115 protein-coding genes, 1 other RNA gene and 1 riboswitch (2 of these 117 running past the window's edge) are annotated in these 112,307 nt (G+C 58.1%); of the genes, 68 read left to right on the plus strand and 48 right to left on the minus strand.

The features are described 5' to 3' along the window. The 4 genes from AC2FIM_RS12825 to AC2FIM_RS12840 form a co-directional block, all read left to right on the plus strand. A protein-coding gene (locus tag AC2FIM_RS12825) for a hypothetical protein (protein ID WP_271949623.1) crosses the window boundary here: on the plus strand, positions 1-44 show its 3' end. The gene continues 445 nt to the left of window position 1, outside the view; the window shows 44 of its 489 coding nt (coding positions 446-489); the start codon falls outside the window, past its left edge; it ends in the stop codon at positions 42-44. 109 nt (positions 45-153) lie between these two features. Next, a complete protein-coding gene (gene rnhB, locus AC2FIM_RS12830) occupies positions 154-771 on the plus strand; it encodes a ribonuclease HII (RefSeq protein ID WP_496677845.1) in 618 nt (205 codons plus the stop codon). A gap of 106 nt (positions 772-877) precedes the next feature. After that, on the plus strand, positions 878-1,981 hold the full coding sequence (locus AC2FIM_RS12835; protein WP_142637139.1) for a site-specific DNA-methyltransferase: 1,104 nt from the start codon (positions 878-880) through the stop codon (positions 1,979-1,981). Between the two features lie 145 nt (positions 1,982-2,126). After that, on the plus strand, positions 2,127-3,509 hold the full coding sequence (locus AC2FIM_RS12840; protein ID WP_282021983.1) for an adenylate/guanylate cyclase domain-containing protein: 1,383 nt from the start codon (positions 2,127-2,129) through the stop codon (positions 3,507-3,509). An 84-nt stretch (positions 3,510-3,593) separates the two neighbouring features. Here AC2FIM_RS12840 and AC2FIM_RS12845 read toward each other — a convergent pair whose 3' ends face one another. Then, the gene (locus tag AC2FIM_RS12845) at positions 3,594-4,730 is read right to left on the minus strand and encodes an alkane 1-monooxygenase (RefSeq protein WP_496677844.1); all 1,137 of its coding nucleotides are present in this window, start codon (positions 4,728-4,730) and stop codon (positions 3,594-3,596) included. Positions 4,731-4,788: 58 nt separating this feature from the next. Beyond that, the gene (mutY, locus tag AC2FIM_RS12850) at positions 4,789-5,844 is read right to left on the minus strand and encodes an A/G-specific adenine glycosylase (protein WP_496677842.1); all 1,056 of its coding nucleotides are present in this window, start codon (positions 5,842-5,844) and stop codon (positions 4,789-4,791) included. 81 nt (positions 5,845-5,925) lie between these two features. On the opposite strand from mutY, the gene AC2FIM_RS12855 reads away from it, so the two are divergent. Then, positions 5,926-6,432: a DUF721 domain-containing protein gene (locus AC2FIM_RS12855; RefSeq protein ID WP_496677841.1), complete on the plus strand. Its 507-nt coding sequence runs from the start codon at positions 5,926-5,928 to the stop codon at positions 6,430-6,432. Positions 6,433-6,446: 14 nt separating this feature from the next. After that, on the plus strand, positions 6,447-7,109 hold the full coding sequence (locus tag AC2FIM_RS12860) for a DsbA family protein (RefSeq protein ID WP_496677840.1): 663 nt from the start codon (positions 6,447-6,449) through the stop codon (positions 7,107-7,109). A gap of 36 nt (positions 7,110-7,145) precedes the next feature. On the opposite strand, the gene lpxK is transcribed toward AC2FIM_RS12860, so the two are convergent. Genes lpxK through AC2FIM_RS12880 form a run of 4 tightly spaced genes read right to left on the minus strand, consistent with a single transcriptional unit; the run spans position 7,146 to position 11,496 of the window. Continuing rightward, positions 7,146-8,144 (minus strand): tetraacyldisaccharide 4'-kinase, encoded by a 999-nt coding sequence (lpxK, locus tag AC2FIM_RS12865; RefSeq protein ID WP_496677839.1) that lies wholly within the window; start codon positions 8,142-8,144, stop codon positions 7,146-7,148. Beyond that, positions 8,131-9,366 (minus strand): 3-deoxy-D-manno-octulosonic acid transferase, encoded by a 1,236-nt coding sequence (locus tag AC2FIM_RS12870; RefSeq protein ID WP_271949640.1) that lies wholly within the window; start codon positions 9,364-9,366, stop codon positions 8,131-8,133. The genes lpxK and AC2FIM_RS12870 overlap by 14 nt, the downstream gene beginning before the upstream one ends. After that, positions 9,363-10,163, minus strand: coding sequence for an inositol monophosphatase family protein (locus AC2FIM_RS12875; RefSeq protein ID WP_271949642.1), 801 nt, complete (start codon positions 10,161-10,163; stop codon positions 9,363-9,365). Before AC2FIM_RS12875 ends, AC2FIM_RS12870 begins: the two co-directional genes overlap by 4 nt. Then, positions 10,150-11,496 carry a TldD/PmbA family protein gene (locus tag AC2FIM_RS12880; protein ID WP_271949645.1) on the minus strand — a complete coding sequence of 449 codons (1,347 nt, stop codon included), beginning with the start codon at positions 11,494-11,496 and terminating at the stop codon, positions 10,150-10,152. Before AC2FIM_RS12880 ends, AC2FIM_RS12875 begins: the two co-directional genes overlap by 14 nt. 155 nt (positions 11,497-11,651) lie before the next feature. Between AC2FIM_RS12880 and AC2FIM_RS12885 the strand changes: the two genes are divergently transcribed. Next, positions 11,652-12,395: an FkbM family methyltransferase gene (locus AC2FIM_RS12885; protein WP_496677837.1), complete on the plus strand. Its 744-nt coding sequence runs from the start codon at positions 11,652-11,654 to the stop codon at positions 12,393-12,395. A gap of 36 nt (positions 12,396-12,431) precedes the next feature. Here the strand turns inward: AC2FIM_RS12885 and AC2FIM_RS12890 are convergent, their stop codons facing one another. Beyond that, positions 12,432-13,961, minus strand: coding sequence for a DUF2125 domain-containing protein (locus AC2FIM_RS12890; RefSeq protein ID WP_271949649.1), 1,530 nt, complete (start codon positions 13,959-13,961; stop codon positions 12,432-12,434). A gap of 139 nt (positions 13,962-14,100) precedes the next feature. On the opposite strand from AC2FIM_RS12890, the gene AC2FIM_RS12895 reads away from it, so the two are divergent. From AC2FIM_RS12895 to AC2FIM_RS12905, 3 genes are read left to right on the plus strand one after another with little or no spacing between them, the layout of a single operon-like run. Next, entirely contained in the window at positions 14,101-14,844 is a 744-nt protein-coding gene (locus AC2FIM_RS12895; protein WP_271949652.1) for an SDR family oxidoreductase, read from the plus strand. Beyond that, positions 14,841-15,449, plus strand: coding sequence for an enoyl-CoA hydratase/isomerase family protein (locus AC2FIM_RS12900; protein WP_271949654.1), 609 nt, complete (start codon positions 14,841-14,843; stop codon positions 15,447-15,449). Before AC2FIM_RS12895 ends, AC2FIM_RS12900 begins: the two co-directional genes overlap by 4 nt. After that, positions 15,446-16,183 carry a VOC family protein gene (locus tag AC2FIM_RS12905; RefSeq protein WP_271949656.1) on the plus strand — a complete coding sequence of 246 codons (738 nt, stop codon included), beginning with the start codon at positions 15,446-15,448 and terminating at the stop codon, positions 16,181-16,183. The genes AC2FIM_RS12900 and AC2FIM_RS12905 overlap by 4 nt, the downstream gene beginning before the upstream one ends. On the opposite strand, the gene AC2FIM_RS12910 is transcribed toward AC2FIM_RS12905, so the two are convergent. Then, the gene (locus AC2FIM_RS12910; RefSeq protein ID WP_271949658.1) at positions 16,184-16,480 is read right to left on the minus strand and encodes an HNH endonuclease; all 297 of its coding nucleotides are present in this window, start codon (positions 16,478-16,480) and stop codon (positions 16,184-16,186) included. Between the two features lie 47 nt (positions 16,481-16,527). Here AC2FIM_RS12910 and AC2FIM_RS12915 point away from each other — a divergent pair, with 47 nt between their 5' ends. Next, positions 16,528-17,700 carry a TIGR03862 family flavoprotein gene (locus tag AC2FIM_RS12915; RefSeq protein WP_496677836.1) on the plus strand — a complete coding sequence of 391 codons (1,173 nt, stop codon included), beginning with the start codon at positions 16,528-16,530 and terminating at the stop codon, positions 17,698-17,700. Here the strand turns inward: AC2FIM_RS12915 and holA are convergent. The 4 genes from holA to AC2FIM_RS12935 all read right to left on the minus strand — a co-directional run bounded on the left by holA (position 17,697) and on the right by AC2FIM_RS12935 (position 22,309). Next, the gene (gene holA / locus AC2FIM_RS12920) at positions 17,697-18,725 is read right to left on the minus strand and encodes a DNA polymerase III subunit delta (protein ID WP_271949662.1); all 1,029 of its coding nucleotides are present in this window, start codon (positions 18,723-18,725) and stop codon (positions 17,697-17,699) included. The two genes, AC2FIM_RS12915 and holA, sit on opposite strands and share 4 nt — an antisense overlap. After that, a complete protein-coding gene (gene lptE, locus AC2FIM_RS12925) occupies positions 18,722-19,225 on the minus strand; it encodes an LPS assembly lipoprotein LptE (protein ID WP_142637105.1) in 504 nt (167 codons plus the stop codon). Before lptE ends, holA begins: the two co-directional genes overlap by 4 nt. Continuing rightward, entirely contained in the window at positions 19,212-21,749 is a 2,538-nt protein-coding gene (leuS, locus tag AC2FIM_RS12930) for a leucine--tRNA ligase (RefSeq protein ID WP_282021970.1), read from the minus strand. The genes lptE and leuS overlap by 14 nt, the downstream gene beginning before the upstream one ends. 71 nt (positions 21,750-21,820) lie before the next feature. Further along, on the minus strand, positions 21,821-22,309 hold the full coding sequence (locus AC2FIM_RS12935; protein WP_142637277.1) for a DUF3576 domain-containing protein: 489 nt from the start codon (positions 22,307-22,309) through the stop codon (positions 21,821-21,823). A 283-nt stretch (positions 22,310-22,592) separates the two neighbouring features. On the opposite strand from AC2FIM_RS12935, the gene AC2FIM_RS12940 reads away from it, so the two are divergent. Both AC2FIM_RS12940 and AC2FIM_RS12945 read left to right on the plus strand, forming a co-directional pair. Next, positions 22,593-23,651, plus strand: coding sequence for a porin (locus tag AC2FIM_RS12940; protein ID WP_142637101.1), 1,059 nt, complete (start codon positions 22,593-22,595; stop codon positions 23,649-23,651). 102 nt (positions 23,652-23,753) lie between these two features. Further along, positions 23,754-24,413, plus strand: a complete 660-nt coding sequence (locus AC2FIM_RS12945; RefSeq protein WP_142637099.1) for a YggS family pyridoxal phosphate-dependent enzyme — start codon at positions 23,754-23,756, stop codon at positions 24,411-24,413. On the opposite strand, the gene AC2FIM_RS12950 is transcribed toward AC2FIM_RS12945, so the two are convergent. Beyond that, positions 24,397-24,897 carry a L,D-transpeptidase family protein gene (locus AC2FIM_RS12950; RefSeq protein WP_496677835.1) on the minus strand — a complete coding sequence of 167 codons (501 nt, stop codon included), beginning with the start codon at positions 24,895-24,897 and terminating at the stop codon, positions 24,397-24,399. The two genes, AC2FIM_RS12945 and AC2FIM_RS12950, sit on opposite strands and share 17 nt — an antisense overlap. Beyond that, on the minus strand, positions 24,894-25,988 hold the full coding sequence (ribA, locus tag AC2FIM_RS12955) for a GTP cyclohydrolase II (RefSeq protein WP_496677834.1): 1,095 nt from the start codon (positions 25,986-25,988) through the stop codon (positions 24,894-24,896). Before ribA ends, AC2FIM_RS12950 begins: the two co-directional genes overlap by 4 nt. Positions 25,989-26,151: 163 nt before the next feature. Here ribA and AC2FIM_RS12960 point away from each other — a divergent pair, with 163 nt between their 5' ends. The 6 genes from AC2FIM_RS12960 (at position 26,152) to AC2FIM_RS12985 (ending at position 30,160) form a co-directional block, all read left to right on the plus strand. Next, positions 26,152-26,838 carry a response regulator transcription factor gene (locus AC2FIM_RS12960; RefSeq protein ID WP_142637092.1) on the plus strand — a complete coding sequence of 229 codons (687 nt, stop codon included), beginning with the start codon at positions 26,152-26,154 and terminating at the stop codon, positions 26,836-26,838. 228 nt (positions 26,839-27,066) lie between these two features. Then, the gene (locus AC2FIM_RS12965) at positions 27,067-27,459 is read left to right on the plus strand and encodes a GFA family protein (RefSeq protein WP_271949675.1); all 393 of its coding nucleotides are present in this window, start codon (positions 27,067-27,069) and stop codon (positions 27,457-27,459) included. Between the two features lie 71 nt (positions 27,460-27,530). Beyond that, positions 27,531-28,319: an exodeoxyribonuclease III gene (locus tag AC2FIM_RS12970; RefSeq protein WP_142637090.1), complete on the plus strand. Its 789-nt coding sequence runs from the start codon at positions 27,531-27,533 to the stop codon at positions 28,317-28,319. 75 nt (positions 28,320-28,394) lie between these two features. Next, on the plus strand, positions 28,395-29,309 hold the full coding sequence (gene trxA, locus AC2FIM_RS12975; RefSeq protein WP_271949678.1) for a thioredoxin: 915 nt from the start codon (positions 28,395-28,397) through the stop codon (positions 29,307-29,309). 27 nt (positions 29,310-29,336) lie between these two features. Further along, positions 29,337-29,978: an LON peptidase substrate-binding domain-containing protein gene (locus AC2FIM_RS12980; protein ID WP_142637086.1), complete on the plus strand. Its 642-nt coding sequence runs from the start codon at positions 29,337-29,339 to the stop codon at positions 29,976-29,978. Continuing rightward, on the plus strand, positions 29,975-30,160 hold the full coding sequence (locus AC2FIM_RS12985; RefSeq protein ID WP_142637084.1) for a Trm112 family protein: 186 nt from the start codon (positions 29,975-29,977) through the stop codon (positions 30,158-30,160). Before AC2FIM_RS12980 ends, AC2FIM_RS12985 begins: the two co-directional genes overlap by 4 nt. Here AC2FIM_RS12985 and AC2FIM_RS12990 read toward each other — a convergent pair. Continuing rightward, positions 30,157-31,383 carry an FAD-dependent monooxygenase gene (locus AC2FIM_RS12990; RefSeq protein WP_142637272.1) on the minus strand — a complete coding sequence of 409 codons (1,227 nt, stop codon included), beginning with the start codon at positions 31,381-31,383 and terminating at the stop codon, positions 30,157-30,159. The genes AC2FIM_RS12985 and AC2FIM_RS12990 overlap by 4 nt on opposite strands. Before the next feature lie 89 nt (positions 31,384-31,472). Between AC2FIM_RS12990 and AC2FIM_RS12995 the strand changes: the two genes are divergently transcribed. The 4 genes from AC2FIM_RS12995 to AC2FIM_RS13010 all read left to right on the plus strand — a co-directional run bounded on the left by AC2FIM_RS12995 (position 31,473) and on the right by AC2FIM_RS13010 (position 37,629). Beyond that, positions 31,473-32,801, plus strand: a complete 1,329-nt coding sequence (locus tag AC2FIM_RS12995; RefSeq protein WP_271949844.1) for an amidase — start codon at positions 31,473-31,475, stop codon at positions 32,799-32,801. A 107-nt stretch (positions 32,802-32,908) separates the two neighbouring features. Continuing rightward, positions 32,909-34,090 carry an aminotransferase class I/II-fold pyridoxal phosphate-dependent enzyme gene (locus tag AC2FIM_RS13000; RefSeq protein ID WP_271949681.1) on the plus strand — a complete coding sequence of 394 codons (1,182 nt, stop codon included), beginning with the start codon at positions 32,909-32,911 and terminating at the stop codon, positions 34,088-34,090. A 14-nt stretch (positions 34,091-34,104) separates the two neighbouring features. Continuing rightward, a complete protein-coding gene (locus tag AC2FIM_RS13005) occupies positions 34,105-36,993 on the plus strand; it encodes a DNA translocase FtsK (RefSeq protein ID WP_271949683.1) in 2,889 nt (962 codons plus the stop codon). 39 nt (positions 36,994-37,032) lie between these two features. Further along, complete coding sequence (locus AC2FIM_RS13010) at positions 37,033-37,629, plus strand: LolA family protein (protein ID WP_142637078.1); 597 nt, start codon at positions 37,033-37,035, stop codon at positions 37,627-37,629. A 12-nt stretch (positions 37,630-37,641) separates the two neighbouring features. Here AC2FIM_RS13010 and AC2FIM_RS13015 read toward each other — a convergent pair whose 3' ends face one another. Together AC2FIM_RS13015 and AC2FIM_RS13020 are read right to left on the minus strand one after the other, a co-directional pair. Continuing rightward, positions 37,642-38,223, minus strand: a complete 582-nt coding sequence (locus AC2FIM_RS13015) for a transglycosylase SLT domain-containing protein (protein ID WP_282021966.1) — start codon at positions 38,221-38,223, stop codon at positions 37,642-37,644. Positions 38,224-38,283: 60 nt separating this feature from the next. Continuing rightward, positions 38,284-39,165, minus strand: a complete 882-nt coding sequence (locus tag AC2FIM_RS13020; RefSeq protein WP_496677830.1) for an AEC family transporter — start codon at positions 39,163-39,165, stop codon at positions 38,284-38,286. A gap of 80 nt (positions 39,166-39,245) precedes the next feature. Between AC2FIM_RS13020 and hspQ the strand changes: the two genes are divergently transcribed. After that, positions 39,246-39,572, plus strand: coding sequence for a heat shock protein HspQ (hspQ, locus tag AC2FIM_RS13025; protein ID WP_142637073.1), 327 nt, complete (start codon positions 39,246-39,248; stop codon positions 39,570-39,572). Between the two features lie 34 nt (positions 39,573-39,606). Here the strand turns inward: hspQ and AC2FIM_RS13030 are convergent, their stop codons facing one another. The 3 genes from AC2FIM_RS13030 to AC2FIM_RS13040 all read right to left on the minus strand — a co-directional run bounded on the left by AC2FIM_RS13030 (position 39,607) and on the right by AC2FIM_RS13040 (position 42,208). Beyond that, entirely contained in the window at positions 39,607-41,184 is a 1,578-nt protein-coding gene (locus AC2FIM_RS13030; RefSeq protein ID WP_271949686.1) for a gamma-glutamyltransferase family protein, read from the minus strand. Between the two features lie 212 nt (positions 41,185-41,396). Further along, positions 41,397-41,837: an ATP-binding protein gene (locus AC2FIM_RS13035; protein ID WP_271949688.1), complete on the minus strand. Its 441-nt coding sequence runs from the start codon at positions 41,835-41,837 to the stop codon at positions 41,397-41,399. 32 nt (positions 41,838-41,869) lie between these two features. Next, complete coding sequence (locus tag AC2FIM_RS13040; protein ID WP_496677829.1) at positions 41,870-42,208, minus strand: STAS domain-containing protein; 339 nt, start codon at positions 42,206-42,208, stop codon at positions 41,870-41,872. A gap of 100 nt (positions 42,209-42,308) precedes the next feature. Here AC2FIM_RS13040 and AC2FIM_RS13045 point away from each other — a divergent pair, with 100 nt between their 5' ends. The 3 genes from AC2FIM_RS13045 (at position 42,309) to AC2FIM_RS13055 (ending at position 44,604) form a co-directional block, all read left to right on the plus strand. After that, positions 42,309-43,481 (plus strand): thiolase family protein, encoded by a 1,173-nt coding sequence (locus tag AC2FIM_RS13045; RefSeq protein ID WP_496677828.1) that lies wholly within the window; start codon positions 42,309-42,311, stop codon positions 43,479-43,481. Between the two features lie 73 nt (positions 43,482-43,554). Next, positions 43,555-44,022, plus strand: coding sequence for a GAF domain-containing protein (locus tag AC2FIM_RS13050; protein WP_271949692.1), 468 nt, complete (start codon positions 43,555-43,557; stop codon positions 44,020-44,022). Between the two features lie 57 nt (positions 44,023-44,079). Next, positions 44,080-44,604 (plus strand): GNAT family N-acetyltransferase, encoded by a 525-nt coding sequence (locus AC2FIM_RS13055; protein ID WP_271949694.1) that lies wholly within the window; start codon positions 44,080-44,082, stop codon positions 44,602-44,604. Between the two features lie 39 nt (positions 44,605-44,643). On the opposite strand, the gene AC2FIM_RS13060 is transcribed toward AC2FIM_RS13055, so the two are convergent. Beyond that, positions 44,644-44,913, minus strand: coding sequence for a DUF1294 domain-containing protein (locus AC2FIM_RS13060; RefSeq protein ID WP_142637060.1), 270 nt, complete (start codon positions 44,911-44,913; stop codon positions 44,644-44,646). Between the two features lie 117 nt (positions 44,914-45,030). Between AC2FIM_RS13060 and AC2FIM_RS13065 the strand changes: the two genes are divergently transcribed. From AC2FIM_RS13065 to rarD, 10 genes are all read left to right on the plus strand, one after another. Beyond that, positions 45,031-45,600 carry a helix-turn-helix domain-containing protein gene (locus AC2FIM_RS13065; RefSeq protein WP_142637059.1) on the plus strand — a complete coding sequence of 190 codons (570 nt, stop codon included), beginning with the start codon at positions 45,031-45,033 and terminating at the stop codon, positions 45,598-45,600. Further along, positions 45,600-46,223, plus strand: a complete 624-nt coding sequence (locus tag AC2FIM_RS13070) for a LysE family translocator (RefSeq protein WP_496708151.1) — start codon at positions 45,600-45,602, stop codon at positions 46,221-46,223. Before AC2FIM_RS13065 ends, AC2FIM_RS13070 begins: the two co-directional genes overlap by 1 nt. 5 nt (positions 46,224-46,228) lie before the next feature. Then, on the plus strand, positions 46,229-46,609 hold the full coding sequence (locus AC2FIM_RS13075; RefSeq protein ID WP_142637055.1) for a GFA family protein: 381 nt from the start codon (positions 46,229-46,231) through the stop codon (positions 46,607-46,609). Positions 46,610-46,624: 15 nt separating this feature from the next. Next, the gene (locus AC2FIM_RS13080) at positions 46,625-49,075 is read left to right on the plus strand and encodes a GcvT family protein (RefSeq protein WP_142637053.1); all 2,451 of its coding nucleotides are present in this window, start codon (positions 46,625-46,627) and stop codon (positions 49,073-49,075) included. A 19-nt stretch (positions 49,076-49,094) separates the two neighbouring features. Continuing rightward, the gene (locus AC2FIM_RS13085; RefSeq protein WP_496708150.1) at positions 49,095-49,571 is read left to right on the plus strand and encodes a cupin domain-containing protein; all 477 of its coding nucleotides are present in this window, start codon (positions 49,095-49,097) and stop codon (positions 49,569-49,571) included. Between the two features lie 2 nt (positions 49,572-49,573). Beyond that, entirely contained in the window at positions 49,574-50,626 is a 1,053-nt protein-coding gene (locus tag AC2FIM_RS13090) for an alcohol dehydrogenase family protein (RefSeq protein WP_425471984.1), read from the plus strand. Between the two features lie 12 nt (positions 50,627-50,638). Next, a complete protein-coding gene (locus tag AC2FIM_RS13095; RefSeq protein WP_142637049.1) occupies positions 50,639-51,529 on the plus strand; it encodes a homocysteine S-methyltransferase family protein in 891 nt (296 codons plus the stop codon). An 11-nt stretch (positions 51,530-51,540) separates the two neighbouring features. Continuing rightward, the gene (locus AC2FIM_RS13100; protein WP_142637047.1) at positions 51,541-52,515 is read left to right on the plus strand and encodes a GlxA family transcriptional regulator; all 975 of its coding nucleotides are present in this window, start codon (positions 51,541-51,543) and stop codon (positions 52,513-52,515) included. Between the two features lie 89 nt (positions 52,516-52,604). Further along, positions 52,605-55,058 (plus strand): GcvT family protein, encoded by a 2,454-nt coding sequence (locus AC2FIM_RS13105; protein WP_496677827.1) that lies wholly within the window; start codon positions 52,605-52,607, stop codon positions 55,056-55,058. A gap of 142 nt (positions 55,059-55,200) precedes the next feature. Continuing rightward, positions 55,201-56,103 carry an EamA family transporter RarD gene (gene rarD / locus AC2FIM_RS13110; protein ID WP_271949706.1) on the plus strand — a complete coding sequence of 301 codons (903 nt, stop codon included), beginning with the start codon at positions 55,201-55,203 and terminating at the stop codon, positions 56,101-56,103. Here the strand turns inward: rarD and AC2FIM_RS13115 are convergent. Both AC2FIM_RS13115 and AC2FIM_RS13120 read right to left on the minus strand, forming a co-directional pair. Continuing rightward, positions 56,094-56,810, minus strand: a complete 717-nt coding sequence (locus AC2FIM_RS13115) for an SGNH/GDSL hydrolase family protein (RefSeq protein WP_271949709.1) — start codon at positions 56,808-56,810, stop codon at positions 56,094-56,096. The genes rarD and AC2FIM_RS13115 overlap by 10 nt on opposite strands. Continuing rightward, entirely contained in the window at positions 56,807-57,217 is a 411-nt protein-coding gene (locus AC2FIM_RS13120) for a nuclear transport factor 2 family protein (RefSeq protein ID WP_496692498.1), read from the minus strand. The genes AC2FIM_RS13115 and AC2FIM_RS13120 overlap by 4 nt, the downstream gene beginning before the upstream one ends. 60 nt (positions 57,218-57,277) lie before the next feature. Between AC2FIM_RS13120 and AC2FIM_RS13125 the strand changes: the two genes are divergently transcribed. Continuing rightward, positions 57,278-57,961 carry an RluA family pseudouridine synthase gene (locus AC2FIM_RS13125; protein WP_496702800.1) on the plus strand — a complete coding sequence of 228 codons (684 nt, stop codon included), beginning with the start codon at positions 57,278-57,280 and terminating at the stop codon, positions 57,959-57,961. 2 nt (positions 57,962-57,963) lie between these two features. Here the strand turns inward: AC2FIM_RS13125 and AC2FIM_RS13130 are convergent, their stop codons facing one another. Beyond that, positions 57,964-58,149, minus strand: coding sequence for a hypothetical protein (locus tag AC2FIM_RS13130; RefSeq protein ID WP_496692497.1), 186 nt, complete (start codon positions 58,147-58,149; stop codon positions 57,964-57,966). A gap of 103 nt (positions 58,150-58,252) precedes the next feature. Here AC2FIM_RS13130 and AC2FIM_RS13135 point away from each other — a divergent pair, with 103 nt between their 5' ends. From AC2FIM_RS13135 to AC2FIM_RS13150, 4 genes are all read left to right on the plus strand, one after another. Beyond that, positions 58,253-58,945: a helix-turn-helix transcriptional regulator gene (locus AC2FIM_RS13135; protein WP_271949714.1), complete on the plus strand. Its 693-nt coding sequence runs from the start codon at positions 58,253-58,255 to the stop codon at positions 58,943-58,945. A 117-nt stretch (positions 58,946-59,062) separates the two neighbouring features. Continuing rightward, positions 59,063-59,734 (plus strand): YiaD family glycine zipper/OmpA-like lipoprotein, encoded by a 672-nt coding sequence (locus tag AC2FIM_RS13140; RefSeq protein ID WP_142637036.1) that lies wholly within the window; start codon positions 59,063-59,065, stop codon positions 59,732-59,734. A gap of 115 nt (positions 59,735-59,849) precedes the next feature. Beyond that, a complete protein-coding gene (locus AC2FIM_RS13145; protein ID WP_496677825.1) occupies positions 59,850-60,392 on the plus strand; it encodes an NADPH-dependent FMN reductase in 543 nt (180 codons plus the stop codon). 49 nt (positions 60,393-60,441) lie between these two features. Further along, positions 60,442-61,230, plus strand: coding sequence for an HTD2 family dehydratase (locus tag AC2FIM_RS13150; protein ID WP_496677824.1), 789 nt, complete (start codon positions 60,442-60,444; stop codon positions 61,228-61,230). On the opposite strand, the gene AC2FIM_RS13155 is transcribed toward AC2FIM_RS13150, so the two are convergent. Both AC2FIM_RS13155 and AC2FIM_RS13160 read right to left on the minus strand, forming a co-directional pair. After that, positions 61,222-61,701: a GNAT family N-acetyltransferase gene (locus tag AC2FIM_RS13155; protein ID WP_496732051.1), complete on the minus strand. Its 480-nt coding sequence runs from the start codon at positions 61,699-61,701 to the stop codon at positions 61,222-61,224. The two genes, AC2FIM_RS13150 and AC2FIM_RS13155, sit on opposite strands and share 9 nt — an antisense overlap. Continuing rightward, the gene (locus tag AC2FIM_RS13160) at positions 61,698-62,738 is read right to left on the minus strand and encodes an NAD(P)/FAD-dependent oxidoreductase (protein ID WP_496677822.1); all 1,041 of its coding nucleotides are present in this window, start codon (positions 62,736-62,738) and stop codon (positions 61,698-61,700) included. The genes AC2FIM_RS13155 and AC2FIM_RS13160 overlap by 4 nt, the downstream gene beginning before the upstream one ends. A 49-nt stretch (positions 62,739-62,787) precedes the next feature. Here AC2FIM_RS13160 and mnmC2 point away from each other — a divergent pair, with 49 nt between their 5' ends. Together mnmC2 and AC2FIM_RS13170 are read left to right on the plus strand one after the other, a co-directional pair. Next, entirely contained in the window at positions 62,788-63,453 is a 666-nt protein-coding gene (mnmC2, locus tag AC2FIM_RS13165) for a tRNA (5-methylaminomethyl-2-thiouridine)(34)-methyltransferase MnmC2 (protein WP_142637018.1), read from the plus strand. Beyond that, positions 63,450-64,319 (plus strand): DMT family transporter, encoded by an 870-nt coding sequence (locus AC2FIM_RS13170; RefSeq protein ID WP_496677821.1) that lies wholly within the window; start codon positions 63,450-63,452, stop codon positions 64,317-64,319. Before mnmC2 ends, AC2FIM_RS13170 begins: the two co-directional genes overlap by 4 nt. Here the strand turns inward: AC2FIM_RS13170 and AC2FIM_RS13175 are convergent. Then, complete coding sequence (locus AC2FIM_RS13175; protein ID WP_496677871.1) at positions 64,293-66,257, minus strand: lytic transglycosylase domain-containing protein; 1,965 nt, start codon at positions 66,255-66,257, stop codon at positions 64,293-64,295. The two genes, AC2FIM_RS13170 and AC2FIM_RS13175, sit on opposite strands and share 27 nt — an antisense overlap. Before the next feature lie 133 nt (positions 66,258-66,390). Between AC2FIM_RS13175 and dapA the strand changes: the two genes are divergently transcribed. After that, positions 66,391-67,263: a 4-hydroxy-tetrahydrodipicolinate synthase gene (gene dapA / locus AC2FIM_RS13180; protein WP_271949723.1), complete on the plus strand. Its 873-nt coding sequence runs from the start codon at positions 66,391-66,393 to the stop codon at positions 67,261-67,263. A gap of 99 nt (positions 67,264-67,362) precedes the next feature. On the opposite strand, the gene AC2FIM_RS13185 is transcribed toward dapA, so the two are convergent. From AC2FIM_RS13185 to pdxR, 6 genes are all read right to left on the minus strand, one after another. Next, a complete protein-coding gene (locus AC2FIM_RS13185) occupies positions 67,363-68,235 on the minus strand; it encodes a dimethyl sulfoxide reductase anchor subunit family protein (RefSeq protein ID WP_271949725.1) in 873 nt (290 codons plus the stop codon). Beyond that, positions 68,235-68,984, minus strand: coding sequence for a 4Fe-4S dicluster domain-containing protein (locus AC2FIM_RS13190; RefSeq protein WP_271949727.1), 750 nt, complete (start codon positions 68,982-68,984; stop codon positions 68,235-68,237). The genes AC2FIM_RS13185 and AC2FIM_RS13190 overlap by 1 nt, the downstream gene beginning before the upstream one ends. Next, positions 68,981-71,794: a molybdopterin oxidoreductase family protein gene (locus AC2FIM_RS13195; protein WP_282027821.1), complete on the minus strand. Its 2,814-nt coding sequence runs from the start codon at positions 71,792-71,794 to the stop codon at positions 68,981-68,983. The genes AC2FIM_RS13190 and AC2FIM_RS13195 overlap by 4 nt, the downstream gene beginning before the upstream one ends. Positions 71,795-71,881: 87 nt before the next feature. Further along, entirely contained in the window at positions 71,882-72,895 is a 1,014-nt protein-coding gene (gene pta, locus AC2FIM_RS13200) for a phosphate acetyltransferase (RefSeq protein WP_496677819.1), read from the minus strand. 5 nt (positions 72,896-72,900) lie between these two features. Continuing rightward, positions 72,901-74,679 (minus strand): sulfoacetaldehyde acetyltransferase, encoded by a 1,779-nt coding sequence (gene xsc / locus AC2FIM_RS13205; RefSeq protein WP_142637005.1) that lies wholly within the window; start codon positions 74,677-74,679, stop codon positions 72,901-72,903. 126 nt (positions 74,680-74,805) lie between these two features. After that, on the minus strand, positions 74,806-76,266 hold the full coding sequence (gene pdxR, locus AC2FIM_RS13210; protein ID WP_496677818.1) for a MocR-like pyridoxine biosynthesis transcription factor PdxR: 1,461 nt from the start codon (positions 76,264-76,266) through the stop codon (positions 74,806-74,808). A gap of 135 nt (positions 76,267-76,401) precedes the next feature. Between pdxR and AC2FIM_RS13215 the strand changes: the two genes are divergently transcribed. After that, positions 76,402-76,710, plus strand: a complete 309-nt coding sequence (locus tag AC2FIM_RS13215; protein WP_142637001.1) for an ArsR/SmtB family transcription factor — start codon at positions 76,402-76,404, stop codon at positions 76,708-76,710. Next, positions 76,703-77,734: a permease gene (locus tag AC2FIM_RS13220; RefSeq protein ID WP_496677817.1), complete on the plus strand. Its 1,032-nt coding sequence runs from the start codon at positions 76,703-76,705 to the stop codon at positions 77,732-77,734. The genes AC2FIM_RS13215 and AC2FIM_RS13220 overlap by 8 nt, the downstream gene beginning before the upstream one ends. A gap of 42 nt (positions 77,735-77,776) precedes the next feature. Here the strand turns inward: AC2FIM_RS13220 and AC2FIM_RS13225 are convergent, their stop codons facing one another. Together AC2FIM_RS13225 and AC2FIM_RS13230 are read right to left on the minus strand one after the other, a co-directional pair. Continuing rightward, entirely contained in the window at positions 77,777-78,166 is a 390-nt protein-coding gene (locus tag AC2FIM_RS13225; RefSeq protein WP_281973090.1) for a hypothetical protein, read from the minus strand. 51 nt (positions 78,167-78,217) lie between these two features. After that, positions 78,218-78,976, minus strand: a complete 759-nt coding sequence (locus tag AC2FIM_RS13230; RefSeq protein ID WP_142636995.1) for a DUF1013 domain-containing protein — start codon at positions 78,974-78,976, stop codon at positions 78,218-78,220. Between the two features lie 130 nt (positions 78,977-79,106). Between AC2FIM_RS13230 and AC2FIM_RS13235 the strand changes: the two genes are divergently transcribed. Next, complete coding sequence (locus tag AC2FIM_RS13235) at positions 79,107-79,736, plus strand: ribonuclease T2 family protein (RefSeq protein ID WP_496677869.1); 630 nt, start codon at positions 79,107-79,109, stop codon at positions 79,734-79,736. A 195-nt stretch (positions 79,737-79,931) separates the two neighbouring features. Here AC2FIM_RS13235 and AC2FIM_RS13240 read toward each other — a convergent pair whose 3' ends face one another. From AC2FIM_RS13240 to AC2FIM_RS13255, 4 genes are all read right to left on the minus strand, one after another. Continuing rightward, positions 79,932-80,432 (minus strand): thermonuclease family protein, encoded by a 501-nt coding sequence (locus AC2FIM_RS13240; RefSeq protein ID WP_496677816.1) that lies wholly within the window; start codon positions 80,430-80,432, stop codon positions 79,932-79,934. A 106-nt stretch (positions 80,433-80,538) separates the two neighbouring features. Further along, positions 80,539-81,132, minus strand: a complete 594-nt coding sequence (gene recR, locus AC2FIM_RS13245; RefSeq protein ID WP_142636989.1) for a recombination mediator RecR — start codon at positions 81,130-81,132, stop codon at positions 80,539-80,541. A 64-nt stretch (positions 81,133-81,196) separates the two neighbouring features. Then, positions 81,197-81,541, minus strand: coding sequence for a YbaB/EbfC family nucleoid-associated protein (locus tag AC2FIM_RS13250; RefSeq protein ID WP_142636987.1), 345 nt, complete (start codon positions 81,539-81,541; stop codon positions 81,197-81,199). A gap of 155 nt (positions 81,542-81,696) precedes the next feature. Then, a complete protein-coding gene (locus tag AC2FIM_RS13255; RefSeq protein ID WP_271949774.1) occupies positions 81,697-83,448 on the minus strand; it encodes a DNA polymerase III subunit gamma/tau in 1,752 nt (583 codons plus the stop codon). A 156-nt stretch (positions 83,449-83,604) separates the two neighbouring features. Between AC2FIM_RS13255 and AC2FIM_RS13260 the strand changes: the two genes are divergently transcribed. After that, positions 83,605-84,105, plus strand: coding sequence for a protein-tyrosine phosphatase family protein (locus AC2FIM_RS13260; protein ID WP_496677815.1), 501 nt, complete (start codon positions 83,605-83,607; stop codon positions 84,103-84,105). Between the two features lies 1 nt (position 84,106). Here the strand turns inward: AC2FIM_RS13260 and AC2FIM_RS13265 are convergent, their stop codons facing one another. Then, the gene (locus AC2FIM_RS13265) at positions 84,107-84,511 is read right to left on the minus strand and encodes a hypothetical protein (RefSeq protein ID WP_271949778.1); all 405 of its coding nucleotides are present in this window, start codon (positions 84,509-84,511) and stop codon (positions 84,107-84,109) included. An 83-nt stretch (positions 84,512-84,594) separates the two neighbouring features. Then, positions 84,595-84,814, minus strand: a riboswitch (cobalamin riboswitch). A gap of 139 nt (positions 84,815-84,953) precedes the next feature. Between AC2FIM_RS13265 and AC2FIM_RS13270 the strand changes: the two genes are divergently transcribed. Further along, the gene (locus AC2FIM_RS13270) at positions 84,954-85,811 is read left to right on the plus strand and encodes an alpha/beta hydrolase family protein (protein WP_496708145.1); all 858 of its coding nucleotides are present in this window, start codon (positions 84,954-84,956) and stop codon (positions 85,809-85,811) included. A 24-nt stretch (positions 85,812-85,835) separates the two neighbouring features. Here the strand turns inward: AC2FIM_RS13270 and rsgA are convergent, their stop codons facing one another. The 3 genes from rsgA to AC2FIM_RS13285 form a co-directional block, all read right to left on the minus strand. After that, complete coding sequence (gene rsgA, locus AC2FIM_RS13275) at positions 85,836-86,864, minus strand: ribosome small subunit-dependent GTPase A (protein WP_271949782.1); 1,029 nt, start codon at positions 86,862-86,864, stop codon at positions 85,836-85,838. A 158-nt stretch (positions 86,865-87,022) separates the two neighbouring features. Then, an RNA gene (ffs, locus tag AC2FIM_RS13280) (signal recognition particle sRNA small type) lies at positions 87,023-87,121 on the minus strand. A gap of 39 nt (positions 87,122-87,160) precedes the next feature. After that, complete coding sequence (locus AC2FIM_RS13285) at positions 87,161-89,002, minus strand: 5'-nucleotidase C-terminal domain-containing protein (RefSeq protein WP_496708144.1); 1,842 nt, start codon at positions 89,000-89,002, stop codon at positions 87,161-87,163. A gap of 195 nt (positions 89,003-89,197) precedes the next feature. Here AC2FIM_RS13285 and nudC point away from each other — a divergent pair, with 195 nt between their 5' ends. The 3 genes from nudC to AC2FIM_RS13300 are packed head-to-tail and all read left to right on the plus strand — an operon-like array spanning position 89,198 to position 91,178. Then, positions 89,198-90,178 carry an NAD(+) diphosphatase gene (gene nudC / locus AC2FIM_RS13290; RefSeq protein WP_496708143.1) on the plus strand — a complete coding sequence of 327 codons (981 nt, stop codon included), beginning with the start codon at positions 89,198-89,200 and terminating at the stop codon, positions 90,176-90,178. A 40-nt stretch (positions 90,179-90,218) separates the two neighbouring features. Further along, positions 90,219-90,686, plus strand: a complete 468-nt coding sequence (locus AC2FIM_RS13295) for an SRPBCC family protein (protein WP_142636970.1) — start codon at positions 90,219-90,221, stop codon at positions 90,684-90,686. A 24-nt stretch (positions 90,687-90,710) separates the two neighbouring features. Next, positions 90,711-91,178, plus strand: coding sequence for a GNAT family N-acetyltransferase (locus AC2FIM_RS13300; protein WP_496677811.1), 468 nt, complete (start codon positions 90,711-90,713; stop codon positions 91,176-91,178). Between the two features lies 1 nt (position 91,179). Here the strand turns inward: AC2FIM_RS13300 and AC2FIM_RS13305 are convergent, their stop codons facing one another. After that, positions 91,180-92,013: a prephenate dehydratase gene (locus AC2FIM_RS13305; protein WP_142636966.1), complete on the minus strand. Its 834-nt coding sequence runs from the start codon at positions 92,011-92,013 to the stop codon at positions 91,180-91,182. Between the two features lie 119 nt (positions 92,014-92,132). On the opposite strand from AC2FIM_RS13305, the gene AC2FIM_RS13310 reads away from it, so the two are divergent. The 5 genes from AC2FIM_RS13310 to AC2FIM_RS13330 all read left to right on the plus strand — a co-directional run bounded on the left by AC2FIM_RS13310 (position 92,133) and on the right by AC2FIM_RS13330 (position 98,497). Continuing rightward, complete coding sequence (locus tag AC2FIM_RS13310; protein ID WP_142637256.1) at positions 92,133-92,642, plus strand: c-type cytochrome; 510 nt, start codon at positions 92,133-92,135, stop codon at positions 92,640-92,642. 174 nt (positions 92,643-92,816) lie between these two features. Further along, positions 92,817-94,721 carry an extracellular solute-binding protein gene (locus AC2FIM_RS13315; RefSeq protein ID WP_496677810.1) on the plus strand — a complete coding sequence of 635 codons (1,905 nt, stop codon included), beginning with the start codon at positions 92,817-92,819 and terminating at the stop codon, positions 94,719-94,721. A 9-nt stretch (positions 94,722-94,730) separates the two neighbouring features. Beyond that, entirely contained in the window at positions 94,731-95,816 is a 1,086-nt protein-coding gene (locus tag AC2FIM_RS13320; protein WP_142636962.1) for a microcin C ABC transporter permease YejB, read from the plus strand. Next, positions 95,817-96,923, plus strand: a complete 1,107-nt coding sequence (locus tag AC2FIM_RS13325) for an ABC transporter permease (protein ID WP_496677809.1) — start codon at positions 95,817-95,819, stop codon at positions 96,921-96,923. Continuing rightward, a complete protein-coding gene (locus AC2FIM_RS13330) occupies positions 96,920-98,497 on the plus strand; it encodes an ABC transporter ATP-binding protein (RefSeq protein ID WP_496708142.1) in 1,578 nt (525 codons plus the stop codon). The genes AC2FIM_RS13325 and AC2FIM_RS13330 overlap by 4 nt, the downstream gene beginning before the upstream one ends. A gap of 19 nt (positions 98,498-98,516) precedes the next feature. Here AC2FIM_RS13330 and AC2FIM_RS13335 read toward each other — a convergent pair whose 3' ends face one another. Both AC2FIM_RS13335 and hemN read right to left on the minus strand, forming a co-directional pair. After that, complete coding sequence (locus AC2FIM_RS13335; protein ID WP_271949797.1) at positions 98,517-100,445, minus strand: elongation factor G; 1,929 nt, start codon at positions 100,443-100,445, stop codon at positions 98,517-98,519. 207 nt (positions 100,446-100,652) lie between these two features. Then, positions 100,653-102,008: an oxygen-independent coproporphyrinogen III oxidase gene (gene hemN / locus AC2FIM_RS13340; RefSeq protein WP_271949799.1), complete on the minus strand. Its 1,356-nt coding sequence runs from the start codon at positions 102,006-102,008 to the stop codon at positions 100,653-100,655. Between the two features lie 61 nt (positions 102,009-102,069). Here hemN and fnrL point away from each other — a divergent pair, with 61 nt between their 5' ends. Next, complete coding sequence (gene fnrL / locus AC2FIM_RS13345) at positions 102,070-102,813, plus strand: transcriptional regulator FnrL (protein ID WP_271949801.1); 744 nt, start codon at positions 102,070-102,072, stop codon at positions 102,811-102,813. 72 nt (positions 102,814-102,885) lie between these two features. Then, positions 102,886-103,140 (plus strand): GlsB/YeaQ/YmgE family stress response membrane protein, encoded by a 255-nt coding sequence (locus tag AC2FIM_RS13350; RefSeq protein ID WP_271949803.1) that lies wholly within the window; start codon positions 102,886-102,888, stop codon positions 103,138-103,140. Between the two features lie 28 nt (positions 103,141-103,168). On the opposite strand, the gene AC2FIM_RS13355 is transcribed toward AC2FIM_RS13350, so the two are convergent. Beyond that, on the minus strand, positions 103,169-104,008 hold the full coding sequence (locus AC2FIM_RS13355) for a universal stress protein (protein WP_271949806.1): 840 nt from the start codon (positions 104,006-104,008) through the stop codon (positions 103,169-103,171). Positions 104,009-104,203: 195 nt separating this feature from the next. Here AC2FIM_RS13355 and ccoN point away from each other — a divergent pair, with 195 nt between their 5' ends. From ccoN to ccoP, 4 genes are read left to right on the plus strand one after another with little or no spacing between them, the layout of a single operon-like run. Continuing rightward, a complete protein-coding gene (gene ccoN, locus AC2FIM_RS13360) occupies positions 104,204-105,811 on the plus strand; it encodes a cytochrome-c oxidase, cbb3-type subunit I (protein WP_142636945.1) in 1,608 nt (535 codons plus the stop codon). 14 nt (positions 105,812-105,825) lie between these two features. Next, positions 105,826-106,554, plus strand: coding sequence for a cytochrome-c oxidase, cbb3-type subunit II (gene ccoO / locus AC2FIM_RS13365; protein ID WP_142636943.1), 729 nt, complete (start codon positions 105,826-105,828; stop codon positions 106,552-106,554). An 11-nt stretch (positions 106,555-106,565) separates the two neighbouring features. Then, complete coding sequence (locus AC2FIM_RS13370) at positions 106,566-106,778, plus strand: cbb3-type cytochrome oxidase subunit 3 (protein WP_142636941.1); 213 nt, start codon at positions 106,566-106,568, stop codon at positions 106,776-106,778. Further along, on the plus strand, positions 106,775-107,638 hold the full coding sequence (ccoP, locus tag AC2FIM_RS13375) for a cytochrome-c oxidase, cbb3-type subunit III (protein ID WP_142636939.1): 864 nt from the start codon (positions 106,775-106,777) through the stop codon (positions 107,636-107,638). Before AC2FIM_RS13370 ends, ccoP begins: the two co-directional genes overlap by 4 nt. A 103-nt stretch (positions 107,639-107,741) precedes the next feature. Here the strand turns inward: ccoP and AC2FIM_RS13380 are convergent, their stop codons facing one another. Beyond that, positions 107,742-107,924, minus strand: coding sequence for a hypothetical protein (locus AC2FIM_RS13380; RefSeq protein WP_142636937.1), 183 nt, complete (start codon positions 107,922-107,924; stop codon positions 107,742-107,744). 100 nt (positions 107,925-108,024) lie between these two features. Here AC2FIM_RS13380 and AC2FIM_RS13385 point away from each other — a divergent pair, with 100 nt between their 5' ends. The 4 genes from AC2FIM_RS13385 to AC2FIM_RS13400 all read left to right on the plus strand — a co-directional run. Continuing rightward, positions 108,025-108,900, plus strand: a complete 876-nt coding sequence (locus AC2FIM_RS13385; RefSeq protein ID WP_271949812.1) for a LysR family transcriptional regulator — start codon at positions 108,025-108,027, stop codon at positions 108,898-108,900. A gap of 100 nt (positions 108,901-109,000) precedes the next feature. Next, positions 109,001-110,428: a cytochrome c oxidase accessory protein CcoG gene (ccoG, locus tag AC2FIM_RS13390; RefSeq protein ID WP_271949814.1), complete on the plus strand. Its 1,428-nt coding sequence runs from the start codon at positions 109,001-109,003 to the stop codon at positions 110,426-110,428. Between the two features lie 2 nt (positions 110,429-110,430). After that, entirely contained in the window at positions 110,431-110,889 is a 459-nt protein-coding gene (locus AC2FIM_RS13395) for a FixH family protein (protein WP_271949816.1), read from the plus strand. A 3-nt stretch (positions 110,890-110,892) separates the two neighbouring features. After that, positions 110,893-112,307 carry the 5' portion of a heavy metal translocating P-type ATPase gene (locus AC2FIM_RS13400; RefSeq protein ID WP_271949818.1) on the plus strand. It continues 763 nt past the right edge of the window, so the window shows 1,415 of its 2,178 coding nt (coding positions 1-1,415); the start codon lies at positions 110,893-110,895; its stop codon lies off the right edge, out of view.

Here is a 112,307-nt window from a genome sequence, read left to right on the forward strand (position 1 = left end):
CCGCCTGCCTGCGCCAACAGGGATACCGCGTCGTTTACAAGTAACACGGTTCGAGCAGGAGTGGTGCCTTAGAAGCATCACGTCGGAGAGGGCAGCGATTGCTGTCCTCTCTTTTTTCTTGCGCAATCGGGGAAAACAGGATTTTCCCAAAACATGACCACACCGGATTATGAGATTGAAAAAGCCGCTCTTGCGCAAGGATATCTGCGGATTGCCGGTGTCGATGAGGTTGGCCGAGGTCCGCTGGCCGGTCCTGTTGTGGCTGCTGCAGTGATCCTGAATCCTGCGGAAATTCCCCAAGGTCTGAACGATTCAAAGAAACTCTCGGCCAAGCGCCGGGCCGCATTGGATACTGCCCTGCGTGGCTGCGCCGAATTCGCGGTGGCCGAGGCTTCGGTGGCCGAGATTGATGAGCACAACATCTTGCGTGCCTCGCATCTGGCGATGGAGCGCGCGGTGGCGGCGCTGGATCCCCCCCCGGATTATCTGTTGATCGACGGAAATATGATTCCGCGCGGACTGGCCATTCCGGCGCAGGCAGTGGTCAAAGGCGATGCCCATTCCGTGTCGATCGCCGCAGCTTCGATCCTTGCCAAAAACTGGCGCGATCAACTGATGGTGGATTTGGCGCAACAGCATCCGGGATACGGCTGGGAGACAAATGCCGGTTATCCGTCAAAACAACACAAGGATGCGCTGCGAAATCTTGGTGTGACCCCTCACCATAGAGTTTCGTTCAAGCCCGTCCACAATATGTTGTATCAAGAGTAAATCGTAAGCCGCTGATTCAAAAAAGAAATTGACGGCGAATCGTCTTTGACTCATCCTTGTCTCAACCAAATGAGCGCATAAGCGCCGTGGAACTTGAGGCAGCGATATGACAACGACTACCAAAAAGGGCGCGACAGCGCTCCCTGTAAACACGATCCTATCCGGGGACTGCATCGAAGTGATGAACAGTCTGCCCGAGGCTTCGGTTGACCTGATTTTTGCCGATCCCCCATATAATCTGCAGTTGAAAGGGCAACTGCACCGCCCCGATAACAGCCAAGTGGATGCAGTCGATGATCACTGGGACCAGTTTTCCAGCTTTGGCGTCTACGACCAGTTCACGCGGGAATGGCTGAAGGCGGCCCATCGTCTGCTGAAGCCCAATGGCGCGATCTGGGTGATTGGATCGTATCACAACATTTTCCGTGTTGGGTCTGCGTTGCAGGATGCTGGGTATTGGATCCTCAACGATGTAGTTTGGCGTAAATCGAACCCGATGCCGAATTTCCGTGGCAAGCGGTTCACAAATGCGCATGAGACAATGATCTGGGCCTCCAAGCGTGAAGGGGCGAAATACACCTTCAACTATGAGGCACTGAAAGCGTTGAACGAAGGCGTCCAGATGCGCAGCGACTGGGTGCTGCCGATCTGCACTGGCCATGAACGGCTCAAGGATGAAAACGGCGACAAGGCGCATCCGACGCAGAAACCGGAATCATTGCTGCACCGCGTGCTGGTTGGATCAACCAATCCGGGTGACGTTATTCTGGACCCGTTCTTTGGCACCGGGACTACAGGGGCCGTGGCCAAGATGCTGGGTCGCGAATTCATCGGGATCGAGCGCGAAGAAAGTTATCGCAAAGTGGCCGAAAAGCGCATCGCGAAAGTGCGTAAATTCGACCGCGAGGCGCTGGAGGTCAGCGCCAGCAAACGCGCCGAGCCACGCGTGCCCTTTGGCCAGTTGGTCGAACGCGGCATGCTACGCCCGGGCGAGGAACTCTATTCCATGAACCAGCGTCACAAGGCCAAGGTCCGCGCCGATGGGACACTGGTGGGGCAAAATATCAAGGGTTCGATCCATCAGGTTGGTGCCCATCTCGAGAATGCGCCCTCCTGCAACGGCTGGACCTACTGGTGCTTCAAGCGCGACGGCAAAACCGTGCCGATCGACGTCTTGCGTCAGCAGATCCGGTCCGAGATGCACAACTGATAGACCAATACCGCCGGTGCCTGTGGCCTGACACAAGGCACTAAGCCTTGCCCCGCCGATCAACGGCGGGGTCTTTTGTTTCTTTCCCTGATGAGTTCCGATATGAGCCTATTGAAGCAATCGGCGCAGTGTAGGAGCTTTCGCAATGTCGGACACAGCAGCCAGCGAACCTCGGGCTAGGTGGTTCTTTTTCACCCGTCCGAACGAAGTAGAAATCGAGAATAAATACACCGAAGCTGCGCTGGAACGGCACAAGCGCGAGGGGCTGGAGCTTGCTGTCCGGGCCCGCTGGATCGCAATGGGTCTGACTGGCCTTTTGTTGATCTTCCTGAACCCGCATTGGGAGGTCCTTTGGTATCATTTCATCCTTTTGCTGATTTGCGCAAATGGTTGGATGATCCGACGGGCAGGCCGTGTGGGGCAATCTCGGACAGAGTTGCTGCTTATCTTTGTTGACCTTTTGATTATGACTTTGGGAATGATCATTCCCAACCCGTTCAGCGATGATGTGCGCCCATTGGCAATGCAATTCCGGTTTGACAACTTTCAGTATTTCTTCGTCATTCTTGCAGCAGGAACCATGGCCTATTCCTGGCGCACGGTGATTGCCATAGGCACATGGACTGCAATAATCTGGACTACCGGATGGGTGATTGCCTGGTGGGTTGCGGTTCCGATTCCCGGCATAAGTGAGAAAGTGGCCGAGGCCTTGCAGGGGTATCCGGATGTAGCCGAAATGTTGGATCCAAATAGTTTCAGATCTTCGATCCGAATCCAGCAAGTGATTGTGTTCCTGATGGTGGCGGTGACGCTGGGCGTGTCGATGCGGCGGCTCAATCATCTGCTGATGACCAATGCTGGGTTGGAACGGGAACGAGCGAACCTGTCGCGATATTTCTCACCAAATGTGGTGGAGGAACTGAGCCAAAATGACGATCCGCTCAAACAGGTGCGAAAAGAGAATGTCGCAGTGCTCTTCATCGATATTGTGGGGTTCACCAAATATGCGGCGGGCCGTGATCCTTATGACGTGATCGAGGTGCTGCGTGGATTTCATGCCAGGATGGAGGCCGAAGTGTTCCGCCATCATGGGACATTGGACAAGTACTTAGGCGATGGTCTTATGGCAACTTTCGGGACCCCGGTGACGACACCGTTGGATGCGACCAACGCGGTATCCTGCGCGCGCGGCATGGTGACTGTGATTGACCGGTGGAACATAGAACGTAGACGTGCCGGAGAGCCCGAGATTCGTGTTGGCATCGGTGTCCATTATGGCTCGGTTGTTTTGGGGGATATTGGCGCCAACCGTCTGGAATTTGCTGTGATCGGTGATGCGGTAAATGTCGCTGCGAAACTTGAGGCAATGACCCGCGAGCTGCAGGCCCGGATCGTGCTGAGTGATGCGGTGCGCCTGCAGCTTGAGCAGGAAGGGAGCAGTGCCTCCGAACTGACAGCCGAATTTACCGAAAACAAGGGCCACCCTGTGCGCGGTGTTGAATACCCGATGGATATCTGGGTGATGTAGCTCAGGGCTCTCTGGCCGATGGACCATGCATCAAAGACGCAGGGCCAGTCGTTGGGCCGGGCAGCGCGCCGAGGCGCGCTGCGGTCAGGACCCTGGCATCGGGTTTTGTGACTTGTTGTAGGGTTGCCAGTCTGTGACTTCGGGGTAGTACCTGCGCCGCCAATCCCGCACACGGGGGTTCATGACACGCCGCCAGAGCGGTGGGATCATCGCGGCGATCGTCATCACTGGGTATCCGTAGGGCAGTTGCGGTGCGGTGTTCTGATCGTGATGTTGAAGCAGTGGAAATCGACGGTTGGGTTTGTAGTGATGGTCCGAGTGGCGCTGTAGATTGATCAGCAGCCAGTTCGACGCTTTTTGCGACGCGTTCCACGAATGACAGGGCAGGACGTGTTCGTATTTCCCCTGGCCCAGATATTTTCGGGTCAGCCCGTAATGTTCGACATAGTTCACCAGTTCAAGCTGCCAGATGGCGACGCCGGCCTGAATCAGGAACAGGACAAGGCCGGACCATCCTCCAATCAAACCTGCCAGGGTCAGCATACCACACTGTAACATCCAATACCGCCAGAACGGGTTTGCGCGGTCAGTCCAGGGTTGGTTCTTGCGCGCCAGTTTCTCGCGCTCGGCATGAAAGGCGGAGGCCAGGCATTGCCACAGAACACGCGGATAGAAGCGATGAAAGCCTTCGTTGTATCGTGCTGTTACCGGATCGCGCGGGGTTCCGACATAGCGGTGGTGAACCAGCAAATGTTCGGACCGGAAGTGCGAGTACAAGACCATGGCCAGCAGGATGTCGCCAAGCCCGCGCTCCAGTCGGCCCTTCTGGTGCATCAGTTCGTGGCTGTAGTTGATTCCAATCGTCCCCGAGATCACACCCATGCCAAAGAACAGGCCGATCTTTTCTGGTGAAGACAGGTGAGAGCTGTGCGTCACATACCAAAGCAGCCCGTAAAGGGTCAGGAACTGTACCGGAACCCAGGCTTTGGTCAGCAGGATATACCAGCGCAACATGCTGTCCGGCGTATCTGGGTCCGCATTTTCGAGGTCGAGCCCGGTGAGCTGATCCAGCGCGGCAAATATCCACCATGTTGAAAGCGGCACCAGCAAGACCCACCAGCCACCCACAAAGGCCGTGGCCCAAATCAATGGAATCAGCAAAAACGAGACCCAGAATGGAAGGGTGGATTGCCAGCGAGTCAATGTTTCAGATGCGATCATCAAAAGCTCCGGTCGACGCGGGACAGACTATCCGTAGGTCGTGTTTCAGCATAATGTGTTACTGGTTGCGCCAGAGGTCAAATGCCTTGCGCATGACCGTCGGCAGATCGCTGGGCCGAAAGGCATGTTTATCAAGCAAGATCATGTCCTCCGGTGCCGCACCGGGCGGTAAAGAGGTTGCCCAAACCTGCAGGATCAGGTGGAAATGCGTGAACGTGTGGCGCACTTCGCCCGGTAGAACGCGCCAGTCCGCCGCAAACGGCGCGGTGTCAGACGGCGCATCGGACCATTCGGATCCCGGCCATCCCAGCATACCGCCCAAAAGCCCTTTGTCTGGGCGGCGTTCAAGCAACATCGCCCCGTCCGCTGTCTGGGTGATGTAGACATGGCCATAACGTGTGGGTTTTGGCTTTTTCGGTGTTTTGCGGGGCAGATCGGCCTGGGTACCCGCAGCGTGGGAGCGGCAACGCGTGCGCATTGGACATATCCCGCATGCCGGGGATCTTGGGGTGCAGACAGTCGCACCCAGATCCATCACGGCCTGTGCATAGTCGCCCGGACGCACCGCTGGGGTCAATGCAGCTGCACGTTGCTTGAGTTGTGGTTTTGACCCCGGCAGCGGATCGTGAATGTCGTATAGGCGGGCTATGACACGTTCGACATTGCCGTCCAACACGGTTTCCGGACGATCAAAGGCAATGGCTGCAATCGCGGCGGCTGTATACGGGCCTATGCCCGGCAGGTTCAGCAGCTCATCGTGTGAGTCGGGAAAACAGCCATCATGGCTTTCAACCACAACGCGCGCGCATTTCAGCAGATTGCGGGCGCGGGCATAATATCCCAGACCGGCCCATTCCCCCATGACCTGCTCGTCAGGCGCTGCGGCCAGTGATTCAACTGTCGGCCACCGAGATGTGAACCGCAGGAAATAGTCGCGCACCGCTGCCACAGTTGTCTGCTGTAGCATGACTTCGGACAGCCAAACCCGATAGGGGTCAGGACGCATTCCGGAAGACCTATCGGCAGGACCGATGCGCCATGGCATTTCACGGGCATTGCGGTCGTACCAGGCCAGCAACTCATCGCTGAAGTCAATTTCGTGGGTGTCACGCAAGTTTTACATATCTCCTTGTCGGGTTTCGCTGGCGCCCGGTGTTCTGCCCTTTACAATAGAGAGACAGGAGTTGGAAACCAGATGCAGCCCAGACGTTCTTCGACACGCGGCTTTAAACGTACTGCGACATTGCTGAACGGCCAGATCAGGCGCGCCGGGGAAAGCCGGGGATTCGCCGTTTCACGCCTGTTGACCCATTGGGCCGAGATCGTCGGACAGGATGTGGCCTCGATCGCGCGGCCGGTTAACGTAGGCTATGGCAAGGGCGGTATGGGGGCCACGCTGACGGTGCTGACCACCGGCCCGCAGGCGCCGATGCTGGAAATGCAGAAGGAACAGCTGCGCGGTAAGGTGAATGCGGTCTATGGCTATAATGCGATTAGTCGGGTGCGCATCACCCAGACGGCTCCTACAGGATTTGCCGAGGGGCAGGCCAGCTTCGACCACAAGCCGAAACAGGTGAAACCCACAATCGAACCAGAAATTGCAGCCGAGGCAGACCGGGCTGCGCAGGGCGTCCATGATGGCGATCTGCGTACAGCCCTTGAACGTCTGGGCCGTAACGTTTTATCCAAGCAAAAACGCTGAGAAAGGGCTGATTCATGAGCCGTATTGCAATCGGAATCTGCGCGGCTGTCGCCATAGCCGCAGGTGGCTATTGGCTGTCGCTGTCAAATTCCTCTCCGTCCAACCCGCTGGTCAGCAGCGCCGAGGCACAACAGGCCGATCTGGACACTTCGACCATCATCGAAATGGTGCAAGGGTCCGCGGACGCGCCCGTCGAGATCATCGAATATGCATCCTATACCTGTCCGCATTGCGCGAGTTTTCATCAGGGGCCGCTGAAGAAAATCAAAAAAGACTACATCGACACCGGCAAGGTCAAGTTTACCTACCGCGAAGTGTATTTTGACAAATACGGACTTTGGGCCTCGATGGTCGCGCGCTGCGGCGGCCCCGAGAAGTTCTTCGGCATCTCCGACTTGATCTACAAGGATCAGGCTGAATGGACCCGTGCCGGTGGACCTGCGGAGATCGTGGATGAACTGCGCAAGATCGGACGTTTAGCTGGGATCACCAATGACCAGCTTGATGCTTGCCTTCAGGACGGAAATCGTGCGCAGACCTTGGTGGCCTGGTATCAGGAGAACGCAGAACGCGACGACATCAGAGCAACCCCATCCTTTATTGTGAACGGCAAGAAGGTCGACAATCAGTCTTACGAAGAATTCAAAAAGCTGATCGACGCCGAACTGGGCAGCTAAATCCAAATACGACCGGCCTGTCAGGGCCGGTCGCCTTCAGGGCGAAGGCGCGACCTGCAGTAGCAACTGTTTGACCCGGTCGCCCTCGTCCATATTCAGCCGGACTGGTAGGGTGATGACTTTGCTGCGAAAGGCGGCTGGCAGGCGGACCGCATCTTTTTCCGTCGTGACCATCTGAGCGCCCAGCAGGCGCGCTTCATTCTCTAGCCGTGTCATCAGGGCCGGTGTCAGGGGCTGGTGATCGTCCAGCGCCTCGGCCCGCAGCAGGGTGGTGCCCTGTTGGCGCAATGTGGCAAAGAACTTTTCCGGATGACCAATTCCTGCAAAGGCGAGAACCGGCGTGCCCGTCCAATCCATTCCGGTCTGCAGCGGTTCGACCGCACCGGTCGCATGTGGAACCGTCAGATTTCCCCCCCAGCGGGCGGCGAACTGTGTCTGCGCGTCTGAGCCGCCCAGCGACAACACCAGATCGGCCCGTTGCAATCCGACATCAACAGGCTCGCGTAATGGACCCGCAGGCAGGCACAATCCGTTGCCGAAACCACGTACGGCATCCACTACGATGACCGAAAAATCTTTGGCAACCGAAGGGTTCTGAAACCCGTCATCCAACAGGATTACCGTTGCCCCGGCCTGGGCAGCGGCTTTTGCGCCCGCGGCGCGGTCCTTGGCCACCCAGACATCCGCAAATGCGGCCAGCAGCAGCGGTTCATCCCCGACTTCTGCCGCCGTATGTTTGCCAGGATCGACGCGCACAGGTCCTGTCAGTGCGCCGCCGTGGCCTCGGGTGACAACATGGGTCTGATGCCACGCGTCCCGCAGCTGTTCGATCATCCAGATCACGGTTGGTGTTTTGCCGGTCCCGCCTGCATTCAGGTTTCCAATGCAGATAACAGGGACGCCTGGGTTGAAACCTGCTTCCGAGGCCAACCTGCGGGCTGTCGCCGCCGCATAAATCCGTCCCAACGGGGACAGCAGCCGGGCCCTGAGGTCCAACTGATCCGGAGCGGTGTTCCAAAAGTCAGGTGCCCGCATCGTCGGTGCTCCGTTCGTCCAGATAGTCCTGTACCAGTTCGATCAGCTGATCTGATTGCGGCGCGCCGTCGGTCACGATCTGCCAGCCTGCCAAAGCCATATCCGCCGCGCGGTCAGGCGCAAGTAGCTCTACCACGGCATCCCCAAGTTCGGTTGCGGTTCGGACCGTTAAAGCGGCGCCTGCCTGGTCCAGCTGATCGTAGGCTGTCTGATGCTGGTCAACATGCGGGCCATGTATGACAGCCGATCCCAGGGCGGTCGCACCAAACGGATCCTGTCCCCCGTCGCCCCGTTCGAGCGAGTTGCCGATAAAGGACACTGCCGAAACACGGTACCACAAGCCCAAATCCTCTGGGTCCGAGGACAAGACGATCTGTGTGGTATCTTCAATCATGCCGCCATCGTCCCAGTTGATGCAGCGCAAGTCCATGGCTTCGAGCCGCCTGTGCAGTGGGGCGGCTTCCTGTATGTCGGCGACATGCAGGATTAGGGTCAACCGGGGCAGCATCCGCATGGCCTGACGGTGGGCGCTGAGGACCGAGATGAACTCTTTATCCTTCACCCAGGCCGCAAGCCAGATGGGTCTGCTTGAAAAGGCGTGATTGGTTTCGATCAGTTCGTCTTCGGGCCACGGAGAAGGGTTCGGACTTATCAGCAGAGGAGGCGCCTCGCTGACCTTGGTGAAGGCGATTCCCAGTTTGCGGATCTGCCGGGCCGTTTCGTTGCTGGTAGCCAGAATTCGTTGAAAGCAATCGAGAGTGTACCGGCTGATATCGGGCAGCCACCGGGTCCCACGCGCGGTGTTCAGGTCGATTTCAGCTTCGATCAGGATCAACGGCACTTCGCGCTCGTGGGCACGGGTAATCACATTGGGCATCAGCCCGCCGCCAACCCAAATGCCAATATTCGGGCGCCAATGGTCCAGAAACACCCGCGCGGCGCCGGTTTGTTCCGAAGGTAGGTTCACAAGTATGTATTTCGCGCAGTCCCACTGACTCAGGTCCGCTTCGGGTGGGGCCGACAGGACAACCGACAGGCCCAGGCGCGACTGCAGCAGTCTGTGGCAGAAATCCATCATCGCGTGAAGGCGACCCGGATTGGCAATGTGAATCCAGATCAGATCTCCTGATGGTCGGGGCACATAGGGTTGGTCCCCGTTGCCGGGTACGCCCCACGAAAGCACGCGATAGGCCGCCAGACTAAGGGATCGCGGTTTGCTCATGGCGCAATGCCCGCACTGTCTGGGTCAATCTGATCCGCCAGTTGCCGGTGCAATGGCGGGTTTGCCGCGATGACACCATTCAGGCGCGGATGTGGGTTGTTAAGGCGCAGTGGGGCGCCAAGCCGGTCCGTACATATGCCACCTGCCTCTTGGACGATCAAATTCCCTGCCGCGATGTCCCATTCCCAGCTGGGGCGCAGTGTCAACATTCCGTCAAAGCGACCCTGCCCGACCAATGCCAACCGATAGGCAAGCGACGGGCGATAGTTTCGACGGAATTGAGGAACCCGGCCCTGACACCAGTGCCGGCTGTCCAGATTGGGTTTCGCGGCCAGGATCTCGGCCGTCGTGATGTCTTGGGTGTCCGATACGACAATCGGCGCGCCGTTTAGTGTGGCCCCTTGGCCCTTGGCCGCCGCATACAACAGGTCACGCAAGGGCAGGTAAATGACCGCCGCCGTCACCTGACCGTGTTCCGCCACAGCCAGAGAATGCGCCCAGGTCGAGGAACCTTCGGTGAAGCTACGGGTGCCGTCGATCGGGTCAATGATAAAAACCCGGTCCCGGGACAGGCGGTGCTGGGTGTCTTCGGTCTCTTCGCTGAGCCATCCGTAACCCGGTCGGGCAGAGGGCAAACGCTGTTCGAGCATCGCGTTCACGGCCAGATCAGCCTCGGTCACCGGGCCTGCGCCATCGGGCTTGTCCCAGCGTTGTGCTTTTGACCCGGAATACCGGGTTGCGATCTTTCCGGACTCGCGCGCGGCTTCAATCAGCAGGGGCAGGTCAGTTGCCGGCAAGTGTCATTCCCTCGATCAGCAGCGATGGAACCACGCGCGACAAATAGGGGCGGGCGTCATTGGCCGGAATGATCCGCAGCAGCATATCGCGCAGGTTCCCGGCGATGGTGCATTCGTTGACCGGGTGGGTAATCTCGCCATTCTCGATCCAAAACCCCGAGGCACCACGGGAATAATCCCCGGTATTGGGGTTGATGGTCGATCCGATCATCGACGTGACCAACAATCCAGTACCCATATCGCGCAGCAGCTCTGCACTGCTGCGCTCGCCTTGAGTCAAGCTGAGGTTCCAGTTGCTTGGGGACGGAGGCCCAGACACGCCCCGCGTAGCATTTCCTGTCGAGGCCATCTTGAGCTTGCGTGCGCTGGACAGGTCCAATGTCCAGCCCGTCAATACACCGTTTTCGATGATCGCCCGGCGTTGTGTGGGCAGGCCTTCGGCATCAAAGGGGCGCGACCCGGACATGCGCCGGCGATGTGGGTCTTCGATCAGCGAAAGATGTTCCGGCAGAACCTGTTGTCCAAGACAATCCGACAACCAGGACGAGCCGCGCGCGATGGAGATACCGTTGCTGGCGCCCAGAAGATGCCCGATCAACGAAGATGAAATCCGTTCATCGAACAGAACCGGATAGACGCCTGTTGCAGGCTTGCGCGCGCCAACCTGCGCAACAGCACGTTCGCCTGCGGTCCGACCAATCTGGTCCGGGCTGCGCAAATCGTTTTGGAATGTGCGGCTGTCGCCGTCATAATCGCGCTCCATCCCGGTACCCTGGCCCGAGATCGCTACGCAGGAGGTTGACCGGCTGCTGCGCTCATACCCGCCGGAAAAGCCGTTTGTGGCTGCCAGATGCACCCGATGGGTACCATAGGCGGCCGCCGCGTCCGAGACCTGTGAGACGCCTTCAACCGCCAGCGCCGCAGATTCCGCCGCCAGCGCATCATTCAGAAGATCTTCAGCTGTGGGCTCCGGCGCGGGATCGCACAGTTCCAGTGCCTGAATGTCCCAATCCCGGATCAACTGAGCCTCATTCGCCAGGCCGGTAAACGGGTCTTCGGGGGCTTCGCGGGCCATAGCGACGGCGCGTTCGGCCATGGCTGTCAGAGTTTCGGACCGGCTGTCGGAACTAGAGACGATGGCCTGTCTTTGGCCCAGAAACACCCGCAGCCCCAGATCGGTGCCCTCGGACCGCTCGGCGGCCTCAAGCGCGCCAGAGCGTACCTCTACCGAGACCGAAGACCCGTCCAGCACGATGGCATCCGCAGCCTCGGCCCCGGCCTTTCGGGCGGCATCCAGCAGGTGTTGGCTGATCTCTTCGGGTGTGCGCGTCATGTGGCCTCCGGTCTTGTTTCTTTGGACCTATCGTCCGCCCGTCCGTCCCGCAAGACCTGCGGTCATTTTCGGGGGTTTGCAGAAAGGCCAGAAAGGCGAATTTCGCATGTGACTGCAATAATTCCGCTGTTTTGTCCGTAGCCGTAGGTTAGTAGTTGATCCAACTGGATGAGAATGAGACGACTGGGCAGGAAGAACGGGCAGGCCACAACATGCAGAACAATCTATCGCTGCGCGGGGTTACGATCCCCGATGATCCGCAGATCATTACGCCTAAGGTCAAGCGTTCAATCCTGGCCGAGCGTTACGAAAAAGACGAAGTGACCGGTCTGCCGAAATTCATCGACGCGAAGGATCGCGTGGTAGAGCTGGGCGCTGGGATCGGCTTCATCTCATCCTATCTGGTGACACAACTTGGTGTACGCCACGCAAAGTGCATCGAGGCGAACCCGACGCTGTGTGAATTCATCGGCCGTGTCCACAAGGCAAATGACATTGCGAATGTCGAGGTGGTGAACGCGGTTGCTCTCGGCGATACACGGGTTCCCGGAACCGCCCGATTTTACATACGTGAACCGTTCTGGTCCTCATCTCTGGACCCTGATCCTGACTATGTCAGAGAGGTCAGCGTGCCGGAACGTCCTCTGTCAGAAATTCTGCGGGACTTTGAAGCCAACGTGCTGATCGTCGATATCGAAGGGGGCGAGAAGTTTCTGTTCGACGGGGTCGATCTTGTGAATGTCCAGAAAGTCTATCTTGAGGTCCACACCCGTAAGATCGGATTGCACGGGATCAAGGCTTGTTTCGATCATCTGTCGGCACTTGGGTTTGCCTACGATCAACGTGTCAGCAGCGGTGGGTCGGTGCTGTTCCGGCGTGTTCGTCGGCGCTCGTCGTAAACAGGGAAGGCAGCCGGGCCGCCTTCCCTGTTTCTTTTATTTGATGCGCTGTCCATTGGCCAGAATTTGACCATCTTCCTTGAACTCGATTGTCGAATTCAGCGTGTCGGGCTCTTCCCCTGGCACTGCCATGAGACCCATCATCATTCGCGCGCCCATTGCGTCTTGCTCGGCAATCAGACCCATACCGATCAGAGTGTCGATCAGGGCATTCGCACCAACCAGTTGCAGGTTCGCAACGCCAGCGGGGGTCGGCAGACCGCCCAGTTCCTCAGTGTTGGAATTGTCGAAGGTGAAGTCGCCATCGCCGGACAGTTCCGCACCGACCATAGAGACCAGCAACTCGTTGATCGTCAGAGAGTGCAATTCACCCGGCGCTTCGTCCGCAAACTCAAGCGCCTCTACGGCCTCGGGGTCAAAGAAGTTGGTCAGCACTTTGGCCGTACCGGAAAGGTCCAGCGCAATCGTGGCCGGATCGCGTGGCAGGGCGGCTGCGGGGTCAAAAATGCTCCACAGCACGTCTGACATAGTGAAGTCCGTCAAGTTTATCGCCAGCCCAAAGGGTTGAATCTCTTCGGATTCCTGTACCGGGAATTCGAACTTGAAACCGCCACTTTCCATGGCAATTTCGATTGGAAAGGGCAGTTCCGCCGTTGTTACAGCAACTTTGGCGCTGTTTTGTTCGACGTCATAAGCAATTCGGTTGGCGTCGATGCTGCCGGAAAGCCGTCCGCCTTCGGATTCGCTGGCCATCGAAAAGTCTTCGCCTTCGCTGCTGCCCGCCATCGAAGACTGGCCCGATCCGTAAGTAAAGAGACCCGAGAAGGCAAAGCCAGCGTCATAGAATGCCTGCGGGTCAGAGAAATTGAAATCTGAAGGGATAATGCTGGTGCCGTCGAAGGCCAGATCGCCAAGCGTGCCGTCGAATTTCCCGGCGTCTTCGCTTTCGGGATCCTGAAATGCCAAGCTGTAGGTCATCTCTGATGCGGTAAAGCTTTGGTCGATATCGCGGTTTTCGCCGATCTTCATTTGCGAGCTGCCGCTCACATCTGCCATTTCAAGGTAGCCACCAACCACTTCGGGCGGCAACGTTTCACCGTCGACTTCGATGTTACCCAGTTTGATTCCAAGGCTGTCTGCAGAGTAATCGTAAGTCACATCATCCGGATCGCCAGAGACGGTCATAACAAGCCCGCTGTGGACGTATTCGATATCGACTGTAAATGACTCGTCCTGACCATCGACATTGCCGGTGACGGTCATGGGGAAACTTTCCGGGACACCAATATTGACGCTACCGTCGCCATTGTCGGTGAGGGTCATTTCAGGCATGGCCATGCTGAACGATCCCTCTTCTTCCGGGAGGTCCATCGACATCGTCAGGTTTTCGATGGTGATACCATTGCCGGTATCTGTCTGGTCACCTGAAACAGTATAGCCCATCTGCGCCAGATAGGACTGCCAGTCATCCCAGACTTCCTGTGGAGTAACGTCGGCAAGCGCCCCCTGCGAAATGACAGTGTAGGCCAGAACTGCGCCGCAGGTGCGGCGGAGAAAAACGGACATCATAGAACCCTTCTTGATCAAATTTGCGCGCATGGTGATGCCGGTGGCGGCGGGCGTCAAGGGGGAAGGGCTGGACCCATTCCCCGTTCGCAGGATAGAGGTTCATTAATTCTCAGGACAATGGAGGTACTGGAACCTTATGCAGGGGAAAACCGTACTGATCACTGGGGCCAGTCGCGGCATCGGGGCCGAGGCAGGGCGCGTATTTGCCGCAGCAGGGGCTAATGTCGTGCTAGTGGCGCGTAATCGGGATCAAATTCAGGTACTGGCGTCGTCGCTTGGTGAAAACGCTATTGCACTGGCCTGCGACGTCAGTGACTTCGCCCAGGTCGAGCTGGCCGTGGCAGAGTGCGTAAACAAGTTTGGCGGGCTGGATGTTCTGATAGGCAATGCTGGTGTCATTGACCCGATTTTCCATTTATCCAGCGCCGATGTCGCGTCCTGGGGTAAAGCGATCGACATCAACCTCAAGGGCGTATTTCATGGAATGCGCGCCGCGCTGCCGGTCATGCGTGCCGCGGGTGGCGGCACTGTCCTGACGGTCTCTTCCGGTGCGGCGTCGAACCCAGTCGAGGCCTGGAGCCATTATTGCGCCTCGAAGGCAGGGGCCAAGATGCTGACGGAATGTCTGCATCTTGAAGAATCCTCCCATGGGATCCGCGCCATGGGCCTGTCGCCCGGCACGGTTGCAACCGATATGCAGCGGGTCATCAAGGCCAGCGGGATCAACGCCGTCAGCCAGTTGGATTGGACCGATCATATCCCCGCCGATTGGCCGGCGCGGGCGCTGTTGTGGATGTGTTCGTCAGACGCGGATGAGTTTCTAGGCACCGAAATTTCGCTGCGACGTGAGGATATTCGGCAAAGGGTTGGATTGACGTGATTGAATTGAACAAGGCGGACGGGCTGTGGACAGTCACGCTCAACAACCCCGACAAGGCAAATGCGCTGACCGGTGCGATGCTGACCGAGCTGTGCGAGATTGCCGAGGCCGCGACCGGCGCAAGTGCGCTGATCCTGACCGGGGCTGGCAAAGTGTTCAGCGCCGGCGCCGATCTGGAAGAGGCGCGCGCCGGCCTGGCGACCTCGGATCTGTGGGAGCGGTTGTCGGCTGCTATCGCCGCGTTACCCTGCCTGACGGTTGCCGCACTGAATGGAACGCTGGCTGGTGGGGCCAATGGCATGGTTCTGGCCTGCGATATCCGCATTGCCGTACCGGAAGCCAAGTTCTTTTATCCGGTGATGAAGCTGGGTTTTCTGCCACAACCCTCCGATCCCGCACGCATGGCGGCCCTGATCGGTCCGGCTCGGACAAAGATGATCTTGATGGCCGGGCAAAAGATCACTGCGGATGAGGCTTATGCCTTTGGGCTGGTCGATCGCGTAGTTGCACCTGAAGACCTGATGCAGACCTCCCTTGATCTGGTGGCTGACAGCGTCGCCGCCAATCCTGAAATTGCGACCGGTATCGCGCGGTTATGTTCATGAGGTTGTCTGCCCTGCGTCTGCGCGTGGCTGACACGGATCGTCTTTCCGAGTTTTACAGGGATGCAATGGGTATGACTGCACGCCGGCAGGGCGCAAGCCTTCGATTGGGATATGCCGGGCAGGATGCCGATCTGCTTTTGATGCCGGGCGGCGGCGGGTACACACATGATCGGGGCCAGAGATATTGGAAGATCGGCATCACCCTGCCGGATGTTGATCTGGCTGCCGCTTTTTTGCGCGAAAAAGGCATCGAGGTTTCAGAGCCGGACCAGTTTCTGGATATCGGCTATATGTGCCACCTGACTGATCCCGAGGGTTTCGTGATCGAACTGCTGCAACACGATTTCCGTGGCAATCGCCCGGACGGTATCGCCGATCCCAAGACCCCTTTCGCGGATGCGCGTATTGGACAGATCACCTTGCGCACCGGGAATATCGCGGCCGAGGATGCCTTTTGTCGTGCACAGGGGATGCAGCTGCTATCTGTGCAGGATGTGGCACAATATGGGTTCGATCTGCACTTTTATGCTTTCACCGACGAGGTTCCCCCTAATGCCGACCTGTGGTCTGTTGAGAACCGCGAATGGCTTTGGAAACGCCCCTATACCACGCTCGAGTTTCAGCACAGCGCAGGTGCTACGTTTGCTCGGACCCCCGATTTCCGAGGGCTTGAGATGCAGGGCCTGACCCAGCCCGGCCATGATGCTTTTGGCGACCCTGTCCTGCCGGGCTGATTACCGACGACGCCGTTTTCCCGGCACTCTGGATCGAAAATCAGGGGGCCGTTTGCGAATCCAGCTCAGAAATCTTTCTAGGCGAGGGTGGGCGCGCAAAGCTTCGATCGTATTGAAATCCCGTGCCAGCTCCGCTTCGGTCAGGGTGGCGTGGATCTCTTTGTGGCAGATCACATGCAGAAAAACCGTGGGGCCGCCCTTGCCCCCTTTCAGTTTTGGGATCAGATGGTGCAGGCTGCCGTTCCCATCGGGGATCGGCCGGTCGCAGAGGGGGCAGATCGGGTCGCGGTCGGTCATATCAGCGTAACGTCGCGCCGCAGGGCGCGAAAGGCAAGAGGACAGCAATGGCACAAGCCGTCGTGATCGGAGGCGGGCCAGCGGGCCTGATGGCGGCGGGTGAACTTGCCGCCGCAGGTCATGATGTGCTGGTGGCCGAGGCCAAACCCTCGGTTGCCCGAAAGCTCTTGATGGCAGGGAAGTCTGGCCTGAACCTAACCAAGAATGAACCGCTCGAAACACTTTTGTTGTCTTATGGACCCGCCGCTGAGTGGCTACGCCCTTTGGTGGCGGAATTTGATGCTGCCGCCGTTCAGGACTGGGCGCGTGATCTGGGACAAGAGGTATTTACAGGCTCAACGGGGCGGGTGTTTCCAAAGGCTATGAAGGCCTCACCTCTGTTGCGGGCTTGGCTGGTGCGTCTTGATGCGGCTGGTGTGCAAATCAAAACCCGATGGCGGTGGACCGGATGGAACGGCGATGCTCTGGAATTCGATACTCCGGAAGGTCACCGGCAGATTGAGGCTGACACGACGATTCTGGCCATGGGCGGCGCAAGCTGGGCGCGATTGGGATCGGATGGAGCTTGGGCCCCACTGTTGCAAGGGGCGGGTGTCGACCTGTCGCCATTTGCCCCGGCGAACTCGGCCCTGTCAGTGGATTGGAGCGCACATATGCAGCCGCATTTCGGCGCTGCGATCAAATCCGTTGGGTGGACTGCCGGGGATGTGATCAGTCGCGGCGAGGCGACGATTTCATCCAAAGGCCTTGAAGGCGGAGGGCTCTATTCCCTGACGCCCGCTTTGCGAGAAGGTGCGCCGTTGAGTGTTGATCTGGTTCCCGATCTGGATGCAGCTACCTTGCAGCAGAAAATTGCAGCCAAGAAATCCAAGACGACGCAGTCGCAATGGATGAAGAAATCTCTGCATCTGTCTCCGCAAAAGATCGCTCTGTATCACGAGATGAACAGGGGAAGCGGTCTGAGTGTCGAAACGTTGAAATCTCTGCCCCTCAGCCACGCGGGGTTGCGGCCAATGGATGAGGCAATCTCAACCGTCGGAGGTGTTCGGCAAGGCGCTTTGGACGAAGGGTTGATGCTGAAATCCAGGCCCGGAATGTTCTGTGCCGGCGAGATGCTGGATTGGGAAGCTCCGACCGGTGGCTATCTGCTAACTGCCTGTCTGGCGACAGGGCGATGGGCTGGGCGATCAGCTGCAAACTGGCTGGCGCGGACCGCTTAACGCGACTTTGCCAGCATCGCCAGACGGATCATGGCACGTTCGACCAAAGCCATGGCTGGGGCCGTTTGCCCAGCTGACCGCAATGACAGATCCGTATCAGTCAGAACGGTCAAAGCGGTCTGCAGTTTGGGTGCCCCCCATCCCTGTGCTTGCCGCAGAATACGATCACGCCGCTTTCCATAGACGGGTGGGCGCAGCTTGCCGACGCCCTGTGCCGCACCACCGGGATCGGCGGCACAGGCGTAAAGCGTTCGAAAGTGCCGGGTTGCTCCGATACACAGGCTGACCGCATTTGTACCTTGCGATTGCAGCCGTCGTATCAGCGGGCTAATCTCTCCGGCTCTGCCTTCGGCGACCACGTTCAGGACATCGTCCAGAGCGGCCTCGGTCGAGCTGGGTGCACAGGCCTCGATATCTTCGAGAGCCAATTCAGTATCGTCTCCGCGCTTGTAAAGAGACAATTTTTCAATGGTTTGCGTAAAGTCCCCGGGGCTGATGGCCGTGGCAAGTTCGGTGATGGCCGACATTGCATCCGGTGGAATGTTATTGACTCCGGCCTGTGCCAGAACCCGTTCAACCTCGGCCCTAGAGGGCGGATCGTCATAGATCCCAACGGCATAGGCTGCGGGATGCGACTCGAATGCCTTACGGATCTTTGAGCTGGGTTTGAGCTGCCCGGCAGTCACGATGATCTGAGCGTCGCCCGTTGCCCAATCCTCGAATGCGGTAATGATGGCTGGGGCGGCGACATCAGTTGCATCTTCGACGAAAACTGCACGTGGGCCGGGGAAGAACCCGACAGCCTTGACCGCGTCCAGCAACAGTGCCGGTTCCCCGCGCAGATCACCACCTGGCATTCGGGTCAGGCGCATTTCCTCTTCGGCGCCTTCTCCCAGCAGGGCTGACAAGACCTGTTGCCGTTTCAAGGCCACACGCATCGCATCGGATCCGTAAATCAACAACCCTGCCTTGCCCGCGTCCGGTTTGGCGAAATACCCCTCAGCCTCGCGCGGGCTGAGCTTCATTGGGTCAGGCCCGGTGCTGCATAAAGGCGGTTCACGATTTGATCGGACAGGATGATCATCAGCCGCTCGGTCGCGTCACGTTCGTCCGCAAGCGTCGAGACGGTTGAGCCTGCAGCGGAATAGCCCACGAAATCATGGACATTTCCTGATACCAGAATCCGCCCGGTTTCAGCGGACCTGAGGGAAAATTCCGCGCGCCCTTCGATTGTATACCGGTTCGTCTCGTTGGTAGTCGTGATCGCTGCAGATTGCGTGGCCGTAGCAACCTTAACATCCAGATCATACAGCTTTTGTGCGCTCGCATCCCGGCCCAGCCGCTGTTCCAAATTCTGGACAAGCAAATAGCTTTCCACGGAATTTGGCTCAGTTACAGCAACTTTACCATGCAATGCTTCACCTGTTCCGCCCGGCGCGTAAACGGGTTGGAACCCGCATGCGGCCGCCAGCAAGCAAGCAGCCAGCGGCATCAACAAAAGGCTTCTGCGATTAAACAACGACATTCACGATCCGACCTGGAACAACGATCACTTTCTTCGGCGCGGCACCGTCCAGTGCCTTTTGCACAGCTTCGGTGCTGAGCGCGATTTTTTCAACCTCTGCCTTGTCCATATCTTTTGGAACGCTGATTTCCGCGCGGCGTTTGCCGTTGATCTGGATCGGCAGGGTTACAGTGTCATCGACCAGCATAGCTTCGTCCGCGACAGGCCAGGGGGCTGTTGCGATCAAACCTTCGCCGCCCTGATGCGCCCAGATATCTTCGGCCAGATGTGGTGTCATCGGCGACATCAACTGTGCCAGCGTCTTTATCGCCTGCTTTTGGGCCGCTGCACCCGCTTTGGATTTTGCCAACGTATTGGTAAACGCATAGAGCTTTGCAATGGCGGCATTAAAGCCGAAGCTTTCAACACCAAGCGTCACATCATGGATGGCTTTGTGCATCTCGCGCAGCAGGTCTTGATCCCCGTCGCCTTTTGCCTCGGGGTCCATCGCGCCGATCTTGTCGCAGAGGTTCCAGACACGGTTCAGGTGCTTGAATGCAGCCTCTGCGCCTGATGCTGTCCACTCCACATCCCGCTCGGGCGGTGAATCGGATAACACGAACCAGCGCGCGGTATCCGCGCCGAAGGCCGAGATAATGCTGACCGGGTCGACCACGTTTTTCTTGGATTTCGACATCTTGGCCGAGGGGATGATTTCGACCTCCGTGCCATCGGCGAGTTTGCCGTCGGTCACATCCTCGGGCAGGTGATAGACCGGACGGCCATTGGCGTCGCGGGTTTGATAAATCTCGTGCGTGACCATGCCTTGGGTAAACAAGGCATCAAAGGGCTCGATGGCCTTTTTCGGCAAATGGCCAGTGATCTGCATCGCCCGCGCAAAGAAGCGGGAATAGAGCAAGTGCAGGATAGCGTGTTCGATGCCGCCGATATATTGATCGACATTCATCCAGTATTCAGCCTCGGCCAGATCGGTCGGGGTTTCCGCGTGCGGAGCCGTAAAGCGGGCGAAATACCACGACGAATCGACGAACGTATCCATCGTGTCGGTTTCTCGCTTGGATGGCGCACCGCAAGACGGGCAGGCGCAGTCGCGCCAGGTCGGGTGGCGGTCCAGAGGATTGCCCGGTTTGTCAAAAGTGACATCGTCGGGCAGGCGGATCGGCAAGTTTTCTTTCTTTTCGGGCACCACGCCGCAGGATTCGCAATGCACCACGGGAATCGGGCACCCCCAATAGCGCTGACGCGACAGACCCCAATCGCGCAGACGGTATTTGGTAACGCCTTCGCCCCAGCCCGCTTTTTCGGCGAAATCGACGGTGGTGTTGATTGCGTCATCACCCGTGGCGTCGGTCAGCCCGGCAAAATGGTTTACCCAGCGGACTTTTTCGGTTTTCGGCGGAACGAATGCGGTTTTGTCGACCGGCGTGTCATTATCAAGCGCAAAGAACGTGTCGACGACGGGCAAACCGTACTTACGGCAGAAATCCAGGTCGCGCTGGTCGTGGGCCGGGCAGGCAAAGATGGCGCCGGTGCCGTAATCCATCAGGATGAAATTGGCGATCCAGACCGGCAGCTCCCAATTCGGATCCAGCGGGTGTTTGACCTTGATACCAGTGTCATAGCCCAGCTTTTCGGCGGTCTCTATGGCCTCTTCTGTGGTGCCGCCCTTGCGGCATTCGGCAACGAACTCAGCCACTTCGGGGTTTTCGGCCTCAAGTTGCTTGGCAATCGGATGGTCCGGCGAGATGCCGACGAAAGACGCCCCCATCAGCGTATCGGGGCGCGTTGTATAGACGGTGATTGGCTCACCACTATCGACGCGTTCAAAGCCAAACTGCAATCCACGCGACTTGCCGATCCAGTTTTCCTGCATCAGGCGCACTTTTGCCGGCCAGTTCTCCAGCGTGTTCAGCGCATCCAGCAATTCCTCAGAGTAATCGCTGATCTTGAAGAACCATTGCGTCAGCTCGCGCCGTTCAACCAATGCGCCCGAACGCCAGCCGCGCCCGCCTTCGACTTGTTCATTGGCCAGTACGGTCATATCGACCGGGTCCCAGTTCACCACCGCGTTCTTGCGGTAAACCAGACCGGCCTGCAGCATATCCAGAAACAGTGCCTGTTGCTGGCCGTAATATTCTGGGTCACAGGTGGCGAATTCGCGGGACCAGTCGATGGACAGGCCCAGAGGCTTCATCTGGCTGCGCATGTCTGCGATGTTGCCATAGGTCCAGTCTTTCGGGTGACCGCCAATAGCCATCGCAGCGTTTTCTGCAGGCATCCCGAACGCGTCCCATCCCATCGGGTGCAGCACGTTATGGCCGGTCGCAAGCTTGTGGCGCGCGATTACGTCGCCCATCGTATAGTTGCGCACATGTCCCATATGGATCCGGCCAGACGGGTAGGGGAACATTTCAAGCACATAATATTTCGGCTTGTCCGCCTTGTGGTTGGCGGTGAAGATTCCAGCCTTGTCCCAGGCCTCTTGCCATTTTGCTTCGATTTCGGTGGCCGAATAGCGCGACATCGTGCGGTCCTTCGTAATGAAAACGCCGGGCATGAACCCGGCGTGGTAATATTGCGATTTGAAGCGGGTTGCTAGAGCTTGTTGTCCGCAATGCGCAGCTGACGGGCGCGGGACAGGATTGCATCTTCGATTGCGCGTGTGGTTGCCGCGCTGACCGGGGCACCCCCGCTGGTCTGCAGCGCAACCGACAAGGATCGTGCCGCCAGGGCGGGATCGCTGATGTGAACTGTGGCCCTGTATTGCCGTCCACCACCCGGAGGCGTGCCGTAACCTGTTACGATTACACCGGTAAAGGGATCGACTTCCTGCACAGGCAGAAAGTTAAGGACATCCAGCGAGGCAGCCCACAGATAGCGGTTCACATTGGTAACCTGCTCGGCGTCTGCGGTGTTGAATACATCCCAGATCGTTGAGCGATTCGGATCGTTCAGCTCACGCTCGTCCGAGCGACCGCCATCCACATTGAGTGGCGTTGCACTGGGTTCTGCGTTGCGATTCTGTCCGCAAGCCGACACCGCGGCTGTCACTATGATCAAACCGAAAATTGTCTGCAGGCGCATGTTGGACAGGTTCCGTTTCGTTGGTTTTAGGTTATTCACGTTACTCCTAGACAAGGTCTGGTTCGTCAACAAGCTTAATCTTGTCACATCCAGAGCAGGCTTCGGGGTTGATTCAGTGGGTAAATCAGACTGTGGCATCCTTGCACCAATTCTAGGCCAATGCGCGTCAGTTTTTATGCCAAGCTTGCGTGACAGGGGCAAAAAGGGCGAAACGGTTCCCGTGCTGAGACATGTGCCTAAGCACGTGTCGAGTTAAAAAACTTTTGAAACCGAGGGAAACAAGATGAAAAAAGTTCTCTTCGCATCGACCGCACTGATTGCAACCGCAAGTGTTGCAGCGGCCGAAGTTAAGTTCAGCGGCTACGGCCGTTTTGGTATTGGTTATCAGGAGGACCGCACAGCGGCCACCACGACCACGACCACTACAACAACCACGACAACCACAGCAAGTAGTGCAACTGTTCAGAACGTGAACGTGAACGCGAACGCGTTCGCGAACGACACTGACGACACAATCCTGGTCTCGCGCTTCCGCCTGAACATCGACGGCACAGCCGAAACCGATGGCGGCGTTGAGTTCTCGGCTCGTGTACGTCTGCAGGCTGACGAAGACTCGTCCACCGGCGAAGCCAACTCGGCTGGCCTGAACGGCGCGCGCTTCTCGGTCATCTACGGTGGTCTGCGTGTTGACGCCGGCAACGTTGCTGGTGCTTTCGACAACTTGGCAAACTACTACGGTAACGAGCCTGGCCTGGAAAACTTCATCGGTCAGTATTCTGCCGTTGACTATGGCTTCCTGGGTTACTCGTCGACCGGTTCGGGTTCGAACGCTGTGTTCTTCCAGTACGCAGTTGGTGACTTCGCCTTTGGTGCGTCGTACGATCAAGCGACCATCTTCCAGGGCGGTGGCAACACCACGAGCGCTGACCGTTGGGACGTAAGCGCGACTTACACCTTCAACAACATCACTGCAGCGCTGGCCTATGGTCAAACTGACGCGGGCGATGCTGGCGACGACCCAAGCCTGCTGGTCTTCACCCTGGGTGCAGAATTCGGCGACTTCTCGGGTACGCTGTTTGTTGCTGACGATAAAACCGAAAACGACCTGACCGACGGCACTGCTTGGGGTGTATCGGGTGCCTACAATGTTGGCGCCGCGACCACTCTGACCTTCGCCTACGGTGACGGTAACGCTGATGCGGACACGCAGCAGTACGGCATCGGCGCCATCTACGACCTGGGTGGCGGTGTATCGCTGCGCGGTGGTGTAGGTGTCAGCGACTGTGACGTCTGCGACGACTCGACCACACGTGCCGACTTTGGTGCACAGTTCAACTTCTAAGTTGATCTGAGCCGCAAGGTTTAAGGGCAGGTCTTCGGACCTGCCCTTTTCTTTTTGTCCGACATAGTGTTTTTCTTCGCCCATAACTGATCGAGGACCCAAATGTCGCTGCAAGAAATATCTGCCCGGATAACCAAAGCCGAAACTGCCTCGGGGCGGGACGTCGGGGCCGTGAAGCTGATCGCCGTGTCAAAGGTTCAGCCGAATGAGCGTGTAGCGGAAGTGCTTGCTTTAGGGCATCGCTGTTTCGGTGAAAACAGGGTTCAAGAAGCCGTCGGAAAATGGCCGGAATTCAAATTGCAGTACCCGGATGTCGATTTACATCTGATTGGGCCGTTGCAAACGAACAAAGCCCGTCAGGCGTTGGATCTGTTCAGCACGATCCATTCTGTTGACCGCCCCAAACTGGCCAATACTCTGGCCCGGCTCGCGCAAGAGGTCGGCACTTGCCCGGATCTGTTCATTCAGGTCAATACCGGTGAAGAGGATCAAAAGGCAGGAATTCTGCCCACTGAGGCAGACGCATTTATTGCCGATTGCCGCGGGCTCGACCTTCCGATTCAGGGCCTGATGTGCATTCCGCCTGTCGAGGAAGAGCCATCTCTGCATTTCGCCTTGCTTGCCAAGATAGCTGAACGCAATGGTCTGAAAGGGCTATCCATGGGGATGAGCAGCGATTTCGAGCAGGCCATTGCACTTGGCGCGACCCATGTGCGCGTCGGCTCGGCCATTTTCGGTGAACGAGTTAAGCCTGAGGGATAATCAGCCGCGTGCCTGGCTCGATTCGACGTGCGATCCACCGCAGATGGTCGCGCCGAAAGGCAACGCAGCCTTCTGTAGGAAAACCGGGCCGTCGCCATTGATGCAGGAAAATTGCTGAACCGCGCCCGGCCACCGCATTGGGCCAGTTCCAGTCAGTGATCAGAACCAGATCGTAAAGCGGGTCCGCGCGGCGGAGTTTTTCGTGGCTGAAAGGATAGGGTGCGCTGACCATATGATTGTACTGCGTGTCTTCCACATCATCTGACCAGAGGTCCTGAGGACCGATTGGGATGGCCCAAGGCGACGGTCTTGCGAGCCGGTCGGGCCGGTACAGCATACCAACGATGTTGAGGCAGCCTGTCGGCGTGGCGCCGTCCCCCTCACGCTTGCTGTTGCTTAACCCACCTTTCCCGATCGAACAGGGAAAATACCCGCCGCGAAAACGAACGCCGCGGCGGGTTAGAACCAGATCTGCGGGTGTCACAGCAAATGTCCCGACTTGGCTGCTTTGGTGGCCAGATAGTCGCGGTTATGGGCAGTTTCGCCGACTTTCAGCGGGACGCGCTCGGTGACGGCGATGCCGGTCTTCTCCATCATCGCGATCTTGGCGGGGTTGTTGGTCAACAGCCTTACGGAACTGAAGCCGAGCAATTTCAGGATGTCCGAGCCCAGACGGAAATCGCGCTCGTCATCCTCGAACCCGAGACGGTGATTGGCCTCGACTGTATCGAACCCTTGATCCTGCAGGAAATAGGCGCGCATCTTGTTGGCCAAGCCAATCCCGCGGCCTTCCTGATTCAGATACAGAAGTACTCCTGCCCCTTCAGACCCCATCTGGGCCAGGGCCCCACGCAGTTGTGGCCCGCAATCACATTTCAAGCTGCCCATCAGATCACCGGTGAAGCAGGCCGAATGCAGCCGAGCCAATACCGGTTTGCTGCGGTCGGGGCGGCCGATCTCTATTGCGTAATGTTCCTCGCCGCCATCTTCAGGGCGAAAAACGTGCAGGCGCCCGGCTTCGGATACCTCCATCGGCAGTCGGGCGGCCACGACCTCATTCAAAAGGCTTCGATCCGACAGATGTGGCGCGGCGCGGGTATGGTCTATACATGTCAGGCCATGTGCAGTAGCGAAGTTTCGGCCGTCTTGGACAGGAACAACGATTGCCGCTGGCAGAAGGTGGGCTGACTTGGTCAAAGCAATGGCAATGCGATGCAGATTGGCGTTGCCCTGACGCTCTGTCATCAGTGGGCCTTTCATAGGCGCGTTCAGATCGTCCGAGGGATCGGCCACCGCCTGCACCCAGGCAACATCGGCATCTGCCGGAACGATCACGCGCGCCAGGTCACCGTCATAGGCCCGTGCCTTTAATGTCTCGGCCCGTCGGACAGTCACTGCGACAACAGGATCGCCACCCAGACCTTGCAAGTCGGCAAGCCGCTGTGCGCTCAGCGTTTCCGACGCAATGGCCAGTACGCTAAAGCCGGTATCATCCGTCAGGGCGACCGGCAAGCCCATGCGCAGGTCAGCCCGTGCCCGAGCAAGCAGTTCCGAGATATCCGGGATAAGACTCATCTATTGTTACCCTGTAACGATCAGCCCTTCATGTAGCCTGATCAAAAGGAAATGTGAAACAATTCCTCATCCTGAGACACGAGGGCGTGAAACGGTTGCAGCAAACCTTGTTGATTGCATCTTTCGCGCGCAAGTGGTGGAAAAGGGCTTAGGAGGACCGGATATGGCACAGCTAAAGAAAATCCTGCTAGTGGATGATGATGAGGATCTGCGCGAAGCGTTGAGCGAACAGCTCGTGATGACCGAGGATTTTGATGTATTCGAAGCGTCGGACGGGGCATCAGCCATGGAGCGGGCTCGCGAGGCGATTTACGATCTGGTCATTCTGGATGTTGGCTTGCCCGACACGGATGGGCGCGAGCTGTGCCGCCTGATGCGCAAGCAAGGTGTGAAAAGCCCGATCCTGATGCTGACCGGTCATGACAGTGACGCGGACACCATCCTGGGTTTGGATGCCGGTGCCAATGACTATGTTCCCAAGCCGTTCAAGTTTCCGGTCCTTCTGGCACGTATCCGTGCGCAGCTGCGCCAGCATGAACAATCAGAAGACGCGGTATTTGTACTCGGGCCTTATACGTTCAAGCCGGCGATGAAGATGCTGATCACCGACGAAGACCGCAAGATTCGACTGACCGAGAAGGAAACCAATATCCTCAAGTTCCTGTACCGGTCCGCCGACGGTGTCGTCGCCCGTGACATTCTGCTGCATGAGGTCTGGGGCTATAATGCCGGTGTCACCACACATACGCTGGAAACTCATATCTATCGCCTGCGTCAGAAAATCGAGCCCGATCCATCCAACGCGCGCCTTTTGGTCACAGAATCGGGTGGATATCGCTTGGTATCGTAACTTGATGTGGATTGACTTGGATCAAAGTGATACCCTGTAGACATCTTTAAGTTACTCCCAACCCGTACATGTCCGGGTAATGACATGTACCTCCCTGTTGGACTGCCGGGCCTGATGGCCCGGCCTTTTTTGTTTGTGCTGCAAAATGTTTTGCGGCTCCTAGCGGATTGCGACAAAGTATATGTTCATGTAATGTTCTATTTCTGGAGTGCAAAATTGGAGGCGAAAGTGATTCATGGAAGTTGCCTGTGTGGCGCCGTAAAATTCCAACTTACCAGTGAACCTTCGGTTATGGGAACATGCCATTGTTCGCGTTGTCGGAAGGCAGGTGCAAGCACTGTTGTCTTCGTCAAGAAAGATGATGTTGTTTGGCTGGACGGTAAGGACCGTGTTGTCACTTACCAGCCTGAACCGCCCTATAAATATGGCAGGTGTTTCTGCGATACCTGTGGGACGTCGCTTGGTGAAATTCTGGCTGATGCGGACAGTTTTCCGATTGCGGCTAATGCGCTGGACACTCCGTTTGATCTGAAAGTCCAGTTTCACGAATCCGTATCTGAGAAACCGCATTGGTACGAGATTTGCGATGATGCGCCCCAATCCTCAGGGCATCCGTCCTGATAATTTCTTTTACGATGGTACCTGTGAAAGCACCGCGTTAGGGTGCGCCAACCGCGACAGAGGAATTCCCTATGCCTTTTACTCTTGCCACATGGAACATCAACTCGGTCCGTCTGCGCGAGCCTATCGTGCTGAAATTGTTGCGCGAAGAGGCACCGGATGTTCTGTGCCTGCAGGAATGCAAGTCTCCGGTGGACAAGATCCCCACCGAAGGGTTTGCCGAACTGGGTTACACTCACATGGTTGCGCGCGGGCAAAAGGGCTACAACGGCGTTGCGATCCTGTCTCGCCTGCCGATGGTCGAGGCGGGCGACATGGATTTCGCAGATCTCGGCCATGCGCGCCATATCGCGGGGCGGCTGGAAAACGGTGTGACGATCCACAATTTCTATGTGCCTGCGGGCGGGGATGTGCCGGATCGTGAGGTGAATGAGAAGTTTGGCCAGAAGCTGGATTACCTGACCGATATGCGTGACTGGTTCCACGCGGAAAAGCCGGAAAAATCCATTCTGGTTGGTGATCTGAATATCGCTCCGCGTGAGGATGATGTCTGGTCGCACAAACAGTTGCTCAAGGTCGTTTCGCATACACCGGTCGAGGTCGAGGCTTTGGCCGAAACGCAGGACGCAGGCGGTTGGGTCGATGTCACCCGGCAGGACATCCCCGAAGGGCAGCTTTATAGCTGGTGGTCCTATCGCGCGCGGGATTGGGACGTGGCCGACAAGGGGCGGCGGCTGGATCATGTCTGGGCGACCCCGGATATCTCGAATGCAGGCCATTCCAGCCGCGTTCTGCGCAATGCGCGCGGGTGGGAAAAGCCCAGTGATCACGCCCCGGTCTTTGCGACCTTTGACGTCTGACGTGAAACTCTGCCCTTGGTTTCCGGGTCAAGCGACTGCATATAGAGCGCAAGTTTAATCGAAAGAGTGACAGCCATGGACCTTCTGAACGGCGCAGACATCCCCGCCACCGATCTGATCAAGGACGGGACCGAAGCAACTTTCATGGTGGATGTGGTCGAAACATCGCAGGACGTGCCGGTCATCGTTGATTTCTGGGCGCCGTGGTGCGGCCCGTGCAAAACGCTTGGCCCGCTGTTGGAAGAGGCCGTGACCGCCGCCAAGGGTGCGGTCAAGATGGTCAAGATCAACGTGGACGAGGCGCAGATGATCGCCTCACAGATGCGCGTTCAGTCTATCCCGACCGTGTATGCCTTTCACAAAGGCCAACCGATCGACGGATTTCAGGGCGCAGTGCCCGGATCCGAGATCAAAGCATTTGTAGATCGCGTGATCGAGGCGACAGGTGGCGAAAGCCCGGGTGGTCAACTGGACGATGCTGTCGAGGCTGCCGAGGAAATGCTGACCGAAGGTGCCGCAGCGGATGCCGCTCAGACCTTTGCTGCCATTCTGGGTGAGGATCCGAACCACGCCACCGCTTATGGTGGGCTGGTACGCGCGCATATCGCCACTGGCGATTTGGAGCAGGCCGAGGCAATTTTGAACGGTGCCCCGGCGGAGATTTCCACATCGCCAGAGCTTGAAGCGGCAAACGCACAGTTGGAACTGGCCAAGCAAGCGGCAGATGCCGGCCCGGTGGCCGAATTGACCGCAGCGGTTGAGGCCGATCCTGACAATCATCAGGCACGGTTCGATCTGGCGCAGGCCCTGCATGCCAATGGCGAGGTTGAAGAGGCGGTGGCGCAGCTGCTGGAAATGTTCCGCCGTGACCGTGAATGGAACGAAGGCGCGGCCAAGTCTCAGCTGTTCACGATATTTGATGCGCTCAAACCCAATGATCCGATTGTTCTGAACGGGCGGCGCAAGCTCAGCTCGATGATATTTGCCTAATTCTGGATCAGGGCTACACTCGGGTACATGATGCATCCCGCTGATCTGCCGGAAACGGTATCCGTTTTCCCTTTGCCCGGTGCGCTGTTGCTGCCCCGATCGCGCTTGCCGCTGCATATATTTGAGCCGCGCTATCTGCAGATGCTGGACGACGCTTTGAAGACCCAGGAACGGTTGATCGGGTTGGTTCAACCGAATCCCTGTCAAAGCAACGAAAACAAGCTGCACCAAATTGGCTGCGCGGGGCGGGTGACGCAGTTTTCCGAAACTGAAGACGGCCGCTATCTGATCACTCTGACTGGCATCTCCCGGTTCCGTATTCAGGCCGAGTTGGATGCATTTACCCCATACCGCCGTTGTAACGTGACCTGGCGCGGGTTTGACCGTGATCTTGGCAAGGTCGAGCACGACGAGGGGTTTGATCGGGTGGGGCTTTTGAAGCTGTTGGAAAAGTTCTTTTCGTCGCGAAAGTTGTCGGCTGATTGGGATATGTTGAAAGACGCGAATGATGAACTGCTTGTGAATTCGCTGTCGATGTTGCTGGATTTTGATCCGGAAGAAAAACAAGCCTTGCTAGAGGCTCCCTGTTTGCGCACCCGGCGCGAGACTTTGGTGACACTGATTGAATTCGCCATGCGCGGCGGAGCGAATGAGGAAACACTACAATGACCACCGTTGAACACGCTTTTGACCGCCACATGCTTGAGGCGCTAATTTGTCCGAAGACGCATACAACGCTGCATTATGACGCTGAAAAGCAGGAACTGGTGTCAAAAGCGGCGGGTTTGGCCTTTCCGATCCGCAATGGCATTCCTGTCATGTTGGTGGATGAGGCGCGCGAGCTGGACTAGATCGCCCGACCCTGCAGTAGTTTTGGCAGGTCTCCGGTCAGGCCGGCGGCCTCGCGCACGAAACCGCGACGCAGGCCGGGTAGTGACCCGACGACGCCCATCCCGATATCCCGTCCGATCCGTAGTAGAGGATTGTCGTTGGAAAACAGCTTGTTGAACACATCCGTCGCCATCGCCAAAGACGCGGTGTCAAACCGTCGCCATTCCTGAAAACGCTCCAAAACCAGTGGCGAACTAATATCTTCCCCGCGCCGTCCGGCCAGGGTCAGCACCTCGGCCAGAGCGCCCACGTCGCGCAGGCCCGCATTCAGGCCCTGGCCTGCAATCGGGTGCATTCCATGGGCTGCGTCTCCGACCAGTGCCATCCGTTCTCCGATGAAAGAGTTGGCGATGGTCAGGTTCAGCGGATAGGTAAACCGATCTCCGGCCAGACGGATTTCGCCCAGGAAATCGCCGAATCTGGGGCGCAGGACCTGCAGATAGTCCTCCTCGGGCAGGGCGTTGATGCGCTTGGCCATTTCTGTTCGCTCGCTCCAGACGATAGAGCTGCGATTGCCGGTCAGAGGCAGAATGGCCAAAGGGCCGGGTGGCATGAAGAACTGATGCGCGATGCCGTGATGCGGCAAGTCATGTTCGATGGCGCAGACCAGCGCGGTCTGCCCGTAATCCCATCCTGTGCGTTTGATCCCGGCACGTTCCGCTGTGCCGCTGCGACGCCCATCGCATCCGATCAGCAGCGCACCCTTGACGACCGCGCCATCATCCAATGTCAGGCTGACGCCTGTTCCCGAGGTCTGCTGTGACACTACCGTCTTGCCGCTGATCTGGGTAATGGCCTTTTCCGCGGCCATCGCGTCCAGAAAGGCACGGCGCAGGTGGCGGTCTTCGACCATAAAGCCCATCGGACCTTCTTCGATCTCGGCATGGTCGAAATGCATGAAAAACGGCGACGGGCCAGCGCCTGCATGGCCATCGGTGACCTTGATTTCGAGCATTGGCTGGGCGTGTTTGGCAACCCGTGACCAAACCCCAATCGCCTCTAGCAGGCGCTGCGAGGCCAGGGCCAACGCATAGGCTCTGCCGTCAAAAGCCGCATTTTTGCGAACCTTTTCGGCCAGCGCGTCAATGACGGTAACTCTGTGCCCTGTTTGTGCCAGTGCCAAAGCCAAAGCGGGGCCATTCAGGCCGCCGCCGACGATCAGGATATCCGAGCTCTGTTCCATGCTGCGCACTATGCGCGCCCATTCGGGATTGTCCATGTGCGGTCCTGTCGCTACCGTCGCTGGGAATGCAGAAATTGAAGGGGGCAGTGATGCAGGATTGGTTGTCGATGACGGCTTGTGATCTGGGTCGGGGCATTGGCATGGGCCAGATTGACCCGGTTGAACTGACAGAGACCTTTCTGACTGCGATAGCAGCCCACCCGCATCGCGACCGAATCTATGCCCGCGTGACCGAAGCGCGCGCCCGAGCCGAGGCTGAGGCGGCGCAGGAACGGGCCAAGCTGGGATTGCGCCGATCATTGTTGGATGGGGTGCCGATCAGTTGGAAAGACCTGTTCGATACTGCCGGGACTGCCACCGAGGCAGGAACGGCACTGCTGAAAGACCGGGTTCCCAAAACTGATGCAATCGTGCTGCGAAATGCCAGTGCCATGGGCGCGGTATGTCTTGGCAAAACCCATATGAGCGAGCTGGCGTTCTCGGGTCTGGGCCTGAACCCGATCACCGGAACACCGCCCTGCATCGATGATGAGGATGCGGTTCCCGGCGGGTCATCCTCGGGGGCTGCGGCGTCCGTGGCTTGGGGCTTGGCGGCCTGCGCGATTGGCTCGGATACTGGCGGGTCGGTGCGGATACCGTCAGCCTGGAACAATCTGGTCGGGCTGAAAACCACTGCCGGGCGGGTCAGCCTGGAGGGTACAGTCCCGTTGTGCCTGCGGTTTGATACCGTTGGACCGCTGGCCCGCTCGGTCGAAGATGCGACCCATATGCTGGCCATGCTGGAGGGCGGGACGCCAGCTGATTTGCGCGGAGCCAATCTAAAGGGGCGTCGTTTCGCGGATTTGCAGACTGTCGCCAAGGATGATTTGCGCGCAGAGCCGCGTGTCGCTTACGAGGATGCCCTGGATCGGTTGCGTGAGGCCGGTGCAGATATCCTGCCTCTTGAGGTCCCTGAACTAGCCGACGCGATGGGGCTGTCGGGGGTTCTTTACACCACCGAAGCCTATGGCCTGTGGCGAGATGTGATCGAGGCCAACCCAGATGTGATGTATCCCGAAATACTCGAACGGTTCCGTGCTGGACGAAATGCTTCGGGCCCCGATTATGTTGCAGCCTGGTCAAGGCTGAAGGCGTGTCGCGGTGCATGGGACGTGGCCACTGCCGGGTTTGACGCCGTTTTGGCCCCAACTGCACCGATCCTGCCGCCCAATCTTGAACGGCTGATGAGCGATCATGACTATTACGTCACCGAAAACCTGCTGGCATTGCGGAACACCCGGATCGGCAACCTCATGGGGCTGGCAGCGCTGACCTTGCCGACCGGAAAACCGGGCTGCGGGCTGATGATGATGGGTTATCCGGGGTCCGAAGAGGCGCTTTTGCGGCTTGGTTCCGCGGCCGAGGCCGCATTGGCCTGAATGCCACAATCCCCTGATTCGGCGCCTCTTTGTCTGGACGAAGCCCCGCCCGGACTGTAACCTGCTTGAAAACGGGGCGAAATGATCCCGATATTGAGGCAGTAGTTATGAATTTCCCCGAGCGGTTTTCGAACCTTCCGGAATACGCATTCCCGCGCCTGCGCACCCTGTTGGATCATCACCAACCGGGCGGTGAAGTGATTCACATGACCATTGGTGCGCCGATGCACGCTTTTCCGGCCTGGGTCAGCGACGTGATTGCGGAAAATGCTGCCGGTTTTCAGGGATATCCGCCGAATGAGGGTTCGGCCGAGCTGCGCGGTGCGATCACTGACTGGATTGCACGCCGTTATGGCGTCACGATGGATCCGGACACGCAGGTTATGGCCCTGAACGGGACGCGCGAAGGGCTGTATAACGCCGCCATGGCGCTGTGCCCCGAACAGAAATACGGACAAAAACCGGTCGTTCTGTGCCCGAACCCGTTCTATCAGGTCTATATGGTTGCCTCGATCTCGGTCGGGGCTGATCCGGTTTTTGTCCCGGCCACGGCGGCCACAGATCATCTGCCGGACTATGCGGGATTGCCCGCGGATGTGCTGAACCGCACTGTCGCCGCTTATATCTGCTCACCGGCCAACCCGCAGGGCGCAGTTGCCACGCGTGAATACTGGGTCGAGCTGATCCGGTTGGCTGAAACATATGATTTCCGCATCTTCGCCGATGAATGCTATTCCGAGATTTACCGCGACACAGCGCCTACAGGTGTTCTGACGGTCGCAAAGGAACTGGGCGCTGATCCTGAACGGATCACCCTGTTCAACTCGCTGTCAAAGCGGTCGAACGTGGCCGGGCTGCGGTCTGGCCTGATTGCAGGCGGGCCGGAAACGATCAAGCGGGTCAAGCAGTTACGCAATTATGCAGGCGCGCCATTGCCGCTGCCGTTGCAGGCCGCCGCCGCAAGGCTCTGGGCCGATGAGGCGCATGTGGACGAGAATCGCGCGCTCTATCAGGAAAAATACGCCATCGCAGACCAGGTGTTTGCAGGCATCCAGGGCTATATGCCGCCCGAGGCAGGGTTCTTTCTGTGGCTGCCGGTCGAGAATGGCGAGGAAACCGCATTGAAACTGTGGCAGCAGACCGGAGTTCGGGTGCTGCCGGGTGCATATCTTTCTCAAGGTGATCCGGGGCAAAACCCGGGCGAGCAATTTATCCGGGCCGCGATGGTGGCCCCAAAAACAGAGATGCGGCAGGGGCTGATCACGCTCCGCGACTGCATTTATTCGTGAGGTACGAGGGCAAAATGGCATCATATAACGCGCGCAACCGCGATCCATTGCTGGACAGCACGACTCAGGCCGCCATCGAAAGGCGCAGCAAAGAGTTGATCGGCATCGCCCTGATCCTACTTGGGTTGGCTTCGGCGGCAATGATCTGGTCCTACACACCGGATGACCCGAACTGGATGGTGTCGACGGATGCACCAGTGCAGAACTGGATGGGGCGTGTTGGTGCCTCGATCGCGGCGCCATTGTTCATGATTGTCGGTTGGGGCAGTTGGAGCATCGCGTTGGTGTTGATCGGCTGGGGTGTGCGTTTTGCCGGGCATTTCGGTGAAGATCGTGCCGTCGCGCGCCTGATATTTGCACCGATCTGGATCGCCATTGTCTCGGTCTATGCGGCGACATTAGTGCCGGGTGAGGCTTGGCGCGTAACGCATAGTTTTGGTCTGGGTGGATTGTTTGGGGATACGGTCATGGGTGCCTTCCTGACCTTGTTGCCCATATCCTCGCATTTTATTGTCAAGCTGATGTCTCTGGCGATGGCTATTGGGATGCTGACGCTGGGCGTGTTTGTTCTTGGTTTCACCAAGGACGACGTGCGCAAGGGGTTCCGTGCCTTCCTGCTGGGGCTGGTCATGTCCTATGACATACTGATGAATCTGCTGGGCCGTGGGGCTGCTGCAACAGCGGAGGCTGCGCGCGAACGTCGTGCCCAATGGGACGAACGCAAGTTGGCCCGCGCCGAAGGGGCCGTGTTCGACGACGAGATTGCCTTTGCCGACCCTGTTTATGACGAGCCGCTTCTGGAAGCGCCCGAACCGGTAAAGACCGGCCTTCTGTCGCGCATTCCTGATCTGATCCGTCGCCCGGACCCCATGCCCGAACCCGAGCTGATCGACCGTGAACCTGTCGCGGGTTACGAGGAAATGCCGGGCGAGGACCGAATCCGTTCAAAGATTTCTGCCGCTGTGCGCAACCGTAAGGTTGCAGTCGGAGAGATGGATCCTGAGCCCGATCCCGATCTGCCGCTGACCAAAGGGCGGGGCCGTGGACCTGATCCGTTGATCCTGAACGCAGGGCCTGCGGACGATCTGCCGCCCGAGCCGCCAGTGACATCAACCGGGCTGCCGCCCGAGCCGATGCTGTCAGCGCAGCCTGAAACAGAATGGCAGGAACCGTTGCATCAGGATTTTGCGCCCGAGCCGGATTTCGATGACGAGGCCGTTTTCGAGGATGACGCCGATGAGATGCCGCAAGCCCGCCCGGCGATGAAAATCCCCGTGGCCGAGCCGCGCAAGCCGGTGGTTGCTCAACCCGTGCGCCGCACCCCGCCACCCTCGCGCCGGGCCCAGGCCGAGGCCCAGCCCGCGTTGTCGTTCGAAGAAAAGCACTCCGATTTCGAACTGCCTCCGCTGGGCCTGCTGTCCAACCCCTCCAGCATTCAGCGCCATCACCTGAGTGATGAGGCCCTGGAAGAGAATGCGCGGATGTTGGAAAATGTGCTGGATGACTATGGCGTCAAAGGTGAGATCGTCAGCGTCCGCCCCGGTCCGGTTGTCACCATGTACGAACTTGAGCCGGCTCCGGGTTTGAAAGCCAGCCGTGTTATTGGTCTGTCGGATGACATTGCCCGCTCGATGTCGGCCCTCTCGGCGCGGGTTTCGACCCTGCCGGGCCGCTCGGTCATCGGGATCGAACTGCCCAATGAAAACCGTGAAATGGTGGTACTGCGCGAAATCCTTTCGAGCCGTGACTTCGGAGACGGCAATCAGGCGCTGCCTTTGGCGCTGGGCAAGGATATTGGCGGTGAATCCGTTGTGGCCAATCTGGCCAAGATGCCCCACCTGCTGATCGCGGGGACCACCGGTTCCGGTAAATCGGTGGCGATCAACACGATGATCCTGTCGTTGCTGTATAAGCTGACGCCGGATGAATGCCGCCTGATCATGATCGACCCCAAGATGCTGGAATTGTCGGTCTATGACGGCATCCCGCATCTGCTTTCTCCGGTCGTGACAGACCCGAAGAAGGCGGTTGTCGCCTTGAAATGGGTCGTGGGAGAGATGGAGGATCGCTATCGCAAGATGTCCAAGATGGGCGTGCGTAACATCGCGGGCTATAATGGCCGGGTGAAAGACGCGCTGTCCAAGGGCGAAATGTTCAGCCGCACGGTCCAGACCGGTTTTGACGACGAAACGGGTGAACCGATGTTCGAGACCGAGGAATTCGCACCCGAGTCGATGCCCTATATCGTTGTTATTGTCGACGAGATGGCCGACCTGATGATGGTCGCGGGCAAAGAGATCGAGGCCTGCATCCAACGTCTGGCGCAGATGGCGCGGGCCTCGGGTATCCACCTGATCATGGCCACGCAGCGCCCCTCGGTCGATGTGATTACCGGCACGATCAAGGCGAACTTTCCGACCCGGATTTCCTTCCAGGTGACGTCAAAGATCGATAGCCGCACCATTCTTGGTGAAATGGGCGCCGAACAACTGCTGGGGCAGGGTGACATGCTGTATATGGCGGGTGGTGCGAAGATCACACGTTGCCACGGTCCGTTTGTCTCGGATGAAGAGGTCGAGGAAATCGTCAACCATCTGAAGCAATTCGGCCCGCCGGATTATATGAGCGGTGTGGTCGATGGACCGACCGAGGAAAAGGCTGATAATATCGACGCTGTTCTGGGTTTGAACACCGGGGGCAACACCAATGGCGAAGACGCCCTTTACGATCAGGCCGTGGCGATTGTGATCAAGGATCGCAAATGCTCGACCTCGTATATCCAGCGGAAACTTGCCATTGGCTATAACAAAGCTGCGCGTCTGGTTGAGCAGATGGAGGACGAAGGCATTGTTTCATCGGCAAATCACGTCGGAAAACGCGAAATCCTGGTGCCAGAGCAATAGGATATTTAATAACAAGGGCAGAGTGCTTATCTGGGTCTTATGAAACAGATTGCTTTTGCCCTTGCACTGACACTGGCCACACCCGCCGCCTGGGCTGCGGACAAGTTGCCGCTGTCGCAGATATCGAATTACCTGAATGGTCTGAAAACTGTCGAGACGACATTTACACAGGTCAATGATGATGGCTCACTGAGCACAGGAAAGCTGTGGATCGCGCGACCTGGAAAGATGCGGTTCGAATATGACCCGCCAGACAGCGCCGTTGTGTTGGCACGCGCTGGCACCGTTCAGATTTTCGATCCGAAATCCAATCAACCGCCCGAGCAGTATCCGTTAAAGCGAACACCTCTGTCTCTGGTTCTGGCACGGAATGTCGATCTGGGTCAGGCTAATATGGTGGTTGGGCATGACTTTGACGGAACGGCCACTGTCGTGACAGCACAGGACCCGAAAAACCCTGACTCCGGTCGAATTGAGCTGATGTTCACTGGCGATCCGGTTGAGCTGCGAAAATGGGTGATCCACGATAATGCAGGCGGACAGACAACGGTTCTGCTGGGACAGCTTGATACCGAAAAAAATCTAAGCAGCAGCTTGTTTTCGAACAAGAACAGAAGCGGGTCAGGCAATCGCTGACCCGCTGTTTGTTCAGTAACGACAGCCTGACAGTTGCGCCTGGTACATCCGGGCGCGCGCATCCACATCATTGGCCACGTTCAGCAACCACGTCTTGCTGTAATGGCTGCCGCGGGCATAACCGGTATGGCCTTCATGATAGGCCAGATACTGATTGCGCGTGTCGCTTGGCTGGATGCCATTCCGCTCATAGCTTTTGTTCATGTACCAGCCGATGAAGTCCGAAGCGTCGCGGATACGGTCCCGCTTGGCCCGGCGTTTGCCGGTTTCGCGCTGATACTCATCCCATGTCCCGTCCAGCGCCTGGCTGAAGCCATAGGCGCTGCTCTGACGGCCCATCGGAATCACACCCAGAACATATTGATGGGGCGTTCGCGCATCGTGGCGATACCGGCTTTCCTGATAGATCGTTGCCATCTGAACGTGAACGGGGATTCCCCATTTCCGCTCGGTGCTTTTGAACGCCTTGATATATTCGGGCCGTTCACGCGCAATGCTGCATGCATCATTCAGCTTGCTGGGTGGCTGGTTGGAGCCACCCCCGCAGGATGCCAAAAGCAGCACCCCGAAGAGTACGATAAGAATTCTGCTCATGTGCCTCGTGCCTTTTTTCTTCATTCTAGCGCAGATTGAGCGATTAGGAAATCACAATCGCTACAGAACAATAGCTAGAATTATAGGCAAAGCGCCGACGGACATCAGGGTTGAGACCATAACCAGCCCCGCAACCGCGTCAGAATCCGCCTCGAACCGTTCGGCCAGCAGGTATGAGGTTACGGCAACCGGCGTACACATCTGCACCACCAGAACGCCGAACGCGACGTTATCCAGATCAAACCCTTTTGCGATTGCCCATGCCAGGGCAAAACACACGACCAGTTTCAACGCCGATAGCCAGACCGCTTGCCCTAGCTTTCTGGTGGTCAGCCGCGCAATCGCAACACCAAGCGTGATCAGCATCATCGGAATCGCCATCTGTCCCAGCAGGTCCAGCGTATTGGTCACGAAGACAGGTGTTTGCCAGCCCTGCCACAGAAACAGCGCCCCCAGCAGAGTAGCCCAAACCATGGGTTCACGTGCTACCTTGCCGAAAGCGCCTTTTCCCGCCACCAGGTAGATCCCGTAAGTAAAGGAAAACAGGGCGGTAACGGCCAGAAATATCACCGCGAAACCCAAGCCTGCCTGCCCAAATGCGAAAATGGCCAGAGGCAGGCCCAGATTCCCCGTGTTGCCGAATATCAGCGGCGCCAGATAGGTGCGCCTTTCCAGCTTGCTGGCCCGGACAAATACGCCAAATGCGACCGCCAGCCCGACATGGCCTGTGATGGCGGCCAAAGTGAAACGGGTCAGCTCTCCGGGCGGGATCTGGGTTTGCATCAGGGCCACGAAAATCAGGCTGGGCACGGCGAGCGTCACCGCAAGGCGGGTCACAAATTGCAGCCTGTATTCAAAGCCAAGTTTGACCCAGGCAAACCCGATCCCCGCCAAGAGGAAGACCGGGGCCACGATTTCGAGTACTGTCAGTAAGAGGTTCACAGACTGTTTCCCATTATTTTAGATCAATGATTGGCATTCCTATGAGGAAACGGGTAGTAAGACCTTTGGGGGCAAACGTGATGCTAAAGACACAAGCAAAGTACCGGCTGGGCCAAGTCGTCCGCCACAAAAAACATCCCTTCCGAGGGGTGATTTTTGACGTGGACCCAGAGTTTTCAAATACCGAAGAATGGTATCAGGCCATTCCCGAAGACAGCAGGCCGATCAAGGATCAGCCGTTTTATCATCTGTTGGCGGAAAATGACCAATCCTTCTATGTTGCTTATGTTTCTGAACAAAATCTGATTGCCGACCAGTCCGGAGAACCGGTCGAGCATCCGGATATCCCCGATATGTTTGGTCCGTTTGAAAACGGCGCATATCCGTTGCATTTCCATTTGAACTAAAAATGGAAGCGCGGGTGAAACCGGGCCCATACTGTCAATAACCAAGCGCGCACCCATCTTTTCGCGGATCGCTTGCGCCTTGCAAAACGCCGCTCTTCTGGATTCGGATCGCTTGAGCCCCGCCAAGAGGTGTTTCCGAAATCAGAACTTTGTGGCCGATTTCAGATAATTGTTGCGCGACCTTCCGCGAAATTCCGCGTTCCAGTTTCAAGACAGGTCCGTCTGCAAAGGCGCGCGGTGCGTCTATGGCCTGCTGCAGAGCAAACTCATCGTCGGTTAGCAGCGAGACCAGCTTTGCATGTCCTGTGGGCTGAAAGGCACCACCCATCACGCCGAAGGGCATCAGGATTTTGCCTTTCTGTTTCAACATGCCGGGAATGATCGTGTGCATCGGGCGTTTGCCGCCGCCAAACTCGTTCGGATGGCCTGATTGCAACGTAAATCCAGACCCGCGGTTTTGCAGCAGAATGCCGAATTTCTCAGAGGCGATACCCGATCCAAAGCTATGAAAGATCGAATAGATCAGCGATACCGCCATCCTGTCCCTGTCGACCACCGTGATATAAACCGTGTCCTTGTGAATGGCTTCGGTCAGTGGGGCAGCAGCGGGCATGGCATGGTTTGGATTGATAAGCTCTGCCAGTCGATCGGCTGTTGTCTGGTCCCAAAACCTGTCTGCGTGTGTCGTATGATCCGGATCGGCGATGAACCTGTTGCGGGCATCGTAGGCGAGTTTTGAGGCTTCGGCCTCGATATGCAGACGCTCTGCGGATAGCGGATACATGGATCCGAGGTCAAAGTTCTTGAGGATATTCAGCAGCAAAAGGGCGGTTGCACCTTGGCCATTGGGCGGATGTTCCAGCAGGTCCAAGCCACGATAGTGCCCTGCGACCGGAACTGTAGGTGTGGCAGCGGTCGCGTCCAGATCTTCGGCTGTGTGTACCCCGCCCATGGCCGTCAGGGTCGAGATAATATCTTCAGCGACCTCGCCCGCGTAAAACGCCTCTCGTCCGTATTTGGCGATTCTGCGCAGCACTTCTGCCTGCCCGGCGGACCGGAACATGTCTCCGGTCTTTGGAACGTCTCCTTTCAGCAGATAGTGGTTCCTGGCTGCCCCCTGCAACGTGTTAGCACCCGGGCCCCAATCAAAAGCCACACGTGGGGCGACCGGCACGCCCTGGTCTGCATAGCGGATGGCGGGTTGCAGGATGGCGTCCAGCCCTAGTTTGCCCTCGGTTTCGGCCAGCTGGCAGAACGCCTCGACCGCGCCGGGAATGGTGACCGCATCCGGTGTATTGAGTGGAACTGCAGTCAGTCCCTTATCGCGCAAGCTGCCAGCGTTGGCTGCTGCCGGTGCCCGGCCAGAGCCGTTGAGGGCCCGAACCTCATCTTCTCCGGCGCGGTTGTACAGAACAAAGCAATCTCCGCCCAGGCCGGTCATTTGTGGTTCGCAAAATCCCAAAAGCACTGCCCCGGCGATGGCTGCGTCCATCGCGTTGCCACCTTGCTGTAGAATGCCAAGGGCCGCTTGGGCTGCCAGCGGGTGAGATGTGGCGCACATCCCTTCGGTCGAAAAAACTTCGGATCTGCCTGGTGCCTGAAAATCCCGCATTGCGCTGCCTTCCCGTGTGATCGCGCAGAAGGTATCGCGCGTCCGGGTATTGTCCAGTCAAATCAAAGGGGAAGTTCCTCGGCATCGTTCACTGGGTGGGGGCTGTGACATACGATGCCGAGGGAAGCTATCTGAGCTACAGTTAAGACTTTGATCTTTGTTTGCGGCGCTACAATGGTTCGAAAAGGGCCTTATTGTGACGTTTTATAGTCCTAATCCGGGTCGAGAAAACTGAATCGCAGTGACAACCGGTTGCAGCCTTCGCTACGGTCATAGCGGATTTCACTGGTCAATTGGTGGATCAGAAACCATCCAAATCCCCCCTCGGGCAGGTCTTCACGTCTTTCCCCCAGAGGTGCAGGTGCACCTTCTGGTACGCGAAAGCCGGGAAGGGGATTGCCGGTATCCGAGATGAGGATTTCCAACCAGTTCTGATGCAGGCGGCAGTGTACCTTGACGCTGGCGGGCGTGGTTCCGGCATAGGCGTGTTCAACGACATTGTTAATGGCTTCGGCCAGGGCAATTCTGACATCAGCCGCTTTGTGTGAAGGCAGCCCTTTAGACGACAGTGCCTGGCTCAACTTGGCAATGCCAGAACTTGCTTCGACCTCGGTCGCAGCGAAGCTCAAATCGAAACTGATGCCGTTACACATTAGCCTTACGCCTGTTCAGTTTCTCCTTGTGTTCAATCCGGCGCACCGGACAGTGCGTCATCCATCGTTGGGTAAAGCTTGAACACTGTGTCCATGCGCGTAAGACGAAACACCTTTTCCACAAAAGGCTGAAGACCTGCCAGATCCAGGCGCCGTTCCGCGCCGAGTTGTTTCATGGCGGCAACGATAGCGCCCAGACCGCTGGAATCGATAAATTCGACGCCGCTGAGGTCCAGAACCACACGCACAGACCCACCTTCGGTTTCCGTGCGCATGTTTTCTTTGAACTGAATGGCCATTGCGGCATCAATCCGGTTGGATTGTACAGTAATTATTTGAATATTTTTGGTCGTAGTACTCGACAGGCCCATACGTGACGGTCCTTTAACTGAAATCGCTCGTAGAAATACGCTAGACGGGAATTCTTACCATTCGGTATCCATTGAACGACAAGAATTTAGGAGCGCCCAGATGAAGCAAGTTGTAATCGCCGGAGCAGCACGTACCCCGATGGGTGGATTTCAAGGAATGTTCGATGGTGTTTCTGCCGCCGATCTTGGTGGAGCCGCGATCCGGGCCGCGCTGCAGGGTGCCGGTGCTGAAACGGTTGACGAAGTGCTGATGGGCTGCGTTCTGCCAGCCGGTCAGGGTCAGGCCCCTGCACGTCAGGCTGGGTTTGTAGCCGGTTTGGGCCAAGAGGTCCCGGCCACGACGCTCAACAAGATGTGCGGATCAGGGATGAAGGCTGCGATGATGGCCTTCGATCAGATCGCATTGGGCCATGCCAACACAATGATCGCAGGCGGGATGGAGAGTATGACGAACGCGCCCTACCTGTTGCCCAAAATGCGTGAGGGTGCGCGCTTGGGGCACGCTCAGGTCGTCGACCACATGTTTCTGGACGGGCTGGAGGACGCCTACGACAAAGGTCGTCTGATGGGCACCTTCGCCGAAGACTGTGCCGAGGCGTTCCAGTTCACCCGCGAAGCGCAGGACGAATACGCCCTGCAGTCCCTATCCAACGCGCTGGCTGCGCAGGACAGCGGGGCGTTCGACGGCGAAATCACTCCGGTAACCGTCCGCACAAGGAAAGGCGAGGTCACGCAGTCCGCTGACGAGCAGCCGAAAACCGCCCGCCCGGAAAAGATACCTTCGCTGAAACCGGCCTTTCGCGAGGGTGGAACGGTGACGGCGGCCAACGCGTCGTCGATCTCTGATGGGGCGGCAGCTCTGGTTTTGGCGTCAGCTGAAGCCGCCGAAGCGCAAGGCCTCTCTGTTCGGGCGCGCATTCTGGGTCATTCCAGCCATGCGCAGGCTCCGGGATTGTTCACGACTGCGCCAGTTCCCGCTGCGCAAAAGCTTTTGGCCAAAATCGGCTGGTCCAATGATGATGTGGATCTGTGGGAGGTAAACGAAGCCTTTGCCGTGGTGCCGATGGCATTCATGCATGAGATGGGTCTGACGCGTGACAAGGTAAATGTGAATGGTGGTGCATGCGCCCTGGGTCATCCTATCGGCGCTTCGGGGGCGCGTATCATGGTCACCCTGCTGAACGCGTTGGAAAAGCGGGATCTGAAACGCGGCGTGGCGGCGATCTGCATCGGTGGTGGAGAGGGCACTGCAATCGCGATTGAGCGTGTTTGACGCGGGGCCGATTCCACCATAGGTCCGGTGCTGTAGAACCTGTTTACAAGATCACTGACCGGACCCGCCCCCCATGACCGTTGATTACGATACGCTGACCAAGACAATCGTCGCCCTAACCGCAGGCGAGACAGATCAAGTTGCTCTGATGGCGACAATCGCCTGTGAAGTTCATCACGCCGATGATCGGTTTGACTGGACGGGGTTCTATCGCGTAACAGATCCGGGCATTTTGAAAATCGGCCCCTATCAGGGTGGTCACGGGTGTCTGGTTATTCCCTTCGGGCGCGGTGTCTGTGGTGCCGCGGCGCGGACCGGAAAGGTACAGTTGGTGGCGGATGTGCATGCGTTTCCAGGTCACATCGCCTGCGCCTCGTCTACGCAGTCCGAACTGGTGCTTCCGGTGCGCAATGCATCGGGCGAGGTCATCGCGGTTTTTGACATCGACAGTGACCAGCCGGATGCGTTCACGGATGAGGACGCAGAAAAGCTGTCTGCAATATTGTCAAAGGCGTTCTCGGGCGAGTTAAGAGGGGCCTGATGCAAAATCGGTCCGTCTGTTAGACTGGAATGGACACTAATTGCGACTGGCCAAGGCATGATCCCGGACCAATTCACCACAGAGCGGCTTGCCGTGTGCCACTGGCAAGTGGAAGTCTCTGAAGCTGGTCGCCTTTCAGCGTTGACGGCCGAGTTGGCAACCGTCCTGACGCCAGCGGTTCTTGAGCCCCTGCCGCCTTCGATGCGGGTCGAAGAAACGCCCAGCGGGATGACCGACTGGATCGCGGCACGCAAGACCGAAAGCGATGTTCTTCTTGTTCGGCTAAGGCAAAATAATCAGCTGATCGGACTGCTGATACTGGCCTCAGAACCCGAAGATCAGGCCGCACCAGCCATCCACCTTGGATATCTGTTTGCCGAACGAGCCTGGGGCTGTGGCTATGCAACCGAACTTGTGTCCGGCTTTATCGCGGCCTGCGGCACGAGCCGCGCCATTCGGTTTTTGGCCGGGGTCGAGCACAGCAATCCCGCCTCTGCCCGTGTGCTACAGAAATCGGGGTTCACGCGATCCTCAGCTCACTCCACCGACGATACCGATATGTATGTCTGCGACATTTCCTAGATCCCATCGGGATCTTACGTGGCTTGCGGATCAAGCCAACTACAGAATGTCTGTGATTAGGAAATATGCCAGCCCGACCTGAGTCGCAAAGATCGCAAACAGCGACAGGGAAAACCGGCCTTTTCGGGACTTGTGATTGAAAATCCAACGCCCGACCAGCGCACCGGGACTGCCGCCCAGTGCCGCCAGCCACAATAGCCTGCGTTCCGGAACCCGGCTTTTTCTGCGTCTGGCGCGCAGCTTGTCCCAGCCAAAGGCCAGCAAAGTCAGGCCGTTGATGACCCACAGGTATATAACCGCAATCCACATAGCTGACGGATAGCTAAATGCGTCGATTTTCCCAAGTGAAAAAATGCTTGGAATTTTCACCGATTCGCGGCATCGTGAAAAACACGAGGAAAATTTCACCAGATATCGGAGAGTTCGGTGAACAGCCAAGCCCCCCACAGTGCAACGCTCGGAGCCGACATTCGCGCATTGCGTAAGGCGCGTGGGTTGACGCTGACCGAGATCGCAGAGCGGTTGAACCGGTCGGTCGGATGGCTCAGCCAGGTTGAACGCGACAAGTCCGAACCGTCAATTTCAGACCTGCGTCAGATCGCGGAATGTCTGGGTGTGCCGATGTCCATGCTGTTCGCCCATTCTGCCGCCCCCGCCAATGAACAAGGCTATGTCGTGCGCGCCGGGTCGCGCCGCCCTATGGGGTCGGGCGAAGAAGGTCTGATCGAGGAACTGCTGTCACCCGATCTGACTGACGATTTTGAGATGGTGCATTCCACCTTTGAGCCGCATTCCAAGATGCAGAATCCGGCGGACCGCCCCACGCAAGAGGTTGGCTATGTGATTTCCGGTCAGTTGAATCTGACCATCGGCGCGCAAAGCTTTTCGGTTGGGCCCGGTGACAGTTTTCGGATCAAGAACGAACCCTATATTTGGGCGAACCCTCATGATGAGCCCGCTGTGGTCATCTGGGTCATCGCACCTCCGGTGTACTGATGAGTTTCGAGGCCTGGACCATATTCGCGCTGTTCTGGGTGGTGTTTGTAACCACACCGGGGCCTAACGCGGTGAACTGTATCTCGAACGGGATGAGCCTGCCCTTCACAAAAGCGATGCTGGGTGTCTTGGCGATCCTGACCCAAGCCAGCGCCTTTTTGGTTTTGTCGGCGCTTGGGGTGACGGCCTTGATCGCGGCCTCACCCACCGGATTCTTCATCGCCAAGCTGGTGGGCGCAGGGTTTCTGATCTGGCTGGGTGTCCGAGGCTGGAAGGCTGCAGAAAATCCCGCCCCTATTTCCGAATGCCCTGCACGGCATGTCTATCTGCACGCGCTGGCCGTCGCGACAATCAACCCCAAAAGCGTCGCGGGTTATCTTGCTGCATTCTCGCAATTCGTGCAGCCGGATGTGCCGATCTGGGAGCAAATGTTGGTCATCATGCCAACGGCGCTGATCATCACAACGCTCAGCTACATCGGGTTCACTCTTCTAGGTGCGCTTATGGGGCGGGCCGCGCTGGGGGCCGTGTTCAACATCTGGGTGCGCCGGGTCATGGCCACCTGTTTCATCATTTATGGCGTCTTGCTGGGCACCACCAGCGCGCCAGCAGCAAGGGGATAAGCGAAATGCATACAGGTTCCTGTCTGTGCGGCTCGGTTGCGTTCAAGATCGAAGGCGATCTTCCTGCCGCCTCGGCCTGCCATTGCGGTCAATGCCGCAAACAGTCGGGTCATGTCTGGGCCTCGACCTCGGCCCATCAAGACGACATCACCTTCACCGCCAGCGATACGCTGAGCTGGTTTCGTGCTTCCGACATCGCCCGACGGGGATTTTGCAACGCCTGCGGCTCTTATCTGTTCTGGCAGCATAAGGACGAAGACCGGATTGCCATTGCTATGGGGGCGCTGGATGCGCCCACCGGACTGACCCTCGCCCGCCATATATTTGTGGCTGACAAAGGTGATTACTACGACATCACGGACGATCTGCCTCAAGAGGCACAGTAACAGGGACTGAAAGACATGAGTGATTTTCCGACAAAAGCCCGCGTGGTTATTATCGGTGGCGGAGTGGTGGGGACATCGTCCCTGTATCATCTGGCCAAAAAGGGCTGGACCGATTGTGTTCTGCTGGAGAAAAATGAGCTGACCGCCGGGTCGACCTGGCATGCAGCTGGCAACGTGCCGACCTTTTCGACCTCTTGGGCGATCATGAACATGCAGCGCTATTCGACCGAGCTTTATGCGCGGCTGGGTGAAGAGGTCGACTATCCGATGAACTATCACCAGTCCGGCTCAATCCGGTTGGCCCATTCGAAAGAGCGGGTGCAGGAGTTCGAGCGGGCAATGGCGATGGGCCGTTATCAGGGCATCGAGATGGAGATGTGGACACCCGAACAGGCCAAAGAGCATTACCCGTTCCTGGAAACTCATGACCTTGAGGGTGTTCTGTTCGACCCGACCGATGGCGACATCGACCCGGCGCAGTTGACCCAGGCACTGGCCAAGGGTGCGCGCGACATGGGGGCGAAGATCCTGCGTTTCTGCCCGGCCACGGGTGTGACCCAGAAGGAAGACAAGACCTGGATCGTGCATACCGACAAGGGCGATATCGAAGCGGACCACGTGGTCAATGCCGCCGGGTATTACGCCCAGCGTGTGGGTGAATGGTTCAAGCCCTTCGGCGGTCGCACCGTTCCGGCCATGGTGATGAGCCACCAGTACCTGCTGACCGACGAAGTGCCCGAGATCGAGGAATGGTCCAAGGCCAATGGTGGTAAAAAGCTGCCGCTTCTGCGCGACGTGGATATCTCGTATTACCTTCGGCAGGAGAAGAACGGATTCAACCTTGGCCCCTATGAGCCCAACTGCAAGGGCCACTGGATGACCGAGGATGATCCGATGCCCGAGGATTTCAGTTTCCAGCTATGGAATGATGATCTGGACCGGATCGAAGACATCGTCACCGACGCGATGGAGCGGGTGCCGCTGATGGGGACCTCGGGCGTGGGCCGGGTGATCAACGGACCCATCCCCTACGCGCCGGACGGGCTGCCGCTGGTTGGCCCGATGCCGGGCGTGACCAACGCGTTTGAGGCGCATACCTTTACCTTCGGCATCGCGCAGGGCGGTGGTGCCGGCAAGGTGCTGGCCGAATGGATCGTCGATGGTGCAACTGAGTGGGATATGTGGGCCGTCGATCCGCGCCGTTACACCGATTACACCGATCAGGATTACTGCAACCAGAAGGGGCTTGAGGTCTATGGCAACGAATACGCCATGCATTTCCCGCACCATGAATGGCCCGCCGCGCGCGACAAAAAGCTGTCGCCTGTCCACACCAAGGTCAAGGAATTGGGCGGCGTGATGGGGCCCTATAACGGCTGGGAACGCGCCAACTGGTTTGCGCAACCGGGCGACGATACCTCTGAAGAAGCGACCCATACCTGGGGCCGTTCGGGGCCATGGGAGAAGCGGATCAAGGAAGAGTGCGAGGCTGTCCGTGATCATTGCGGCGTATTGGACTTGCCCGGATTTTCGCGTTTCATCGTAAAAGGTGAGGGTGCCGCCGAGGCGCTGCGGTCGCTGGTCACCGGCGGTTTGCCCAAGGTGGGTCGCATCAACCTGGTCTATATCTCAGATGGTCGCGGCCGGATCCTGACCGAAATGTCCTGTATCCGCCTCGGCGATGACGAGTTCGTCATGATCACGGCCGCTACAGCGCAATGGCATGACCGCGATATCCTGACCGAGGCAATGCCCACTGGCGTCACCGTCGAGGATGTCACCACCACTCGTGACACGCTGATCGTGACAGGTCCAAAATCGCGCGACATTCTGGCGGGGCTGAGCGATGCGGACCTGTCCAGTGGCTGGCTGACCCATCAATCGGCCACGGTTGCAGGTCAGCCCGCATTCCTGATCCGCGTCTCGTTTGCAGGAGAACTTGGCTGGGAGGTTCACGCGCTGAACGACCATATGCCCGCGATCTATGGCGCGATCCTTGACGCTGGTGCCAAACCGTTCGGGATGTACGCCCTGAACTCTCTGCGCATCGAAAAGGGTTATCGGGCTTGGAAAGGCGATCTGTCCACTGATTACTCTCTGTTGGAAGGCGGGTTGGAACGGTTCGTCAAACTTGACAAACCGCAGGACTTCCCCGGCAAGGCCGCGATCCTGAACGAAAAGCAGCAGGGCGTGAAAAAGGCGTTTGCCACTATGTTGGTCGAGGCAGGTGACGCGGATGCACCCTACATGTCCTGTATCTGGCACAACGGCGAGATCGTTGGCGAAACCACCTCGGGCGCTTGGGGGTATCGCGTTGGCCAATCCATTGCGCTGGGCATGATCCGTCCCGAATTGGCGGTGGCAGGTACCGAGCTTGAAATCGAAATCTTCGGTGAAAAGCGGCGCGCCGTGGTACAGGACGATAAACCGCTCTGGGATCCAGAAAACGAGCGGCTGCGCGCCTGATCGCCCGAAGGAGACCTGCATGAGCACGCGTTATTCAAAACGGGGGCCCGGAGAGGGCCTCAATTATGACTGGGAAAATGACCACACATTTGTGAAGGTTTCGACCCGGGATACTGATGGCGCCTATACGCTCATGGAAGACAATCTGAAGGCCAGCTTTGCGCTTGGCCTTCATCGCCATGAAACCCATGCCGAAAGCTTCTATTTTCTGGAAGGCGAAGTGGACTTCTACGTTGATGGCGACTGGCATCGCTGTGGGCCGGGCAGCACGATGCATGTGCCGCCCGGTGTGCCGCATGCCTGCCGCGTTGCTGGAAATGCACCTGCTAAGATGCTGATGATTTTCCAGCCTGCCGGTTTTGACGGATTCCTTGCTGAGCTGGCCAAGATGACCGAGGCGGACTTCGCCGATGAGGCGAAAATGGCCGAATTGAACGCGCGGTATGACATTGTCCCGATGGGCTCTGTGCCGCCTCATCCCGATGACGAGGTTTGATCATGACACTGCCTAAAACGATGTCCGGTGTATTCCTGACCTGTCACGGCGGGCCCGAGGCGCTGGAATGGCGTGACGATATACCCGTCCCAACCCCTGCGCCGGGGCAGGTTCTGGTCCGTGTGGCCGCAGCCGGGGTGAACAACACCGATATCAACACTCGTATCGGCTGGTACTCCTCGGATGTGACCGGCGCTACGGATGCGGTGGATCAAGAGGTCGAAGCCGGAGGCTGGGGTGGCGCGCTGAATTTCCCGCGCATTCAGGGCGGTGACCTGTGCGGCATCGTCGAAATCGCGGGGCCCGAGACCGGGTTCACCCCGGGCCAGCGCGTGACCTGTCCGATCAACCTGCCACGTCCGCGACCGGGCAACCCGACAGGCTTCATCGTGCTTGGGTCCGAGATTGACGGCGCCTTTGCGCAATATTGTTTGGTGCAGGCCGATGACCTTTATGATGTCAGCGCCTCACCCCTGTCCGACAATGAAATCGCTGCCATCCCCTGCGCCTTTGGAACCGCCGAGGCTATGCTGACCCGATCCGGTGTGACTGCCGGGCAAAAGGTGCTGATCACCGGCGCATCCGGTGGCGTCGGCCTTGCCGCTGTGCAACTGGCGGCGCTGCGCGGTGCCTCGGTTTGGGGCGTGACCGGTGCGGCCAAGGCCGAAGCGGTGAAAAGCCAGGGCGCGACCGCCACGTTCAACCGGGATGCGTCGCTGCCCACCGACATGTTCGACGTGGTCATTGACGTGGTGGGCGGACCTGCATGGGCTGACCTGATCCTGGCGCTGAAACCGGGCGGTCTCTATGCCGTTGCGGGTGCGATTGCTGGCCCGATTGTTCAAGCCGATCTGCGGGATATCTATCTGCGCGACATTACCATTCACGGCAGCACCCATCAGCCGTTCGAAGTCTTCGGTCGCCTGGTCGAACTGATGAATGCGGGGCGGATCAAGCCCCTGATTTCAAAAACCTATCCGCTGAAAGACATTGCGACGGCGCAAGAGGACTTTCAGTCAAAAACGTTTCCGGGAAAACTGGTTCTGGTTCCCTGAGGAGGTTCATTGATGGCAGATATAACCCTTCTGGATGGGTCTATTGGACAGGAACTGGTCAAACGCAGCGGCGATGCGCCGACGCCTTTGTGGTCGACCCGGGTGATGATGGACCATCCCGAGTTGGTCGGGGATGTGCATGCGGATTATTTCTCACGCGGTGCGACTGTGGCCACGACAAATACCTATGCTGTTCACCGGTCGCGTCTGGACCGTGTCGGCTTGGGTGATCAGCTGCCAGATCTGATCGAGGCGGCCCTGTCGCAGGCCGAGCGTGCGCGCCCGGCGGGTAGGCGCATCGCTGGGGCTTTGGGTCCGCTTCTCGCCTCTTACCGGCCGGACCTGAATCCAGAGGTCGAAGAGGCGGCAGAGAAATTCACCGAACTGGTGGCGATGATGGCAGATCGCGTTGATCTGTTCCTGATCGAAACCGTGTCGTCGGTGCAAGAGGCCGAAGGCGCGTTGCGTGGAACGGAACAGGCAGACAAGCCGGTCTGGCTGGCGCTGTCCGTGATGGATGATGATGGGACGCGGCTTCGGTCGGGTGAGCCATTGTCGGGAATAGCATCTTTGGTTGATCGCTTTACGCCTGAGGCCGTGCTGATCAACTGCTCGCGCCCCGAGGCGGTGCCCGCTGCGCTGAATATTATCGCCACCTTCGGGCGTCCGTTTGGGGCATATGCCAATGGCTTCACCGGGATTACCCAGGAATTTCTACAAGACGCCCCAACCGTCGATGCGCTGCAACAGCGCCACGACCTTGGGCCGGATGAATATGCTGATCAGGCGATGGGGTGGGTGGCGCAGGGTGCAACTATCATCGGCGGATGCTGCGAAGTCGGTCCCGATCACATTCAGCGACTGGCAGATCGGCTGTGCGCTGCTGGCCACAGCATCGTCTGAAGGGGGTAAAGATGCGGCAACGACCAGATAGCTTGACCGACAAGGCGCAGATACATTTCGATGTTCTGGTCGCGCCGGGCTATGTGCTGTTGGAGCTTGCCGCATTGATTGAGGTTCTGAGGCTGGCCAACCGCGTCTGCCCCAACCCGCCCTTCAGCTTTACCTATCGGTCTCTGAAAGGTGGGCCCATTGCCAGCAGCAGCGATGCGACGGTCCAAACTGAACCCGTATCAACCCATCCCAAGGCGGATTATCTGTTTGTGATCGGAAATTCCGACCCTGACCACCCCGATCTGTCTATCGGACGGGTTGTATCGGACTATACGTTCCGAGGCGCTCAGGTCTTTTTGCTGGCCGAAGCTGCCAGCCGCTATATTGACGAATTTGGCACCGCAGACATGGCGACCCATTGGGAAAACGCCTCTTTCCTGAGTGAACGCGGGGCCCGGTTCGAGGCGAAGCTGTCGATAGCCACAGAACAGGGCCAGGTCGTGACCTGCGCAGGGATGGAGGCGACAACCGATGTTGCTTTGTCCGTGATCGGACGCCACATCTCGGGGCCTGCCAAGATGACGGTGGCCAATATCATGCTGCACGAAAATATCCGCGACTTTTCATCGATGCAGCCTTTCTCGGGGGCGCAACTGACAGCTACTGGGGACGCCAAGCTGGATCAATGTATCAAGCTGATGCAGGCCAATATCGAAGACCCCTTACCCATCCAGCAGATTGTCGAGGCATTAAATCTTTCGAACCGATCGCTTGAGCGAAAATTCAAAGCTTTCTTTGGCACCAGCCCAAACGGTTTCTATCGCGAGATGCGGCTGGCGAAGGCTAACAACCTGCTGCTGAACACCACGATGAGCGTTCGGGAAATCGGTCTGGCCTGCGGCTTTCCGAACGGTTTCTCATCGGTTTACAAAAGCTTTTTCGGGGTCACGCCCTTTGTTCTGAGGCGCGAAAGACGGGCTGCGTCACATAGGTGAAAATCGCCCATAACATGACGCTTTTGGTGCATTTATTGTCGATCTTCCATGGCAACGTGCCCAAAACCTGATTCAGCGGAGTCCTCAGGATGGTTGATCTTCCAAACAAAGCCCGAGTTGTCATCATCGGCGGCGGCGTCATCGGATGCTCGGTTGCCTATCATCTGACCAAGAAAGGTTGGAGCGATGTTGTGCTGCTTGAACGCAAGCAGTTGACCAGCGGCACCACATGGCATGCGGCGGGTCTGATCGCTCAGCTGCGGGCCTCGTCCAACATGACCAAACTGGCAAAATACACGCAGGAGCTTTACGGCGCGCTGGAAGAGGAAACCGGCGTGTCCACCGGGCTTAGGCGCTGTGGATCGATCACCGTGGCGCTGACTGAGGAACGCCGTGAAGAGATCTATCGCCTGGCTGCCATGGCACGTGCCTTTGGCGTTGAGGTCGAAGAGATTTCCAATGAGCGCGTCAAGGAAATGTATCCGCATCTGAATGTCGAAGACGTCAAGGGCGCGGTCTATCTTCCGCTGGACGGGCAGGGTGACCCGGCCAATATCGCGCTGGCCCTGGCTAAGGGCGCGCGGCAACGCGGTGCCATTACCAAGGAACGGGTGAAGGTCACCGACATCACCAAACAAGGTCGCACTGTGACCGGTGTGGACTGGGTTGCCGATGACGGCAGCGCTTCGGGTCATATTGAATGCGACATGGTGGTGAACTGTGCCGGCATGTGGGGGCACGAGGTCGGCCGCATGGCCGGTGTGAACGTCCCGCTGCACGCCTGCGAACATTTCTACATCGTCACCGAAGGCATTGACGGACTGTCGCAACTGCCGGTTCTGCGGGTGCCGGATGAATGCGCCTATTACAAGGAAGATGCGGGCAAAATCCTGCTGGGTGCTTTTGAGCCCAATGCCAAGCCCTGGGGGATGAACGGCATCCCGGAAAGCTTTGAGTTTGACCAGTTGCCCGAGGATTTCGACCATTTCGAGCCCATCCTCGAAGCGGCTTGTAACCGGATGCCGATGCTGGCCGAAGCTGGGATTCATACATTTTTCAATGGACCAGAGAGCTTTACCCCCGACGATGCCTATCACCTCGGTCTCGCGCCCGAGATGGACAATGTCTGGGTCGCGGCGGGCTTCAACTCGATCGGCATTCAATCTGCGGGCGGTGCGGGCATGGCGCTGGCGGAATGGATGGATAGCGGCGAGAAACCGTTTGATCTGGGCGATGTGGATATCAGCCGGATGCAGCCGTTTCAAGGCAATAAGCAATATCTGTTTGAGCGTTCGAAAGAGACGCTGGGCCTGCTGTACGCCGACCACTACCCCTATCGCCAGAAAGCCACTGCGCGCGGTGTTCGGCGCACCCCGTTCCATCACCATCTGAAAGAGCAGGGCGCGGTGTTTGGTGAACTGGCGGGCTGGGAGCGTGCAAACTGGTACGCAAATCCGGGGCAGGAGCGCGAATACCAGTACAGTTGGAAACGTCAGAATTGGTTCGAGAACTCAGCTGCTGAACACCGCGCGGTGCGCGAGAATGTGGGCATGTACGACATGTCTTCTTTTGGCAAGATTCGCGTTGAAGGACCGGATGCCGAGGCGTTCATGAACTATATTGGGGGCGGCGATTATTCGGTGCCGAACGGCAAGATCGTCTATACCCAGTTCCTAAACCGCACCGGCGGGATCGAGGCGGATGTGACGGTGACCCGTCTGACCGAGACCGCCTATCTGGTCGTGACCCCGGCGGCGACGCGGCTGGCGGATCAGACCTGGATGATGCGCCATGTGGGTAGCTTCAACGTGGTCATAACCGATGTCACCGCTGGCGAAGGCGTTTTGGCCGTGATGGGCCCCAATGCGCGCGCTTTGCTGGAAAAGGTCTCGCCGGCGGATTTCTCGAACGCGACCAACCCCTTTGGCACCGCACAAGAGATTGAGATTGGCATGGGCCTGGCCCGCGCTCATCGGGTGACCTATGTGGGCGAGCTGGGATGGGAGATCTACATGTCCGCCGATATGGCGGGCCATGTGTTCGAAACGCTGCATGAGGCCGGTCAGGGCATGGACCTGAAACTCTGTGGCATGCACATGATGGACAGTTGCCGGATCGAAAAGGGCTTTCGCCATTTTGGTCATGACATCACGTGCGAGGACAACGTCGTGGATGCCGGGCTTGGTTTTGCGGTCAAGGTGGACAAAGGCTGTGACTTTATCGGGCGCGAAGCAGTGATTGCCCGCAAGGAAAGCGGGCCCAAAAACCGTCTGGTTCAGTTCCGCCTGACCGACCCGGAACCGCTGTTGTTCCATAATGAACCGATCGTGCGGGACGGGGAATATGTCGGTTATCTCAGCTCGGGCAATTATGGTCATACTTTGGGTGGCGCTATCGGTATGGGCTATGTGCCCTGCGAGGGTGAGAAGGCGGCGGATGTTCTGGGGTCAACCTATGAGATCGACGTGTGCGGCGTGAAGGTAATGGCCGAGGCGTCGTTGAAACCGATGTACGATCCGAAATCCGAACGCGTCAAAGTGTAATCAAATTGTCGGAGCGCTGCGGCGCTCCGGCTTTGTTCTGGTCTCACATATCAAATATCCTGATGGGTTGCTTCACAGTTTTCGCGGTTCCCAAGAATGTCCGGGTTGCCGTAAAGACGACCGGTATTCCCGGAGATCCGCAATGGCTGACGCAACACCCACACAAAATGCCGATACGCCAAAAGGACTTGTTCTGGCGGTAACGGCCTATGTTTTGTGGGGTTTTTTGCCGTTATACATGAAGGCGATGGCCCATATCGCGCCGGTTGAGGTTGTGGCGCATCGTATCATCTGGTCGGTGCCTTTGGCCGGGCTATTGCTGATCGCACTGGGCCGGACGCGGGATTTGAAGTCAGCTTTGCGCGATCCCAAGATGCTGGGCATGGCCTGTCTGACGGCTGCGTTGATATCGGTGAACTGGGCGATCTATGTCTGGGCCATAGCCAGTGGGCATGCGCTGGACGCAGCGCTGGGCTATTACATAAATCCGCTGTTCAGTATCGCGCTGGGCGCGGTGCTGCTGCGCGAACCTTTGAACCGGACGCAGCTGATTGCTGTTGGGTTGGCCGCAGCCGGGGTGGTGGTTCTTGTTATAGAGGCCGGAAGCCTGCCTTGGGCGGCGCTGGGGCTTATGTTCAGCTGGGGGTTCTACGCCTTCTTCAAACGCTCACTCCCCATCGGACCAAATCAGGGGTTCTTGCTGGAAGTGCTGATCCTGCTGATCCCCGCATTGGTTTATGTGACTTGGCTGGGGATCAACGGGACGGGGCATTTCGGGCTGGTCGCAACCGACACCATGCTGCTGGCCGGGGCCGGGGTGGTGACCGCCGTGCCGCTGTTGATCTATGCCAATGGCGCCAAGCTGGTGCGCCTGTCGACGATGGGCATCCTGCAATATATCGCGCCGACCATGATTTTTGTGACTGCTATCGCGGTTTTTGGAGAGCAGATTGACCGTGGCCGCTTGATTGCGTTTCCGCTGATCTGGGCCGCACTTGTGGTCTATTCGATCCCGATGATCCGGCAGATACGCGCTCAGGCCTGACGCAACAATTCGGCGGCCTCATGCGCCCAGATCGCATAGGCTTTGGGGCTGGGATGATACCCATCCGAGGCGGCCAGTGCCGGGTCGTCGGGCAGATCAATCGACAAATGGCGGATCTGAGGGAATTCAGTCGCGACCTGCTGCAAACCCTGGTCCAGCCGGGCTGCCTGACGCCCCAGCACCCAGGCAAGCGGTTGCGGCAAGGCGGGAAACCGACCCATCTGGGGAACGGCCGTTACAATGACACGCCGGGCTCCAAGCTGGTCGGTGATCAGGTGCATCAGACGGGATTGGTGTTCGACAAACCGCTTTTTAGTGACGCCACGGGTGACGTCATTGACGCCAAGCGCCGTAATGGCGGCATCAAATTGATCTGTCAGACCGTCAAGGCGTTTCAGTGTATCCAGCGTTGTATGCCCTGTCATAGCCTCGAGCCGCCATTCGACACTGTGGCTTTTTGCTAGCTGTGCGACCAACTGCCCGGACAAAGCCTGCGCCTGGGTGCCAGCGCCAACACCTGCTGCCGAGCTGTCGCCTGCGATTAGCAACCGCAAACGCGGGCCGCGCCCTTCACGGCCTTCGCGCGGCCCGGTCGGTTCGGGCAGGAACCGCGCCTTTCGTCGAACTGAAATCCCCTGTGCCGCCAATAGTGGCAACAGCGGTAGTCTCAGAAACTGATCAGCTCCGATCCGGGCAGGCTTGGTCAACCCAAAGCGTCCTTAAAATTGATAAAGCGAGGGTCTTTTGCCACGCGTGCCATCATCTCGGTGCGCAGGGCTGCAATAGTTTTAAGTGGGCGCATGACCACTTCGAACTTTTCGATCAAGCCTTCATCATTCAGCCGGATCAAGTCCACACCAACCGCATCCAGATCACCAACCTTGCACTGAAATTCCAGCGCCCAGTCTTTGCCGTCACCCATGATCCGACGATAGCTGAAGTCCGAGAATACCTGCCCCACATGCCCTAGCAGAGCCGCCACGGGTTCGCGCCCGGCCCAGGTGCTGTAGTAGGTCGGCGGCAGAAAACGCACGTCTTCGGCCAGAAACTCGTGAATCAGACTGTCATCGCCTTTTGTGATGACATCTTTGAGTTGTTCGATTGTCGGGTGCATTGTTTCTCCTCCGAGTTGTCGCATGATTTGCTGAACTATTCAGTTCAGGCAAGCACGACGTTGCGGGAGGTTGTCGCTTGCGATAGGCAGACCCGCATGAGCGAGACCTACGATCCCCCGAAAACACCGCTGGATGTGCTGCACGAAGATGCGCATCTGATTGTGGTGAACAAGCCCTCGGGGCTTTTGTCCGTACCGGGTCGCGGAGAGCATCTGGCCGATTGTCTGTTGACCCGTGTGCAGGCGGCGTTCCCGCAGGCCCTGCTTGTGCACCGGTTGGACCGCGACACTTCGGGCGTGATGGTTTTTGCCCAAACCCCTCATGCGCAGCGCAATCTGAGCATGCAGTTCGAACAGCGTCAAACTCGCAAGACCTATATCGCCCGGGTCTGGGGTCTGGTCGAGGCAAAGACCGGAGCCGTTGATCTGCCGTTGATTGTGGATTGGCCCAACAGGCCGCTGCAAATGGTGTGCCATGAGACCGGCAAACCTGCGGTGACGGATTGGCGCGTGGTCAAATATGAAGGCAACACTACCCGCATACGCCTGTTCCCGAAAACCGGGCGCTCGCACCAGCTGCGGGTTCACATGCTGGCGCTGGGCCATCCGATTTTGGGTGATCCGTTCTATGCAAAAGGTGAGGCACGAGCCTTCCCGCGCCTCATGCTGCATTCCGAGGAATTGCGGCTGAAAAGCCCCGATAGCGGGACGTCGATGAAGTTTCGCGCAAATGCCGAGTTCTAGAGTCAGGCGGGGTTGGTCCAAAGCAGTTTGAGATTGCCCAGTGAAAATCGTCTGACCTGTTTCCTAGGGGCGCAGGGCTGTCGGCTGGCCATGATCTCGCGTTCGATTTCAAAGGCGCGCAGGGTATGGTCCTGGGACCAGCGTCCCAGTTGCAGTGTCATCATTACGTGATTGTCGAGGCTGGGCATCAGTAATCTCCTGTGAATTGTTGAACCAGCATCCCGCATCACTCCTGACAGCGCGTTGTCAGGGGGGTGTGCTAAGGTGTCAGCAGAGAAACCGGAGTTTGCCATGCGCCGTTCGTCCCGCCTGTTTGAAATCATCCAGATTCTGCGTGCCGCCGACGCCCCGGTTACCGCTGAGATGCTGGCGCAAAAGCTCGAAGTCTCGGTGCGCACGGTGTATCGCGACATCGCGGCACTGCAGGCCCAACGCACACCGATCGAGGGCGAAGCCGGCGTCGGGTATCTGATGCGGCGGGGCTATGACTTGCCACCACTGAACTTCGACGCTGAAGAGGTCGAGGCGCTTTGGGTCGGTCTGTCAATGCTGGCACGGACCGGCGACAGTACCCTGCAAGAGGCCGCCAAACGCATTTGCCGGAAAATAGAAGGCCTGCGCGCAAGTCCCGACTGGTTGCAGGTCGCGCCTTGGGGGGCTCCGGTTGATGATCCGGCCAAGGGCTGTATCCCGGTCGTGAATTACCGCGAAGCCATCCGGGACGAGCGCAAGCTTCGCCTCACATATGTCAGCTCGCAAGACGTTCGCTCCGAACGGGTCGTCCGTCCGGTTGCCCTGATCTATCACATCGAGTGCACGATGCTGGTTGCGTGGTGCGAATTGCGCAACGGTTTTCGCCATTTTCGGACCGATCGCGTCTGGGCCTGCGAAATGGTTGACGATCATTTCTGCGGCCAAGGGCAGCCGCTGCGGGAGATCTGGCAGGAGCAGAACCAATGGGGTTCCCCTGCCGAGGCCCATTGAACGGCGGGTATTCGCCGATATCACCTGATTGTTGCTTGAGCCTGCGGGGGGGCAGCGCGATATACTGTGCCAAATAATGGGACCCGGCAAACGGGCCTCTGAGCAGAAGGTGATATCATGACGATTTCCAAGCTTGTTGTTTCTGCTGGGCTTTGCTCGGCCTTGTTCTTGGCGGGCTGCACCGACCCCGGAACGCTGAACTTGCCCTCGGACCCCAACCAAAATACCAAACAGGGTGCGCTTTTGGGTGGGTTGGTTGGTGCCGGTGTCGGGGCCATTGCGAACGACTCGGATCCGCTTCTGGGTGCGCTGGCTGGTGGTGCAATCGGTGCAGCAGGTGGCGGCCTTATCGGCAATCAACTGGACCGTCAGGCGGCTGAGTTGCGCCAGCAGCTGGCAAATGATGGCATCACAATCGTCAACGCGGGCGACCGCCTGATTGTTACCGTCCCCAACGACATCACCTTTGACACCGACAGCTCGACCGTGCGGCCTGCATTGCGTTCTGATTTGGTCCGGGTGGGTCAGAATTTGGTGAGATATCCCAACTCGGCCGTTCAGGTCATTGGCCATACGGACAGTGATGGCGAAGCCTCTTATAATCAGGCCCTATCTGAGCGTCGGGCGAGGTCCGTGGCGGATGTTCTTCAAGCCAATGGTGTGAACGGGGCCCGTATCAGCACCATCGGTTTGGGTGAGAACCGACCTGCGGCCTCGAATCTCACACCCGAAGGGAAGGCGCGGAATCGTCGGGTCGATATCGAAATCATCCCCAACGGCAACACCTGATGTGACCGGGCACCGACAAGGTGCCCGTTTTTGCACATTGACTGCGCGTCAAGTGGGCTTTGGCTGGCGGTGATCAGGGGCTACCTTCTGGAAAACGCCTGAACGGAGACCTTTTATGTCCGAACCGATCCTTCTGAGCCTGTCAGGTTCGCTGCGCCAAAATGCCACCAACCGAAAACTGCTTCGCGAGGCGGCGCGGCTGTTTGAGCCGGGCACTCATATCGAGGCTGACTTGAACTTGCCATTATATGACGGTGATCTTGAAGAAGGCGAAGGGGTTCCCGTGACCGTCCAGATTTTGGCGGATCAGATTGCCCGTTCGGATGCGGTCATCATTTCGACGCCGGAATATAATAAAGCGCCGTCAGGTGTGTTGAAGAATGCGCTGGACTGGGTCAGCCGCACCAAGGACAAGCCTTGGGCAGGCAAGCCGGTTGCGGTGATGTCTGCCGCTGCGGGCCGTGCCGGCGGGGAACGTGCACAGATGATACTGCGCAGCTATATGGTTCCGTTCCAGACGCGCATCTTGCAAGGGCCGGAAATTCATCTGGCCGACAGTTCGAACGAATTCGACGCGCAGGGCAAGCTGGTTAACGAACGCTATGAAAACGCCCTTCGGACCTTGATGAAGAACTTGCGGTCAGAGGCCGGTTTCTGAAACTGCCGGTTTGCTTGCCCGTATGGGGCAGGCCGCCTAATCTTGCGCTATGTCGATGGAAATTCAGACAGATGTGATGGACGCAGCCCGTGCTGGCGCGCTGCAGGTGGCGCTTGGGAAACAGGCAACTGCGAGGGGCGGCACTGCGTTGCCGCCGTTCTTTCATCACCTGTATTTCTGGACTCCGCAGCCACCCGGCCAACTTGGGCGCGACGGACATCCCAAAGTCGGGGGCCTGATCCCCGATATGGGCCTACCCCGCAGAATGTGGGCAGGCGGACGCTTGGAGTTTTTCGCGCCTCTGATAGCAGGTCAGTTAGCCGAACGGCGATCGCTATGTGAAAGTTCGAGTTCGAAATCGGGACGCACCGGCCCCTTGGGCTTTGTCACGTTGCGCCACGAGGTTTGGCAGGGCGGTGCGCTGCGCCTGACCGAATGGCAGGATCTGGTTTACCGCCAAGACCCCTCGGCGGATACGGTCACCCCTCCCGCACCACTGGCCAGGCAAGATGAAACCGAACATCGCGAGCTGTCCTTCGACAGCACGATGCTGTTTCGCTACTCGGCCCTGACATTTAACGGACACCGCATTCACTATGACATCGACTATGCTCGTGATGTCGAAGGATATCCCGGGCTGGTCGTGCATGGCCCGCTTTTGGCGCAGCACCTGATGTTGTTTGCGGAAGATGTGATGGGCCCATTGGCGCAGTTTTCTTTCCGCGCAACCTCGGCATTGATGCATTTCGAAACTGCGAGCCTGTGCCGGAGGGGCAATACCCTGTGGGTGCGTGCGGCAGACGGGCGCCAATGTATGATTGCCGAAGCCTCAGCCTAAATGTTTCTGCATGGTAATCAAGGTCGCCCGGGTGAACCCGGGATGCGCCGTTTCCGCCGTTTTGACAAAGCCCATCCGGACAAAGGAGGCATGGTTTTCGACCAATTCGACCCGTGCCTTCAGTTCCAGCGTCGCAAAACCTATTTCAACCGCCCGCGCGGATGCCAGATCGACCAGACGCTGTGCCAGCCCCTGACCACGTCGGGTTTCGTCCACAGCCAGTTTGCTCAGATACAGACAGTCCTGTTTGGGAGTCAGAAATACGACCGCATCCGGGCGATTGCCTATGATCCAAACCTCGTGGTCGCGGGCCTGTTGCCGAAGCGTTTCCTCGGTCAGGCGATGCATTGACGAGGGCGGGTCTATACGCCCCTCCATGAATGCAAAGCTGTGGCGGATCAGGCGTAACACCTGTGGCAATATCGGATCGTCCGGTTGCAGGCGAACTGGGGTGTCGTCGAGGGAGGTCACAAAGAAGCCTCGGGTTGAAAATCTGCGGGGATTTCATCGCGCCCTTCAAGCACCAGTTCGGCCATGACTTCTGCCACTTTGGGCGCCATACCAAAGCCGATCTTGAACCCTCCATTCGCGATGAATTCTCCGGCGTGCAGCGGATGCGCACCCAACATCGGCGCACGGCTTTTGCTGCGGGGTCGAATCCCGGCCCAGCGTTCGATCACTTCGGCACCGTGCAGGACCGGAACCGCCCGCGTGGCCCGGTCCAGGACATCATCCAGCGCCGCATCGGTGCTGGTTGGGTCGTCATAGTCCCGTTCCGAGGTCGATCCGATGGCCAATGTGCCATCCGCATGCGGGACAATGTGAACGGCATCTGCAAACAGCTGGGAAACGTCCCCGGCATCGAACCGCAGCAATGCCGCCTGTCCCTTGACGCCATTGCCGACCGTTTTGCCAAAGGCGTCGTTCAGTTCTAGCAGGCCGGAAAGCCCGGTGGCGTGAATGATCTGCCCTAGATTGGCCGCATCGGTTTTGACCTCAACCCCCATCACCGCCAGCGCCGAAACCAGTGCAGAGCATGCCCGCCTTGGGTGCATCCGGGCGCTAAGCGTGTCGTGGATCACAAAGCCGGTGGGGCTGGGAGGGCACCACGACCCGACCTCATCCATTGCAACAACGCGCCATTCGGCCCGCCCCTGCCATAGCTCCGCGGCGGTGACCGTACGTGCATGGGCCAGATCCAGCGTGCGGCTATCTGCGATGGGCTGCAGCCTACCCAACCGGGCATATCCGGCTGAGACGCCTCCGGTCGCCTCAACCTGTTTCCAGAAGGGTTCGGCCATGATCAGGCTTTCGAATTGAAATGCTTTCTTGGCATTCCAATTCTCGGGCACATGTGGTGCCAAAGCCCCGACCAGACCGCCGCTGGACCCGGCACCGGGGCCAAAAGGATCTATGACCTGAACTTTTGCGCCGCGTCTAGCGCAGGCCCAGGCGATCGAAAGGCCAAAAATGCCTGCGCCTCGCACCGTCACATCGACCATTGCCATTCCCCTTTTCCTTGTTCAGTGTCGCGCCGCTTAGCTACAGGATTCCCCGATGGCAGACCAGCGCGCCGAACTGACCTGGAAAGACGGGCAGATACCTGTCTCAGACCGTTTCGACGACCCCTATTTCTCGTTGCAGAACGGGCTGGAGGAGACGCGGCATGTGTTTTTGGCGGGCAATGACCTGCCCGGGCGGTTTGCGCCGGGGTTTCATATTGCCGAGCTTGGTTTTGGCACCGGCCTGAACTTGCTGACTGTCTGGTCCGAATGGGAAAAGGCTGGCCAAACGACCCCGCTGACATTCACCAGTTTCGAAGCCTATCCAATGGCGCCAGACGACATGACGCGTGCTCTGGCCGCCTTTCCTGAGTTGTCCCCTTGGGCCGACCGGTTCCTGTCCCAATGGCAGGGCGGTACCTGCGATCTGGGCACCCTGCAGCTTGAGGTTATCGAGGGCGACGCGCGGTCCACCTTGTCCGCATGGTCGGGGCAGGCCGATGCCTGGTTTCTGGACGGGTTCTCTCCGGCCAAGAACCCCGAACTTTGGGGCGCAGAGCTGATGCAGCAGGTATCCGATCACACGGCGCCCAATGGCTCTGCGGCCACCTATACCGCCGCCGGGTTCGTCCGGCGCGGGCTCGAGGACGCAGGGTTCACCGTCACCCGCGCACCGGGCTATGGGCGCAAGCGCCACATGACTCGGGCGGTCAAGCCATGACCCAACAGAACAACACCCGCGCCGGTATCGCGCTGATGATCGCGGCTACCGTGGTGTTTGCGCTGCAGGACGGTATCTCGCGCCATCTGGCCGGGACTTATAACACCTATATGGTCGTGATGATCCGCTATTGGTTCTTCGCTGCGTTTGTCGTCGCTCAGGCGCTGCGCGCACCCGGCAGTATCGCGGCCACGGCCCGCACCAACCAGCTTGGGCTGCAGATCCTGCGCGGGGTGCTTCTGGCCGGAGAGATCTGCGTCGCGGTTTATGCCTTTACCATCCTGGGCCTGATTGAAAGCCAGGCCGTTTTCATCTGCTATCCGCTGCTGGTGGCGGCGCTCAGCGGACCCGTTCTGGGCGAGAAGGTCGGCTGGCGTCGGTGGTCAGCCATCGGCGTGGGATGTATTGGTGTTCTGATCATTTTGCAGCCCGGGGTGGGAGTGTTCAATCCGTGGGCGGTGATCCCGTTGATCTCGGCCCTGATGTTTGCCGTCTATGGCCTGCTGACCCGCTATGCGGCGCGGCGCGACACTACCGCCACCAGTTTTTTCTGGACCGGCATCGCCGGGGCGGTTGCCATGACGGCCGTGGGCGTCTGGTTTTGGGAGCCTATGCAGGGCGGTGACTGGCTTTGGATGGGCCTGCTCTGCCTGACCGGAGTTCTGGGACATTGGTTGTTGATTAAGTGCTACGAAATGGCCGAGGCCAGCGCCGTGCAGCCCTTTGCCTATTTTCACCTGATGTGGAGCGCCATTCTGGGAATCTCGGTCTTTGGTGAAAGCTTGCGACCCGCGGTTGTTGCAGGGGCCACATTGGTTATTGCCGCCGGACTGTTCACCTTATGGCGCGAACGACGCCAGAGTTGACCCGATCAGTTCTTCGGAAAATGGCACCGGCAACGCCTGCTGCCCCAACCGTGCGCGATACACAGGCAGGCTTTCGGCGACGCGCATGACATAGTTGCGGGTCTCGCTAAAGGGTATGAATTCGATCCAGTCGACGATATCGGCCTCACCCCGGCGCGGGTCGCCATTGCGTTTCATCCACGAGATCGGCCTGCCCGGCCCGGCATTATACCCCGCAGCCATCATCACCACATTGCCGTTGAATTCTGCTGCCAGCTCGGACAGGTAATTCGCCCCCAATTTGGCGTTATATCGCCAGTCCGAAGTCAGTTTTCCGGTTTGGTGGCTGCTTAGAATGCCCATGTTCCGGGCCACAACTTTTGCCGTCGCGGGCATCACCTGCATAAGCCCGCGCGCGCCCGCGCCGCTGATGACAACCGGGTCAAACTCGCTTTCGCGCCGGGCGATTGCTAGCGTCATTTCTTTGGCCATGGGCAGGCCCAGATCTGCCACGGGATGAACCGGGTAATACGCGGCGGGCAGGACAACGCCGGTGGTCGCGGCGCGCTTGGCGATCATCACCGCCAGATGTGGTTCGTTCAGTTCGATGACCAGATCGCCCAGTTGGCTTGCCTGAACGGGGTCGAGCCCCTCAACCAGATGGGTCAGGAACCGCTCGGATAGGTTTGCCTCACCTGCGCGCAACAGCAATAGCCCCGCTTCCAGAACGCTGGAATCGGCAAATTCCGCTTGTTTCCAGTGCGGTGCCCTTCGCGGGTTTGCCAGATCGCTGTCGAAAGGGCGCCCTATCCGTTCGGCGGCAAGAAGCCCGTAGAACGAGGTCTGGTGATCAGCACCCATGGCATAGGCCTCATAAGCCTTTTCCGCATCCCCCTGCGCGGCATAGGCCCGACCCAGCCAATACCCGCCGCGTCCCTTGGAAATCGGTGACTGCACCGCGCCCGAGAAGTTCTGGAAATGCCGCACAGCCGTTGCCGGATCATTCAACCGACGCAGGGCAAGGAATCCGGAAAGCCATTCAAGATCGGCATAGGCATAGCCCATGTCCGGCGTCATATGGTGACTAGAGGCAATCTTGTATGCGCGGCTCATATCACCGTTGCGCATCTCAAGCCGTGCCAGTCGGCGACGGCCCTCGGCCCATTTGCCTGGCTCGCCCAGAGCATCCGGGCTGGATGACCGCGCTAGCATCAGGTCAATCGCACTGTCATCCAGTTCCTTTTTGTCTCGCCAGACAAAGCGGTCAAAGGCAAGCCCCGCCGATCCGGCCACGGATTCGGGAACCGCCCCTACTTTGGCATCAACACCCGGCGCACGCTTTTGCAATGCAATCCGCGCCTCGGCCAGCTTGCGCTGATCCTCATTCACCAATGGCAGCATTTGTCCTGCGCTGATCAGATGACCATCCCACAGCATCCGGTCTAGTCGCGCCGCGTGGTGGGGATTCAGCAATGTCGCGAAGTTCTCGATATAGTCTTTCTGCAGGCCCGATCCCATCGGCATCGTACGCCAGGCGGTGACGATATCCGCCTGCGCATCACCCTGCCGTCCCTTAGCCTTCAGCGCCACGGCCAAATTCAGCGCCCCTTCCGCCGTTTGTGGGGCAGTGCCGGCGTAGAATTTCAACACCCGGTCCGGGTCAGCCCCAGTAAAGGCGGGTTCGCTTTCGCGCCGTAACCATGCTAGCCCCGGCCAATCCGGCCTGCGGTTCAGAAATACCAGCACATCGCCCGAGCTTCCGAACCCCTCGCGCAGCCAATGCCATACGATGATGTCACGTGACACAGATCCGCGCGGGCCTGCCTCTTGCAGCGCTGCGTTCCAATCGCCCTTTCGCATTTCATACATGCCAGCGCGCAGATCGCCCACCGAGTCGGCTTGGGCCGGCCCGAAGGATGCCAGAATCACCGCTGTCAAAAGCGCCAGAACGCGTGTCATGCCTTGCATTTCCCAACCAACCAAGGATAGAGCCATTTAGGATAAACCTTGCGCCGGCGGGATCAACACACATTGCTAGGAATGTGATTGCCCAAGGCGCAAAAATTGCTAACCGCACAGCAAGGAGCGTGTCATGTTCAAAGGCTCGATGCCAGCCCTCGTTACCCCGTTTTCGAATGGCGAGTTGGATCTGGGCACGCTCAAACGTTTGGTGGAATGGCAAATTCAGGAAGGCTCGACCGGTTTGGTGCCGGTGGGGACCACCGGTGAAAGCCCAACCCTAAGCCATGAAGAACACGAAACGGTGGTGGCAGAAGTTGTCAATGCCGCAGCCGGTCGTGTCCCGGTGATCGCTGGTGCGGGCTCGAACAACACGGTCGAGGCGATCCGATTCGTTCAATTTGCGCAGCAAGTCGGCGCGAATGCCGCTCTGGTGGTGACCCCGTATTACAACAAGCCGACCCAGAAGGGCCTAATTCAGCATTTCCGCACCCTACATGATTGTGCCGATATTCCGATCATCATCTACAATATTCCAGGCCGTTCCGTCATCGACATGACTCCCCAGACGATGGGTGAGCTGGCCGAGTTGCCAAGGATCGTTGGGGTTAAAGACGCAACCGGAGATTTGGGGCGTGTCAGCCAACAGCGCGCCTCTTGCGGGCCTGAGTTTTGCCAACTGTCGGGCGAAGACGCCACGGCGCTGGGTTTCAATGCGCATGGTGGTGTGGGCTGTATCTCGGTCACGGCGAATGTTGCGCCCAAGCTATGTGCCGAATTCCAGCAGGCCACCCTGCAGGGGGATTATGCCAAAGCGCTGACTTATCAGGACCGCCTGATGCCTCTGCATGAGGCGATCTTTATCGAACCCGGTCTGGTCGGGGCCAAATACGCCCTCAGCAAGCTGGGCCTATGCAGCGAAGAAGTTCGCTCGCCCCTGACCACGTTGGACGACAGCACCAAAACAGCCATCGACGCAGCCATGAACCACGCAGGTCTGCTGTAACCAGGGGTGTTCTTGGCCTGATCCGATCTTCATCTGGCCAAAAATACCTCGGGGGATGAATTGGCCTGTTAGGGCCAAGAAGGGGGCTGGCCCCCTTCTTTACCGTTTGCCGTAATACAGACCCACGACATGCTCGGCCTGCGCAAAGAACAGCCAGCGCGAAACTGCAACGCCTGCCACATGCGACAGCGCAGCCAGAAGAGCGAAGAAGTGGTTGAACGGCAGGATCAGCAGGATGACCGGCAATAGGAAGGCCAGCACAAACGAGATGACCCGCAATTTGTCCGCATGTTTCCTGCCAACCACGTGGACAAATTCGCGCAGAAGATAGTTTGTACCTGTATGTGGAGGCTCAAACGCACGCACTGCCCCGCGCTGCCCCAAACCCGTAGCGGTGCCAAGGTTTGTTCCTGAGTTCGCAAATGCCTTATCCCCTTGCCACCAGTAAAATGTCTGCGCAACGGCAGCGACCACCAACAGAGGGACGGCAAGGCTGACCTGACCGGCCAGAAGCGAGCCACCGGCAAGGCTGAAGCTCAGAAACATGATTGGTGTCAGTTTCATGTTCCAACGTGGGATTGTCTTGAGCTGGGTGTAGATCATTGAGGTGGTGAAAACTGTTGCCAGCGAAAACAACGCGCCAAGGACGCCCAGAACACCCCAACGCTGACCAAAGATGACAACGCCCAGCGCGTAGAGGCCCATAAGTATCAAGGCGATCACTGCGCACCAACCCTCACGGCTGAGCCAGCTTGACCGCCATTGGGTGAATGCTTTCCACGCACGTTCAGGATGGCCCAGGTGAAAGGTCGAGGCCATCAGCCCACCCACCGACAGGCCAAAGGCCATGGCATAGAATACGAAGGCCACCCACCCGGTGACATCCGGCATCCCAAGGCCCAGAAAAAACAGCAGCCCAAAGCCCAGACCGGACAAGGTGGTGAAGATAATGACGGATGGGGCCGGATGCATCAGAGCTTCTCCAGTGTCTTGTCGAGCCAGCCGAGAAAACCCTTGGGTTCTTCGGCAACCGGGGCCAGAAGGGGCGCGAGAATGTCGATCTGGTCCTCGATCTGATCTTTAGGGCGAGGTGGCAGGTATTTGTTGACGGGCTTGGTGCCCATTTCAGGCATCAGATCCATGCCACCACGTTCGGCGACCAATTTGCTGACATCGCTATCTGCGTCGCCCAGATCACCGAAATGGCGGGCTCCGGCGGGGCAGGTCCGCACACAGGATGGCACGCGGTCCACTTCGGGTATGTTCTCGTTATAGATGCGATCCACGCAGAGGGTGCATTTCTTCATCACGCCCTCGGCCATATCCATCTCACGCGCGCCGTAAGGGCAGGACCAGGCGCAAAGCCCGCAGCCGATACAGTCGCTTTCATTGACCAATACGATACCGTCCTCGACCCGCTTATAGCTGGCCCCGGTGGGGCAGACGGTGACGCAGGGCGCGTCCTCGCAATGGAGGCAGGATTTGGGGAAGTGGATCAGCTGGGCGTGACCCTGTTCGGGTTGGACCTCGTAGGAATGTACGCGGTTCAGGAAGGTGCCGGACGGGTTGCCGCCATAAGCGTCCTGATCCGACAGGGGCGCCCCGTAGTTTTCGGTGTTCCAGCCTTTGCAGGATATCACACAGGCATGGCAGCCGACACAGGTGTCCAGGTCGATGACCAGACCCATTTTCTTGTCTGTGGATTGGGGGAGCTGGGTCATTTTCCTACCTTCCACGCCAGATCTTTTGGTCCGGTGCCGACCGGTGATTTGATCGGTTTGAATTCGGGCTGGCTTTCTGCATCCGAAGGTGGCGCTGCCTTTTCGATCCTGACCTTCAGGTCGAACCAAGCCGCTTGACCTGTAATCGGATCAGAATTGGCCCAACGCATTCCATCGCCTTTTGACGGCAGCAGTTCGTGGATCAGGTGGTTCAGCAAAAAGCCTTTGGTGGCCTCTGGTGCGTCTTCCTGCAGGGCCCAAGCACCTTTGCGTTTGCCGATGGCATTCCAAGTCCAGACAGTATTTTCATTCAGCGCGGCCATCTCCATGACCGGAACAGTAATTTCCCCGTGCGGAGACGTGACTTTGGCCCAGTCGCCGTCCTGCATCCCGTGTTCGCGCATCAGTTTGGTTGGCACATAAAGCGGGTTGCGCCCGTGTAACTGGCGCAGCCAGGCGTTTTGGGTGCCCCATGAGTGATACATCGCCATCGGGCGCTGAGTCAGGGCATTGATTGTGAAACCTTCATTGCCCTGCTGATCGGTTTCGTACCAGATCGGCAGCGGGTCCATGGTGTCCTTGAGGCGCTGGCGCAGATTTTCCGGCGGTTGCCGGTCCCCGTGGCCTTCGGCGGCCAGCTGGAACTTGCGCATCGGTTCTGAATAGAGCTGGAACAGATAGGGTTGCGGGCTGTCGTAGATTCCCATGCCCACGGCCCAATCCTGATAGGCAGCGTTCCAGGGTTTGTAGTAATCCGCCCCTTCGGGGATATGCGCGACGTAGAAGCCGCCATTTTCGATGTAGCGATTTAGCTGGTCGGGGTTGACCTCGCCACGACCTTCCTTGTCGCCATTTTCGCCTCGAAACCCGGCCAGCGGGCCGATACCGGGCTTTCGCTGATGGTTAACGATATAATCAGCGTAGTCTTTCCACTTCGGCGTACCGTCTTCGTTGGTAAAGCCTGGCAAGCTCATGCGGTTGGCCAGTTCCACCAGCACCGACTGAAAGCCCCGCACGTCGCGGTCGGGCTCGATCACCGGCCAGCGGATTGCGTCGGCGGCGGCGTCTGCCTCGCAGATCGGGCGGTCGAGCAGCGAGATACAGTCGTGCCGTTCAAGATAGGTGGTGTCGGGCAGGATCAAGTCGGCATAGGCCACCATTTCCGAGGAATAGGCATCGGAATAGATGATGTTTGGGATGACATATTTGCCGTCTTCGGTCTTGGCGGTCAGCATCTCCATCACACCTTTGGTGTTCATGGAGGAGTTCCACGACATATTCGCCATATACATGAACAGCGTGTCGATCTTGTAGGGATCACCGGCGGCGGCGTTTGAGATTACCATATGCATCAGCCCATGGGCTGACATCGGGTTTTCCCATGTGAATGCTTTGTCGATCCGTTGGGGAGTGCCGCAGTCGTCCAGCAACAGGTCTTCGGGCCCGCGGGGGAAGCCTAGATGCGGGCCTTCCAGGGGTCTGCCGGGGCGGCGGTCGCCATGCGGGGTTGGGTGCGCCTCGACTGGTTTGGGATAGGGCGGTTTGAAGCGGAAACCGCCCGGAACTTCGACCGTGCCGAGGATGATCTGCAGCACGTGCAGCGCGCGGCAGGTCTGGAACCCGTTGGCATGGGCCGAGATGCCACGCATGGCGTGGAAGCTGACCGGGCGACCGATCATCTTAGCATGGGTTTCGCCGCGGAAATCGGTCCATTCCTGATCCAGCTCGATCGCCTCGTCAAAGGCGACGCGGGCGATTTCCGCCGCGATGGCGCGAATGCGACTGGCCGGGATGCCACAGCGGTCAGCCACGGCCTCAGGGGCGTGCTCGTCGCTTAGGTATTTCTCGGCCATCAGGTGGAAAACCGGGCGATGGGTGACGCCGTCCTTTTCGTAAGTAGCCGACAAGTCCGGGCGCACGCCCGGCTTGTCGAACGCAGTGAGTTCGCCTGTGGCCCGGTCGATCACCAGCGGTTTGCCGTCACTATCGCGCAAGAACAGACCTTTGTCGGGGCCTTCGGATGCGTTCACCAGAACAGGCGCGTTGGTATAACGGCTGAGGTAATCCAGGTCGATCTTGCCGGCCTTCATCAGCACATGGATCAGCGACAGGATGAACAGCCCGTCGGTGCCGGGCGTAATCCCGACCCAGTCATCGGCGACGGCGTTATAGCCTGATCGAATCGGGTTCACACCGATCACCCGTGCGCCGCGTGCCTTGATCTTGCCGATGCCCATCTTGATCGGGTTGCTGTCGTGGTCTTCGGCTACGCCGAACAGCATGAATAGCTTGGTGTGGTCCCAGTCGGGCTGGCCAAACTCCCAAAACGCACCGCCCATCGTATAGATGCCGCCTGCTGCCATGTTGACGGAACAGAACCCGCCATGGGCGGCATAGTTTGGGGTTCCAAAATTCTGTGCCCAGAAGCTGGTGAAGCTTTGGCTTTGGTCGCGTCCGGTAAAGAAGGCCAGCTTGTGCGGTGCTGTCTCGTGCAGCTCATTCATCCAGCCGACGGCTGTGCTGATCGCTTCGTCCCACTCGATCTCGCGGAACTCGCCCGATCCGCGCGGGCCGACACGGCGCAGCGGTTTGCGTAGGCGCGACGGCGCGTTGACCTGCATAATGCCCGCGGACCCTTTGGCGCACAGAACGCCTTTATTCACCGGGTGGTCTCGGTTGCCCTCGATATAGGCGACCTTGCCGTCTTTCATGTGAACGTTGATGCCACAGCGACAGGCGCACATGTAACAGGTGGTCTGCCGGATCTCGTCCGAGACTTTGGGCGAGGTGTCAATCACTGGCTGGTTCATAGGCGCCCCTGTAGTTTGCAGACCGGTATTCCCCCGAGTATTGCCGGGAACCGGAATAAAATTTGTTTTTCACGGACTTGTCGAGACTTATATTCCGTTTTCGCCATGTTGTGCTTGAACAGCAGTCACGGCGATCATGTGAAGGATGTCCTCTGCCGTACAGCCGCGCGATAGATCATTTGCCGGCTTGGCCAGGCCTTGTAGGACTGGCCCGATTGCCTCAACCCCTCCGATGCGCTGTGCGATCTTATAGCCCAGATTGCCCGCATTCAGGCTGGGGAAGACAAAGACATTTGCTTCTCCCTTCAGTGGCGAATCCGTCGCCTTTTGCGCCGCAACCTCGGGGACAAAGGCGGCATCGAACTGCAGCTCTCCGTCGATCAGAAGGTTCGGATCTTTTTCGCGTGCGATCCGGGTTGCCTCGACGACCTTGGATACTTTTGGATGTTCGGCGCTTCCCGAGGTGGAAAAAGACAGCATCGCCACACGCGCCGTGTTTCCAGTCAAAGCTGAATAGGATGCGGCTGATGCGCGGGCAATTTCCGCCATTTCTTCGGCGTTTGGATCCACCACCAGGCCACAATCGGCAAAGATGCGCGCGCCTTTGACCTCGTGATGATCCTGACAGAACAGCATGAGAAAAAAGCTGGATACCATTGTTGTACCAGGCGCTGTTCCGATGATCTGCAACGCCGCGCGAACTGTGTCAGAGGTGGTTTCAACCGCTCCGCCCACGGTGCCGTCAGCGATACCCTGATGCACCAGCATGGCGGCAAAGGTCAGCCGGTTGGTGATCTGTTGCCCTGCCTCTTCAAGGGTCATGCCCTTGTGCTTGCGGCGATTAAACAGCGCTTCAGCCAGTTCCGTGGTGATTGAGGAATGCGCCGGGTCAAGAATGTCTATCCGAGTGGGATCAAATCCTTCATGCGCATCCAGAAGGGCCGAAATTTTGGCCCCGTCGCCGATCAGGATGATCCGTGCAACGTCCTCTTTTACGGCCCTGACCGCACCTTCCACGACGCGGGGATCATCGCCCTCTGACAGGGCGATGATCTTGTCCGACGCGCTGGCCGTCCCGAGAATGGCGCGCAGCGGTTTCACGCGGATTATACCCCGGCCTGCGGTTCCATGTCGTCATTGCTGATGCCTGCCACCGCGACCGGTTTCTTCATTGCGTCCCGACGGAACGGCTCGCCCAGTTCCTGGTTGATCATGGCTTCGATCAGTGTGGTGATCCCATTCTTCTGATCCTCAATGGCCTGATTCAGGGCTGCAGTCAGCTCATCCTGTGTGCGGGCCACGACACCTTTCAGGCCACAGGCCTGAGCGATACCGGCATAGGACACTTTGGTGTCCAGTTCGGTTCCGACAAAGTTGTCGTCGAACCACAGGGTCGAGTTGCGCTTTTCAGCACCCCACTGATAGTTGCGGAAAACGATCTGGGTGACTGCGGGCCATTCATCGCGGCCGATTGCGGTCAGTTCGGTTACAGCAATACCAAAGGCGCCGTCACCCGAGAATCCAACGACAGGCACATCCGGGCAACCGATCTTGGCACCCATGACAGATGGCAATCCGTATCCACAGGGGCCGAACAGCCCGGGGGCCAGATATTTGCGGCCCGCTTCAAAGGATGGGTAGGCGTTGCCGATGGCACAGTTATTGCCGATGTCGGACGAGATGATCGCCTCTTTCGGCAGGGCTGCCTGAATGGCGCGCCACGCCATGCGCGGGCTCATCCAGTCGGGCTTGGCTGCACGGGCGCGTTCGTTCCAGGTTGTGCCCGGATCGTCCTGCTCGTGGTCCATCGAAGTCAGTTCCTGCGCCCAGCGTGACTTGGTTTCCGCAATCTTCGCTTTGCGTGCATCGCGTCCTTCGTCACCTGCGGTGTCCGACAGCTGTGCCAGGATATTGGTTGCAACGGTGGCTGCGTCGCCAACAATACCGACAGATACCTTCTTGGTCAGGCCAATGCGGTCGGGGTTAATGTCAACCTGAATGATCTTTGCATTCGCCGGCCAGTATTCCATACCATAGCCAGGAAGAGTCGAGAACGGGTTCAGGCGAGTGCCGAGACACAGAACCACGTCTGCTTCTTTTATCAGCTCCATACCGGCTTTCGAGCCATTGTAACCCAACGGGCCAGCAAACAGCGGGTGCGAGCCCGGGAAGGCGTCATTGTGCTGGTAGCCAACACAAACCGGGGCGTCCAGACGCTCGGCCAGTGCTTTCGAGGCTTCGATGCCGCCCGCAGACAGAACCGTGCCCGCGCCGTTCAGGATGACAGGGTTCTTGGCATCCGACAGCAGCGCGGCGGCTTCGGTAACGGCTGATGCGCCGCCAGAAGGCAGTTCAAATTCAACTACGGCAGGCAGTTCGATATCGACAACCTGAGTGAAGAAATCACGTGGAACATTGATCTGTGCCGGTGCCGAGGCGCGCTTGGCTTTGGTGATAACGCGGCTCAGAACTTCGGCCATCCGCGAAGGGTCGCGTACTTCTTCCTGGTAGCAGACGCAGTCCGCGAACATGCGCATTTGTTCCATCTCCTGGAAACCGCCCTGACCCATGGTCTTGTTTGCGGCCTGAGGGGTCACCAGCAGCAGCGGGGTGTGGTTCCAGTAGGCGGTTTTGACGGCAGTAACAAAGTTGGTGATCCCGGGTCCGTTCTGCGCGATCATCATCGACATTTTGCCGGTGGCGCGTGTGTACCCGTCAGCCATCATCCCGCCCGAGCCTTCGTGTGCGCAATCCCAGAACGTAATGCCAGCTTTTCCAAAAATATCCGAGATCGGCATCATCGCCGAACCGATGATCCCAAACGCATGCTCGATCCCGTGCATCTGCAGAACTTTAACAAAGGCCTCTTCGGTGGTCATTTTCATCTGATTTGTCTCCGCGGATTTGTGGATGAAGCCGGACGATCAGCCCAGCCTTTGGGTACGGTTGTGGCCCAAGGGACGGAATGGCGTTAGGTCCAAAACGAAATGCGGATTAGGTCCAGACGCGGGCTACTGCGTTTGGATGGCATCCGCGATCAGCTTCACGCCCGGAGCGATGCGGTCGGGCGCGATGGATGAGTATCCGAGCCGGTAGAAGTTCTGTGGCCTATCTGGCCCTGCGAAAAACGGTGCACCAGGCTCGATGTGAACGCTTTGGTTTTGCAGGCTGCGCGCCAGCTGGGACATGTCGACATGTTCGGGGGCGGACATCCACATCGAAGATCCGCCCATCACACCGCGCCCGGCCACCGACAGCCCGTATTCGTCGATAGCCTTGTCCATTGCATCCCGCCGCTTGGACAGCTCTTTGGACATGCGCCTGATCTGAGCATCGTAATGTCCCAGAGACAGAAAATACGCTGCAGTGCGCTGAATGTGGCCCGGCGGGTGGCGCAGCACCAAAGAGCGCAGCGCGCGCGCCTCGCGGATAAACGGCTCGGATCCAACCATGTAACCAAGGCGCAATCCGGGGAACAGCGATTTCGAGAAGCTGCCCACATAGATGACACGGCCATCCCGGTCCATGGATTTCAGCGCAGGCGAAGGCGCCCCTAGAAACGCCATTTCGAACTCATAGTCATCCTCGACCACCATCGCGTCCAGGTCCCGGGCCCGGTCCAAAAGTTGGCGGCGACGGTCGATCGGCATGGTGGCCGTTGTCGGGCTTTGATGACTGGGCGTGGTGAAGATGACATTCGTATCATCGGGCAGCGCTTCGGGTGGCAGGCCATCCCTGTCCACGCAGATGGGGGTGACCGCGCAATCCCAGTGGTTCAACAGGCTGCGCAGCGCATAGTAACAAGGGTCTTCGATGGCGGCTGTGTGATTGTGGGTCAGCAGGATGCGCGACGCCAGCCAAAGTGCGTTCTGCGCCCCCAGTGTGATCAATATTTCTTCGGGGCGGGCCGAGATTCCACGGCGGGGCAGAGTGTGGCGGGCGATGAACTCGATCAGCAACGGATCGTCCTGATCGACATAGTCGCGGGTCAGCGATTCGAAATCCTTGTGCCCCAATGCCCGCACTGCGCATAGTCGCCAGTTGGCATGATCGAACAGGGTTCGGTCCGCCTGACCATAGATAAAAGGATAGGTATAGTCCCGCCAATTCCAGGGCTTGGGCAACACATCCGAATCTACAAACCGGCGGGCCAGCGCCTTGTCCCAATCCACGGTCTCAGTGCCCCGTTGGATGGGCGTGTATTTAGGCGGTACTGGCGCATTTTCCGACACATAATACCCAGATCGGCCCCGGGCCGTCAGGTAGTCATTGGCCAACAGCTCGGTATAAGCCAATGTCACGGTGATCCGGCTGACACCCAGATGCGAGGCCAGTTTACGCGACGAGGGCAGTTTTTCTCCGACATGGAACCGGCCTGACAGGATACCTTCTGCAATCATTTGCTGAATCTGGGCCTGCAAGGTGCCTTGCCCATTCAGCTCTAGAAAGAACGTATCTACTGAAATCCCCATAAGACCTTATAGAGTGGCCTTATTGATTGAGCAATCTGGACTCACTCTCTTTTCACGAATTCTGATCAGAATTTGTTGACGGTAGCTTTCAATACTTCTATATAACTAGAAATCTAGTTTATTGGAGTTGTGGATATGTGGGAAACCGCTGCAGCAGGATTTTCGGCGATGGGGTCAGAGGCGCGACTGAAAGTCCTCAAGACACTCGTTCGCGCCGGAGAGGCCGGGCTCACCGTAGGTGAAATCCAGGAGAGAACCGGCATTGCCCCGTCGACGCTGGCCCATCACCTCCGGTTTCTTGCGGCCGGTGATGTTGTCGAACAGGAAAAGATCGGGCGCACCACGATCAACCGTGCCCGGTATGACCATCTCAGAAACCTCGCGCAGTTCATTCTGTCGGAATGTTGTGCGGACGAAACTGGAAAGGCGGCAAACGATGGCTGACCTTACTCAGAGCCCTCGGGCCCCGTTCAAAGCTGTCTTCGACCTGATCAAAACCCCATGGGCGGTGATTGTCGCCATTCTGATCGCGGTGGCGATACTCGACCCAGGGAATCTAACGGAAGTGATAACATTTGCCGGCAAGGCACTGGCCCATACCGGCCAATATATTCTGTTTGCTGTGCTGCTGTTGTCATACCTCAAGGCCACCGGTGCCGAAGTCATGGTGGCCCGAGCCTTTGAAGGCCGCGAAACGCGGATGATCCTTTTGGCTGCCCTATTTGGCGGGTTGGCCCCATTCTGTTCCTGCGAGGTCATCCCGTTCATTGCTGGTTTACTGGCGCTTGGGGCGCCACTGTCTGCGGTTATGGCGTTCTGGCTCAGCTCTCCGCTGATCGACCCGCCGACACTATTGATTACGGCTGGCGCATTGGGATGGCCCTTTGCTATCGGAAAAGCCGTAGCCGCAGTGGCACTTGGCCTGTTTGGCGGATTCGTCGTGCGCGCCATGACGCGCAGCGGTGTGTTGACCCAACCTTTGCGGAACTACCAACCAACTGGATGCGGCAGTTGTGGACCTAAGCAAGAGGACAAACCGGTCTGGAAATTCTGGCATGACCCTGCGCGCCGGAATAGATTTCGTAGCGAGTTTTTTCGGAACGGCCTGTTCTTGTTGAAATGGCTGGCGCTTGCCTATGTTCTCGAGGCGTTGCTGATCAATTATGTACCCGCTGATCTGATCGCACGCGCGGTCGGAGGAGACGGCGTGTTGCCCATAATCATCGCGGCACTTGTTGGGATGCCGGCCTATCTGAACTCATACGTCGCGCCGCCGCTATTGGCAGGTCTGATGGAGCAGGGGATGAGCGCCGGGGCAGCAATGTCCTTTATGATCGCGGGTGCGGTCAGCTCGATCCCGGCCATGGCTGCGGTATGGTCGCTGGTCAGGCCGAAAGTGTTTGTGACCTATCTGGGCCTGGGGATAGTCGGCGCAGTGATCGCAGGGATCATCTTTCAGATGATCTGAAGGAAAAACCGCCCGGTGTGGACACCGGGCGGTTTTGCTTTGTCAGCTTGCTTCGCAATAGCGCGGAAGTTTGAAGCGATACCTTGGTTCACCGCTTTCCACATAGACCCGCTTTTCGACACAGGCGCTTTGGCCGACGGTCTGGGAAATCGGGGCCTCGGTCGAAGTGATCGACGTCGCGGACCCGTCGGGTAAACGTACCGAGGCAATCACCCCGTTCTTGAGGTCGCCGTTGATAGCGGTGGCGGACAGAACCGGGACGGTCATGAAGGCTTCGTGTTCATGCGTGCCGTCGTCGTTCAGCAACAGCAGGGCTGCGGCAACCGCGATAACGCCTACGACACCGAACGCGAGCAGGCCCCAGGTTCTTAGGAAGGCATAGATTGTCACGGCGCGGTGTGGGCCAAAAATGGCAGACAGTATGTTCAGCATCAGAGTCTCGTCAAAAAAGCCCCGGCCAGTTTGACCGGGGCTGTCTGCGTATCAGAAACGCGGATCGCTTTCGTCTTCATCCTCGGCCTCGCCTTTGGGCAAGTTGAAGAAACTGTCGGCGTCGATGATCGGCTCTTCTTTCTCCTCGGGGGAGTCATCAGACAACGAGAAGGTCTCGAGACCCTCGATCGCCGTTGGAATTTTGGGCGCTGCGTCCATTTCCAGTGACTGCTCGGTCGAAACCAGCTTGCGGCGCTCATCATCGCTCATGACGCCACCTTCAGCGGCTTTCTTGGCGGCGGCTTTCTGCACGATTGCGTCCAGCTCGGACTGTTTACACAAGCCCAGAGCGACGGGGTCAATCGGTTGCATGTTCGAGATGTTCCAGTGCGTCCGCTCGCGGATCGACTGGATGGTCGGCTTGGTGGTGCCGACCAGCTTGGCAATCTGACCGTCGCTGAGTTCGGGGTGGAACTTGACCAGCCACAGGATCGAGTTCGGACGGTCCTGACGCTTGGACAGCGGGGTATAGCGCGGGCCACGACGTTTTTCCTCGCCACTGGCAGCGGGGTTGAACTTGAGCTTCAGCTTGTGCAGCGGGTTGCCCTGCGCCACATCAATCTCTTCCTGCGTAAGCTGGTTGTTGGCGATCGGGTCGAACCCTTTCACGCCAGCGGCCACGTCGCCATCGGCGATGCCCTGCACTTCCAACTCGTGCATTCCTACGAAATCCGCGATCTGCTTGAAGCTGATCGTTGTGTTGTCTACTAGCCATACGGCTGTTGCCTTGGCCATAAGCGGTTTTGCCATCAGCCCGTCTCCTATGCATACATCTTTCCCGTCGCCGGAATTCGGCGGCCCCGTGATCTTGGGGCAGGTTTCCGTTGTCGGGGAACTTGGGCTGTATATAGTCGCGGCAGGGCAAGAAGGGAAGAGGCGAATGCGCTGGCTGGTTCTATGGGTTTTCAGTGCAATGACGGCGCTGGCCGAGGGTGAAAAACCGGGTGAGTTCGACTACTATGTCCTGGCACTTAGCTGGTCGCCGAACTGGTGTGCGCGCGAAGGCGACGCGCGTGGGTCCGATCAATGCGTTGTACGGCATGATCACGGCTGGATTCTACACGGGCTTTGGCCGCAATTCCATCAGGGCTGGCCATCTTATTGTCGAACGGCTGAGGCCCCGCCGACGCGGACCATGACCCGTGAAATGGAAGATATTCAGGGCAGTTCCGGCCTTGCCTGGCATCAGTGGAAGAAGCACGGCACCTGCTCGGGCCTCAGCGCTTCGGACTATTACATCTTGTCGCGGCAGGCCTATAGGTCGGTGGAGCGCCCAAAGGTGTTCCGCCAGTTGGACACATCTGTGAAGCTGCCCGCATCGGTCGTGGAAGAGGCGTTTCTGAAGGCCAATCCGGGCCTGGAGCGCAACATGATCACCGTCACCTGCAAACAAGGCTATATCGAAGAGGTGCGCCTGTGCCTGTCGCGCGAACTTGATCCGGTGCCGTGTGGCCGGGATGTGATCAAGGACTGCGCGGCCAAAGACGCGCTTTTTGATCCGATTCGTTAGGGTTTGCGGTAAAGGCGAGATGGTGGGTAATCGCAAATTCTACGTTGTTGCCACCGCATCCTGTTCAATAGCCAGATCGTGCCGAGGCTAAGGCCTACCTTGCTATTCCAAAGTCCTCAGGGCCACTGCGATACCATAAAGCTAGTCGGAATTGCGTTTCGGTTTTACTTCGGAATGGAACGCGCGCATGTTTCCCTATTGGCGTGCGGCTGCCCGCCAGAGTTTCTTTCGCGCATCGCCCGGCTCTAGATGCGCGTATTCACCGCCGGAAAACTTGGGCCAGTCCAGAGCCAGTCCAAGTTTAACCAATTCTGCGGCGACATCAGTACCATCTGGAAGCGTGCACTTGGCGACGATCCGATCGTAGGAAACCTCTTCTTTGATTTCGGCTGTGATCACCATGCCTTTGCACATCTTGATCAGCGCAAACTTGGATTTCTTGCCCCAGGGATGCTCAAGCTCGGGCGCATCGATTCCGGCAACCCTGATCTTGGTGCCGCTTATCACGATCGTGTCGCCGTCGATTACGTGGCACTTGCCTTTGAGAGTCCGTGTGGTTGGATAAGCCGAGGGCGGCTGCTTTGACGGAACCGGTCGTGCTCCGGTGATCGCAGGTCGTTTAGTTGGTTGGAAGGGCACCACCCTGGATCGTTTGCGCGATGATCCGAACAGGGCCTTCAATATATATCTCAACATATGAAAAACGCATTCTAAATCTGCTTAATCGATGCGTAGAATGTTAGGCTGGATACAGTATTTGTGTAAACTTGATATTTGAATTCGACCAAGTGTCGAAGCTCAACTACAACTCCTTCCGCGCCCTCAGCGCCGCCGTAATCGTCCCGTCATCCAGGTAGTCCAACTCGCCGCCAATCGGCACGCCCTGCGCCAGCGAGGTCAGGCGCACCTGCCCGTCCAGTTGATCGGCTATATAGTGCGCGGTGGTCTGGCCATCGACAGTGGCGTTCAGCGCCAGAATGACTTCGGTGATCCCCTCGGCTGTGACCCGATCCTTGAGGCGAGGAATGCGCAGCTCATCCGGGCCGACTCCATCTAATGCCGACAAGGTGCCGCCCAGCACGTGATAGCGGCCTTTGAAAACCGCTGCGCGTTCCATCGCCCAAAGGTCGGCGACGTCTTCGACGACGCACAGCTCTCCGGTCGCGCGGACTTCGCTATCGCAGATGTCGCAGATATCCGAAGTGCCTACATTGCCGCAATTCAGGCACTCACGGGCAGTGATGGCAACCTGTTGCATCGCGTCCGCAAGCGGTGTCAGCAGAAGGGCGCGTTTGCGGATCAGATGCAGCACTGCGCGACGGGCCGAACGTGGGCCGAGGCCTGGCAGTTTGGCCATCAGGTCGATCAGATTGTCGATATCGCTGTTCGAACTCACTGCGCTTGCTCCTGCATAAGGGCCGGGCAGTTGGGCCCGGCCGGTATTTCGTCTGGAGTGCCTATCAGAACGGCAGCTTGATGTCTGCGGGCAGGCCCATACCTTCGGTCAGCTTAGCCATCTCAGCCTGCGACCGTTCTGCGGCCTTGGCCTGAGCATCTTTGACGGCGGCCAGGATCAGATCTTCGACCACTTCCTTGTCGTCGCCGTTAAAGATTGACGGGTCGATATCGAGACCTTTCAGCTCTCCCTTGGCCGTGGCTGTTGCCTTGACCAGCCCTGCACCGGATTCGCCGACAACCATGATGGTATTCAGCTCTTCCTGCATATCCGTCATCTTGGTCTGTAGATCCTGCGCGGATTTCATCATCTTGGCCATGTCACCCAGGCCGCCGAGTCCTTTGAGCATCGGTATTCTCCTAATATCCGGTTTGACGCCTAAATACGGGCGCGGTCGGCGCGGCACAAGGGCCGAGCTGGCTCCCGCCCGTCGTCAAGGCCTTTGGCAAGACCTTTCCTCTCGTTGGGCCCGGGAGGTTTCCTGTTGGGTAAGATGGGACGGTTTCAGTCTTCCTCGAACGGGTCCCATTCGTCTTCGACCTCGGGCAGCGCCTCGGTTTCCACCTTGGCGGCACGTTCTTCCGGTGTTTCAATCCGCTTGATGCGTGCCTTCGGAAATTGCATGAGCACCGCCTGAACCAATGGGTGTTTCTCAGCCTCTGCTTTCAACGCCAGCTCGGCGGCGTCTCGAATCTCGGCGATGGTCGCAACCTCACCATCGGCTACAATCGACACAGCCCAGCGGTTGCCAGTCCATCGTTGCAGCGACGAACCCAGTCTCGCTGCCAGATCTGTGGGTGCGTTCTGTGTCGGGGTGAATTCGATCCGCCCCGGTTGGTAAGAAACCAGCCGCACCCCGTTTTCGACCTCGACCAGAAGTTTCACATCCCGATTGGTGCGGATCAATTCAACCACGTGGTCAAAACTCGGATACCGTGCCAGCGCCGATTGGATATCATGGGCCAGAGCCGCCGAAGGCGCGCCGGCGGGGCTGCTAGTTGCGGACACGTAAGAAGATGATGCCGCTGGTACCGGAGCCTGAGAGGGCACGGCCATACCACCGCCCGGACCACCATTCGGAGGCGGTGGCGGGTTGTCCTGCAGGCGCTTGATCAGCTCTTCGGGGCTGGGCAAGTCGGCAACATGGGTCAGGCGGATAACGGCCATTTCAGCAGCCATCATGGCATTTGGCGCGGCCGATACCTCTTCCAGCGCTTTCAGCAACATCTGCCACATCCGGGTCAAAACGCGCATTGGCAGGGCCTCGGCCATTTGCTGACCACGGGCACGTTCATCAGGGGAAACCGTCGGGTCCTCGGCTGCGTCTGGCGTGATCTTCACAACCGAAACCCAGTGCGTGATTTCGGCCAGGTCACGCAGCACGGATAGCGGATCGGCCCCTTCGGCATATTGCCCGCCCAATTCAGTCAGCGCGCTTGCTGCATCCCCTCGCAGGATCATTTCCATCAAGTCCAATACCCGGCCCCGGTCGGCCAGACCCAGCATCGCGCGCACCTGATCGGCGCTGGTTTCACCGGCCCCATGGCTGATTGCCTGATCCAGCAGCGATGTTGCGTCGCGCGCCGACCCTTCGGCCGCGCGGGTGATCAGCGCCAGGGCATCCTCCGCGATCTGCGCCTTCTCAGCCGCTGCAATCTTATTGAGCAGGCCAATCATGTCCTCGGGTTCGATCCGGCGCAGGTCAAATCGTTGGCACCGCGACAGAACAGTCACCGGGACTTTGCGGATTTCGGTCGTGGCAAAGATGAACTTCACATGCGCAGGAGGTTCTTCCAACGTCTTGAGCAGCGCGTTGAACGCGCTGGTCGAAAGCATGTGAACTTCGTCGATGATGTAGATCTTATAGCGCGCACTGGCGGCACGATAGCGCACCGAGTCGATGATTTCGCGAATGTCATTTACGCCGGTGCGGCTGGCGGCGTCCATCTCCATCACATCGACATGGCGGCCTTCCATGATGGCGACGCAATGTTCGCACTGGCCGCAAGGTTCGGTCGTGGGCTTGCCTTGCCCATCAGGACCGATGCAGTTCATGCCCTTGGCGATGATCCGGGCCGTGGTCGTCTTACCGGTGCCGCGGATGCCAGTCATGATGAAGGCTTGCGCAATCCGGTCGGCCTCGAACGCGTTTTTCAGCGTGCGCACCATTGCGTTCTGACCGACGAGGTCAGCAAAAGTTTCCGGGCGGTATTTCCGCGCGAGAACCTGATAGGCGGGGCTGGGCGTGTCGGTCATGTCTGCTCTGTTGGATTCGTGTCAGGTTTGCAGCGTAGAGACCCCCGCCGTCCGCGTCCACCGCGCGCGAAAAGGAATTTCGTTTTGGCAAGTTGCATCAGAGCCGGTAAATCATGAGGGGCTTTAGCCCCATGTGGTGATGCAGGAAAAGGAGCTGTGTTGGAGAGTTTTGCAATTCACCCTCTTGGATTGGGCAAAGGGCAGATCGCTCTGTGCCCACTGCCGGGTGTCACGGGCGATTATGCTGGGGATTTCGCAGTAATCCGGAATTGGGCGCCGGACCTGGTCATCTCGATGACGACCTCGGATGAGTTCCAGCATTCCGGCGGGCTGTCATTCGAGGCGGACCTGCAGTGCGAACGGATTGCCTGGGTTCACCTTCCAATCCGCGATTTCGGCGTCCCCACGCCTGAGGTTGAGGCGCTTTGGCCGCAAGCCAGTGAGGCGGCCCAACATGTCCTTGCCAGCGGTGGCAAGGTGCTGGTGCATTGCCGCGGTGGGTGCGGTCGCTCGGGGATGGTTGTGATGCGGCTAATGGTGGAATGCGGCGAAGCGCCTGGCCAAGCGCTTCGGCGGTTGCGTGCGGTGCGGCCCTGCGCGGTGGAAACCAAAGCGCAAAAGGACTGGGCCGGGTTGCCGGCCCGAACCCTTCCCTGAATCAGGCAGACACTTGATACGGAATACTGTCGCTGCGCGGCGGCAGAGTCGAAACGTCGAGCATCGCACAGGGTGGTTCTGACAGAAAACCAGCGGATTTCTGGATGAACTCCGGCCCGAACATCATGTCGCCATAGGCGTCCAGCATTTCTGTCGGCGTGTCCGTGCTGGTGCCGCAATAGACCCTGATCTGTTCTGATTGGGCCCGAAAACGGGCCGTGCAGCCTTCGGTGCAATGGGTCAGATCGCTAGTGCCTTCGACCTCGAATGTTTTGGATGCTGCAGGCGTTGCCGTCGCCATCGCCTCGGCCATGGCGCGTGCCATTCGGGCCAGGGCGGGGCAGGGTTTCCCGGTCCTCTGACAGACGGTTGCGGTGAATTCATGTGTCTTTGTCTTCCAGATCATAATGCGCCCTCCGCGCGCAGGACGAAGGGTGAGGATCAGGTGTGACAGCGCGCTGACGACCTGCCCGGACACCCCGCCCGAGTTTCGGTTTCGATACGATGGCAGGTCTCCTGACTTGCGGGTCGTCGCTTTGCCGACCTTCCCAGCCCTGGGGCCAGTGGTATTTCGGCATTGCTCACCGCTTACAGTTGCGGGGGCAGTCGCGGAGTTGGCCCTTTCCGGCATCGCCGGGGCAGACCGCACCGTGTTCCCTTTTCATCCCGCCCCAATTCCGGGGCAAGAACCATCACCACATCGCTAGCGGCTATGCAGACCCCGAGTCAAGCCACCTGTTGGGGTGCAAACCGGACGTTTGGTCATCTTGATGAAATCTTGACTCTGGTGGCCGAAATCGGGCCGATTGTTGAGTGAACCGAGTAGTTCAGAACTTGTCGGAAGCGCCATGCTTGATACCACGCCCTGCGTCCAGACTAAGGACTTTGACTTTGCCTCATGCTCTGCCAGCCTGTCGGCACGGCTGTATCTGCCTGCAACCGAGCCGAAGATCGCCGTGGTGATTCACAGCGCAACTGCAGTGCCGCGCGAATATTACCAGCATTTTGCCCGTTGGCTGGCCGCCGAACAGGGTATGGCCTGTCTGACCTATGACTACAGCGATTTCGGGCATTCGCTGCGCGACAAACTCAAAACCTCTGAGGTGACCATGGCGGATTGGGCCTTGGTCGACATGCCCGCCGCACGGGCTGAGATGCGCAGGCGGTTCCCGGACGCTTTGCAGTGGAGCATCGGTCATTCCCTTGGCGGCTTGCTGGGGCCGGTGCAGCCAGACATTGATCAGATCGACCGGATGATCTGTGTATGTTCGGGGCTGGTTACTCTGTCCGACCATCCCTGGCCCTATCGCGGGCTGGCGTGGATGTTCTGGCATGTGCATGGGCGTCTGGCAGTGAATGCGCTGGGCTATCTGCCGGGCAAAGCGGTGGGGATCGGTGCCGATTTGCCTGGTCCGGTCTATTGGCAATGGCGTGGCTGGTGCACGGCGCCGCAGAATTATGTGCCGCAGATCGGTGACGCTCTGCCCGAAGCGAGATGGGCGCAATCGAATACGCCGGTGGACCTGTTCACCTTCGAGGACGACCAGATGGTGCCGCCAGACGCTGTCTGGCGGCTTGCCGATCTGTATGGACCAAAGGCGCGGCGACATCTGTTGTCTCCGAATGAATTCGGAGCGCCTGAGATCGGTCATATTGGCGCTTTTGCCCGCAGAAACCGGGCGGTTTGGCCCCGGTTGATTGCCTGAAAACGAGGCGCCTTTCTGTCACGCTCAGTGTCTGCTGCGGGACTTTTTGTCATTCATGACGGATCGCACCATTTTGCCAAAGGCTTTGTCACGTGCCCGTGACTGCGCGAGGGTTTCGGAATTCCTCTGATCTTCGCGCCGAAGCTTGTGCCAGCGCGCCAGCCGGTCGGGCTCAAGCACGCCATTGGCAATCGCCTCCTGCACAGCACAACCGGGTTCGGCCTGGTGCTGGCAATCTGAGAACCGGCACCTTGCAGCCAATTCAAGAAGGTCTGAGAAAACCTCATCCACGCCGTCTTGGGCTTCCATCAAACGCAGGGCGCGCATTCCTGGCGTATCAATCAGCCACCCCCCGTTTCGCATCGGGTGAAGCGCACGATGGGTCGTGGTGTGGCGACCCCGTGCGTCATCCTCGCGGATCCCCGCCGTTGTCCCGGCCTGACCAGTCATGGCGTTCGCCAATGTGGTTTTGCCGACACCGGATGAGCCGACCAAAGCAGCAGTTTGCCCGGCAGGGCACCAGGACAGGATCGGATCAATCTCTGACGCCTCCAGCGCGTTGACGGTTAGAACGGTCAGAAACCGAACCAGCGAACTGGCCTGACTGGCATAGCTCTCTGGGTCAGGGCAGCTGTCGGCCTTGGTCAGGACAACAACCGGATAGCACCCGGCCTGATGCGCCAGTGCCAGATAACGTTCAAGCCGGGCCAGATTGAAATCGGCATTGCAGGAACTGACGATATACAGCACGTCCACATTCGCCGCGATCAACTGAACCTGCGCACCGGTGCCTGCGGCCCGGCGTTGCAAGAGGCTTTTGCGCTCCAAAAGATGCCGAATGCGGTTTTGATCATCCGCAAGGACCCAATCGCCAACCGCAAATTCGCCGGTTGATCGGTCAGGGGTCAGATCAGATGTGCCGCCAAGCGCATTCAGGCCGATCAGGCGATCACGATGGACGGCGTTGATGCGATGCGGTGTGCAGGTAGGGTTCACAGCATGTTGGGCTGCAAAATGAGAGGACCATCCCAGGTCCGAAAGTGTTTTGGACATTGTTCTGCCTGTGTTCAGATACAGGAAACCATCAGGGTGGCAGACGCGCACCCATCGGTAACATGTTCAGGCAAGAGCGGGTGTTAGTCCCGGAAACGCTCTGCCCGAAGGGTCATTGCTACAATCATAAAGTCCCTCCTGCGGCAGTCGTTGCGCGTAAGTGAGAGGTTGGACATCGACCCAAGCGGGGCTCGTTGTGGCTGCTTCCTTCCGGATCTGACCAGGTTGGCGAGGCGCTCGCCCGCGCCAACCTCTCGAGGGTGGATATAGGCAGTTGGCCGGAAAAACACAACCCGTCAGAAGGTCAGAAGAATCCGTAAAAAGCCATTTTCGTCGGTTCCAAGGACTTGTGGATCAAATTCCTGAATGTCCTGCAGATGTCGGTGGGCATTTGGACCGGTGCGTAAGATCGCCTGCGTACCAGTGTTACTGGTGATTCTGAAGGGTTCCTGGGCCTCTTCCAGCGGATCGCTGACCAAGGTGCCTGACAGATAATCCAGCAGGGCTTGCTGGACCGGCAGGATGGGCATGTCGATACGTTGCGCATTACCCGCAAATGGGAAATGCCCGCCCCCGCTGGCGCGATAATTGTTAAGCGCGACGGCAAATTGCTGATCCGGTGCAATGAGGGTGGCACCGACCAGAACCTCTGAAACGCGCCGGTATTCGGCGTTGATCAAGGTGCCCATATCGTCGAAACGCGGAGGTTGTGTCAGATCAATTCTGCAGGACAGCCCGTATAGCACATCAAAGTTGTGACCCACCCGATTTTCGCAAATAAGTTCGGATGCAGATCCGGTCGAAATCTGGTTGAAAACAGCTGCGGACATCTCAAGCCAGTCCACGATTTGATCACCGGATACAATGACACCCTGCAATTCGTTTGGAAAAACATGCAGGTCAACCACGTTACGCAGGAATATCTCGCCAGGCTTAACATCCGTATAGAATCGCGGCCCGGCCCGACCGCCGAATTTCGAAGGTGAAACCGCCGATAAAATCGGAATGTCTGCCAGGTCGGTTTCGGACATACACAGACGTAACGCGGCAGCCTGGGCGGCGGCGACCAGCCTCAGCCCACGGTCCTCGGTGCAAAAGCTGAAATAGCTGTGCAGATGGTGCGGGGTGCGCCCGACCGGCTGGCCCGCTCGCCTGCGGGTTTCGGCATGACCCGAGGAAAACAGATGCAACAATTCCGGATCTTCAGGCGCCAGTGATACGATTTCGTCGGGATGCCCCGCAGATATCGGTCGCAGCGTCGCCTGGGCTTCGCCAGCGGTCCAGCCGCCGCGCTCTGCCGAGTGAAGCTTCAGGTCGATCACCCCCAGATGTGATCCGGCCGTTCCGGGTAAGACAACTGGTTTGCCATGCACCAGAGTGTTTTCAGAGCCGGCCTTGGCGGGATAGGTCAAATGGGAATGACCAGCAATTATTGCGTCGATACCTTCGATTTCGGCTAGCGGAATAATCGCGTTTTCCATATTCCGTTGTGACCTGTCCGGTCCGAAACCGGTATGGGCCAACGCGATGATCAGGTCGCAATTTTCGTCTTGGAGCTTTCTGACTTTGTTTGCCGCACAAGTCAGGATGTCCTGAGTGGTAAGGGTGTCGTGCAGCTTGTGCGCCTCCCATTGCGCTGTCTGAGGCGGGAGGACCGAAAAAACCCCAATTTTCAAGGCCATAGGTGTCGGCGAGCCAGGGATCTGTTTGTGCAAAATGACATGATCTTGCCAGATCTGAGGCCCATTCGTGCGCAAGGCATTGCTGCTGAGCACAGGGCAGGGGGCGTCAGAGATAACGTGCTGTAAGAATTGAAGCCCGAATCCGAAGTCGTGGTTTCCCAGGCCAATCGCGTCATATCCCAGGCTGCCGAAGGCCTGCATCAGGATGTGCGGCGCATTGGCGGGATCGGCAGCCCAATCCCCCAACGGTGTACCCTGCAGAGCGTCTCCGTTGTCGAAGAGCAAGACGATATCTCCGTCTGCCTCAGCCTCGTTCCGCGCCTGCCGGATCAGGCTGGCCGTTCGGGTCAATCCGATCGTAGGTTCGTCTTGATCCGCGTAATAATCAAAACTGCACAGGTTCATGTGCAGATCGGTGGTCGCCAAAATCCGGATACCTACAGACTGATCAGACAAATGCGAAATTGTTTTTAATACTCTACTTTTGGCAGTTTTATGAATAACAACTTCAACAAAAAGCATAGTAAGTGCAAATTTTTTTATGCACTTGCGGTAATTTGACGGGATCGCCTCGGTTTTCGGTCGTGGAATTGTCGTTGCAACACCGAAGCTGTCATGGCAGCCCTGTGCAGGCGAACCAGAGGAATTTAAATGAAGAACGCGGAACAGATAACGTTTGGTGGATCAGGGCTGGATCGTGCCGCACATCTTCGCGGAGACGTCGACACGATGGCAGCAGCGCGAGCACATCCGAAAGCGAAATGCCTGTTGCTGTGGCGCGGAAAGCTGCTGGTTCAAGGAGAGGCCCTTGATCAACTCTGCTTGTTACCTGTCTTGCATGAGCTGATCGCAAATGGTCCCGGTGGGATCGTCCCAGCGCCAGTATTGCTTGGTCTCTCGGATGAAGTTCCGGTTTTTGCCTTTGATATATCCGATTGGATGCCCGAGGGCGTTGACCTGTCCGAGCTTGGGGCATTCTTCGACCGATCAGAGCAACAGCACCCGGATTTGCCTGAAGGTCAGGTTTTTGTCGAATTGCGCCGCATCATGGCGCGCCTTTCCCCACGTGATGCCGAACTTTCGGCTTCCGCCAAGGCGGTCATCGCCTGGCATGAAACCCATAGGTTTTGCGCCCGTTGCGGCGCCGCCAGCGAGATGTCGCAAGCAGGATGGCAACGTAGTTGCCCGTCGTGTGGGGGGCAGCATTTCCCACGCACCGACCCGGTCGTCATCATGTTGATCACATATGGGAATTCGGTGCTGATGGGGCGATCCCCGGGATGGCCTGAAGGGATGTATTCGCTACTGGCCGGATTTGTCGAACCCGGAGAAACGCTGGAAGCGGCGGTGCGCAGAGAGGTGATGGAAGAGGCCGGTGTCCCCGTCGGGCAAGTAACCTATCTTTCCAGCCAGCCCTGGCCCTTTCCGGCGTCACTGATGTTTGGCTGTGCAGGCGAGGCATTGTCGCAAGAAATCACTATAGATCCGGTTGAAATCGAAGACGCGATATGGGTGGATAAGGCTGAAATGATGCAGGTCTTTGCTGGGGAACATCCCAGCCTTCTGCCAGCGCGCAAAGGCGCGATTGCGCATTTTCTGCTGCAAAACTGGCTTGCAGATACGCTCGACTGACAAAATACTGGGCGAATAGGCAAGAGAACGATAACCCACCATGCAATTCTCCGCACGTGAAGATATTCAGGCCCCTGTCAACGCAGTGTTCGAAATGTTTGCGGATTTCGAACGGTTCGAGCGGATGGCAATGCGCCGCGGGATCGAGGTCCGGCGTTTGTCAGGGCATATGGGCGTTGTGCCCGGTACATCCTGGGAGACCGAGTTCCGTATGCGCGGAAAGCCCCGGCGCGTGGAAATCAATATGGCCGAATGTGATCCACCGACCCATATGCGGTTCGAGGCGGCAAGCAAGGGAATGAATGGCTCAACCAGGGTCGAGTTTCTGGCCCTGTCGCAACGTAGAACCCGGCTGACCGTGGATATGTCGCTATCGGCCAAATCCCTGCCTGCACGGCTGTTGCTGCAATCGCTCAGATTGGGTCAGTCGCGGTTCCGGCGACAGTTTCAGGCCCGCCTCAGCGAATTCGCGCGGGAAATGGAAGAACGTCATCTGCACGGTTCTTGAGAATTCCGAGACAAGAGGCCCTGAATGTCTGATGTGATATTGCGCAGCGCTGTTGTGGATGACGCCAAAGGTATTTCCGAGGTCCTGCAAGAGATCGTGACCGCCGGTAAGCGCACCAAACCCAGCGATGAGAGTTTTGCCAAAGAGCATTACATCAGCCACTGCGGCAGCATCCAATGCACCGTGGCGGTGCAGGGTTCACAGGTATTGGGCTTTCAGGCGCTGATACTGGCCGTCGACGGAAACACTTATGGCGTAACAGCCGGTTGGGGCATCATCGGAACACATATACGCCCGTCAGCCGCGCGCATGGGGGTCGGGCGGGCCCTGTTTCAGAAAACGCTGCTGGCGGCCCGAGCCGCAGGTCTGCCTGCAATAGACGCGACCATTGGAGCGCAAAATGCCGAAGGCCTGGCCTATTACGCGGCCATGGGATTTGTCGGTTACCGGTCACATGAAGGTGCGGTGTGCAAGAAATACCAGTTAGCCTGAGCTAGCCGCGCGGCTGGACGGCTGGATACACGCCCAGAATCTCAACATTGGTGGTGAAATGTTCCAGCTCTTCCAGGGCCAGTTGTACATTGCGGTCATCCGGGTGCCCGACAATATCCGCATAGAACTGCGTGGCCGTGAACGACCCGTCGACCATATAGCTTTCCAGCTTGGTCATGTTGACACCATTGGTGGCGAAGCCGCCCATCGCCTTATACAGCGCGGCCGGGATGTTGCGGACCTGAAACACAAAACTGGTGATCATCCCATGCGCCCCGCGCCGCGACAGATCCGCGTCGCGTGACATGATCAAAAAGCGCGTGGTGTTGTCGTCGCTGTCCTCGATATGGCGGGCCAGGACGTTCAGGTTATAGATCTCTCCGGCCAACTCGCTGGCCAGCGCAGCAGAATGCAGTTCGGCGGCCTCGGAAACCTCGCGCGCGGCGCGGGCATTGTCCGGGCTGACGCGTCCCTGAATGCCGTGCTGCTTCAGGAACCCAGCGCATTGTGGCAGCAGCACCAGATGCGAATGCGCTTCGGTGATGTCGCTCAGCTTGGCACCGGGGACGGCCAACAAATTGATGTGTACGCGAACAAAAGCTTCATCGATGATATGCAACCCGCTATGGGGCAGCAGGCGGTGAATATCGGCCACCCGCCCATAGGTCGTATTTTCGACCGGAAGCATCGCCAGGTCTGCTTTGCCGGACCGAACTGATTCGATCACATCCTCAAATGTTCGGCAGGGCAGGGCCTCCATATCGGGACGAGCGTTTCGGCATGCCTCGTGGCTATAGGCACCGGGTTCTCCCTGAAATGCGATACGTTTTGTCATTTGGTCGATTCCGTGCAACAAGTTCCAGAATTGGGCGTTTAGTCGCGGTGTCTATACCTTGCCTCTTGTAAGGGGAAGCCTTAGACACCCCGCAGACAGCTGAAATGGACTCGCGATCAATGTTCGACACGATGACAGTTACCAAGGCCGCAGCAGGCCTGTTTGGCACCTTCCTGGTGCTGCTTCTGGCCAAATGGGCCGCAGAAGAGCTTTACCACGCCGATGCCCATGGCGAGACGGCTTCGTACATCATCGAAACCGAAAGCGCAGGCGAAAGCGCCAACGGTGAAGAGGTAGTATTTGAAGAGCTGCTGGCCGCCGCCGACGTTGAAAAAGGCGCCAAAGTTTTCCGCAAGTGTACCGCGTGTCACAAGCTGGAAGACGGTGCAAACGGCACAGGCCCCTATCTGTATGGTGTCGTTGACCGCCCTGTCGCAACGGCCAGCGGTTTTACCGGCTATTCGGCACCGATGCAGGCCCATGGCGGCAACTGGACACCCGAAGCACTGGATGCCTTCCTGACCAAGCCAAGCAGCTATATCTCGGGCACATCCATGAGTTTTGCTGGCCTGAAAAAACCGCAGGACCGTGCCGATCTGATTGCCTATCTGCAGACAATCGGCAACTGATGCCACACCGGCACATCTGAAATTCAAAGCCGCTGCCCCGTGCAGCGGCTTTTTTTGTATGAAGAAACCTTCACAATGCGCTCACGCATTCTAAACTTGAATCAGTCAACGCTGGACCTTTAGCTTCGTTCAGGCGCAAGACTATAAGAAGTGACGCAACAGGGGATGAGCCAAATGGAATCCAACCGACAGATTGTTCAGGCACGTGCATTGGATTTCAGAGGTTGGTTGACCATACCGATTACCGGCTTTTTGCTGCTTGCGCTCATGACCTCTCAACTGTTTGCCGAAGAGACCATCATCAAAAGCCACGGATTCTCGGAATTTGGCGATTTGAAATACCCTGAAGCGTTTGCCCATTTCGATTATGTAAATCCTGATGCGCCGCGCGGCGGAGAGTTGTCTTATGCAGCGCAAGGGACATTTGACAGTTTCAACCCCTACACGCGGCAGGGCCGCGCGGGTGCGCGTTCTGCGGATCAGTATGAATCCCTGATGGTCGCGTCCTATGATGAAACGGCCACTTACTACGGTCTGCTGGCAGAAAGCCTTGAATACCCGGAAAGCCAGGATTGGGTCATCTTCAACATGCGACCTGAGGCGCGGTTTTCCGATGGAACCCCGGTGACTGCCGAAGATGTTGTGTTTTCGCATAATCTGCTGCTGGAACAGGGGTTAAAATCCTATGCCGACGCCGTCCGCGAGATGATTCCGCGTGCCGAGGCGCTGGATGATCATCGGGTTAAATTCTACTTCGCACCGGATATCCCGCGCCGTGGCCTAATAAGTCAGGTTGCCGGGACATCTGTGTTTTCCAAGGTCTGGTTTGAGGCAGACCCCGAAAACCGGCGGCTCGACAAATCCCGGCTTGAGCCCGGTATCGGATCCGGACCTTATGTTTTGGACAGCTATGACATCAACCGGCGCATCGTCTACAAGCGCAACCCGGACTATTGGGGCGACCACGTTAATGTGAATGTTGGCCGCAACAACTATGACTCCATCCGGATCGAATATTTCGCGGACTCGATTGCTGCGATGGAAGGGTTCAAGGCGGGCACGTTCACACTGCGCCAGGAAAACAACTCGAAAAGCTGGGCAACGGCCTATGATTTTCCTGCCATAGCAAACGGAACAGTGGTTCGGGTAGAGCTGGAAGACGGGGATGTCCCCAACGCTTCGGGCTTTGTCATGAACCTGGACCGGCCGCAATTTCAGGATCCCAAGGTGCGCGAAGCCGTCCAGTTAGGGTTCAACTTCGAATGGACGAATGAAAGCTTGCAATATGGCCTGTTTCAGCAGCGCGACTCATTCTGGCAGGGAACTCACCTAGAAGCGACGGGGCTGCCCGAGGGGCGTGAACTGGAGGTTCTGCAAAGCCTCGGCGATGCGCTGGACCCTGCGGTACTGACCGACCTACCGGTCGTTGCCCATGAATCCCGCGCCGAGCGTCAGAATGATCGTCGCAATCTGCGCGCCGCGATGAAGCTGCTGGATGAGGCCGGTTGGCAGGTGGGCGAAGACGGTATCCGCCGCAATCAAAACGGTGAAGTTCTGGCCATAGAATTTCTGTCAGACCAGCCGACTCTTGATCGTATAATCCAGCCATTTGTCGCTAACCTGAGGACGATGGGTATCGATGCAACCTACAATCGTGTGGACAATGCGCAATTCACCCTGCGCCGCCGTGACCGGGATTTCGACATGATTTTCGGCGGGTACCCAAGTTCGCTGCAACCTTCGACGGGACTGTACCAGCAATTCGGAACCGAGGCGGCCTCGTATTCCGTATTCAACCCGTCCGGCGCGCACGGCCCGGATATTGAACCACTGATCGACAACATCGTGGCAGCGACCAACAGCGAAGAGTTGTTTGCCAATGTTCGCGCCCTGGACCGTGTTCTGCGGGCCAAGCGGATCATGGTGCCCACTTGGTATTTGGGCAAATACTGGGTTGCCTATTGGGACATGTATGAATACCCGGAAAACCTGCCGCCTTATTCATTGGGAGTCGAAGACCTGTGGTGGATCAACGCCGAGCAGGAAGCCCAGTTGAAATCCTCCGGCGCCTTGAGGTAATCCGCCCAAATGGGAGCATATATTCTAAGACGCCTGCTGCTGGTCATTCCCACACTGCTGGGAATCATGATCGTCAACTTCACCCTTGTGCAGTTTGTGCCAGGCGGCCCGATTGAACAGATCATCGCCCAGATGGAGGGTGGTGGAGATGTATTTGAAGGTATCGCTGGCGGTGGTGGCGATATTGAGCAGCAGACCGGCGGAACAAATGACCGCTATATCGGCGGGCGTGGCCTGCCGCCTGAATTCATCGAAGAACTGGAAAAAGAATTCGGGTTCGACAAACCGCCCTTGGAACGGTTTCTGAATATGATGGGTAATTACCTGACTCTGGATTTTGGCGAGAGCTATTTCCGGTCGATCAGTGTGACCGATCTGGTGCTGGAAAAGATGCCGGTGTCTATTTCGCTGGGGCTTTGGTCGACGCTGATTGCCTATCTGGTGTCGATCCCTCTGGGTATTCGCAAGGCGATCAGGGACGGATCAAGCTTTGACACCTGGACCAGTGGCGCCATCATCGTGGCCTATGCCATCCCGGGATTTCTGTTCGCCATTTTGCTGCTGGTGCTATTTGCCGGTGGGTCCTATTGGCAAATCTTTCCGCTGCGGGGGCTTACCTCGGACAACTGGGACAGCCTGAGTGTATTTGGCAAGATTGCCGATTACTTCTGGCATATCGCGTTGCCGATCCTGGCGCTGACCATATCGGCCTTCGCAACGCTCACCTTGCTGACCAAAAACTCGTTTCTGGACGAGATCAAAAAGCAATATGTCATGACCGCCCGCGCCAAGGGCCTGAGCGAAAGCCGGGTGCTGTATGGCCACGTATTCCGCAATGCGATGCTGATCGTAATTGCGGGTTTTCCGGCCGTCTTCATCGGTGTTTTTTTCGGAGGGTCAATCATCATCGAAACCATCTTTTCGCTGGATGGATTGGGTCGCCTTGGGTTCGAGGCGGCGGTCGCGCGCGATTACCCGGTTATCTTTGGAACGCTGTTCATCTTTGGCCTGATGGGTTTGGTGGTCGGCATCATCAGTGATCTGATGTATGTGTTGGTTGATCCGCGCATCGACTTTGAAAAGCGGGAGGGGTAAATGGCGCTTTCCCCCCTGAATCAGCGCCGGTGGCGCAACTTCCGTCGCAATGGCCGGGCGTTCTGGTCGCTGATCATCTTCTCGATCCTGTTCGGCCTGTCGCTATTTGCTGAATTTATCGCAAATGACAAACCGATCCTGGTGAAATACCGCGGTGAGCTTTATACGCCGATCTTCAATTTCTACCCAGAGACCGAGTTTGGCGGTGATTTCCAAACCGAAGCAATCTATCGCGACCCCGAAGTGCGTTGTCTGATAGACAGTGGCGGTTTGGATCAGTGCTTTGACGATCCTGACGGCATTATCGAACAGATCGAGGCCGGATCCTTTGCCGCCGACGGGTTCGAGCGCGGCCGGGCCATCTGGCCGCTGATCCCATACTCTTTCAAAACCAGCGTTGATCGGCCGGGCGCCGCCCCGCTGCCGCCCAATGGTCAGAACCTGTTGGGCACCGATGACACCAAGCGCGATGTGCTTGCACGGGTGATCTATGGGTTCCGTCTGTCCATTCTGTTCACGCTGATGGTCACAGGTGTCGCCAGCCTGATCGGTATCTTCGCAGGCGCAATTCAGGGCTTTTTCGGCGGCTGGCTGGATTTGATCTTTCAAAGGATCATCGAGATTTGGTCGGCCACCCCATCGCTTTATGTGATCATCATCATGTTCGCTATTCTAGGGCGCAGTTTCTGGTTGCTGGTGTTGCTTATGATCCTGTTCAGCTGGACCGGATTGGTTGGCGTTGTTCGAGCTGAGTTCCTGCGGGCGCGAAACCTTGAATATGTCCGGGCGGCACGGGCGTTGGGCGTCAGCAACAGGACGATCATGTTTCGCCACATGCTGCCCAATGCAATGGTCGCCACGCTGACCTTCATGCCCTTCATCGTCACCGGAACGATTGGCGGGCTGGCCTCGCTGGATTTTCTGGGCTTCGGCCTGCCGTCCTCGGCTCCGTCACTTGGCGAGCTGACCTTGCAGGCAAAACAGAACTTGCAGGCCCCTTGGCTGGCCTTTACCGCCTTTTTCACCTTTGCCATCATGCTGTCGCTTCTGGTCTTCATTTTCGAAGGCGTCCGCGATGCGTTTGATCCCAGAAAGACCTTCTCATGAGCCTGCTGGATGTAAACAACCTCAAGGTTTCGTTCCAGCAGGACGGGCAGGTCAGTGCGGCGGTCAAGGGCGTGTCCTTCACGGTGGATCGTGGGGAAACCGTGGCTTTGGTAGGGGAATCCGGGTCCGGAAAATCTGTGACCGCCTTGTCGACCGTCTCGCTGTTGGGAGACAGCGCGATTGTCGAAGGTTCGGTGAAATATGACGGGCAAGAGATGATCGGGACGTCCGAGCAACATCTGATGGATGTGCGCGGCAACGACATCAGCTTCATCTTTCAAGAACCGATGACATCGTTGAACCCGTTGCACACGATCCAGAAGCAGATGGCAGAATCGCTGGCGCTGCATCAGGGGGTGGTGGGCGACGCGGCCCGTGATCGGATTGTCGAGTTGCTGACGAAGGTTGGTATCCGGGACCCGAAGGATCGGTTGGACAGCTATCCGCACCAACTTTCGGGCGGACAGCGGCAGCGCGTCATGATCGCCATGGCGCTGGCCAATAAGCCGGACATTCTGATCGCAGATGAACCGACCACGGCGCTGGACGTGACCATTCAGGCACAGATACTCGAGTTGCTGGCAGACCTGCAGAAAGCCGAAAACATGGGAATGCTGTTCATCACCCATGACCTTGGCATCGTGCGCCGGATCGCCGACCGAGTTTGCGTCATGAAGGACGGAGAGATTGTCGAAGCCGGTGCAACCGCGGACATCTTCGAGAACCCTCAGCATCCCTATACCCGGAAATTGCTGGCGGCCGAACCGTCGGGCCAACCCGATCCGGTCGCCGCGGATGCAGAAGAGGTCGCCCGCACCGATCACCTGAAAGTCTGGTTCCCGATCCAGCGCGGCTTTCTCAAGCGAACTGTCGGCCATGTTAAGGCGGTGAATGACGCCAGCCTCAGCGTGCGCGCCGGCGAAACCGTGGGGATCGTGGGCGAAAGCGGGTCGGGCAAGACCACGTTGGCGCTGGCCATCATGCGGCTGATCGCATCCGAGGGTGGTATCACATTTCGCGACCAGGATGTGCGCCGTTGGTCCACACGCGAATTGCGCCGGTTGCGCAAGGATATGCAGATTGTGTTTCAGGACCCGTTTGGAAGCCTGAGCCCGCGCATGACCTGTATGCAAATCATCGCCGAGGGTCTGGCAATCCACAAGGTTGATCCACACCGCGCCCCGCGCGATCTGGTGGCGGATGTGATGACCGAAGTGGGGTTGGACCCGGCGTCGATGGACCGGTATCCGCACGAGTTCTCGGGCGGGCAGCGGCAGCGTATCGCCATCGCACGGGCTATGGTGCTCCGTCCCAAACTTCTGGTGCTGGATGAGCCGACAAGCGCGCTGGACATGACGGTTCAGGTGCAGATCGTAGACTTGCTGCGGGAACTGCAGCGGAAATACGGGTTGGCATATCTGTTCATCAGCCATGACCTAAAAGTGGTCCGGGCGATGTCACATAATGTCATCGTAATGCGGAACGGTGACGTGATTGAAATGGGCGCTGCCGAAGATCTGTTCGAAAACGCGCAGACAGATTACACCCGCGAATTGATTGCGGCAGCGGGCTGAAGCCCGCTCGCCGTGTTTTTCATGCGTTTGCGGTTTCCCGTGTTGCCGCTTTCGGTATCGGGCCGCGCAGTTCTTCATAGTGATCAAAGCTTAACTTTACCCAACCGGTGCCGCGCGTGGCGCTGGCCAGGGTGCGATGCAACTCATCCTCGGCCACGGCAGGAAGTTGGGCATTGAAAATCTCCCAGCCCGAAGCGTTGGGGTTGCCTTCGAATCCCAGCACTTGACCCTGTAAGGAACTGATCGTGGGGACAAGATCACCGACGAAATCGGATGGCAGGTGAATCTCTGCGTTCAGAATGGGTTGCAGGACCACCGGTTTGGCCTGAGGCAGCGCCTCGCGTACGGCGTTCTTGCCTGCGGTGCGGAAAGCATAATCGGAACTGTCCACATTGTGGTGTTTGCCGTCACTCAGCGTGATTTTGACATCAACAACAGGGAAGCCCTCAGGCCCCTGCTCCAGCGCGTCCTTGGCCCCGTGTTCAACTGAGGGAATATAGTTGCGCGGCACCGAACCGCCTTTCACGATCTCTTCGAACTGAAACCCTGATCCGCGCGGCATGGGCGTGACCGAGATCACGACATCTGCAAACTGACCCGCACCACCGGATTGCTTGCGGTGACGGTGGCGGTGTTCGATGGGCGCACGGATGGTTTCGCGATAGGCGGTCTCGATCGGGTCGGCCACGATTTCGATCCCGAAATCTTCGGCCAGTTTGGCGGTGATCCGGCGCATGTGCTGCGGGCCTTGAGAGCCCAGCACCGCATGGCCGCTCAGCTCATCCTGCTCCAGATGGAGACCGGGGTCGATCTCGACCAGACGGGTCAGAGCGTTCGACAGGCGCACGTCATCTCGCTCATGCGCGGGTGATACGATCTGACGTTGGGCGACTGGATGTGATGATGCCCATTCCGGCAACGGAGATTCGGATTTGCTGTCGTAAACATTGCCGGGGATCAGGTGATCGGATTTCACGGCCAGCCCGATCTGACCTGCCTCCAGCCCGGAAATCTGGGTCTTGGCGTCAAGTGTCGTCAGATTGCCGACTGTCTCACCTCCCAAAGCTTCATGCGCACGCACGCCATCTCCCAGGCCACGAAGGACGATGATCTTGCCGATATGTTTCTTCACGTCCGCGAATCCCGCAATGGCGCGGGCAGTCTCGGTGGCCTCATCGCGGTTGGCGGCAATGTTGAACTCAGGGGCTTCGTGCCGCAGGGCTTTCATCAGGCGGGTCAGGCCATTGCCATGGCTGGCCGCGCCCAGACAGGCGGGGATCAACTGGTGGTTCTGCAAAACCTGCGCGGCCAGATCGTAGATCTCGGCACTTGCGGGCTGTTTGTCTTCGATCAGCTGCTCCAACAGGTGATCGTCAAAATCCGACAGCGTCTCTAGCAGCTCGGTGCGGGCTTCTTGTTCGCGGTCCTCGACCGAGAGCGGCAGTTCGATCAGGGCCGAGGGCTGGCCTTCCTGATATTTCCAAGCCCGCTCCGAGATCAGATCGACCGCGCCGACTATTGTCTCGCCGTCGCGAATAGGGACCTGACGTAGGGCGATGTGGTGGGTGCAGTAGGTCTGTAGCGCGGCGATGATATCCCGGATACGGCCATTTGGGGCATCCATCCGATTGATGAACAGGAAACAGGGAATGCCCGCCTCTTCAACCAGCCGCAGATAGGGCGCGCACAAGACAGCCGCGTCTGGGTCCGGCGGGACAACCACAACCGCCGCATCCGAAATCGCCATGGCTGGTCCGACATAACCCAGATTGTCGCTGCCCCCGTCCACATCGATCGCGCACCAGGGCTCGTCCAAGTAAGAAAAACCGTGCAAGTGCACGGTTCCGGAGACATCGAATGTGGTGGGTCGGTTGTCGAGGCGGCTTATGGCCTCGACCAGGGTTGTCTTGCCAGATTGGCTGGGGCCGAGGACGGTGAATACGCGCATGAGTGATGTCCCTCTTTTCAGGTTGCAGTAATACCTGCACGAAAAGGGCCGACCCACACGGCTGCGTGGGCGAGGACTGACTGCGAATTCACCTGCCTCAGGGTTCGGATCGTTCCGCCCAAGTGTGAAGACAACCAGAGGCTCGCGTCAAGCCCCTGTACTGGTATCTAAGCGGCGGGCCGCACAACCGGGCCCACCTGTAAGCGATCAGATCGCCGAGCTGTGGCCTGCCTTGCTCAGGTCATAGGCGTCAAAGCTGCGGGCAATCATTCGGGTCAGCGGCCGGGCCTCGGGTGGAATGAACAGGCCATCCTTGGTGACGTGTAGCAGATTGTTGAAGTCGGCATTGGCCTTCTGGTACATCTCGTTCAGCTCTTGGGCGGATATGTTGTGGTCACGCAGAATCTCAGCCGAATTGATCTGAAAATCACACATCAGCGCTTCGATCAGACGTGCGCGCAAAATGTCCTGCCCTTTGAACAAATGCCCGCGCGAGGTCGAAAAGCGCCCCTCGCGGATGGCTTTCGTATAGGCCGATGTTGCCGGTGCGTTCTGGGCGTAGCCCTGAGGAAACCGCGAGATCGAGCTTGCGCCCACACCGATCAGCACCTCGGCCTGATCATCCGTATAACCCTGAAAGTTCCGTTTCAGTCGCCCGGCCCTGAGCGCATGTGTCAGACCATCATCCTGCGTGGCAAAGTGGTCAATTCCGATCTCGGCGTAATCATCCCAGAGGAACAGTCGACGCGCCGTCTCGAACAGCTCCAGACGTTGCTCGGGCGTGGGCAATGCGTCCGAAGGAATCAACTGTTGCCGCTTGGCCATCCACGGCACGTGGGCGTATCCGTACAGCGCAACGCGGTCGGGGTTCAGTGACAGCAGTTTCTGTACGCTTTCAGTCATCCTTGATTTGGTCTGATGCGGCAGACCGTACAGGATATCTGCGTTCAGACTGGTAATGCCGCGGGCACGGATCATGTCCACAGCTGCGCGCGTGGTGTCATAGCTTTGGACGCGACCGATAGTTTTCTGAATCTCATCGTCGAAATCCTGCACGCCGATCGAGGCACGGTTCATGCCCGCTTCGGCCAGCGCGTCCAGTCGGGCTTGGTCAATCTCGTTCGGGTCGATTTCGACCGAGAATTCAGCACCCGGGCCCAGCGGGATAACATCCAGAATGCGTGTGGCCAGATCTCGCATCAGATCGGGATTCAACAGCGTTGGTGTGCCGCCGCCCCAGTGCAGACGCGAGAGGGTGACGCCTTGAGGCAGGCGCGCGGCCAGCAGATCAAGCTCGGCCTTGAGGACATCGACATAGGCGATGACCGGGTTGTCAGTTTGCGTCCCCTGTGTTCGGCAGGCACAAAACCAACACAGCCTGCGGCAGAAGGGCACGTGTATGTACAACGAGACGGAGCTGCCGGGTTTAATGCCGGTAATCCAGTCTTCGTAAAGGTTTACCCCCACATCATTGTTGAAGTGAGGGGCTGTTGGATAGCTTGTGTAGCGCGGTACTTTCGCGTCAAATAGTCCAAGCTTTGCAAGTTGTGGTTTAACTATCATGGCGATACCGTTAGAGGACGGCACGCCTAGCAACCTTGATAGAGATCAAGTGGGAACGCGCATGACACAGATTTTCAAAATCGATCATACAAACTGTGAAGATTGTCCAATCCGCCACAGAGCAGTCTGTGCGCATTGCGATGTTCATGAGCTGGAGCTTCTTGAAGGTATTAAATATTATCGCAGCTTCGAGGCTGGGCAGACAATCATCTGGTCCGGTGATCAGATGAATTTCGTGGGCTCGGTCGTGTCGGGGATCGCTTCTTTGACTCAGACCATGGAAGATGGGCGCACGCAGATGGTTGGCCTTTTGCTGCCCAGCGATTTCGTCGGTCGTCCCGGTCGAGATTCAGCGCCTTACGACATCGTGGCAACGACTGACATTGTCATGTGCTGTTTCCGTAAGAAGCCGTTCGAAGAACTGATGGGTGCTACTCCGCATATCGCGCATCGTTTGCTTCAGATGACATTGGATGAGCTGGACGCTGCCCGTGAATGGATGCTGGTGCTGGGGCGCAAGACTGCGCGCGAAAAAATCGCAAGCCTGTTGTCCATCATCGCGCGCCGGGATGCGTCGATTGGGCAGAACGGGAGTTCCAGCCCAATCGTTTTTGATCTTCCGCTGACGCGCGAGGCGATGGCAGACTACCTTGGCCTTACACTGGAAACCGTCAGCCGTCAGATATCCGCCCTGAAGAAAGACGAGATCATCTTGCTAGAAGGCAAGCGCCGTGTATCTGTTCCGGATATGGGCCGGTTGATGGAAGAGGCAGGCGACGATTCCGATGGCGGATATCTGGTGTGATTCACATACGGCGTGACCCGTTGTCTTAACCGTGGTTTAGTGGGACCAGTGAAACTGCGTCAGGAGTAAGTCATGGGATTCAGCAGCCTTTTGGCCATGCTGCTTATTGGTGCCATCGCGGGATGGTTGTCCGGAAAGATCATGGAAGGTCGGGGATTCGGCCTGATTGGCAACATCATCGTCGGCGTAGTTGGCGCATTTCTGGCGGGGGTGATTTTCCCGGCCCTTGGCTTTGCCGTTGGCGGCGGTCTGGTCTCGTCCATTATTTTCGCCACCATCGGGGCGATCATTCTGCTTTTCCTGATCGGCCTTGTGAAACGCGGGTAAAAGCCGCCCGCTGGGCGGCTCTGCCGTTTCAATGTGCCATGAACACCGGAACAGTCGATTGTTCCAGCATATTGCGTGTCGCGCCGCCCAGGATGGCTTCTCGGAATCGGGAATGCCCATAGGCGCCCATGACGATCATATCTGTTTCGGTATCCGTCGCATGGCGGTTCAGGATGTCCGATACACGCGACATTGTTTTGCTGAGCACGTCGATTTCGCACTTAACTCCGTGGCGTGACAGCATCTGGGACAACAACCCACCGGGGTCCGAGCGATCCGGCCCATGCGTTGGTGGGTCGATCACCACGATCCGCACCTGATCGGCCTCGATCAGGAAGGGTAGGGCGCAGCGAATGGCGCGCATGGCCTCGACGCTTTCGTTCCAGCCGACCAAGACAGTACCGGGCTTGTCAAAAGGCGTCGTGTTTTCGGGTATGACCAGAACCGGAGCGTGACCTTCGAACATGGCTGCCTCGACGATAGGCTCTGCTTCGACGCTGCGGTCTTTTCCGTAAGGTTGCGGCAGAATAACAAGGTCCGAGAACCGCGCCCGATGGGCAACGTGGCGACCAATATCGGCAATCTGGGCCACGCCGCTTTCTGCAGACCAGCGTACGCCGGAACTGTTCAGATAGGTCTCTGCATAGTGCAGGGTGTCCTCCGCCTCTGCTTTGGCGCGGGACAGGGTCTCCTGCAGAATCAGCGCGTTGGCGCCAGCATAGTAATAACCGGTCTGACTGCGATCGACCCCCAGGCACAGGGCTTCGGCATGCGCATCCTGGGCTGTGGCCAGGGCTGCCATCTGTGCCAGCGCCGGGGCCGATTGTTCCGTTTCCGTTAGAACTGTGAGAAGGGATTTATACGCCATCTTGACCTCTTGCCTCCAGGGCCGTTCCGTCCGCGACATTCCGGCCAAATCATTTCTGTAGCCTTGTCACAATATTCGCTATTCTGTCTTGATACAGATCAAAGCAGTTTGGGCTGTCCTCGGACAAAACAACGACCAGTCAAATGGGTTCCGCGACAAAAAAGAATCGCGCGGAGCATGGCAAAGGGACGCAATATGTCAAATTACATCAAGCTGATCGTGCTTGGTCTGATCGTGCTGTTTGCAGCGATCGGGACCAATTATGCACGCGATTTGGCGTATCAGGTGCATGCAATTCTGGTGATGTTGATCGCCGCGGGATTGTTCATCTGGACGCTTAGAAACACGGATGAGCCAGATATCCTCATAGATCGTTCAGGCGAATACATGGACGATGTGGTCCGTTACGGCGTAATCGCGACGGCCTTTTGGGGCGTGGTTGGTTTTCTTGCCGGGACATTCATCGCCTTTCAGCTGGCCTATCCGGTGCTGAACTTTGAATGGGCACAAGGATATCTGAATTTTGGCCGATTGCGTCCGCTGCATACATCGGCGGTTATCTTTGCCTTTGGCGGCAACGCACTAATCGCTACGTCCTTCTACGTCGTCCAGCGGACCAGCGCCGCGCGCCTGTGGGGCGGCAATCTGGCATGGTTCGTTTTCTGGGGCTATCAGCTGTTCATTGTGCTGGCTGCGACCGGGTATGTGCTGGGCGGAACCCAGTCCAAGGAATACGCCGAGCCGGAGTGGTATGTCGATCTGTGGCTGACCATCGTCTGGGTGGCCTATCTTGCCGTGTTCCTGGGAACAATCGTCAGGCGGAAAGAGCCGCACATTTATGTGGCGAACTGGTTCTACCTGGCCTTTATCGTTACCGTCGCCATGCTGCATCTGGTCAACAACATGACTATCCCTGTCAGCATCTGGGGTTCGAAATCTGTCATCGTCTGGTCAGGCGTTCAGGACGCAATGATCCAGTGGTGGTACGGCCACAACGCTGTGGGCTTTTTCCTGACAGCCGGTTTCCTGGGTATGATGTACTACTTCATCCCGAAACAGGCCGAGCGACCGGTGTTCAGTTACAAGCTGTCGATCATCCACTTCTGGGCGCTGATCTTCCTGTATATCTGGGCTGGTCCGCACCATTTGCACTATACCGCGCTGCCTGACTGGGCCTCGACACTGGGCATGGTGTTCTCGATCGTGCTGTGGATGCCGTCCTGGGGTGGCATGATCAACGGCCTGATGACCCTATCGGGTGCGTGGGACAAGCTGCGTACGGACCCGGTGATCCGGATGATGGTGATCTCGGTCGGCTTCTATGGCATGTCCACTTTTGAGGGCCCGATGATGTCGATCCGAGCGGTTAACTCTTTGAGCCACTATACCGACTGGACCATTGGTCACGTGCATTCGGGTGCGCTGGGTTGGAACGGCATGATCACCTTTGGTGCGCTGTACTTCCTGGTGCCCGTCTTGTGGAAGCGTGAGCGTCTGTATTCGCTGCAGATGGTCAGCTGGCACTTCTGGCTCGCCACTATCGGCATCGTGCTCTACGCCGCGTCGATGTGGGTGACAGGTATCATGGAAGGCCTGATGTGGCGCGAAGTGGATGCCAACGGTTTCCTTGTGAACTCGTTCGCCGACACCGTGGCTGCCAAGTTCCCGATGTATGTGGTGCGAGCTCTGGGTGGGGTCATGTTCCTCGCTGGGGCGCTGATCATGTGCTACAACCTGTGGATGACTGTGCGGAAAGCGCCGGCCAAAGAGGCCAGCCTGACCGTCGCGGTCCCGGCTGAATAAGGAGGGCCGGAGCAATGGCAATTCTCGACAAACATAAGATCCTCGAGACCAACGCGACCCTCCTGCTGATCTTCAGCTTCCTGGTCGTGACCATCGGTGGCATCGTGCAGATCACCCCGCTGTTCTATCTTGAGAACACCATCGAAAAGGTGGAGGGCATGCGCCCTTACACCCCCTTGGAAATGGCGGGCCGTGACATCTATATCCGCGAAGGTTGCTATGTCTGCCACAGTCAGATGATCCGCCCGATGCGGGATGAGGTCGAGCGCTATGGCCACTACTCGCTGGCGGCTGAATCAATGTATGATCATCCGTTCCAGTGGGGGTCCAAACGCACCGGCCCTGATCTGGCCCGTGTCGGTGGTCGTTATTCTGACCAGTGGCATGTGGATCACCTGCGCAACCCGCAGTCGGTGGTGCCTGAATCTGTAATGCCGAAATACGGCTTCCTCGAGCATCGCAAGATTGACGGTAAGTATATCGGTGATGTCATGAAGGCGAATGCGCTGGTAGGCACGCCCTATACCGAAGAGATGCTGGAGAACGCCGTGGCGGATTTCCGGGCGCAGGCCGATCCCGACAGTGACTATGACGGCCTGCTGGAACGCTATGGTGACAAGGTCAGCGTGCGGAACTTCGATGGTCAGCCCGAGCTGACTGAAGCGGATGCGATGGTCGCTTATCTGCAGATGCTGGGAACGCTGGTCGATTTCTCGACCTTCACCCCAGACGCGAACCGGTAAAGGAGGGTGTGATGGAAGAATATACACTCTTACGGCAATTCGCGGATAGCTGGATGTTGCTGCTGCTCTTTGTTTTCTTTGTTGGGATCATAATCTGGGTTTTTCGCCCGGGTTCCAGCAAGGAATACAAGGACACCGCGAATATCCCGTTTCGGCATGATGATGCACCAGCGCCCCTGCGGGGCGACGACAATCCCGCCACATCCAAGGAGGCGCGGCAATGAGCAAGACACCTGAAAAACAGCCGGGTGATCCGAGTACAACCGGCCACAGCTGGGATGGTATCGAAGAATTCGAAAACCCGATGCCGCGCTGGTGGTTGTGGACATTCTACGCCACCATCTTCTGGGCGGTGATCTATACGATCATGTATCCCGCATGGCCCTTGGTTCAATCCGCCACTGCTGGCGTTTTGGGCTGGTCCTCTCGCGCTCTGGTACAAGAAGAGATGATTGCGTTTGAAGAGGCGAATGCCCCTTGGAACGCCAAGCTTGTGGAAACATCGCTTGAAGATATCTCGGCAGATCCCGAACTGCAGCAATACGCGGCGAATGCCGGGGGCGCGGTGTTCCGTACCTGGTGTGCGCAATGCCACGGCTCAGGCGCGCAGGGTGCACCAGGATTCCCGAACCTGCTGGATGACGCCTGGCTGTGGGGCGGTTCGCTTGAGGATATCGAGACCACAATCGCCTATGGCATTCGCAACGAGGAAAGCGACGATGCGCGCTATTCCGAAATGCCTGCATTTGGCGAAATCCTGGAACATGACGAGATCACCCAAGTGGTTCAATACGTGATGTCCCTGACCAATGCGCAGACTGATGACGTAGCTGCGCAGGCAGGCAAGGTCGTCTTCGAAGATAACTGTTCGTCCTGTCATGGCGAGGATGGCACTGGTGACGTCTTTCAGGGCGCACCCAACCTGACCGATGCGATCTGGCTCTATGGTGGCGACGCAGAGGCATTGACTGAGACCGTGACCAATAGCCGTTTCGGTGTAATGCCTGCTTGGGAAAACCGCCTTACCGACGCGCAGATCCGCGCTGTGACGGCCTATGTCCACCAGTTGGGTGGCGGTCAGTAAGGCCAAAAGAATACCTTCGGACGGTTCGCCGCCCGAAGGTTAAGGCACCGGCTGTTCTCTCTGTTCGCGCGTTTCCTGAACAGCCGGTGCTACTATTTTCAGACTACAGGCCCCCATTGGTGCAGTCCAGATGCGCCTTTTCGCGCGGGCCAGACTTTTCAATCCACCAGTGATGGTCCGGCAGCCAACTGCCGCGCGCAAGGTCACGGCTATCTGTGCCAGTGCCTTTGCCGTTAGCCTCTGTTTTGGTGGCTACCATGAAACTTCGTGCCAGTATCGCAAGCATCTGATCCCTCCTGGATTGTGTTGCCGCTGTTATCAGGATTGATCTTTAGCCTGATAAATGCGACTCAATTACCATTCCAATATGTAAGTAGGACTTACAGATGAACTGGATGGATATGCCGCCGCTTGCGGCTTTGCGCGCCTTTTCTGCCTTTGCTGAGACTGGAAATGTTGTTCAGGCAGGGGCGTCGCTGAATGTCAGTCACGCAGCGATCAGCCAACAACTGCGTGCGCTTGAAAAACACCTGGATCTGGCCCTTCTGGACCGATCCGGTAAATCCATGACCCTGACGGCCGAGGGCAAGGTTCTGGCGCGTGCCCTGCATTTGGGATTTGGGGCCATAGGTGCGGCGGTCACTGACCTGAAGCGTGCAACCGAGGATCGCCCGGTCCACGTATCGCTGACGGCCTCTTTCGCAGCTTCATGGCTTATGCCGCGCTTGCCCGCATTTCAGGCCGAGCATCCAGGCATTCACCTTGCGCTGGATCCCTCGCCCCGGTTGGTCGATCTGCGCCCGGGCGGCGTGGATCTGGCGATCAGATATGGGGCAGGGGACTGGCCCGATGTGACGGCCGAACTGCTGTTGCAAAGTCCGATCGTGATTGTCGCCGCGCCATCCCTGTTGACTGGGCGGGCACCTGTGACACCTAAAGCACTCAGCCGTCTGCCCTGGCTTGAGGAGTTCGGCACAACGGAGGCAACGCAATGGCTGGCCCGTCACGGCGTGGGCCATAGCCCCGGCGCTGGCCGCATCGCCTTGCCGGGAAACCTGCTGCTTGAGGGAGTGCGCGCCGGGCAGGGTGTGACGGCCACCGTGCGGCATTTTGTCGAAGCGGATATCATTGCGGGTCGATTGGTCGAACTGTTCCGCGAACCCGACGGGCGCGGATACCATATTGTCACCGGAAATATGCCGCTTCGTCCTGGGGTGAAGATATTTATCAGGTGGCTCAGGCGGCAAGCTGGTAAGATGTGACAAAAGGTGTCTTTACGATGCGCTTTTGACCCATGTCAAAGTGGCTGCCCGTATGATCTGGAAGAAGACGCCGTAGAACAGCTACATCTGGAGCCAGCCCGTGAGCGATTCCGACCCCGCCCCCAGCCTATACGCAGCGCGCGAACCGATCTTTCCCCGCCGCGTGTCCGGCCCGTTTCGCAACCTGAAATGGTTCATCATGGCGGTCACGCTGGGGATCTATTACGTCACACCCTGGATCAGATGGGATCGCGGTCCCAGCCTCCCGGACCAGGCGGTGCTGCTGGATCTGGCCAACCGGCGCTTTTACTTTTTCTGGATCGAGATATGGCCGCACGAGTTCTATTTCGTGGCCGGGTTGCTGATCATGGCCGGTCTGGGCCTGTTTCTGTTCACATCGGCGCTGGGGCGCGTGTGGTGCGGCTATGCCTGCCCGCAGACCGTCTGGACTGATTTGTATATCTTGGTCGAGCGCTGGATCGAAGGTGATCGAAACGCCCGTCTGCGCCTGCATCGTCAGAAAAAGATGGATTTCCACAAAGCAAGGCTGCGTGTCACCAAATGGGTCGCTTGGCTGTTTATTGGTCTGGCAACGGGTGGTGCCTGGGTGTTCTATTTCGCGGATGCGCCAACGCTGGTCCGTGACCTAGTGACCGGAGATGCACATCCGGTCGCCTATACAACCATATTGATCCTGACGGGGACGACCTTTTTGTTTGGTGGGTTCGCACGCGAGCAGATCTGTATTTACGCCTGTCCCTGGCCGCGCATTCAGGCCGCGATGATGGACGAGGATACTCTGGTGGTTGGGTATCGCGAATGGCGCGGTGAACCGCGCGGCAAAGGCAAGCGGACCGCGGATTCCGATCTTGGGGACTGCATTGATTGCATGGCCTGTGTGAATGTCTGCCCTGTCGGTATCGACATCCGCGACGGTCAGCAGCTTGAATGTATCACCTGTGCGCTGTGCATCGACGCCTGCGATGACATGATGGCCAAAATTGGCAAGCCGCGTGGCTTGATCGACTACATGGCGTTGAGCGACGAATCGAGTGAACGCGCCGGTCATCCGCCCAAGAATGTCTGGAAACACATCCTGCGGCCTCGGACCATCATGTATACGGGTATGTGGTCTGCGGTTGGCTTCGCGCTTTTGTTCGCCCTGTTCATCCGGTCTGACATTGATCTGACCGTAGCGCCGGTGCGAAACCCGACATTTGTAACCCTTTCTGACGGCACTATTCGTAACACTTATGATGTACGACTGCGGAACAAACATGGCGAGGACCGCCCCTTCCAACTGACCCTGTCCGGTGATCCGGCCCTGAAGATACAGATCGAGGGGGTTGAAGGTGAGACTGTCAATGTGACGGCGGATACGGCACAGTTGACCCGTGTTTACATCGTCGCATCGGGCGACACCGGGCCAGCAACTTTGGATACGACGCCGGTCCGCATCTGGGTCGAAGACCTGCAGAGCGGTGAGCGCGCCTATAAGGACACCACGTTTAACGGACGAGGGAACTGAACATGGCTGAACGTAAATTCACCGGCAAACATGCGCTTGCTGTGTTCGTTGCATCCTTTGGCGTGATCATCACGGTGAACCTGGTTCTGGCCTATAGCGCGGTGAAGACCTTTCCGGGGCTCGAGGTCAAGAATTCCTATGTCGCCAGCCAGGAATTCAACGAACGCCTGAAGGAACATCAGGCGCTGGGCTGGTTTATCCGCGCCGAGATTTCGGGCGGATTGCTGATCCTGCATATAACCGATCAGACGGGCGCACCGGTCAAGGTGGCTGACCTGCAGGCCGTTGTGGGCCGCGCGACCCATGTCAAAGATGATTTTGCTCCTGATTTCATATTCGACGGGACTGCATATGCGACTCCGGCATCGCTGGGTCCGGGCAACTGGAACATTCGGCTGGTTGCCAAAGATCACAGCGGGGCCGAGTTTGCACAGCGCGTGCCGCTTTATGTGAAAGGCTAGGGGATGTCTGCGCAGATGTCCTCTGGCACCGCAGCTTGCCCCGGCTGTATCGCCGCCCCGGCAGAGCCCGCAAGGCCGATCCCGCAGGATGTGCAGATCGCGCTGTCATTGCCGGGAATTCACTGCTCGGCCTGTATTGCCACGGTCGAGCGTGAATTGAATGCCCAGCCCGGGGTCGAGGACGCGCGCGTGAACCTGACCTTGAAACGTGCGATGGTCAAAGCCGCGCCCGATCTGCGCGCCGCCGATCTGATCCCGGTGCTTGAACGCGTAGGCTTTGAGGCGCACGAGCTGGACCCTGGATCCCTGTCTGCCACGCAGTCCGACAAAGCTGGTCGCGACCTGTTGATGCGGTTGGCGGTGGCTGGTTTTGCCTCGATGAATGTAATGTTGCTGTCTGTCTCTGTCTGGTCAGGGGCAACCGATGCAACGCGCGACATGTTCCACTGGATTTCGGCAGCGATTGCTTTGCCTGCGATCGCGTTTTCGGCGCAGCCCTTCTTTGCCAATGCCTGGAGCGCCTTGCGCGTCGGTCGCCTGAATATGGATGTGCCGATCGTGTTGGCAATCCTGTTGGCATTGGCCACATCGCTGTGGGAAACCGCGCTGAGTGGTGAGCACGCCTATTTTGACGCCGCCCTGACCCTGACGTTCTTTCTGCTGGCCGGACGCTATCTGGACTACCGTACCCGCGCCGCCGCCCGATCCGCAGCCGAGGAGTTGACCGCGTTGGAAGTTCCGCGCGCGATCAGGCTGGCTGATGGTCAAGAAGTTGAGGTGCCCGTCGCAACGCTGAGCGTGGGTGATCTGATCCTGGTACGTCCCGGAGGCCGAATGCCGGTGGATGGCGAAATCGTTTCCGGGCAATCCGAGCTCGACCGATCGCTGCTGACGGGTGAAACCTTGCCGGTATTTGCGGAAACCGGTCTGACGGTCAGTGCTGGCGAGGTAAATCTAACGGGTCCATTGACCGTACGGGCGACAGCTGTGGGTGAGGATACATCGCTGCACCGCATGGCCGATCTTGTGGCCATCGCGGAATCTGGGCGGTCGCGTTATACTTCGCTGGCGGATAAGGCAGCCAAGCTTTATGCACCGGGCGTGCATATCCTGTCGGCGCTGAGCTTTCTGGGCTGGTATATCTATTCCGGCGATATCCGCACCGCGCTGAATATCGCAGCGGCGGTGCTGATCATCACCTGCCCCTGTGCGCTGGGTCTGGCCGTACCGGCGGTGACGACGGCGGCCTCGGGCCGGTTGTTCCGCAAGGGGATGCTGATCAAACACGCCACAGCGCTGGAACGCCTCGCCGAGGTGGATACGGTTGTGTTCGACAAGACGGGAACGCTGACCTCGGGAACGCCGGAGCTGACCAATCTTGCGGATCATGCGCCCGGCGATCTGGAAATCGCACTGGC

It is taken from the genome of Ruegeria sp. CDSC052 (assembly GCF_059610685.1).

Coding starts and splice junctions, on each gene's coding strand:
- AC2FIM_RS13045 (WP_496677828.1), top strand. CDS start 42,309: ATGAAGCAAGTTGTAATCGCCGGAGCAGCACGTACCCCGATGGGTGGA.
- AC2FIM_RS12985 (WP_142637084.1), top strand. CDS start 29,975: ATGACCACCGTTGAACACGCTTTTGACCGCCACATGCTTGAGGCGCTA.
- AC2FIM_RS13385 (WP_271949812.1), top strand. CDS start 108,025: ATGAACTGGATGGATATGCCGCCGCTTGCGGCTTTGCGCGCCTTTTCT.
- AC2FIM_RS13370 (WP_142636941.1), top strand. CDS start 106,566: ATGGAAGAATATACACTCTTACGGCAATTCGCGGATAGCTGGATGTTG.
- lptE (WP_142637105.1), bottom strand. CDS start 19,225: ATGTCGTTGTTTAATCGCAGAAGCCTTTTGTTGATGCCGCTGGCTGCT.
- AC2FIM_RS13220 (WP_496677817.1), top strand. CDS start 76,703: ATGGCTGACCTTACTCAGAGCCCTCGGGCCCCGTTCAAAGCTGTCTTC.
- AC2FIM_RS13330 (WP_496708142.1), top strand. CDS start 96,920: ATGAGCCTGCTGGATGTAAACAACCTCAAGGTTTCGTTCCAGCAGGAC.
- AC2FIM_RS13240 (WP_496677816.1), bottom strand. CDS start 80,432: ATGTTGAGATATATATTGAAGGCCCTGTTCGGATCATCGCGCAAACGA.
- AC2FIM_RS13305 (WP_142636966.1), bottom strand. CDS start 92,013: ATGACAAAACGTATCGCATTTCAGGGAGAACCCGGTGCCTATAGCCAC.
- nudC (WP_496708143.1), top strand. CDS start 89,198: ATGAAGAACGCGGAACAGATAACGTTTGGTGGATCAGGGCTGGATCGT.
- xsc (WP_142637005.1), bottom strand. CDS start 74,679: ATGAAAATGACCACCGAAGAGGCCTTTGTTAAAGTTCTGCAGATGCAC.
- AC2FIM_RS12910 (WP_271949658.1), bottom strand. CDS start 16,480: ATGACCGACCGCGACCCGATCTGCCCCCTCTGCGACCGGCCGATCCCC.
- AC2FIM_RS12990 (WP_142637272.1), bottom strand. CDS start 31,383: ATGGAACAGAGCTCGGATATCCTGATCGTCGGCGGCGGCCTGAATGGC.
- AC2FIM_RS13075 (WP_142637055.1), top strand. CDS start 46,229: ATGCATACAGGTTCCTGTCTGTGCGGCTCGGTTGCGTTCAAGATCGAA.
- AC2FIM_RS13295 (WP_142636970.1), top strand. CDS start 90,219: ATGCAATTCTCCGCACGTGAAGATATTCAGGCCCCTGTCAACGCAGTG.
- AC2FIM_RS13195 (WP_282027821.1), bottom strand. CDS start 71,794: ATGAACCAGCCAGTGATTGACACCTCGCCCAAAGTCTCGGACGAGATC.
- mnmC2 (WP_142637018.1), top strand. CDS start 62,788: ATGGCAGACCAGCGCGCCGAACTGACCTGGAAAGACGGGCAGATACCT.
- AC2FIM_RS12855 (WP_496677841.1), top strand. CDS start 5,926: ATGCAGCCCAGACGTTCTTCGACACGCGGCTTTAAACGTACTGCGACA.
- AC2FIM_RS13050 (WP_271949692.1), top strand. CDS start 43,555: ATGACCGTTGATTACGATACGCTGACCAAGACAATCGTCGCCCTAACC.
- dapA (WP_271949723.1), top strand. CDS start 66,391: ATGTTCAAAGGCTCGATGCCAGCCCTCGTTACCCCGTTTTCGAATGGC.
- holA (WP_271949662.1), bottom strand. CDS start 18,725: ATGAAGCTCAGCCCGCGCGAGGCTGAGGGGTATTTCGCCAAACCGGAC.
- AC2FIM_RS13185 (WP_271949725.1), bottom strand. CDS start 68,235: ATGCATCCGGCCCCATCCGTCATTATCTTCACCACCTTGTCCGGTCTG.
- ccoO (WP_142636943.1), top strand. CDS start 105,826: ATGGCAATTCTCGACAAACATAAGATCCTCGAGACCAACGCGACCCTC.
- AC2FIM_RS12905 (WP_271949656.1), top strand. CDS start 15,446: ATGAGGTTGTCTGCCCTGCGTCTGCGCGTGGCTGACACGGATCGTCTT.
- AC2FIM_RS13030 (WP_271949686.1), bottom strand. CDS start 41,184: ATGCGGGATTTTCAGGCACCAGGCAGATCCGAAGTTTTTTCGACCGAA.
- AC2FIM_RS13135 (WP_271949714.1), top strand. CDS start 58,253: ATGCGCCGTTCGTCCCGCCTGTTTGAAATCATCCAGATTCTGCGTGCC.
- pdxR (WP_496677818.1), bottom strand. CDS start 76,266: ATGGGGATTTCAGTAGATACGTTCTTTCTAGAGCTGAATGGGCAAGGC.
- trxA (WP_271949678.1), top strand. CDS start 28,395: ATGGACCTTCTGAACGGCGCAGACATCCCCGCCACCGATCTGATCAAG.
- AC2FIM_RS13080 (WP_142637053.1), top strand. CDS start 46,625: ATGAGTGATTTTCCGACAAAAGCCCGCGTGGTTATTATCGGTGGCGGA.
- AC2FIM_RS13060 (WP_142637060.1), bottom strand. CDS start 44,913: ATGTGGATTGCGGTTATATACCTGTGGGTCATCAACGGCCTGACTTTG.
- AC2FIM_RS13175 (WP_496677871.1), bottom strand. CDS start 66,257: ATGACACGCGTTCTGGCGCTTTTGACAGCGGTGATTCTGGCATCCTTC.
- AC2FIM_RS12960 (WP_142637092.1), top strand. CDS start 26,152: ATGGCACAGCTAAAGAAAATCCTGCTAGTGGATGATGATGAGGATCTG.
- AC2FIM_RS12940 (WP_142637101.1), top strand. CDS start 22,593: ATGAAAAAAGTTCTCTTCGCATCGACCGCACTGATTGCAACCGCAAGT.
- AC2FIM_RS13105 (WP_496677827.1), top strand. CDS start 52,605: ATGGTTGATCTTCCAAACAAAGCCCGAGTTGTCATCATCGGCGGCGGC.
- AC2FIM_RS13380 (WP_142636937.1), bottom strand. CDS start 107,924: ATGCTTGCGATACTGGCACGAAGTTTCATGGTAGCCACCAAAACAGAG.
- hspQ (WP_142637073.1), top strand. CDS start 39,246: ATGCTAAAGACACAAGCAAAGTACCGGCTGGGCCAAGTCGTCCGCCAC.
- AC2FIM_RS12980 (WP_142637086.1), top strand. CDS start 29,337: ATGATGCATCCCGCTGATCTGCCGGAAACGGTATCCGTTTTCCCTTTG.
- AC2FIM_RS13315 (WP_496677810.1), top strand. CDS start 92,817: ATGGAATCCAACCGACAGATTGTTCAGGCACGTGCATTGGATTTCAGA.
- AC2FIM_RS13035 (WP_271949688.1), bottom strand. CDS start 41,837: ATGTGTAACGGCATCAGTTTCGATTTGAGCTTCGCTGCGACCGAGGTC.
- AC2FIM_RS12945 (WP_142637099.1), top strand. CDS start 23,754: ATGTCGCTGCAAGAAATATCTGCCCGGATAACCAAAGCCGAAACTGCC.
- AC2FIM_RS12835 (WP_142637139.1), top strand. CDS start 878: ATGACAACGACTACCAAAAAGGGCGCGACAGCGCTCCCTGTAAACACG.
- AC2FIM_RS13140 (WP_142637036.1), top strand. CDS start 59,063: ATGACGATTTCCAAGCTTGTTGTTTCTGCTGGGCTTTGCTCGGCCTTG.
- ccoN (WP_142636945.1), top strand. CDS start 104,204: ATGTCAAATTACATCAAGCTGATCGTGCTTGGTCTGATCGTGCTGTTT.
- AC2FIM_RS13320 (WP_142636962.1), top strand. CDS start 94,731: ATGGGAGCATATATTCTAAGACGCCTGCTGCTGGTCATTCCCACACTG.
- AC2FIM_RS13300 (WP_496677811.1), top strand. CDS start 90,711: ATGTCTGATGTGATATTGCGCAGCGCTGTTGTGGATGACGCCAAAGGT.
- AC2FIM_RS13355 (WP_271949806.1), bottom strand. CDS start 104,008: ATGGCGTATAAATCCCTTCTCACAGTTCTAACGGAAACGGAACAATCG.
- AC2FIM_RS12890 (WP_271949649.1), bottom strand. CDS start 13,961: ATGTCCGTTTTTCTCCGCCGCACCTGCGGCGCAGTTCTGGCCTACACT.
- rsgA (WP_271949782.1), bottom strand. CDS start 86,864: ATGTCCAAAACACTTTCGGACCTGGGATGGTCCTCTCATTTTGCAGCC.
- AC2FIM_RS13145 (WP_496677825.1), top strand. CDS start 59,850: ATGTCCGAACCGATCCTTCTGAGCCTGTCAGGTTCGCTGCGCCAAAAT.
- hemN (WP_271949799.1), bottom strand. CDS start 102,008: ATGATAGTTAAACCACAACTTGCAAAGCTTGGACTATTTGACGCGAAA.
- AC2FIM_RS12860 (WP_496677840.1), top strand. CDS start 6,447: ATGAGCCGTATTGCAATCGGAATCTGCGCGGCTGTCGCCATAGCCGCA.
- AC2FIM_RS13230 (WP_142636995.1), bottom strand. CDS start 78,976: ATGGCAAAACCGCTTATGGCCAAGGCAACAGCCGTATGGCTAGTAGAC.
- rarD (WP_271949706.1), top strand. CDS start 55,201: ATGGCTGACGCAACACCCACACAAAATGCCGATACGCCAAAAGGACTT.
- AC2FIM_RS13310 (WP_142637256.1), top strand. CDS start 92,133: ATGTTCGACACGATGACAGTTACCAAGGCCGCAGCAGGCCTGTTTGGC.
- AC2FIM_RS12935 (WP_142637277.1), bottom strand. CDS start 22,309: ATGCGCCTGCAGACAATTTTCGGTTTGATCATAGTGACAGCCGCGGTG.
- AC2FIM_RS12845 (WP_496677844.1), bottom strand. CDS start 4,730: ATGATCGCATCTGAAACATTGACTCGCTGGCAATCCACCCTTCCATTC.
- AC2FIM_RS13325 (WP_496677809.1), top strand. CDS start 95,817: ATGGCGCTTTCCCCCCTGAATCAGCGCCGGTGGCGCAACTTCCGTCGC.
- ribA (WP_496677834.1), bottom strand. CDS start 25,988: ATGAGTCTTATCCCGGATATCTCGGAACTGCTTGCTCGGGCACGGGCT.
- rnhB (WP_496677845.1), top strand. CDS start 154: ATGACCACACCGGATTATGAGATTGAAAAAGCCGCTCTTGCGCAAGGA.
- AC2FIM_RS13215 (WP_142637001.1), top strand. CDS start 76,402: ATGTGGGAAACCGCTGCAGCAGGATTTTCGGCGATGGGGTCAGAGGCG.
- AC2FIM_RS13085 (WP_496708150.1), top strand. CDS start 49,095: ATGAGCACGCGTTATTCAAAACGGGGGCCCGGAGAGGGCCTCAATTAT.
- AC2FIM_RS13100 (WP_142637047.1), top strand. CDS start 51,541: ATGCGGCAACGACCAGATAGCTTGACCGACAAGGCGCAGATACATTTC.
- AC2FIM_RS13270 (WP_496708145.1), top strand. CDS start 84,954: ATGCTTGATACCACGCCCTGCGTCCAGACTAAGGACTTTGACTTTGCC.
- AC2FIM_RS13015 (WP_282021966.1), bottom strand. CDS start 38,223: ATGAGCAGAATTCTTATCGTACTCTTCGGGGTGCTGCTTTTGGCATCC.
- fnrL (WP_271949801.1), top strand. CDS start 102,070: ATGACACAGATTTTCAAAATCGATCATACAAACTGTGAAGATTGTCCA.
- AC2FIM_RS13055 (WP_271949694.1), top strand. CDS start 44,080: ATGATCCCGGACCAATTCACCACAGAGCGGCTTGCCGTGTGCCACTGG.
- AC2FIM_RS12995 (WP_271949844.1), top strand. CDS start 31,473: ATGCAGGATTGGTTGTCGATGACGGCTTGTGATCTGGGTCGGGGCATT.
- AC2FIM_RS13000 (WP_271949681.1), top strand. CDS start 32,909: ATGAATTTCCCCGAGCGGTTTTCGAACCTTCCGGAATACGCATTCCCG.
- AC2FIM_RS13395 (WP_271949816.1), top strand. CDS start 110,431: ATGGCTGAACGTAAATTCACCGGCAAACATGCGCTTGCTGTGTTCGTT.
- AC2FIM_RS12880 (WP_271949645.1), bottom strand. CDS start 11,496: ATGACGCGCACACCCGAAGAGATCAGCCAACACCTGCTGGATGCCGCC.
- AC2FIM_RS13335 (WP_271949797.1), bottom strand. CDS start 100,445: ATGCGCGTATTCACCGTCCTCGGCCCCAGCCAATCTGGCAAGACAACC.
- AC2FIM_RS13130 (WP_496692497.1), bottom strand. CDS start 58,149: ATGCCCAGCCTCGACAATCACGTAATGATGACACTGCAACTGGGACGC.
- AC2FIM_RS13120 (WP_496692498.1), bottom strand. CDS start 57,217: ATGCACCCGACAATCGAACAACTCAAAGATGTCATCACAAAAGGCGAT.
- AC2FIM_RS13170 (WP_496677821.1), top strand. CDS start 63,450: ATGACCCAACAGAACAACACCCGCGCCGGTATCGCGCTGATGATCGCG.
- ccoP (WP_142636939.1), top strand. CDS start 106,775: ATGAGCAAGACACCTGAAAAACAGCCGGGTGATCCGAGTACAACCGGC.
- AC2FIM_RS13265 (WP_271949778.1), bottom strand. CDS start 84,511: ATGATCTGGAAGACAAAGACACATGAATTCACCGCAACCGTCTGTCAG.
- AC2FIM_RS12970 (WP_142637090.1), top strand. CDS start 27,531: ATGCCTTTTACTCTTGCCACATGGAACATCAACTCGGTCCGTCTGCGC.
- AC2FIM_RS12895 (WP_271949652.1), top strand. CDS start 14,101: ATGCAGGGGAAAACCGTACTGATCACTGGGGCCAGTCGCGGCATCGGG.
- AC2FIM_RS13010 (WP_142637078.1), top strand. CDS start 37,033: ATGAAACAGATTGCTTTTGCCCTTGCACTGACACTGGCCACACCCGCC.
- AC2FIM_RS13160 (WP_496677822.1), bottom strand. CDS start 62,738: ATGGCAATGGTCGATGTGACGGTGCGAGGCGCAGGCATTTTTGGCCTT.
- AC2FIM_RS13040 (WP_496677829.1), bottom strand. CDS start 42,208: ATGGGCCTGTCGAGTACTACGACCAAAAATATTCAAATAATTACTGTA.
- leuS (WP_282021970.1), bottom strand. CDS start 21,749: ATGTCGCGCTATTCGGCCACCGAAATCGAAGCAAAATGGCAAGAGGCC.
- AC2FIM_RS13090 (WP_425471984.1), top strand. CDS start 49,574: ATGACACTGCCTAAAACGATGTCCGGTGTATTCCTGACCTGTCACGGC.
- AC2FIM_RS13150 (WP_496677824.1), top strand. CDS start 60,442: ATGTCGATGGAAATTCAGACAGATGTGATGGACGCAGCCCGTGCTGGC.
- AC2FIM_RS13190 (WP_271949727.1), bottom strand. CDS start 68,984: ATGACCCAGCTCCCCCAATCCACAGACAAGAAAATGGGTCTGGTCATC.
- AC2FIM_RS13350 (WP_271949803.1), top strand. CDS start 102,886: ATGGGATTCAGCAGCCTTTTGGCCATGCTGCTTATTGGTGCCATCGCG.
- AC2FIM_RS12870 (WP_271949640.1), bottom strand. CDS start 9,366: ATGAGCAAACCGCGATCCCTTAGTCTGGCGGCCTATCGCGTGCTTTCG.
- AC2FIM_RS13070 (WP_496708151.1), top strand. CDS start 45,600: ATGAGTTTCGAGGCCTGGACCATATTCGCGCTGTTCTGGGTGGTGTTT.
- lpxK (WP_496677839.1), bottom strand. CDS start 8,144: ATGCGGGCACCTGACTTTTGGAACACCGCTCCGGATCAGTTGGACCTC.
- AC2FIM_RS13095 (WP_142637049.1), top strand. CDS start 50,639: ATGGCAGATATAACCCTTCTGGATGGGTCTATTGGACAGGAACTGGTC.
- AC2FIM_RS12915 (WP_496677836.1), top strand. CDS start 16,528: ATGGCACAAGCCGTCGTGATCGGAGGCGGGCCAGCGGGCCTGATGGCG.
- AC2FIM_RS12840 (WP_282021983.1), top strand. CDS start 2,127: ATGTCGGACACAGCAGCCAGCGAACCTCGGGCTAGGTGGTTCTTTTTC.
- AC2FIM_RS13255 (WP_271949774.1), bottom strand. CDS start 83,448: ATGACCGACACGCCCAGCCCCGCCTATCAGGTTCTCGCGCGGAAATAC.
- AC2FIM_RS13225 (WP_281973090.1), bottom strand. CDS start 78,166: ATGCTGAACATACTGTCTGCCATTTTTGGCCCACACCGCGCCGTGACA.
- AC2FIM_RS13235 (WP_496677869.1), top strand. CDS start 79,107: ATGCGCTGGCTGGTTCTATGGGTTTTCAGTGCAATGACGGCGCTGGCC.
- AC2FIM_RS13250 (WP_142636987.1), bottom strand. CDS start 81,541: ATGCTCAAAGGACTCGGCGGCCTGGGTGACATGGCCAAGATGATGAAA.
- AC2FIM_RS13005 (WP_271949683.1), top strand. CDS start 34,105: ATGGCATCATATAACGCGCGCAACCGCGATCCATTGCTGGACAGCACG.